Origin of the sequence: Nitrososphaera sp. (genome assembly GCF_036397675.1) — an archaeon.
In the GTDB taxonomy this organism is placed as follows: domain Archaea; phylum Thermoproteota; class Nitrososphaeria; order Nitrososphaerales; family Nitrososphaeraceae; genus Nitrososphaera.
Window position 1 is genome coordinate 55,853 of sequence record NZ_DASWIL010000027.1, and the last position, 81,618, is coordinate 137,470.

The 81,618-nt window shown below is 55.5% G+C and carries 97 protein-coding genes and 3 tRNA genes (1 of these 100 running past the window's edge); 43 read left to right on the forward strand and 57 right to left on the reverse strand.

Annotated features, from left to right (window positions below; all coding sequences use genetic code 11):
* Together gatA and gatB are read left to right on the forward strand one after the other, a co-directional pair.
* Positions 1 to 534 carry the end of an Asp-tRNA(Asn)/Glu-tRNA(Gln) amidotransferase subunit GatA gene (gatA, locus tag VGA14_RS05915; protein WP_331002923.1) on the forward strand. The gene continues 888 nt to the left of window position 1, outside the view, so the window shows 534 of its 1,422 coding nt (coding positions 889-1,422); its start codon lies off the left edge, out of view; it ends in the stop codon at positions 532 to 534.
* Positions 534 to 1,964 (forward strand): Asp-tRNA(Asn)/Glu-tRNA(Gln) amidotransferase subunit GatB, encoded by a 1,431-nt coding sequence (gene gatB, locus VGA14_RS05920; protein WP_331002829.1) that lies wholly within the window; start codon positions 534 to 536, stop codon positions 1,962 to 1,964. Before gatA ends, gatB begins: the two co-directional genes overlap by 1 nt.
* On the opposite strand, the gene VGA14_RS05925 is transcribed toward gatB, so the two are convergent.
* From VGA14_RS05925 to VGA14_RS05970, 10 genes are read right to left on the reverse strand one after another with little or no spacing between them, the layout of a single operon-like run.
* Positions 1,961 to 2,095, reverse strand: a complete 135-nt coding sequence (locus VGA14_RS05925; RefSeq protein ID WP_331002830.1) for a hypothetical protein — start codon at positions 2,093 to 2,095, stop codon at positions 1,961 to 1,963. The genes gatB and VGA14_RS05925 overlap by 4 nt on opposite strands.
* On the reverse strand, positions 2,080 to 2,361 hold the full coding sequence (locus VGA14_RS05930) for a hypothetical protein (RefSeq protein ID WP_331002831.1): 282 nt from the start codon (positions 2,359 to 2,361) through the stop codon (positions 2,080 to 2,082). Before VGA14_RS05930 ends, VGA14_RS05925 begins: the two co-directional genes overlap by 16 nt.
* A complete protein-coding gene (gene msrB, locus VGA14_RS05935) occupies positions 2,358 to 2,732 on the reverse strand; it encodes a peptide-methionine (R)-S-oxide reductase MsrB (RefSeq protein ID WP_331002832.1) in 375 nt (124 codons plus the stop codon). Before msrB ends, VGA14_RS05930 begins: the two co-directional genes overlap by 4 nt.
* 28 nt (positions 2,733 to 2,760) lie before the next feature.
* Positions 2,761 to 4,002: a TIGR00300 family protein gene (locus VGA14_RS05940; RefSeq protein ID WP_331002833.1), complete on the reverse strand. Its 1,242-nt coding sequence runs from the start codon at positions 4,000 to 4,002 to the stop codon at positions 2,761 to 2,763.
* A 34-nt stretch (positions 4,003 to 4,036) separates the two neighbouring features.
* The gene (locus VGA14_RS05945; protein WP_331002834.1) at positions 4,037 to 4,360 is read right to left on the reverse strand and encodes a hypothetical protein; all 324 of its coding nucleotides are present in this window, start codon (positions 4,358 to 4,360) and stop codon (positions 4,037 to 4,039) included.
* Positions 4,360 to 4,917 carry an HD domain-containing protein gene (locus VGA14_RS05950; RefSeq protein ID WP_331002835.1) on the reverse strand — a complete coding sequence of 186 codons (558 nt, stop codon included), beginning with the start codon at positions 4,915 to 4,917 and terminating at the stop codon, positions 4,360 to 4,362. The genes VGA14_RS05945 and VGA14_RS05950 overlap by 1 nt, the downstream gene beginning before the upstream one ends.
* Before the next feature lie 3 nt (positions 4,918 to 4,920).
* Positions 4,921 to 5,052, reverse strand: a complete 132-nt coding sequence (locus VGA14_RS05955) for a hypothetical protein (RefSeq protein WP_331002836.1) — start codon at positions 5,050 to 5,052, stop codon at positions 4,921 to 4,923.
* Positions 5,053 to 5,080: 28 nt separating this feature from the next.
* A complete protein-coding gene (locus VGA14_RS05960) occupies positions 5,081 to 5,647 on the reverse strand; it encodes a cob(I)yrinic acid a,c-diamide adenosyltransferase (protein ID WP_331002837.1) in 567 nt (188 codons plus the stop codon).
* 3 nt (positions 5,648 to 5,650) lie between these two features.
* Entirely contained in the window at positions 5,651 to 6,337 is a 687-nt protein-coding gene (locus tag VGA14_RS05965) for a TfuA-like protein (RefSeq protein ID WP_331002838.1), read from the reverse strand.
* Complete coding sequence (locus VGA14_RS05970; protein ID WP_331002839.1) at positions 6,322 to 7,647, reverse strand: YcaO-like family protein; 1,326 nt, start codon at positions 7,645 to 7,647, stop codon at positions 6,322 to 6,324. Before VGA14_RS05970 ends, VGA14_RS05965 begins: the two co-directional genes overlap by 16 nt.
* A gap of 95 nt (positions 7,648 to 7,742) precedes the next feature.
* Here VGA14_RS05970 and VGA14_RS05975 point away from each other — a divergent pair, with 95 nt between their 5' ends.
* From VGA14_RS05975 to VGA14_RS05990, 4 genes are read left to right on the forward strand one after another with little or no spacing between them, the layout of a single operon-like run.
* Entirely contained in the window at positions 7,743 to 8,096 is a 354-nt protein-coding gene (locus VGA14_RS05975; protein ID WP_331002840.1) for a hypothetical protein, read from the forward strand.
* 32 nt (positions 8,097 to 8,128) lie between these two features.
* Entirely contained in the window at positions 8,129 to 8,485 is a 357-nt protein-coding gene (locus VGA14_RS05980) for a DUF6659 family protein (protein WP_331002841.1), read from the forward strand.
* A complete protein-coding gene (locus VGA14_RS05985; RefSeq protein WP_331002842.1) occupies positions 8,485 to 8,715 on the forward strand; it encodes a hypothetical protein in 231 nt (76 codons plus the stop codon). Before VGA14_RS05980 ends, VGA14_RS05985 begins: the two co-directional genes overlap by 1 nt.
* Position 8,716: 1 nt before the next feature.
* Positions 8,717 to 9,415, forward strand: a complete 699-nt coding sequence (locus VGA14_RS05990; protein ID WP_331002843.1) for a CbtA family protein — start codon at positions 8,717 to 8,719, stop codon at positions 9,413 to 9,415.
* Here VGA14_RS05990 and VGA14_RS05995 read toward each other — a convergent pair.
* Positions 9,397 to 9,494 (reverse strand) — tRNA-Ser (locus tag VGA14_RS05995). The genes VGA14_RS05990 and VGA14_RS05995 overlap by 19 nt on opposite strands.
* A gap of 84 nt (positions 9,495 to 9,578) precedes the next feature.
* On the opposite strand from VGA14_RS05995, the gene VGA14_RS06000 reads away from it, so the two are divergent.
* Positions 9,579 to 9,737 carry a hypothetical protein gene (locus VGA14_RS06000; RefSeq protein WP_331002844.1) on the forward strand — a complete coding sequence of 53 codons (159 nt, stop codon included), beginning with the start codon at positions 9,579 to 9,581 and terminating at the stop codon, positions 9,735 to 9,737.
* A gap of 8 nt (positions 9,738 to 9,745) precedes the next feature.
* Here VGA14_RS06000 and VGA14_RS06005 read toward each other — a convergent pair whose 3' ends face one another.
* Genes VGA14_RS06005 through VGA14_RS06060 form a run of 12 tightly spaced genes read right to left on the reverse strand, consistent with a single transcriptional unit; the run spans position 9,746 to position 18,331 of the window.
* Entirely contained in the window at positions 9,746 to 10,000 is a 255-nt protein-coding gene (locus tag VGA14_RS06005) for a hypothetical protein (RefSeq protein ID WP_331002845.1), read from the reverse strand.
* A 55-nt stretch (positions 10,001 to 10,055) separates the two neighbouring features.
* On the reverse strand, positions 10,056 to 11,111 hold the full coding sequence (locus tag VGA14_RS06010) for an RNA-guided pseudouridylation complex pseudouridine synthase subunit Cbf5 (protein ID WP_331002846.1): 1,056 nt from the start codon (positions 11,109 to 11,111) through the stop codon (positions 10,056 to 10,058).
* 2 nt (positions 11,112 to 11,113) lie between these two features.
* Positions 11,114 to 11,695 carry an AAA family ATPase gene (locus VGA14_RS06015; RefSeq protein ID WP_331002847.1) on the reverse strand — a complete coding sequence of 194 codons (582 nt, stop codon included), beginning with the start codon at positions 11,693 to 11,695 and terminating at the stop codon, positions 11,114 to 11,116.
* Position 11,696: 1 nt separating this feature from the next.
* Positions 11,697 to 12,290 carry an EMC3/TMCO1 family protein gene (locus VGA14_RS06020; RefSeq protein ID WP_331002848.1) on the reverse strand — a complete coding sequence of 198 codons (594 nt, stop codon included), beginning with the start codon at positions 12,288 to 12,290 and terminating at the stop codon, positions 11,697 to 11,699.
* On the reverse strand, positions 12,287 to 12,868 hold the full coding sequence (locus tag VGA14_RS06025; protein WP_331002849.1) for an adenylate kinase: 582 nt from the start codon (positions 12,866 to 12,868) through the stop codon (positions 12,287 to 12,289). The genes VGA14_RS06020 and VGA14_RS06025 overlap by 4 nt, the downstream gene beginning before the upstream one ends.
* Entirely contained in the window at positions 12,855 to 14,285 is a 1,431-nt protein-coding gene (gene secY, locus VGA14_RS06030; RefSeq protein ID WP_331002850.1) for a preprotein translocase subunit SecY, read from the reverse strand. Before secY ends, VGA14_RS06025 begins: the two co-directional genes overlap by 14 nt.
* Positions 14,266 to 14,700: an uL15 family ribosomal protein gene (locus VGA14_RS06035; RefSeq protein ID WP_331002851.1), complete on the reverse strand. Its 435-nt coding sequence runs from the start codon at positions 14,698 to 14,700 to the stop codon at positions 14,266 to 14,268. Before VGA14_RS06035 ends, secY begins: the two co-directional genes overlap by 20 nt.
* A 59-nt stretch (positions 14,701 to 14,759) precedes the next feature.
* Positions 14,760 to 15,218 carry a 50S ribosomal protein L30 gene (locus VGA14_RS06040; protein WP_331002852.1) on the reverse strand — a complete coding sequence of 153 codons (459 nt, stop codon included), beginning with the start codon at positions 15,216 to 15,218 and terminating at the stop codon, positions 14,760 to 14,762.
* A gap of 5 nt (positions 15,219 to 15,223) precedes the next feature.
* Positions 15,224 to 15,841 (reverse strand): 30S ribosomal protein S5, encoded by a 618-nt coding sequence (locus VGA14_RS06045; RefSeq protein WP_331002853.1) that lies wholly within the window; start codon positions 15,839 to 15,841, stop codon positions 15,224 to 15,226.
* Entirely contained in the window at positions 15,838 to 16,536 is a 699-nt protein-coding gene (locus VGA14_RS06050) for a 50S ribosomal protein L18 (RefSeq protein WP_331002854.1), read from the reverse strand. The genes VGA14_RS06045 and VGA14_RS06050 overlap by 4 nt, the downstream gene beginning before the upstream one ends.
* A gap of 53 nt (positions 16,537 to 16,589) precedes the next feature.
* Positions 16,590 to 17,372 carry a nickel pincer cofactor biosynthesis protein LarB gene (larB, locus tag VGA14_RS06055; RefSeq protein WP_331002855.1) on the reverse strand — a complete coding sequence of 261 codons (783 nt, stop codon included), beginning with the start codon at positions 17,370 to 17,372 and terminating at the stop codon, positions 16,590 to 16,592.
* A 44-nt stretch (positions 17,373 to 17,416) separates the two neighbouring features.
* Positions 17,417 to 18,331: a malate dehydrogenase gene (locus tag VGA14_RS06060; RefSeq protein WP_331002856.1), complete on the reverse strand. Its 915-nt coding sequence runs from the start codon at positions 18,329 to 18,331 to the stop codon at positions 17,417 to 17,419.
* A gap of 83 nt (positions 18,332 to 18,414) precedes the next feature.
* On the opposite strand from VGA14_RS06060, the gene VGA14_RS06065 reads away from it, so the two are divergent.
* From VGA14_RS06065 to VGA14_RS06090, 6 genes are read left to right on the forward strand one after another with little or no spacing between them, the layout of a single operon-like run.
* Positions 18,415 to 18,981 (forward strand): hypothetical protein, encoded by a 567-nt coding sequence (locus VGA14_RS06065; protein ID WP_331002857.1) that lies wholly within the window; start codon positions 18,415 to 18,417, stop codon positions 18,979 to 18,981.
* Between the two features lie 42 nt (positions 18,982 to 19,023).
* A complete protein-coding gene (gene larC, locus VGA14_RS06070; protein WP_331002858.1) occupies positions 19,024 to 20,268 on the forward strand; it encodes a nickel pincer cofactor biosynthesis protein LarC in 1,245 nt (414 codons plus the stop codon).
* Complete coding sequence (larE, locus tag VGA14_RS06075) at positions 20,265 to 21,071, forward strand: ATP-dependent sacrificial sulfur transferase LarE (protein WP_331002859.1); 807 nt, start codon at positions 20,265 to 20,267, stop codon at positions 21,069 to 21,071. Before larC ends, larE begins: the two co-directional genes overlap by 4 nt.
* Positions 21,064 to 22,239 carry a cysteine desulfurase family protein gene (locus tag VGA14_RS06080; RefSeq protein WP_349257144.1) on the forward strand — a complete coding sequence of 392 codons (1,176 nt, stop codon included), beginning with the start codon at positions 21,064 to 21,066 and terminating at the stop codon, positions 22,237 to 22,239. The genes larE and VGA14_RS06080 overlap by 8 nt, the downstream gene beginning before the upstream one ends.
* 36 nt (positions 22,240 to 22,275) lie before the next feature.
* Positions 22,276 to 22,758 carry a peroxiredoxin gene (locus tag VGA14_RS06085; protein WP_331002861.1) on the forward strand — a complete coding sequence of 161 codons (483 nt, stop codon included), beginning with the start codon at positions 22,276 to 22,278 and terminating at the stop codon, positions 22,756 to 22,758.
* Positions 22,759 to 22,809: 51 nt separating this feature from the next.
* Positions 22,810 to 22,995 (forward strand): hypothetical protein, encoded by a 186-nt coding sequence (locus VGA14_RS06090; protein ID WP_331002862.1) that lies wholly within the window; start codon positions 22,810 to 22,812, stop codon positions 22,993 to 22,995.
* Here the strand turns inward: VGA14_RS06090 and VGA14_RS06095 are convergent.
* The 11 genes from VGA14_RS06095 to VGA14_RS06145 form a co-directional block, all read right to left on the reverse strand.
* Complete coding sequence (locus tag VGA14_RS06095; RefSeq protein ID WP_331002863.1) at positions 22,985 to 23,497, reverse strand: acetyl-CoA carboxylase biotin carboxyl carrier protein subunit; 513 nt, start codon at positions 23,495 to 23,497, stop codon at positions 22,985 to 22,987. The genes VGA14_RS06090 and VGA14_RS06095 overlap by 11 nt on opposite strands.
* Positions 23,498 to 24,991 (reverse strand): acetyl-CoA carboxylase biotin carboxylase subunit, encoded by a 1,494-nt coding sequence (locus VGA14_RS06100; protein ID WP_331002864.1) that lies wholly within the window; start codon positions 24,989 to 24,991, stop codon positions 23,498 to 23,500.
* A gap of 9 nt (positions 24,992 to 25,000) precedes the next feature.
* Entirely contained in the window at positions 25,001 to 26,542 is a 1,542-nt protein-coding gene (locus VGA14_RS06105; RefSeq protein WP_331002865.1) for an acyl-CoA carboxylase subunit beta, read from the reverse strand.
* A gap of 74 nt (positions 26,543 to 26,616) precedes the next feature.
* Entirely contained in the window at positions 26,617 to 26,829 is a 213-nt protein-coding gene (locus VGA14_RS06110) for a hypothetical protein (protein ID WP_331002866.1), read from the reverse strand.
* A gap of 20 nt (positions 26,830 to 26,849) precedes the next feature.
* Positions 26,850 to 27,191, reverse strand: coding sequence for a hypothetical protein (locus VGA14_RS06115; RefSeq protein WP_331002867.1), 342 nt, complete (start codon positions 27,189 to 27,191; stop codon positions 26,850 to 26,852).
* The gene (locus tag VGA14_RS06120) at positions 27,188 to 28,426 is read right to left on the reverse strand and encodes an AAA family ATPase (protein ID WP_331002924.1); all 1,239 of its coding nucleotides are present in this window, start codon (positions 28,424 to 28,426) and stop codon (positions 27,188 to 27,190) included. Before VGA14_RS06120 ends, VGA14_RS06115 begins: the two co-directional genes overlap by 4 nt.
* Positions 28,427 to 28,441: 15 nt before the next feature.
* Entirely contained in the window at positions 28,442 to 29,569 is a 1,128-nt protein-coding gene (locus VGA14_RS06125; protein WP_331002868.1) for a hypothetical protein, read from the reverse strand.
* Positions 29,570 to 29,605: 36 nt separating this feature from the next.
* A complete protein-coding gene (folE, locus tag VGA14_RS06130) occupies positions 29,606 to 30,181 on the reverse strand; it encodes a GTP cyclohydrolase I (protein WP_331002869.1) in 576 nt (191 codons plus the stop codon).
* A 7-nt stretch (positions 30,182 to 30,188) separates the two neighbouring features.
* Positions 30,189 to 30,923 (reverse strand): 7-carboxy-7-deazaguanine synthase QueE, encoded by a 735-nt coding sequence (locus VGA14_RS06135; protein WP_331002870.1) that lies wholly within the window; start codon positions 30,921 to 30,923, stop codon positions 30,189 to 30,191.
* Positions 30,913 to 31,605 carry a 7-cyano-7-deazaguanine synthase gene (locus tag VGA14_RS06140; protein WP_331002871.1) on the reverse strand — a complete coding sequence of 231 codons (693 nt, stop codon included), beginning with the start codon at positions 31,603 to 31,605 and terminating at the stop codon, positions 30,913 to 30,915. The genes VGA14_RS06135 and VGA14_RS06140 overlap by 11 nt, the downstream gene beginning before the upstream one ends.
* 21 nt (positions 31,606 to 31,626) lie before the next feature.
* Positions 31,627 to 32,019: a cupin domain-containing protein gene (locus VGA14_RS06145; protein ID WP_349257140.1), complete on the reverse strand. Its 393-nt coding sequence runs from the start codon at positions 32,017 to 32,019 to the stop codon at positions 31,627 to 31,629.
* Positions 32,020 to 32,172: 153 nt separating this feature from the next.
* On the opposite strand from VGA14_RS06145, the gene VGA14_RS06150 reads away from it, so the two are divergent.
* Together VGA14_RS06150 and kae1 are read left to right on the forward strand one after the other, a co-directional pair.
* Positions 32,173 to 33,375, forward strand: coding sequence for a redox-regulated ATPase YchF (locus VGA14_RS06150; protein WP_331002872.1), 1,203 nt, complete (start codon positions 32,173 to 32,175; stop codon positions 33,373 to 33,375).
* 2 nt (positions 33,376 to 33,377) lie between these two features.
* Positions 33,378 to 34,364, forward strand: a complete 987-nt coding sequence (gene kae1 / locus VGA14_RS06155) for a KEOPS complex N(6)-L-threonylcarbamoyladenine synthase Kae1 (protein ID WP_331002873.1) — start codon at positions 33,378 to 33,380, stop codon at positions 34,362 to 34,364.
* On the opposite strand, the gene VGA14_RS06160 is transcribed toward kae1, so the two are convergent.
* Complete coding sequence (locus VGA14_RS06160; RefSeq protein ID WP_331002874.1) at positions 34,361 to 34,672, reverse strand: hypothetical protein; 312 nt, start codon at positions 34,670 to 34,672, stop codon at positions 34,361 to 34,363. The genes kae1 and VGA14_RS06160 overlap by 4 nt on opposite strands.
* A gap of 33 nt (positions 34,673 to 34,705) precedes the next feature.
* Here VGA14_RS06160 and VGA14_RS06165 point away from each other — a divergent pair, with 33 nt between their 5' ends.
* Positions 34,706 to 35,314, forward strand: coding sequence for a Kae1-associated kinase Bud32 (locus tag VGA14_RS06165; protein WP_331002875.1), 609 nt, complete (start codon positions 34,706 to 34,708; stop codon positions 35,312 to 35,314).
* A gap of 32 nt (positions 35,315 to 35,346) precedes the next feature.
* Complete coding sequence (locus VGA14_RS06170; RefSeq protein ID WP_331002876.1) at positions 35,347 to 35,892, forward strand: XTP/dITP diphosphatase; 546 nt, start codon at positions 35,347 to 35,349, stop codon at positions 35,890 to 35,892.
* On the opposite strand, the gene twy1 is transcribed toward VGA14_RS06170, so the two are convergent.
* Positions 35,881 to 36,909, reverse strand: coding sequence for a 4-demethylwyosine synthase TYW1 (gene twy1, locus VGA14_RS06175; protein ID WP_331002877.1), 1,029 nt, complete (start codon positions 36,907 to 36,909; stop codon positions 35,881 to 35,883). The two genes, VGA14_RS06170 and twy1, sit on opposite strands and share 12 nt — an antisense overlap.
* A 55-nt stretch (positions 36,910 to 36,964) precedes the next feature.
* On the opposite strand from twy1, the gene VGA14_RS06180 reads away from it, so the two are divergent.
* The gene (locus tag VGA14_RS06180) at positions 36,965 to 37,783 is read left to right on the forward strand and encodes a hypothetical protein (protein ID WP_331002878.1); all 819 of its coding nucleotides are present in this window, start codon (positions 36,965 to 36,967) and stop codon (positions 37,781 to 37,783) included.
* Between the two features lie 137 nt (positions 37,784 to 37,920).
* Here the strand turns inward: VGA14_RS06180 and VGA14_RS06185 are convergent, their stop codons facing one another.
* Entirely contained in the window at positions 37,921 to 38,844 is a 924-nt protein-coding gene (locus VGA14_RS06185; protein WP_331002879.1) for a hypothetical protein, read from the reverse strand.
* Between the two features lie 129 nt (positions 38,845 to 38,973).
* Here VGA14_RS06185 and VGA14_RS06190 point away from each other — a divergent pair.
* Positions 38,974 to 39,067 (forward strand) — tRNA-His (locus VGA14_RS06190).
* A gap of 67 nt (positions 39,068 to 39,134) precedes the next feature.
* Here VGA14_RS06190 and VGA14_RS06195 read toward each other — a convergent pair.
* Positions 39,135 to 39,968 carry a PEFG-CTERM sorting domain-containing protein gene (locus VGA14_RS06195; protein ID WP_331002880.1) on the reverse strand — a complete coding sequence of 278 codons (834 nt, stop codon included), beginning with the start codon at positions 39,966 to 39,968 and terminating at the stop codon, positions 39,135 to 39,137.
* Between the two features lie 243 nt (positions 39,969 to 40,211).
* Here VGA14_RS06195 and VGA14_RS06200 point away from each other — a divergent pair, with 243 nt between their 5' ends.
* From VGA14_RS06200 to VGA14_RS06240, 9 genes are all read left to right on the forward strand, one after another.
* Complete coding sequence (locus tag VGA14_RS06200) at positions 40,212 to 40,460, forward strand: DNA-directed RNA polymerase subunit H (protein ID WP_331002881.1); 249 nt, start codon at positions 40,212 to 40,214, stop codon at positions 40,458 to 40,460.
* Between the two features lie 26 nt (positions 40,461 to 40,486).
* The gene (locus VGA14_RS06205; protein ID WP_414690233.1) at positions 40,487 to 43,813 is read left to right on the forward strand and encodes a DNA-directed RNA polymerase subunit B; all 3,327 of its coding nucleotides are present in this window, start codon (positions 40,487 to 40,489) and stop codon (positions 43,811 to 43,813) included.
* A 12-nt stretch (positions 43,814 to 43,825) separates the two neighbouring features.
* Positions 43,826 to 47,635, forward strand: coding sequence for a DNA-directed RNA polymerase subunit A' (locus tag VGA14_RS06210; RefSeq protein WP_331002883.1), 3,810 nt, complete (start codon positions 43,826 to 43,828; stop codon positions 47,633 to 47,635).
* On the forward strand, positions 47,632 to 47,937 hold the full coding sequence (locus VGA14_RS06215; protein ID WP_331002884.1) for a ribosomal L7Ae/L30e/S12e/Gadd45 family protein: 306 nt from the start codon (positions 47,632 to 47,634) through the stop codon (positions 47,935 to 47,937). The genes VGA14_RS06210 and VGA14_RS06215 overlap by 4 nt, the downstream gene beginning before the upstream one ends.
* Positions 47,938 to 48,031: 94 nt before the next feature.
* Entirely contained in the window at positions 48,032 to 48,508 is a 477-nt protein-coding gene (locus tag VGA14_RS06220; protein WP_331002885.1) for a NusA-like transcription termination signal-binding factor, read from the forward strand.
* Positions 48,501 to 48,938 (forward strand): 30S ribosomal protein S12, encoded by a 438-nt coding sequence (locus VGA14_RS06225; RefSeq protein WP_331002886.1) that lies wholly within the window; start codon positions 48,501 to 48,503, stop codon positions 48,936 to 48,938. Before VGA14_RS06220 ends, VGA14_RS06225 begins: the two co-directional genes overlap by 8 nt.
* A complete protein-coding gene (locus tag VGA14_RS06230) occupies positions 48,935 to 49,540 on the forward strand; it encodes a 30S ribosomal protein S7 (protein ID WP_331002887.1) in 606 nt (201 codons plus the stop codon). Before VGA14_RS06225 ends, VGA14_RS06230 begins: the two co-directional genes overlap by 4 nt.
* A gap of 131 nt (positions 49,541 to 49,671) precedes the next feature.
* Positions 49,672 to 51,975 (forward strand): FTR1 family iron permease, encoded by a 2,304-nt coding sequence (locus tag VGA14_RS06235; RefSeq protein WP_331002888.1) that lies wholly within the window; start codon positions 49,672 to 49,674, stop codon positions 51,973 to 51,975.
* A gap of 32 nt (positions 51,976 to 52,007) precedes the next feature.
* On the forward strand, positions 52,008 to 53,072 hold the full coding sequence (locus VGA14_RS06240; protein ID WP_331002889.1) for a patatin-like phospholipase family protein: 1,065 nt from the start codon (positions 52,008 to 52,010) through the stop codon (positions 53,070 to 53,072).
* Here the strand turns inward: VGA14_RS06240 and VGA14_RS06245 are convergent.
* Positions 53,069 to 53,887, reverse strand: coding sequence for a pirin family protein (locus VGA14_RS06245; RefSeq protein ID WP_349257145.1), 819 nt, complete (start codon positions 53,885 to 53,887; stop codon positions 53,069 to 53,071). The two genes, VGA14_RS06240 and VGA14_RS06245, sit on opposite strands and share 4 nt — an antisense overlap.
* 226 nt (positions 53,888 to 54,113) lie before the next feature.
* Between VGA14_RS06245 and VGA14_RS06250 the strand changes: the two genes are divergently transcribed.
* Complete coding sequence (locus tag VGA14_RS06250) at positions 54,114 to 54,386, forward strand: hypothetical protein (RefSeq protein ID WP_331002891.1); 273 nt, start codon at positions 54,114 to 54,116, stop codon at positions 54,384 to 54,386.
* Here VGA14_RS06250 and VGA14_RS06255 read toward each other — a convergent pair.
* Positions 54,383 to 55,330, reverse strand: a complete 948-nt coding sequence (locus VGA14_RS06255) for a replication factor C small subunit (RefSeq protein WP_349257146.1) — start codon at positions 55,328 to 55,330, stop codon at positions 54,383 to 54,385. The genes VGA14_RS06250 and VGA14_RS06255 overlap by 4 nt on opposite strands.
* Before the next feature lie 165 nt (positions 55,331 to 55,495).
* On the opposite strand from VGA14_RS06255, the gene VGA14_RS06260 reads away from it, so the two are divergent.
* The 9 genes from VGA14_RS06260 to VGA14_RS06300 all read left to right on the forward strand — a co-directional run bounded on the left by VGA14_RS06260 (position 55,496) and on the right by VGA14_RS06300 (position 63,408).
* Positions 55,496 to 56,029 (forward strand): hypothetical protein, encoded by a 534-nt coding sequence (locus VGA14_RS06260; RefSeq protein ID WP_331002893.1) that lies wholly within the window; start codon positions 55,496 to 55,498, stop codon positions 56,027 to 56,029.
* Positions 56,022 to 58,094, forward strand: coding sequence for a minichromosome maintenance protein MCM (locus VGA14_RS06265; RefSeq protein WP_349257147.1), 2,073 nt, complete (start codon positions 56,022 to 56,024; stop codon positions 58,092 to 58,094). Before VGA14_RS06260 ends, VGA14_RS06265 begins: the two co-directional genes overlap by 8 nt.
* A gap of 88 nt (positions 58,095 to 58,182) precedes the next feature.
* The gene (locus VGA14_RS06270; RefSeq protein ID WP_331002894.1) at positions 58,183 to 58,374 is read left to right on the forward strand and encodes a hypothetical protein; all 192 of its coding nucleotides are present in this window, start codon (positions 58,183 to 58,185) and stop codon (positions 58,372 to 58,374) included.
* A gap of 24 nt (positions 58,375 to 58,398) precedes the next feature.
* Positions 58,399 to 58,530, forward strand: a complete 132-nt coding sequence (locus tag VGA14_RS06275; protein ID WP_331002895.1) for a hypothetical protein — start codon at positions 58,399 to 58,401, stop codon at positions 58,528 to 58,530.
* A 36-nt stretch (positions 58,531 to 58,566) separates the two neighbouring features.
* On the forward strand, positions 58,567 to 60,696 hold the full coding sequence (locus VGA14_RS06280) for a DEAD/DEAH box helicase (RefSeq protein ID WP_331002896.1): 2,130 nt from the start codon (positions 58,567 to 58,569) through the stop codon (positions 60,694 to 60,696).
* Positions 60,693 to 61,700: a UDP-N-acetylglucosamine-1-phosphate transferase gene (locus VGA14_RS06285; RefSeq protein ID WP_331002897.1), complete on the forward strand. Its 1,008-nt coding sequence runs from the start codon at positions 60,693 to 60,695 to the stop codon at positions 61,698 to 61,700. Before VGA14_RS06280 ends, VGA14_RS06285 begins: the two co-directional genes overlap by 4 nt.
* On the forward strand, positions 61,697 to 61,927 hold the full coding sequence (locus VGA14_RS06290) for a hypothetical protein (RefSeq protein ID WP_331002898.1): 231 nt from the start codon (positions 61,697 to 61,699) through the stop codon (positions 61,925 to 61,927). Before VGA14_RS06285 ends, VGA14_RS06290 begins: the two co-directional genes overlap by 4 nt.
* 60 nt (positions 61,928 to 61,987) lie before the next feature.
* On the forward strand, positions 61,988 to 62,944 hold the full coding sequence (locus VGA14_RS06295; RefSeq protein ID WP_331002899.1) for a lamin tail domain-containing protein: 957 nt from the start codon (positions 61,988 to 61,990) through the stop codon (positions 62,942 to 62,944).
* A gap of 116 nt (positions 62,945 to 63,060) precedes the next feature.
* Positions 63,061 to 63,408, forward strand: a complete 348-nt coding sequence (locus tag VGA14_RS06300) for a P-II family nitrogen regulator (protein ID WP_331002900.1) — start codon at positions 63,061 to 63,063, stop codon at positions 63,406 to 63,408.
* Positions 63,409 to 63,410: 2 nt separating this feature from the next.
* Here VGA14_RS06300 and VGA14_RS06305 read toward each other — a convergent pair whose 3' ends face one another.
* Positions 63,411 to 64,838 carry an ATP-binding protein gene (locus tag VGA14_RS06305; RefSeq protein WP_331002901.1) on the reverse strand — a complete coding sequence of 476 codons (1,428 nt, stop codon included), beginning with the start codon at positions 64,836 to 64,838 and terminating at the stop codon, positions 63,411 to 63,413.
* Positions 64,835 to 65,839 carry a DNA double-strand break repair nuclease NurA gene (locus VGA14_RS06310; protein WP_331002902.1) on the reverse strand — a complete coding sequence of 335 codons (1,005 nt, stop codon included), beginning with the start codon at positions 65,837 to 65,839 and terminating at the stop codon, positions 64,835 to 64,837. The genes VGA14_RS06305 and VGA14_RS06310 overlap by 4 nt, the downstream gene beginning before the upstream one ends.
* A 56-nt stretch (positions 65,840 to 65,895) precedes the next feature.
* Between VGA14_RS06310 and VGA14_RS06315 the strand changes: the two genes are divergently transcribed.
* The gene (locus VGA14_RS06315; protein WP_331002903.1) at positions 65,896 to 66,429 is read left to right on the forward strand and encodes a hypothetical protein; all 534 of its coding nucleotides are present in this window, start codon (positions 65,896 to 65,898) and stop codon (positions 66,427 to 66,429) included.
* Here the strand turns inward: VGA14_RS06315 and VGA14_RS06320 are convergent.
* Genes VGA14_RS06320 through VGA14_RS06350 form a run of 7 tightly spaced genes read right to left on the reverse strand, consistent with a single transcriptional unit; the run spans position 66,416 to position 72,155 of the window.
* A complete protein-coding gene (locus tag VGA14_RS06320; RefSeq protein WP_331002904.1) occupies positions 66,416 to 66,925 on the reverse strand; it encodes a hypothetical protein in 510 nt (169 codons plus the stop codon). The two genes, VGA14_RS06315 and VGA14_RS06320, sit on opposite strands and share 14 nt — an antisense overlap.
* Before the next feature lie 23 nt (positions 66,926 to 66,948).
* Positions 66,949 to 67,578 (reverse strand): CPBP family intramembrane glutamic endopeptidase, encoded by a 630-nt coding sequence (locus VGA14_RS06325; RefSeq protein WP_331002905.1) that lies wholly within the window; start codon positions 67,576 to 67,578, stop codon positions 66,949 to 66,951.
* 39 nt (positions 67,579 to 67,617) lie between these two features.
* A complete protein-coding gene (locus tag VGA14_RS06330) occupies positions 67,618 to 67,941 on the reverse strand; it encodes a hypothetical protein (RefSeq protein WP_331002906.1) in 324 nt (107 codons plus the stop codon).
* Positions 67,938 to 69,839 (reverse strand): Glu-tRNA(Gln) amidotransferase subunit GatE, encoded by a 1,902-nt coding sequence (gene gatE / locus VGA14_RS06335; RefSeq protein ID WP_331002907.1) that lies wholly within the window; start codon positions 69,837 to 69,839, stop codon positions 67,938 to 67,940. The genes VGA14_RS06330 and gatE overlap by 4 nt, the downstream gene beginning before the upstream one ends.
* A gap of 39 nt (positions 69,840 to 69,878) precedes the next feature.
* Positions 69,879 to 71,195 (reverse strand): Glu-tRNA(Gln) amidotransferase subunit GatD, encoded by a 1,317-nt coding sequence (gene gatD / locus VGA14_RS06340; protein WP_331002908.1) that lies wholly within the window; start codon positions 71,193 to 71,195, stop codon positions 69,879 to 69,881.
* Positions 71,196 to 71,238: 43 nt separating this feature from the next.
* Positions 71,239 to 71,592 (reverse strand): hypothetical protein, encoded by a 354-nt coding sequence (locus tag VGA14_RS06345; protein WP_331002909.1) that lies wholly within the window; start codon positions 71,590 to 71,592, stop codon positions 71,239 to 71,241.
* A 32-nt stretch (positions 71,593 to 71,624) separates the two neighbouring features.
* Positions 71,625 to 72,155 carry a nicotinamide-nucleotide adenylyltransferase gene (locus VGA14_RS06350; protein WP_331002910.1) on the reverse strand — a complete coding sequence of 177 codons (531 nt, stop codon included), beginning with the start codon at positions 72,153 to 72,155 and terminating at the stop codon, positions 71,625 to 71,627.
* An 80-nt stretch (positions 72,156 to 72,235) separates the two neighbouring features.
* Here VGA14_RS06350 and rtcA point away from each other — a divergent pair, with 80 nt between their 5' ends.
* The gene (gene rtcA / locus VGA14_RS06355) at positions 72,236 to 73,267 is read left to right on the forward strand and encodes an RNA 3'-terminal phosphate cyclase (protein ID WP_331002911.1); all 1,032 of its coding nucleotides are present in this window, start codon (positions 72,236 to 72,238) and stop codon (positions 73,265 to 73,267) included.
* 105 nt (positions 73,268 to 73,372) lie between these two features.
* Here the strand turns inward: rtcA and VGA14_RS06360 are convergent, their stop codons facing one another.
* The gene (locus tag VGA14_RS06360) at positions 73,373 to 73,870 is read right to left on the reverse strand and encodes a CopD family protein (protein ID WP_331002912.1); all 498 of its coding nucleotides are present in this window, start codon (positions 73,868 to 73,870) and stop codon (positions 73,373 to 73,375) included.
* A 76-nt stretch (positions 73,871 to 73,946) separates the two neighbouring features.
* Here VGA14_RS06360 and VGA14_RS06365 point away from each other — a divergent pair, with 76 nt between their 5' ends.
* Together VGA14_RS06365 and VGA14_RS06370 are read left to right on the forward strand one after the other, a co-directional pair.
* On the forward strand, positions 73,947 to 74,453 hold the full coding sequence (locus tag VGA14_RS06365; protein ID WP_331002913.1) for a hypothetical protein: 507 nt from the start codon (positions 73,947 to 73,949) through the stop codon (positions 74,451 to 74,453).
* 59 nt (positions 74,454 to 74,512) lie between these two features.
* Complete coding sequence (locus tag VGA14_RS06370; protein WP_331002914.1) at positions 74,513 to 75,988, forward strand: DASS family sodium-coupled anion symporter; 1,476 nt, start codon at positions 74,513 to 74,515, stop codon at positions 75,986 to 75,988.
* 5 nt (positions 75,989 to 75,993) lie between these two features.
* On the opposite strand, the gene VGA14_RS06375 is transcribed toward VGA14_RS06370, so the two are convergent.
* Positions 75,994 to 76,101, reverse strand: a tRNA-Gly gene (locus VGA14_RS06375).
* Between the two features lie 472 nt (positions 76,102 to 76,573).
* Complete coding sequence (locus VGA14_RS06380; RefSeq protein ID WP_331002915.1) at positions 76,574 to 77,407, reverse strand: alpha/beta hydrolase; 834 nt, start codon at positions 77,405 to 77,407, stop codon at positions 76,574 to 76,576.
* A 218-nt stretch (positions 77,408 to 77,625) separates the two neighbouring features.
* Between VGA14_RS06380 and VGA14_RS06385 the strand changes: the two genes are divergently transcribed.
* On the forward strand, positions 77,626 to 78,384 hold the full coding sequence (locus tag VGA14_RS06385) for a creatininase family protein (protein WP_331002916.1): 759 nt from the start codon (positions 77,626 to 77,628) through the stop codon (positions 78,382 to 78,384).
* 331 nt (positions 78,385 to 78,715) lie between these two features.
* Here the strand turns inward: VGA14_RS06385 and VGA14_RS06390 are convergent, their stop codons facing one another.
* From VGA14_RS06390 to VGA14_RS06410, 5 genes are all read right to left on the reverse strand, one after another.
* The gene (locus tag VGA14_RS06390) at positions 78,716 to 79,276 is read right to left on the reverse strand and encodes a hypothetical protein (RefSeq protein WP_331002917.1); all 561 of its coding nucleotides are present in this window, start codon (positions 79,274 to 79,276) and stop codon (positions 78,716 to 78,718) included.
* Positions 79,277 to 79,315: 39 nt separating this feature from the next.
* Positions 79,316 to 79,645 (reverse strand): hypothetical protein, encoded by a 330-nt coding sequence (locus VGA14_RS06395; RefSeq protein ID WP_331002918.1) that lies wholly within the window; start codon positions 79,643 to 79,645, stop codon positions 79,316 to 79,318.
* Positions 79,646 to 79,685: 40 nt separating this feature from the next.
* Positions 79,686 to 81,050: a UbiD family decarboxylase gene (locus tag VGA14_RS06400; RefSeq protein ID WP_331002919.1), complete on the reverse strand. Its 1,365-nt coding sequence runs from the start codon at positions 81,048 to 81,050 to the stop codon at positions 79,686 to 79,688.
* Positions 81,040 to 81,402 carry a hypothetical protein gene (locus tag VGA14_RS06405; RefSeq protein ID WP_331002920.1) on the reverse strand — a complete coding sequence of 121 codons (363 nt, stop codon included), beginning with the start codon at positions 81,400 to 81,402 and terminating at the stop codon, positions 81,040 to 81,042. Before VGA14_RS06405 ends, VGA14_RS06400 begins: the two co-directional genes overlap by 11 nt.
* Positions 81,403 to 81,419: 17 nt before the next feature.
* On the reverse strand, positions 81,420 to 81,618 hold a 199-nt coding region (locus tag VGA14_RS06410), incomplete at its 5' end, for a hypothetical protein (RefSeq protein ID WP_331002921.1).

Sequence of the window (81,618 nt, forward strand, 5' to 3'; positions counted from 1 at the left end):
TCTTACTACACGATAGCGATGGCAGAGGCGTCAAGCAACCTGGCAAGGTACGACAACATGCGCTACGGATTTGATGCAAGCCCGGACGGCTACGAGTGGAACTCGTACTTCTCTCATACGCGGGGCAACTTTGGCGAGGAGGTAAAGCGCAGGATAATAACGGGATCATACGTTTTGTCTTCAGGCTATTACGGCAAGTACTACCTGAAGGCGCAGCAGGTGCGCTCGATAATAAGAAAGGAGCTAAAATCGCTTTTCGGGAAGTTCGACGTGCTTGCCGGCCCAACGATGCCGATATTGCCTTTCAAGATAGGAGAGAAGCTTGACGACCCGCTCAAGATGTACCTGGTAGACGTGGACACCGTCGTCGCAAACCTTGCAGCAGTGCCTGCGATCTCCGTGCCGGCAGGGTTTGCCGCAGGGCTGCCTGTGGGCCTGCAGCTGATGGCCGACGAATTTTGCGAACAGACGCTCTTTGACGCTGCAGGCGTGTTTGAATCGGCCGCAAATGTGCGGGGGAGCCCGGATCTCTGATGGAAGTCAAGATAGGGCTTGAGATACACTGCCAGCTCACCGGCCTGGCAAGCAAGCTGTTTTGCCCCTGCCCGTGCAACTACCGCGGGAGCGAGCCCAACGCCAATACATGCCCGGTCTGCCTGGGCCTGCCCGGCACGCTGCCGTTGTTGAACAGGCGGGCAGTGGAGTTTGCCGGCATGATCACACTTGCGCTTGGCTGCAGGATACCGGAGGAAACAATGTTCTACCGCAAGAACTACTTTTACCCCGACCTGCCAAAGAACTTCCAGCTGACACAGTACAACGCGTACGGGATAACCAGCATCGGTGTAGACGGCAAGCTCGACTACGACGACAAATCCGCAAGGATAAGGCGTGTCCAGCTAGAAGAGGACCCGGGCCGGCTGGTCTACGAGGGCGGGAGCATGGAAAAGAGCCTCTACGTTCTTGTCGACTACAACAGGGCCGGCGTGCCTCTAGTCGAGATTGTCACAGAGCCGGACTTTGCCGACCCAAATGACGTCCGGGATTTTCTGAACAAGGTAAAATCTATAGTCGAGCACCTGGGGATCTGCGACACGAACCTTGAAGGAGCAGTCAGGTGCGACGCCAACGTATCGGTGGCCGGAGGCAACAGGGTAGAGATAAAGAACGTGAACTCGTTTGCCGACGTGGAAAAAGCGTTAAAGTATGAAATGACGCGCCAAAAGACTATGGTATCTCGCGACATTGAAGTGAAGGCAGAGACGCGTCACTGGGACGACGCAAGGAAAGTTACAAAGGAATCGCGCTCAAAAGAAGAGGAGCAGGACTATCGCTATTTCCCAGAGCCGGATGTGCCTTCGGTAGAGCTTGGCAGAGATTTCACAAAAACATTGCAAGGGTCGATGCCCGAACTCCCTGACGCCAGAAAAGCGCGCTTTGAGTCGATGGGCCTTTCGTCCCACGTTGCTTCCGTGCTGATAGACAACAAGGAGCTTGCCGACTTTTTCGAGTCCGCAGCCAAGATACGCGACTCGCCAAAGGAGATTGCGAACTGGCTCGTCACCGACCTGATGGGCTTTGTGGACGAGAAAGAAAAGGAAGCAGGCCGCTCGATTCTGTCGGGAATAAAAGCAGGGCCCGCGCACATTGCAGACCTGGTAAAGCTCGTTGAAGATGGCACTGTTAACCGCGCCACTGCCAAGCAGATACTTGCACAGGTCGTCGAAACCGGGGAGATGCCCTCAGACGTTGCGAAGAACTCGCAGGTGACAAGGATAGGCGACACAGGCGCGCTTGGGCAGGCAGTTGACGCCGTATTTTCAGCAGAACCGTCAGCAGTCGCGGACGCAAAAAAGAATCCCGCTGCCGTCAACTTTTTACTCGGAAAAGTGATGCAGCAGACAAAGGGCAGGGCGGACCCCAAGGCCGCGCTAGAACTCATACGCAAGAAGCTGGAAATCTAGGCCCGAAAGCCTTGCGTCATCTCGTGGCAGGCCCTGCTGTGCTCGAGCGCCTCTTCTCTCTCTTTGTCTTTGTCGACGTCAAACACCCTGTTGCAGGTGTAGCACCGGACTAACATCATTTTTCCATGCAAAGCGGCAGCCTGCCCTGATGATTGTCCGCGTATTCTTTTATCATCTTGTCCTTTTCGGCGCCATACGACGCCGTGGGCATGTAGTGGAAACGCTTGGCATTTCTCGCGCACGGTTCGCCCAGCAGTTCTGCAAGCGACTTGCGCATGTTGTTGCTCCCGCCTATGAAGTGCACCTTCATGCTTGTATGCATCATGAACACGCCTGCCTCTTCGGGAACCTTGTCGACTCCGGCCCTGTCAAAGTCTAGCCACTCTGACCAGCTCATTTCTCTTCACTGTCCAGCTTTAGCGAGACCGAGTTTATGCAGTACCTCATGCCGGTGGGGTTTGGCCCGTCGTCAAAGAGGTGCCCTAAGTGCGCGCCGCACTTGTTGCATATGACTTCTGTCCGGACCATGCCGTAGCTGGTGTCTGTTTCTTCCTTGACGTTCTCGCCTTTTGCCGGCTCCCAGAACGAGGGCCAGCCGGTGCCCGAGTCGAATTTCGTGTCCGACTTGAAAAGCTCGGCCCCACATGCGACGCACTTGTATACGCCCTTTTCGTGGCAATCCCAGTACTTACCTGAAAACGGGCGCTCGGTGGCCTTGTTCCAACACACCTCGCGCTCTTCAGGCGTCAGATGATCGTAATCGCTCATGCCCTAACTTTGCCCTGCTGGCGTATTATCATTTGCGCTTGCCGGACAGCCGTTCTAGGTGGTCTGCGACGAGGGGCAAAAACGCGCCCACGTCGGTAACTATGCCAACTGCCTGAGCCGTGCCCCGGTCCACCAGCTTTGTGACTACCGGCTGGCTGATGTCGACTGCCACCACCTTTACAGACGACGGGAGCATGTTGCCGACCGCTATAGAGTGGAGCATCGTGGAAAACATCAGCACCATCTTGGCGCCCTTTAACACTTCTTTGTACCTGCGCTGCGCCTCTACGATGTCGGTCACGACATCGGGTATGGGCCCGTCGTCGCGGATAGACCCTGCGAGCACGAATGGCACGTTATGTCTGACGCACTCGTACATCACGCCGGATTTCAGGATCTTTTTCTCCACCATTGCTGTGAGACCGCCAGACTTGAACACCTCGTTGATTGCGCGCATGTGGTTCCTGTGACCCCTGACAGCAAGCGTGCCGTCTTTTACATGCATGCCAAGCGACGTGCCCAGCAGAGCGTTCTCAACGTCGTGCACGGCAATCGCGTTGCCCGCAAGCAGGCCGTCGACGTATCCCATCCTTATCAGGCGCGCAAGGGCCTCTGACGCCCCCGAGTGCACCAGCACCGGCCCCGACACGACGATAATCTTGCCGCCCTCCTTCTTGGTGTTGTAAATGTCGGTTGCCACCTTGCGGGCGATGTGCTGCGTCGGCCGCTCGCTAGAGCTTGAGCTTGACATGAACTGGAAAATGTCCACGCCTTCTCTGGGCCTCTCAACCGGCGTTATCTTTACACCGCGCTCGCCAACAACAACCATGTTGCCTTTTTGCACGTCGCGGATCATCCTGCACTCGGCGGCCTTTTTCCTCGTGTCAAGCACGATGCACTTGTCCATCATCATGTTCTGGACGTCTATCCACGAACCGCGGTAGAAGATCTGCGTCGGGTTGTTCGTGGTGCTGTAAAAGTCGTCAGGCATAACGCTGTTCTTTCGCGCCGGCTCCAGCTGCACTTCCTGCACGAAGACTGGCTGCGCGCCCTCGCGGTAGACTGCCTCAAGTATGCTCTCAAGGTGCTCGCCGTCCCTGCCACTGACTAGCAGGCGGGCGTAACTGGCGTCCTTTTTCCTCTTGCCAATCGTGAACTCGAGGACCTGGAAGTCGCCTTTGAGGTCCATGACGGTGTCAAATATCCTCGTTAATATCATCGAGTCAATGAGGTGGCCCCTGACCTCGATCTCTTGCTCGCGCCGTGCCAAAGCTAATCACGATAACTGCTTTCAGCTAATAAAGTTATATCGGCAGCGACAGCTTGCCAAAATACTCATGCATGTTATTTTCGGCCTTCATCTTGCCGACAATCTCGTTCTTCGTGTCCTCGGTGAACCACTGGGCGATTGACTTTGCAATGCCCTTGCTGTCGCACAGCGCAATCATGTAGCCTCCCTCCTCTTTGACGACGGCGTAAAGGTTCTCCTCACCCACAGGCTCCCACTTGTTGTCCTTGTTGTCTTTGAGCGCAAGCGCCGGCATGGCGTGGCCCGCGTATCTAGTCAGGAGGTCCTGTGCCGCCCTGACCCGCTTTTCGCCCATCTTGAGAGCCGTGAAATACTGCATTATTTTTCTCTGGATGGCGCCGGCATTAAAGACTTTAGGATGTCAGTCAATAGGTCGTCGTCAGTCGTGACCGCTTTGCGCGCAGACTCGAAAAACTGCTTCAGCGATTTCCCTGCGCGGCCGTCCTTTCTGTACCGTGCAGCCTGCAGCGCCATCTCTAATTTGTCGATGCGGTGCACAAAGCGCGCCTCCTTTGTCTTGTTCTGCAGATATTCCCGCCACGCCTTTTCATAATCCGTTCTGACCTTAGCCGGCAGATCTAACAGGATCTTTTTCATCGCCTTTTTTTCCTGCCTTATTTTATTTCTTGCCGCGACTTCGCCGGGCATGTAGTCGCCCACGACTGACTCTGCAAGGTCATGCAATACTATCATCCTCAACACTCTCTCGGTGCCAAGGCCCATAATGTCAGAGAGTGCCATGCCTATGGCGCACATGGAAAACGTGTGGTCCGCGACCGACTCGGGATTCTTGATGCCCGCCTTTGCCGCCCAGCCGGCCCTGTTGACCGTCTTTAATCCTAGGACTGCGTCAAAGAACGGCTGAAAATCTGTCATGGGTCAGCCCTTCAGGATTGCAACGGCGTTTGCGACACCCGGAAGCAGGTCAAATACAAACGTTATCGCTGTGGTGGCCAGCGCCATTCCTGCCGTTATTGCAAGTATCAAAAGCACGTTGCGTACCTGTCCCAACTTGTTCAATAAAGCCTTCAATGAGCATTTAATCTTTCTCCGGCTTGGCCCACGCCACGTCGGAGACGCCGAGGCGTTTGTTTGCAAACCTCGCCGCCACGAACAGCAGGTCCGCAAGCCGGTTGAGGTAAACGATCACCGCGGGGTTTATCTTATCCGCCTTTGACAGCGCAACGGCGGCAGCCTCGGCGCGCCTTGCCACCCCGCGGCACAGGTGCAGCATCGACGCTTCTATACTCCCGCCGGGGAGTATGAAAAACGTTATCGGGTCAAGCTCTTGCTCGAATTTGTCGATTACCTGCTCGAGCCCTGCCGCCATGCCTTCTTTTGCGCGCGGCGTGCTCCGCTTGCCATCCGGGTAGTCAGGGTCTGCCAGATCGGAACCCACTGTGAACAGGTCGTGCTGCACTTTTGTAAGCACGCCTGCAAGATCGGAAAACGTCTCCTTTCGCAGCGAAGAAATGGCAAGACCTATCGCGGAGTTCAGCTCATCGACCGCGCCATACGCGACAATCCTCGGGTCGTTCTTGCCGACGCGCCTGCCGCCTATGAGGCCGGTCTCGCCCTTGTCTCCGGTCCTGGTGTATATCTTCACGTGCTAGGATGGCGGCGCAGGTGATTTAAGACTAGCTTCAGACTTTTCCTTAAAGAACTGGACGAGCCTTATTGCGTCCATCTCCTTCAGGCTCTTTCGGTTCTGCGCGATGTACGAGCGGAAATTCTCGATGTCACCCATCTCCGGGTGCCTCCTCTTCGTTTCATCGATGATGTCTTGGTAGTTGCGGTGCGGGAAGTAGATGCCCTTTGCGACTTTTGCTATCGCCCTTTTCGTGATGTCTGAAATGACGCCCTGTTTTCGCGCCAGGTACAGGTTGTAGCGGATGTCTATCATTGCCTCGGACTGGATGTGGAAATCGCTGTCAGCAAACGTGACTGCCACCTCGTCGTCGGCATCCACCTTGCCTTTCTTGTAGAGTTCAAAGACCCTTCCTATCCCAACCATGCCGAACTTCTCAAGCTCGACTGCTCTCAGCGCGCCGAGGCTTGCCGCGCCCGCCAAAAACACGCCCTCTCGTCGCGCCAATTGATACACCTCAATGGGGCTGGGTGGGTAGTCCTGCAGAAACACGCCGTCGACCAGACCCACCATCCCGACATTGGGGCTTACCGCCAACCTCAATAAGTCACCCTTTTTGGCTGGCGGCCTGTACTCTGCGTCAGGGAATATTGCCTTTGCCTTTTCGTGGCTCAATGAAGGCCCTATGAATATTATCGGCTTTGCCATTGCCCGAAGCACTCCTTTGCGCGTCTGCCCATAACAGACTTTGTTATCTTGAATGTCTCCAATCCCGGCACTATTGCGCGAACTACAGGCACGGCAAGTTCCGGGTTTGTCAGGTCTACTATGATAGCGCGGCCAAGGCCGGCCACCGCGAGCCTTGACCTAATGAACCTGATGTCGTCCAGTATGTCCTCGTGGAAGTACGTCCTGATTTCAGAGAACCTGACCATTTCTTTGGAGGGCGTGAACTGCCACGCGCGCTTGTCGTCGGTGTTGTTCTCGCCGTACCTTATCTTGCGCAAGTCGTCTCTGGCTCCTTGGATGTTTGCGGCGCGAGTCTGTGACACCTCAGTTATCGCCCGCAAGAGAGCAATCCTTGCGTCAGGGTGCGTGCCGTGTCCCTCTGCAAGGTAGCCGTAGTCGTGCGTCACCCACTCGATGCTCGACGCGTTGAACGTCGGAACGCCGATGTCAGACGTGATGTCCTTTATTATGAGCGGTATGCCCGCCCTTTCAAAGTGGGCTACTAGGTTTTGCACCGGCTCAAAATCGACGCCGGTTAGGTCGACTTCGGGGAATATGCCGGGGTCGTCGACGAACCTGTCTGCCTGTATCGGCGAAACACGCATGCCAGAAGCGTTGAGCGAGTGCGCTATGTAGCGGAGTATGTGGAAAGGGATCGCGCTTGCGCGAAGTTCTGCGATGCTCATGGCGTCGCGTTCTATCACCTCGCACAGCGCGTGGCAAACGGCCTCTTCCATGACGTTTCCAGAGGCAAGGCCGTTTGTGTGGAAATACGAGAACGGGTTGACCGCCGGCGGCGTGGGGTTGTACCTGAATAGCGCTATCGTCGCCGGCACCATCACTTCCTTTCCAGTCTCAAGGTCAAAGCCCGCGACAAAATCCATCAGCATGTTATTCCTGTATTCAAAGCGCGTGGGCTCAACTATCTCGTCAGGGTGCAGCACGTCGTGCGTCTTTGATAGCTCTGCATAGCTTTCGCGCACGAAATTCCGGAGCCCTCCTGCCGGGAGCGAAGAATACCTTTCAATGCTTTCCATGAGCGCGCTTGCCATCGCGTGCTCGCGCGTCGGGCCCTTTCCGCTATACACCCAAATGTAGTCTTCCGTGCCTGGCAACACCGCAGAGTAGTTTGGTATCCTGAGGACGTCCATATCGGTGATGTCTGCAAGGCGCGTGACCCCTATCTTTTTTGCAAGCGGCACGACCTTTTGCAATGTTTCATGCGCAGGCTTGATCCTCGAAGTGCCGTTTGAGGTCCACTTTTTCCTGCTCTGAAGCTCCAAGACCACCGAACAAAATGATCGCCCAAGTTCATATCAATCTTTGCACGGAAATGAAGCCCGCGGCTCAACGATTATTTACCCTGCCTTTTTCATCGTTGCACATGGACACGTCAAGGGAGCTTGAATGGTACCTGCGCGACCACATTTTCAAGCAAGCCAGCAAGGGCAGGACCCAGCTTACAAGAAGCATCATCGCCGACGAGCTGGTGAGTCTCTACCTGCGCTACCGGGGCTATGACTCAAAGGAGCTGGGCCGGCTGATGTCGCCGGTTATTGATAATCTTATCTCAGCGCAAGTGCTCAGGCAGAACGGCGACAGCATACAGCCTGCGTCGTCGCTTTTCAGGATACAGTGCGCCACGTGCTACTACGTCAGCTACCTCGTAGAGGCCGAGCCCAAGACGTGCCAACGGTGCTCGGGAACCGACCTGCGCGAGTTTCCCAAGAAGAAATAAGCTTTTTTAGGCCATCGGGTCTATCCTGAGTGTTGCCTGCCGAATTCGACGAACTATGCAAGGAGGTCTTTGCAATCGACCAATCCATACGGTTTGCCGGCGTGATAGACAAGATGGGGAAGCTCGTAGCCGGCGGCATGCGGGAAGGCATCATTCCGCTAGAATCCATCAAGGATATGAGGAAGCTTTACGTCGAGCTTGCGCTACGAAATGCCATGCGCCAAGAGTTTGACAGCGAGTTTGGGGCCACCATCTACTCGTTTTCTGAAAGGGAAAAGATCAAGATAGCGTCCTTTCCGCTGAAAAGCGGCAATTTCCTTTTGATGTCTATGGCGAAGGACCGCCCACACGACAGAATAATAAACAGGATACTTGAACTCGTACGCTGATGCCAAAACGACGCAGGGCGCACGAGGACGACGACTTGGTGCCGCCGCGAAAAATAACAGGCAAGGAACTGAGCGAAATGGAGGAGCTGAGCGCCAGGTTTACCGCGCTCGTCGAGATGCTTGACGAGCGGGGCGTCTTAAACAAAAAAGAGTACAACAGAATAGTCGCTATGCGGCTGCACGAGATATCCAAGGCCGCCGCTATAGAGGAGCTTGACGAGGAGCTGTAATGTGCAGACAGGCAGGGCCTTTGCGCTTTCGATAGCGTCCGGCGTCGTGGCCGCTGCAGTTCTTGTCGCTATCAACTACCTTGTGGCCGGACCCTACGTGAACGAGCTGGAATACGAATATGTCAACCTGAAACTTGCAGAAGGCCTCTACGTCGAAGAGGAGATAGATTCGGCGCTGCAGGCGCAGCATTTCTGGCGAGCCGGATTTCCGATAGTCGTGGGGGTCGGAGGAGGCGCTCTGGTCGCGGCCGTTTACATGAAGCGGGGCCAAAGCGCCTTCCTGCTGGCCCTTGCGGTGGCCGGCGCTGCGTGGTTTTCTCTTTACGTCATGCCTACTCTGAAATATCCTCTCGTGCCCGATGTGCTCTTTGATCCTGCGGCCGCCGGCCAGTACACGACGCTATTTGCCGGCTACTCTGCCAGCTCCGGCCTTGCCGCCCTTGGCGCCGCGGTGGGGTTTGTCAAGACGGGGAGAAAGAACTGGTACTCCGGGGCGGCCGGCGCCTACCTTGCGATTGCTGCAGGGCTGTTCGTGGTGTTTCCGGGCCTTCCCGAGCCCGAGTTTTACGACAAGGTGTTTCTGGGCGCCTGGCGTTCCGCTACAGCAGCGGGCATGACCGCGTTCTGGTTTACGCTTGGGATACTTACCGGCGCTCTGTTGGAAAGAGAGGAGAAGAAAGGCGCCGGGAGAGGGATTTGAACCCTCGGGACCTTTACAGGTCACAAGCTGGCTGGATTGGTTTCCAGGCTTGCGCCCTCCCAGGCTAGGCGACCCCGGCAGCCGCAATCGCTTTGCGCACTTCTGTATATATTTCAGCGCCTTGGCAAAGACAAAAATTGAGGTTGGGCTTTTCTATCGTTAATTGAGTAATCAGGGGCTTTCAGAAAGCTGCAAGGGCTCCCGCCACGCGGACTGCGACGACTGCATGTGCAAGTGCCACATCCCCGGGACTATGGAGAACCTTGCAAGGAACATTGCCAAGCTGGAACGCAAGCGTCCCGGCATTGGCGAGACCCTCTAACTTTCTTTTCACCACATGAAGGAGCGCATCCTGCTCGCGATGATGTCCACGCCTGTGCCCGTTATCTCGAAAAATGTCGCCTCTATCTCTTCAATCGACGAGCACGGTGGGCTCCCGAGTTTTATGCTGTATTTTCCCTTGAGCGCCATAACAATCGCAGTGACGGAATCCTCGCCGAAAATGTCCATCGCCTCCAGGAGGGCCTTTTTGAGGACTGTGCAATAGTCCGCGCTCTTCGTGTCCCCGAGCGTTTTTGAGCCCACGCTCCGCAGAGGTACGGGGTGCAACCTGATAATCTTTTCTTCGGGGCAAAACAACCTAAAAGTCATCGTCGCTTTCCAGCTTGCCCAGGTCAACCTCGGGCGCCGCTCTCTCGGGGGCTACCGCATGCTCGCCCCTCGAGCGCCATGCCTTTGGATACGTTTCGGGCTTCATTATCAGGCGCTTCATGACAAACGCCACGCCTTTGGCGCTCTCCTCTATCTGACTGCGCGTCATTGCGGCCTCGCCGAGCCCCACTATCTCGCCCTTGAGCGAATAGACGCCGACAAGCTCGCCCGCCCTCAGGTTGCCCGGCACCGCGACCACCCCCGGCACGGCCAGTGGTGCGCCGTGGCACAGCGCGTCGACAGCCGTGTCACGCACGGTTACCCCGCGGATGCCTTCAAGGCATTTCTCTATCGGGAGCACCAGCCTGCGCAGCTTGTCCTCGTCGCCGGTCTCCTTGAAGCGCTGGTAGGCATCAGCAAGGTCGTGGAGCCTCGCAAAGCCGTCGCTCTCGTGCAGGTTGCTCACCTGCGTGCGCCGGAGCTCCACCATAGTCGCCCCCGGCGACAGGACCTCGCCCACGTCGTAGATTATCTTACGTATGTACGTGCCTGCTTGGCACAGCACGCGCATGAGCACCAGCCTGTCATAGTCTTCAAGGTAATCAAACTCGTAGACCGTCCTAACCCTGGTCACGCGCTTGACCGACGAGCGCTGAGGCGGCCGCTGGAATATCTCGCCGGTGAACTCGTCCATGACTTTCTTCACTCGCTCTGAAGGCACATGCGTGTGGAGCCGCGCAAGGGCATAGTACTCTTTTGGGCCGATAAGCAGGACGCCGAGCGCCTTGGTGCCCTCGCCGAGGCCCAACGGCAACAAACCTGTAGCGCCGGGGTCAAGCGTCCCCGAGTGCCCCGCCTTTTCGATACCCAAGATGCGCTTGACCCACGCAACGACTTCATGACTGGTGGGGCCCGCCGGCTTGTCCACCAGCACAAGGCCGTACTGCAGCAAAACGTCTATTGGGCGCTTGTCTGGGTAGTGGCCGTACTTGTCGTCGGTGACGTCGTCGTCCACCCTAACTAGGTTTTCAAGCTGCGGCAACATCGCTACCGACCCGATTGCCGCCTGACAATAAGCTTTGACACCTCTACAAGCGCGTCAAGGTCTAGCCTGTCAGTGTTGAGCGCATAATCAAAGACAGACAGGTCCTCGCCAAAGTTAAAGCCGTAAAGGCTGTAGTATATCTTGACATTTTCCGCGTCGCGCAAGCTGACTATTTTCTCCGCCTCTTCGACCGTTATGCCGTCGCGGTTTGCCATCCTTGAAGCCCTGTTGCGGGGGGAGCCCTTTAGCCAGAACTTGATCACGCTGTCGTCCTTTACAAGCCACGGCAGCGTGTAGCTCGTGATGACCGCTCTCTCATTTCTCAGTATCTCTGCAAGCCTCCCGTCCACCTTCTTGTCGAAGGTCGGGTCACGCTTGCGCTCATCCATGAACTTCTTGGCCTCCTGCGTGTCCCACCAGTCGTCCCTGGAAGTGGCGTTCGAGTAGCCCTTTTCGTGGGCGAGCATCTTCAGTATGTCGCCACCGTTGTAGGTGACAAGCCCGAACTCGGAAGCAAGCTCGCCTGCTATCGTGGTCTTGCCAACAGCCGGCCAGCCCGATATTACGATGCCAAACCTTGACATGTCACATGCCCGGCATGCCGGTCTTGGTCACCCTTGCCACGATGCCAGAGAAAGCAAACGACGTTAGCAGGAACCATCCCCACAGGTACACCTCTCCCGGGACGACGCAGGCACCCTTGGGGTTGCCATCATCGTCAAGCTCTTGGTGGTTTGCTACGTCCTCTTCGCTGCACATTATCCACGGTATGAAAATGGGCGACATGTTCACCACCTGGCCAAATATTGCCGGGAAGACGAATATCCATATCATGAACGACGGTATCATGTAGATGAACATGGGGCGCATCTGCTGCTGCTGCACCTCCATCGCCAACTTGTTGACGTAGGCCTGCTTCTTTTTCAATTCCTCAATCCGGGGCTTGTCGCCCTTTTTCACGGCGTCGGTGTAGGCCTTGCGCCACTCGTTTGTCTCTTTCATTATCTTGTTCGTGCGCTCGATGTCCGTGGTCTTTTTGCGCAACATTGCGAAGCCAAAGCTCATGACAACGGCTATCATTAGCGCGACAATAGACGCCGATATCATGTCGGGGAATATCGGGTTCCGGGTGTATTGCGGCGCGAAAAACTGCAATATTATGCTTCCAAAGTCAATCATTTCGGTCCAGCTCCAAGTATCCTTGCTATCACTTCTGCCGCTTCATCAACCTTGCCGTCGTCGTTGAGCACGACCGCAAAGGGCGCGCCTGTCAGCACCGAGCACGAAGCAAGCATCATCTTTGAGATGTCTAGGTCGTTCTTAATGGCTTCGGCCGATGCCTCGTCCCGCTTGCGGGTGGGATCGTTCTTGCGCCTTTCCGCTATCTGCGCCGGGTCTGCCGCCACCATTATGAGGTTCGTGGGGTTCATTATAGTAAGCAGGCGCATCGGAAGACCCGGGTAATGACCCTCGTCAGTGCTTATGAAAAGGTGCGTGTCCACGATCACGATGTCGTTTTCCATCCCGGCTATGCGCCGCGCGGCCGACTCTTGCAACTGGCGCTGCCTTTCAACCGGCAACCTGCGCATCTCGTCGCGGTCTTTGACGCCGAGCTTTTGTGCCTCCTCGAACATCAGTGTGCCGTACGTGACGACAGTCGCGTCGTGCTTTGACAATAATTCCGCGGCGCGGGTTATGACCGTGGTTTTGCCGACGCCGGGTATCCCGACTATAATCGCGCGCTTATTTCCTGCCAAGGAGGGCCGCCAGTTTGGGCATGTACGTGTCTATCTGCTCTTTGACAAGCGTCTGGTAGTAGCTCACCATGATGTTGACCATGAGGAGCAAGCCTGTTCCAGATCCAAAGACCCCAAGCATGTCAGACAGCGCCGCGAGAAGTCCGATTATAACACCGGATATTATCGTGAGGGACGGTATGTAGCGGTTGAGCAGATTCTCGACAGAGCCTTCTGAGCGCCTAAAGCCCGGTACCTGCACGTCGGCGTCAAGAAGATTCTTGGCAGCGTTCTTTGCTGAAAGACCGCCAAGCTCCACCCAAAGCCTCGAAAATACCGTGACTATGGCTGTAAAAAACACTACATACACTGCCGCGCGTATGGGATCGGCCACCATCGCCTCCAGGCTGCGCGGGCCGGTAATGTAGTACAGTATGCCGCCTGTGGGCGTCTGCTGCTGCTCTGCGTCAAACTGCGCTATCCAATTGAACAGCGGGTTGGTGTTGTTGGGGTTGTAGTTGGCCCACATCATCTGGCCCATGAATATGCCGTTTGCTATGAGCGCCGAGGCCAGAATGACAGGAATGACTGACGTGTACAGCAGCTTGATGGGGTAGACTGCAGTAAAGCCCCTATACTTGGTCGATACGATGGGTATGTCGACGTGGATGCCCTCGATATACACGAGGATGAGTATGATCGCAATCGTGAGGGAGAGTGCAAAGATGCTTGGGAGCTGGCCCGAGCGGAAGACGGCGTCCTGTATGTGGCCGTCAAGTCCGGCCTGAATGGAAAAGGGCGCTACACCTACGGGCCCGTCGGGAGCAGGCAGCGGCGAGAACACACTCCAGAGTATCGTCTGGGCGACGCCGGCCATGATGAACAGCGACAGCCCGGAACCAACGCCCCAGCCTTTCTGCACCATCTCGTCCATCAGCATGACGAGAAACGACGCAAAGATCAGCTGGGCAATGACTACGGGGATTATGTCCGCATGTGCAACAAGCGGGCCGTAGACTGAGAAGCCGTACAACCCGCCCTCTGCAACTATGACTATTATCGTGACTATCTTTGTCGCTGACGTGAAGAGCGACCTGTCGTCGGGGTTCTTGAAGTCGAGCCTGATGAGGTCCGAGCCCTTCAAGAGCTGCATGAGCAAACCTGCTGTAACTATGGGCCCGATTCCAAGCTCCATAAGCGTGCCTTGCTGTGCGGCGAAAATGACCCTGGCAAATGCAAGAAAGTCAAACTGGGGGTCGTCCGTTACGCCGTAGAGCGGGATCTGCCCCATTATCAGGTACGCAAAGAGTGCAATCCCTGACCAGACGAACTTCTCCGTTAGCGTGATCTTTTTCTTGGGCTTTGGGACCTGCGGGACATAGGCAGAAGCGCTCCTTATGATGCGCCTAAGCCCGCTCTCATTCTGCTTCGTGCTCATCGGTGATAACCTCGCCGCCTGCGGCCTCGATTTTTGATTTGGCTTTCTCGGAGACCCTGGCCACCTTGACAGTGTATGCGCCGCCGATCCTGCCTCCGCCCAATAACTTGTCATACCCAAGCGAGCTCAGGTCCAGGACGACTTTGCCACTCTCTTCTTTTCCGTGGCTCGCAAAGACCGCGTCCAGGTCGCGCACGTTCAGCCATCTGTTCACGACGTTGCGGTTGAGAGAGTTAAAAGGGTCATGGCCAAAGTGGTCAGGCTCCTCAATGACTGTCCTTATGAAAAAGTGCTTGTGCTTGCCAGCGCCGCCGATGCCTCCGCGGCTTCCAGCCTGCCTGTGCTGGCCTACCTGGCCCCAGCCGCAGTACCTGCTGCCTCTTTGTCGCCTGCTCTTTCTAAATCTGGTAGCCATAATTATCACTGTTGTGCTGGAATTGATTCACGTTCTGCTGTCACCTTAATTAAGTCTTACTAGAGCATCCGCTTTACAATCTCGGCCAGCTCTTTGTCGTCGCCGAGAACGCCTGCCTGGGTGTACTGCTGCTTTGTCTTTCTCTTGAATCCGCCTTTAGGGGGCGATAGCGCAAACCATGGCTTCAGGCCCTCTATCTTGGACATCGCCACCTTGTTGTCTGCAATCGCTGTTGCGAGATCGTCGATGCTATTGTACTCCTTGGGCAGGTCGCCCTTGGTTATTGGCTTGTAGCCTGCCTTTCTGCCCCGCTTTTCCAGCAATTCTTTCACTATGGCAGAGTCGGCCTTTGTCCATGCGACGACTTCCTTGACCTTCCTCAGCATACCCAGAGACTCTGCGGTCTCTGGAACCAATGTTGCGCGGAAGCGCTTGTCGAGGTTGAGGCCGTCAAGTGTGGTCCTCGCCCACGTGGGAATGTTGACCGTTCCCTTGATTCTGACAACTAGATACGCCATGACCATCAACCCACGCTGTACGTGCTTCTCAGCGCGTTGAAAATCGCCTTTGTAGTCGACGACATGGTGCTAGTCGAACCGAACGACTTTGTCCATGCGTCCTTCAGCCCTGCCATCTTTAGCAGGTTGCGGATGTTCTCGCCTGCGACGAGGCCAAGTCCCCTTGGGCCCGGAATGATGTCTAAAGCGACGCTGCCGCCCTTGCCCCTTACCTTGAACGGCACTGAATGCAGCTGGTTGCACCTGCACTCCCAGCTTCCACAGCCGAGCTTTACCGGTATGACGTTGAGGTAGGCAGCGTTTGTGGCCTTGTCTATTGCCATCCTCATCTGGGCTGCCTTGCCCTTGCCGATGCCGAACCACCCTGCCTCGTTGCCCACTGCGACGAGCGCATTAAAGCGCGTCATCTCGCCGGCGTCGGTCTGCTTCTGGACTATGCCGACGTGGACCACCTGGCTCTTGATGTCGGGTAGTAGGTGTTTGACTATCTCTGATTCCTGTATCCTTAGGCCGTTTTCGTAGATCTGGTCCATCGAGTTTATCTTGCCTGCCAGAACCATCTGGCCAAGCGTCGTCCTCGGTTTCCATTCTACCTGCTGTTCCTGCCTTGAAAAGCGACTCACTTCTTCTTGCCTTCCTTAACCTTCTTACCTGTCTTTGCCTCTTTCTTGGGGGATTTCTCGCCCTTTGGCTTGGCTTCCTTCTTGGGGACCTCTTTCTTCTCCTTGGGCTCCTTGGGCGCCTTTAGCTCTGCGGGCTTGCCCGAGATCTTGGCCCTTACCTCCTCAAAGTGGGCCGGATAGTCTTCGGGCTTCAAGCCGTTCTTCAAGAGCGCCGAAAAGCGAGAGCTGTATTCCCGCTCGTCTGACTTGAGCGAATTTGCATAGTCTGCGATGTGCTGTCCGGCTATCCTCGCTTCTGGCGGCACCGATTCTTCGGATATCGGTATGTCGACGCCCGAGTCCGCGATGCCCTTGGCGCACGCGGCGACCCTGGTGGTAAAGTGCTCCTTGCCGATGTACAGCACTGCCTTGCCCGTGCCCTTCTCAAGCGCCTTCTTGCCGAGAAGCAGGCCGGTCAGATAGCACGCAGGCAGGTTGTTAGTGGCGCCCTTCCAGCCGTGCTTGGCCAGCTCGTGGCTGTGCGCCGAAGCTATAACCAGGTCGCCCGTGGGCGTGGTTTTTATCACCTGCGTTGATACGTTCTGGTCTGTAACCCGGACGGTGACAAAGGAGTGCCTGCCGATTATGACGGCGGCCCTCTTTCGGTAATTGGTCTTGTCGAGCCTTATCCTCTTGAGAGTACGTGCAAAAGTCAATTAGTATCATTCACCCTTTTCAATGCGATAGGGGTCCAAAAATTCTATAGCACTTATAAACGTTCACGGCCGCCAGCTGCCCTCTTTGCGATGGACGCCGCAAACGCGCCCGCTCCAACGCCGTTGTCGATGTTGACGACTGCAAGGCCGAGCGTGCAGCTCTGTAGCATCGACGCCAGGGCAGCCACGCCTTCCGATCCAAAGCCGTAACCGACCGACGTCGGGACTCCTATCACAGGGACATCAACCATCGACGCAACGACGGAGGCAAGCGCGCCTTCCATTCCAGCGACGACCACGATTGCGCCCACATTTTTTGAGAGCATGCCTTTTAGTACAGGAAAGAGCCTGTGTATGCCGGCGATGCCGACATCGTAACTCGTTACCACCTTGCAGCCCATCGCCTCCGCCACGAGCCTTGCCTCCTCCGCGACCCCGATGTCTGAAGTGCCGGCTGCAACCACGCCTATTGTCCCCCTGCTCTGCCCTGTAGATTTTTCGATGGCAAGGATTGTGGTGCTGTTCCTGCCCATTTCGACCTTCAGACCTTTTTTCTGGAGCACGGCCGCAAGCCTTTTCAGGTCGCGCTTTTTCACCCTGCTCACGACCACCCGGCCGCTCCTCCTGGCTGCGGCAAGGGCGATCTTGACCATGTCGGCGTACTCTTTGCGCTCCGCAAGCACTATTTCAGGCAGCCCTTTTCTTGGCTCCCTGCCGACGTCGAGCTTGGCTATGTCTTCCACGTGCTCGATGGCGTGTATCGCTATCTCATTCTGGGCCTCCTCAAAGCTAATGGCTCCCCTTGCAAACCTGTCGAGGATAGTGCGTAGGTCCAACCGCCATTCGATTAAAGAGAACGGGATAAAAGGTTTGGTTAGAATCAGAGGGGGAGGGCGCCAATGCCTTCCTTGACGCTTGCTACGCCTTTGTTGAAAACCTCCTGCTCAAAGCTGTCCAGCCTGAGCTCGACTATTTTTTCTACGCCGCCAGCACCGATCACCGCCGGCACACCAATGCAGATGTCAGAAACTCCGTACTGGCCTTGCAGGTACGCGGATACGGGTATCACCATCTTTTTGTCCTTTGACATCGACTCTATCATCGTCGCCACCGCGTTGCCCGGCGCATACACGGTCGCGCCCTTTAGCGCGATGACGTCTGCTGCCACCTTTTTCGTCTTTTCAAAGATCTCTTGCGCCTTTTCCTTCGAGATAAACTCGTGCAGTGGTATGCCGCCCAGAGAGGAATAGCGCGTGAGGGGAAGCATGTTCTCGCCGTGTTCTGAAATCACCATTGCCTGAATCGAGTCGCGGGAGACGCCTGTCGATTCCTGTATAAAGCTTTTGAATCTGGATAAATCTAGCATTCCTCCCATGCCCATCACCTTGTTCTTTGCGGAGCCGATCGTTTTCAGCGCAAGGTAAGTCATCGGGTCAAGCGGATTCGTGACTACGATAACGGTCGCGTCCTTTGCGTACGTCCCTATCTTGGAAGCGACGTCCTTTACTATGCCGGCATTTGTCTTCAAGAGGTCCATCCTTGTCATACCCGGCTTACGCCCAACTCCTGCAACCAACACGACATAGTCGGAGCCGCGCATATCTTCATAGTTATTCGAGCCCGTTGCTATAGAGTCGGAGCCCCTTTCGGAAAGCTGGTGGTTTATGTCCATTGCCTCGCCCTGCGGCAGGCCTTGGATGATGTCGAGAAGGAGAACGTCGTCAAGCTCCCTCAGGCCGCAGTTGAGGGCGGCCGAGGCACCAACTTTGCCTGATCCGATAACTGTTATTGTCATTTGGGGCAGCTAGCGTGCTGGATTACTTATAAACCTACAAACCACGGTCAGCTTTAAATTGAGCGACTGCTGACATCAAAAACGTGTCCAAGAAAAAGGGCGGCAAGCGCGACGACAGCTATTTTGCGGCCGACAGGCGCAGGAAAAAGAAGTACATGATGGTTATAATACCTGCTGTTATTGCAGTGGTGGCTGTTGGAGTTGTCGCCGCCATTTTGTACAAGCCTCCCGAGGCGCTAGCGATAAGTGGAGTAGAATGTCATACCCGAGAGGTTACAAATTATCATGTTCACTCACACTTGGACGTATTTGTCGATGGACAGAGGAAAGAGGTTCCTGCTAGCGTCGGAATACTTTCCTCCTGTCTCTTCTGGCTTCATACCCACGACGGTGATGGCATAATTCATGTAGAAGCGCCCTCGCAGACGGAATATACCCTTGGACAGTTCACTGATATATGGAGTCAGACTCACAGTCCCTCGAAGGCGTTTTTTGACTCGCTAAGAGACGAGCCAACAGCATACGTAAATGGCATCGAGTTTGTAGGGAACTATAGGGAGATACCACTCGAATCGCGCACACAGATCGTCCTTGTCTATGGCAATCCTCCAGCAGAAATTCCGACCTACGACTTTGGCAGCCTGGAATAAAGCACAAACGTGATATAAAGCAAAAAGCCAACTAGCATGGTAATGGCGGCAAAGGTTGCAGTAATAGATTGCCAGATTGCCGGGATTGCCGGCGACATGCTGGTGTCAGCCCTTGTAGATGCCGGCGCGGACAGGAAAAAGGTCGCTAACGCCATCCTTGCCTGCCAGAAATTTCTGAAAGGAAGCAAGATAACTAAAGTTTCATTCAACAAGATAACCACGCACGGCTTTTCGGCCACCCAGCTCACACTTTCCTGCAATGACGGCGTGCACGAGCGCAAGGGATCTGAAATGATTAATGCGCTTGAAAAAACCTGCGATTCGCTTGAGCTCGCCGGCAAAGCGCGCAGGTTTGCGCGGGGCGCGATGAAGTCGATAATATCCGCCGAAGCTGCAATCCACGGTGAGAGCCCTGACAATGTTCACCTTCACGAGGCGTCAAGCGTCGACACTCTTGCTGACATAGTCGCCTGCGCGGTGGCCCTCGACGACTTGGGGCTGTTTGACGCGCAGGTGTATTCCACCAGAGTGGCAGTGGGCGCCGGCAAGCTGAAATTCTCGCACGGCACCGTTCCGAACCCTGCTGACGCCGTACTGCACATATTCAAAGGCAGGCAGTTCGTGCTTGAAGGCGGGCAGGCAAAAGACGAGCTTGCGACGCCGACAGGCGCGGCGCTCCTTGCCAGCATTGCGCAGAAAAGCGTCGACTATTACCCTCCCATCATTACTGAAAAAATTGGCTATGGCACCGGCTGCAAAGAGTTCGCCGGATTTGCCAACCTGGTGCGGGTGACGATAGGAACGGCGCCATCTGCGGTTGAAAAGGACACCATCTGTTTGGTGGAGACAAACATCGACGACGCGACGGGCGAAACACTCGGCAACCTCATCGAGAGGCTGACTGATGCGGGAGCAAAGGACGTGACAGTGCTGACGGGCACCGGCAAAAAGGGCAGGCCGGCGCACCTCGTGAGGGTTATATGCGATAACCAGCTACAGAACGCAGTGCTTGACGTGCTGTTTAGCGAGACCGGGACGCTTGGAGCCCGCGTCCAGCAGGTGGAAAGAGTCGTGCTTCCGCGCACAATATTGACCGTGCCGGTGAAAATAGCCGGCAGCACGTTTCAGGTGCACGTCAAGGTCGTCAAGGACGCGGCAGGCAACGTAAAAGGGGCCAAGCCTGAGTTTGAGGACATCAAGATAATCTCAACACGGTGCAACATGCCTGCCCGGCGTGTGGCCGAGCTTGTAAGCGTGCAGGTGGCGAAAAAGACTGGTGCGATATGACAGACTTTGAAAGGCTTGCGGGGTGGTTTTTGCAAAACGGTAAGCGGGCGCTGGTGGCGCTTTCCGGCGGGGTTGACAGCGCGGTCGTCGCGCTGGCCGCCAAAAAGGCACTCGGCAATAACGCCATCGCGATCACGGCAGACTACAAGACACTTGCAGGAGAGGAGCTCGATAGCGCAAGGCAGGTCGCAAGAGAGATAGGAATCTGCCACATGGTAATCGAGTACGACGAGCTTGAGAACTCGGACTTTGTGAAAAACGACGGGGCGCGCTGCTACCACTGCCGGACAGAACTTGGCCAGCACCTTGCAAAGGAGGCTACAAAATTCAACATCGAACTGATGGTCGACGGAACGCACATCGACGACTTGTCCGATTACCGTCCAGGGATACGCGCTCTCAGAGAAAACGGTGTGCGCAGTCCAATGGCGGAGCTTGGCATCAGCAAGGCCGGTGTACGGCAGATAGCGAAGGACTTTCATCTTTCAGTTCATGACAGGCCGTCAAACGCATGCCTCGCCTCGAGAATACCTGCAGGGATGGAGGTTACTTATGGAAAGCTCCGCCGGATAGAGGGCGCCGAGATTGCAGTTAAGTCGATTTTCGGCGTGAGGCAGGTGCGCGTGCGCGACCACGGCGAGATAGCCAGGATAGAGGTCGGCAGGGACGAGCTGCACCGGGTTTTTGACGCAGACAAGCTAACACTCGTCGACGCAAAGCTGAAGGAGCTCGGGTTCAAATTTGTCACAGTGGACGCGGCCGGCTACAAGCAGGGCAGGCTTGAGATGGTTGAACATGGTTGAGCGGATATACCTTGACAGCGCGGCGTCAACGCCCGTCGCCGACGAGGTCATACAGGAAATGCTGCCTTATCTGAAGCAGCAGTTCGGCAACCCGTCGTCCATCCACTCGTTTGGCCGGGAGACTACGCGCGCAATACAACAGGCGCGCAGGCGCGTCGCAGACCTTATCGGGGCAAAGCCGTCAGAGATAACGTTCACGTCTGGAGGCACGGAGGCCGACAACCTTGCAGTCAAGGGCGCCGCAGAGTACGCCAAAAGCGCGCTGGGCAAACGTCATGTCATAACAAGTTACATAGAGCATGATGCCGTGCTTGAGCCCTGCCGCGACCTTGAGAGACTAGGTTATAATGTCAACTACCTGCCGGTGACGGCCCAAGGCTCGGTCAGGCCTGAAGACCTCAAGGGGGCCCTGACAAAGAATACCGCGCTTGTAAGCGTCATGCACGCAAACAACGAGGTAGGTACAATACAGCCGGTAAAGGAGCTGTGCAGGATTGCGCATAAGGCAGGTGCGCTTTTCCACACGGACGCCGTGCAGGCCGCAGGCAAGATCCCTGTCGACGCCAAGGACCTCGCCGTCGATCTCCTGTCGATGTCGTCGCACAAGATAAACGGGCCGAAAGGGGCCGGCGCGCTTTACATTCGCCATGGCCTTGACATAATGCCGCTGATACACGGAGGCGGGCAGGAATCGGAGCTCCGCTCGGGGACCGAGAACGTGCCCGGCATAGTGGGCTTTGGCAAGGCGTGCGAGCTTGCCGCAAAGAATCTTGCCGCATATCAAAAGCATGTATCGGAGCTTCGCGATTACCTTATAGGCAAAGTGTCGCAGGAGATAGCCCACAGCAGGCTCAACGGCTCTACAATCAGCAGGCTGCCGGCAAACGCGCACTTTACGTTCTTTGGCGTGAACGGCGAGGACCTGATTATAAAGCTGGACGAAAACGACATCGCCGCTTCGACGGGCTCGGCGTGCTCCGTCAAGAAGCAAAAGCCCTCTCACGTACTGAAGGCTATGGGCTTTTCGTACGAGGAAATAACCGGCTCGCTCAGGCTGACGCTCTCTATGCAGAACACGAAAGAAGAAATAGACAGGACGGTCGCGGTCCTGTCAAGCATCGTGCGGGAGCTGCGGGCGCTTTCACCCTTCAAGTCAAAGTACACCTGAAAATCTTTTTATGCCAATTCTGGCCGGCTCTTGTACATGGCTAAATCATCTGTTCCAAAGGTAGGCCAGAAGGCACCCGACTTTGAACTCCCAGACGCTGACATGAAGACGCACAAACTCAGCGATTACCGGGGTAAAAAGATCGTCCTAGCCTTCTTTCCGGCGGCAGAGTCGCCGGTTTGCACCGCAGAGATGTGCATGCTTCGCGACTCGATGGACGAGCTGCGCGACTACGGGGCGCAGGTGCTCGGCATTTCCATCGACGGCCCGTTTTCAAACAAGTTCTTTACCGTAAACCGACACCTCAACTTCCCGGTGCTCTCAGACTATGACCGCAAGGTCATCAGCAAGTACGGCATAGTCATGAAGAACCTTGCGTCGCTCAAGGACTACAACGCTGCGAAGAGATCGGTGTTCATACTGGACGGGCATGGCAAGGTCCGCTACAGGTGGGTGTCAGACAACCCGCTTGTAGAACCCAACTATGCGGAAATAAAGGAGTTCCTGAAAAACAACTAGCGCCTTTCACAATTCTTTATGTAGAAAGGAGGCCCAACAAAGAGGCTTGCCGTGCCGCTTGCGACAGTACTGGTTGCTTCGCTTGGCATGATTGCAGCAAGCGCCGCGGCGGAAAATAGCACGCTGCTGATGGCCTCGACCGCGCTGGTCGTGCTCTCATCGATAGGCATGGGGATAATATCGGCAATATACCTTGCGAAAATAGTAGAAGGATGGCTAGCGAAAACTACTCTATAACTGCAAGCACGTCATTTCTTGAAACGCTCGCGCCCTGCTTGACCTTTATTTCCTTCAGGTGGCCGTCCTTGTGCGCCTTTACTGCAACTTGCATCTTCATCGACTCCAGAACAACTATTACGTCGCCCTTCTTGACATCAGTCCCGGGTTCTGCCGCGATGTTTACCACCCTGCCGGGGATCTGGCTTGCCAGGTTTCTGTCACCGCCGCCGGTTCCGCCAAGCGCCGACGCCTTTTCCAGGACTTCGGTGAGCTTTGAATGCTTTTTGACCGTGATGGGCTGGCCGTCGAGCATCATCCTTACTTCGGCGCTCCCAGAATGGAGCACCTTGGCGTGGTGGAACCTGTTATCCAGTATGAATTCAAACTCGCCCGTGCCCGACTTTAACAGCTTGAGCGTGTGGTTCTTGTTGCCGATGTTGACAAGTACCGAGCCGTCGTCAGCAGTCCTCAGAACCTCGCCCGTGAGCAGCTGCGCTAGCTCGCCGACTTTGAACTCCAACTAGATGCTCACCCTTGCCTGCTTCCACCTTGACGACTTGGCCGGCGCGCCCTTTTTCACAAGTTCAGAATGCAAGAGAGCCGCGGCCACCGCGGCCGACGCCTTTTCCTCCGCGCTCTTCTTGGCCTCGTCGTTCATCCTGTCAAACACCCTGAAGCGCTCGAGGTAGTCTGTCGAAAGCTCACCCTTGATGAAGTTCTTCTCTTCCATTATAGTCCTGTAAAGCGGGATGGTGGTGTTTATGCCCTCTATCACAAACTCGTCCAGCGCGTTCCGCATTCTTACGCGGGCTTCGTCAAAGTTGCTTCCCCACGTCAAGAGCTTTGCCACGAGCGAGTCATAAAAGCCAGAGACGGTGCATCCGGGATACAGGTATGTGTCAACCCTGACTCCGGGGCCGTAGGGGAGGTTGCAGTACGGGACGGGGCCGACTGACGGGGCAAAGTCGTAGAACGGGTCCTCGGCGTTTACTCTGCATTCTATGGCGCAGCCGTTCATCTTCAGGTCATCCTGGTTGAACGGAATTTCTTCTCCCTGGGCGACTCCTATTTGCAGTTTCACAAGGTCAATGCCCGTGACTAGTTCAGTAACGGGGTGCTCCACCTGAAGGCGGGAGTTTATCTCGATAAAGTAAAAGTTGCCTTCCGGGTCGCGTAGAAATTCTGCCGTCCCGGCGTTCAGGTAATCTACCGCAGCCGCTGCCCTTACAGCTATCTCGCCCATTTTTTCGCGCGTCTTTTGGTCCACCACCGGCGAGGGCGACATCTCTATCAGCTTCTGGTGGCGGCGCTGTATAGAGCATTCCCTCTCGAACAGGTGGCGGCCGTTACCGTGCGAGTCGCGTATTAACTGAAATTCAATGTGCCTTATCCTCTGTAGGTATTTTTCCACATAGAGCGCGGACTTGCCAAACGCCGCCTTTGACTCTGCCGACGCCATCTCGAACTCCTGCCTCAGTTGTTTTTCGTCGTTCGCAAGCCTGATGCCCCTGCCGCCTCCGCCAAACGCAGACTTTAGCAGTACGGGGTAACCTGCCTCGTGCGCGATGTCGGCCGCCTTTTCAACGTCGTTGATGACGCCATCGCTCCCCGGCACCGTAGAGACCTTGGCCTTTTTCATGACGGCCTTGCACTTCATCTTGTCGCCGGTCAGGTCCATCGCCTTGGCGGTGGGTCCGATGAATATCATGCCGTTCTTGTCGCACATTTCCGGAAAGTTCTCGTTCTCTGACAAGAAGCCGTAGCCGGGGTGGACAGCATCTGCACCTGCTGCCTTTGCTGTCTCGATTATCTTGGTCATGTTCAGGTAGCTTTGCGCCGGGGCCGCCGGGCCTATGTGATAGGCCTCGTCAGCCCTCTTTACATGGATGGCGCGCACATCTTCGTCAGAGTATATCGCAATAGACCTTATCCCGAGCTCCTTGCACGCCCTGATTACGCGGAGCGCTATCTCGCCCCTGTTTGCGATCAGGATGCTCGTGATTTTCTTGCCCATCTCGTTCCCTCACAGGTTGATGTTCCCGTGCTTTTTGTACGGCCTAGCTTCCTTCTTGGTCGCAAGCGCTTCAAGGCCGCGGATTATCATCGGCCGGGTCTCCATTGGGTCGATTACAAGATCGATAATGCCACGCTCTGCGGCAAGGTAGGGGTTTGCAAACTTGCCGCGGTACTCCTTGGCCAGCTTTTTCTTCAACGCCGGCGTGTCGGGCGCGCTTTTCAGCTCGCGCCTGTTGATGATCGTGATTGCAGCTTCTGGACCCAGCACCGCAATCTCGGCGCTTGGCCAAGCGTAGTTGATGTCTGCGCGCAGGTTCTTGCTCCCCATAGCTATGTACGCGCCGCCGTACGCCTTTCCCACTATGCACGTTATCTTTGGCACCGTCGCCTCGCAGTAGGCGAACAGCAGTTTGCTGCCATGTCTGATGATGCCGTTGTGCTCTTGGTCGGTCCCCGGCAGGTAGCCTGGAGTGTCCACAAGCGTCACAATCGATATGTTGAACGCGTCGCAGAACCTGATAAAGCGCGCCGCCTTGTTTGACGAGTTGATGTCAAGCGCGCCTGCAAGGTACATGGGCTGGTTTGCCACGATGCCCACCGTCCTGCCGCCCATCCTCGCAAATCCTACGAGCACGTTTTCCGCAAACAGCTCGTGGATCTCGAAAAAGTCGCCGTTGTCGACTATTGACTTGATTATCTCATTCATGTCGTACTGCTGATACGGATTTTCGGGCAGCATGTTTATCAGGTTGGGGTTGACCCTGTTCGGGTCGTCGTTTGTCTCCACGATCGCCGGCTCTTCTGCGTTGTTTTGCGGTACGAACGACAGCAGCTTCTTTATCTTGTCAAAGCAGTCGTACTCGTTCTTTGCGACAAAGTGCGCGACGCCGGACCTGCTGCCGTGCGCGCGTGCACCTCCCAACTCCTCAAACGACACGTCCTGGCTCAGGACCTCCTTGACCACCTCGGGGCCCGTGACGAACATCTGACCGATGTTCTCGACCATAACCACAAAGTCGGTCATCGCAGGCGAGTATACTGCTCCGCCTGCACACGGGCCGATGGTTGCAGTTATCTGCGGAATCACGCCTGAAGCCATAGTGTTTCTGAAAAAGATGTCGCCGTAGCCGTCAAGGCTGTTGACGCCTTCCTGGATTCTTGCCCCGCCCGAGTCGATGATGCCGACTATGGGGCACCCTACCTTCATGGCGTGGTCCATGACTTTTGTGATCTTTTTGCTGGTCATCTCGCCAAGCGAGCCGCCAAGCACGGTGAAATCATAGGCGAACACGAAAACCTGCCTGCCTGCCACGGTGCCAAAGCCCGTCACCGCGCCGTCGCCGTAGAATTTCTGGATGGTCGGGTCCTCGCCCCTATGGACTACGTACTTGTCAATCTCGACGAAACTCCCCTCGTCGAGCAATAGTGCAATCCTCTCCCGCGCAGTAAGCTTGCCTTTCTGGTGCTGGGCCTCGACGCGCTCGTCACCACCGCCACCCTCGGCAGACTTTTTCATCGATGCCAGCCGCTTTATTTTTTCTTCATGCATGGGAGTGTAGCTTATGCCGGCTGCAGGCTATATAAATTCATTACAGCATATAGATGATGATTTCTGAACGGTGTTTACTCACGCAGTCCCGCCCTTCCGCCCTGCGCGCGGCGAAACACGTTCATGCCCAAGTTGTAGTTTTCGTACATTGACTCCAGCGCTTCAACCTCGAGCTTCAGCATGGCAATCTTGCCCCTGTTTGCCTCTGAGTTCTTTTCAAGTTCTGCCATCTTGGCCCTCTTTTCGGCCAAGAGCTGTCCCACGTTGTGCTCGTACTCGCTAGACATCTGCCAAGGCTACCGCCCTTTTACATTTTAACTTTTGCCATCTTGGCCAGGAATGCACCTTGATAGTTCTTGTAGGCGTCCTCGTCTGTCATGCACTGCTCGCAGATGCACATCTGCGACACGATTGCGCGGTTGCAGTCTGCCTCAAAACTGCACGAGGCGCAGCCGGCGTTCTTGCCGCAGATGAAGCACTTCAATTCGATCACTACCGGCGTTTCCGGCTCTGTAGACTCGCATTTTACGTGCTTTATCGCCTTTGCGGTCCTCGACCATAGCGCATAATCGCCCTGCGGGATCTCTTTGCCGCACACCAAGCACTTGCCCTTGTATTTTACGAGCAGTCTTATCCAGTGCTCGCTCACTTTTTTGCCCCCTTTGCACGCTCTATCTCTTTTGCCAGCGACTCGCCCACGGACGCGTCATTAAAGTTGGCTATCGCAAACTCCGCCGGGTTTATTTTCTCCTTTATCATTTCTCTGACAAGATGCGGCAGGACAAGCCAGCTGCAGGTCCTCTTCGAGACGTGCGTCGCCGGTCCGATGAACGACGCCAGCCTGCGGATGGTTTGGTACCTGGCAAACACGGGTCCCATGACGGGCCAGGGCATCGAGTACTGGCTGTAGCGTATGTCTAGGCCCCGCGATTTTTCATAGAGGCCGTGGGCCAGCATGGGAGTCACGTAGCGCAACAGACTCCAGTGCCTGCGCCTGCCTACTCTGCCCACAACCACGTCTGCCTTGGAAAGCACGTCGAGCATGCCTGCAAGGCTGTCGCCTGTGTGCGACGACACTATGGTTGAAAATAGCGCGCCTATCATGTCCTTTCTTCGCGATTCCGGGTTAATGCCTTCATACCGTGGGTCGGGGAACGACGCGTCGGCCATCATAAGGAACTGGACCGCCTGCTCCTTGCCTGACGCAGCAAAGTATCCGTTTATCGCGTCTTGGATGTCTATCTCGATGACATCCCTGTTTGAGACCGTGGCGTACCCTGCCGCGCGTGACTGGGCGCCGTTGAGGAGCGTCCTGATGTCGCCCCTGCTGTTGTTGACTATGGCCGCCTTGTCGCCGGGGCCAAGCTTCTTACCTTCGCTTGCAAGCACATGCTCCAGGAACATCAGGAGCAGTCTCGGCGGAACAGGCGCAAACTCGACAGTCTTGCAGGCCTTTGCGAGCTCTTTTATCTTGGCCGACTTTTCGTTTGCCGCCATTATCACCGGCACGGTCGGCTCTTTCATCATGTCTACGAGCAGGTCAAGCCCGCCCGAGTCTTCCCTGCCCGATATGCCGTCGACCTCATCGAGGAAGAGCAGGCTCTTGACGCCAAAGATGCTGACGTTGTTCATAACCGGCGCTATTCGCGCATGAATGCTTTCCCTGTTCCGTGTGTCGCTTGCGTTCATTTCGACAAGGTCGAAATCAAACTGCCTGGCAAGCGCGTGGATCAGAGTTGTCTTGCCGATGCCCGGCGGTCCCAGCAGCAGGAGGGGCTTGGTTCCTGACACCCACTTTTCAAGCCACTTTAACACTGCAAGGCGCGCGTCTTCGTTTCCCACCATCTGCTCCACCATCTTGGGCCTGTAGACTTCGGACCACATCAAGGCTGGGGCCATTTACTTTACCGCCGCTTCTATCTTGCTCTGGAACTCGGCAAAGGGGGCGCGCCGGACAAACTCGTTGTACCAGTGCTGGTTGTAGTGACACACGGTCAGAAACAGAAATTCAAGGAATTGCCTGAGATCGAACTTCTCGGGGAGCATGTCAAGGGCCATCCTTGCCTCGTCCAAGTACAGCTCGCTCTTTCGCATAGTTAGTTCGAAACCTCTCTTCACATCTCCCGTGTTTATGGCAAAGTAAAGGGGCCACGACGGTATCTTGACCGCGCTGTTCTTGAGCGCGTCCTCTATTTCGTTGCCGCACCCGACGCACTCGCCGGCCTTGGCCATACCTAGGTGGAATATGTCGCTCAGCGGGCGGCGATTTAGCGCCATGTTCCTTCCAGCCGTGCCCATAACTGCCCTGTATTTCTTGTAGCATTCATTCATGTTCTCGTCGTTTATTGATGCAGGATTCATCTTTAATTTCACGTCGGTGTACTGGCCGATCCTCGCGTCCTTGAACCCTGCCTCAAACGCCTTCAAAACTCCATCTCCGCCCTGCGCTATTTTCTGGCGCGCAATCGCAAGTATGTAGGGGCACATGAACTTGTAGTCCTCCAAGTATTCTAGGTCTTCGTCGCGGTCTACAATCCTGTCCATCGGCTCTGAAAGATCGATGGCGATGATGTGGCCGTCAATGACTGCGTCGCGCTTTTCCTGCGAGTCTGCGTCGCCAAAATACTGTACCGAGGCGTCGTAAAGCGCGTTAAAGACGGGGAACGTCATCTTGACAAAGTTGGAGTTTAAGATGCGCATCACCCTGTCCTGCAGCACCTCGGGGCTTGATAGGCGCGCCTTTATGCCCGGAAGAGCCGACGACTCGGGCACAAGCTCTGCAGAACCCACCTCGTCGGCAAACTTTTGCACAGTGAGGGCGGGACTCGGGTCGGAATCCATTGCGTGATGGAGCGCTGCGACAAAGCGCTTGGCAAAGGCCCCGGATTCTTGTTCCGTTTTTTCTTTATAGTGGTTGAACTGCTTGTACCCCTTGCTCCTGAGCAGGCCCTGCTTCATTATCTCCTTGCCAGCCTGCGTGCCCAGAAGAGACTCCTTTGAGAAAATAGATTCGTCCTTGCCGCTCATGCAGGAAATTGCTGCCAGCTGTAGTTATTTAACTATTCAGACAGACCTGAGGTCTGCCTTCGGGTTCTGGATTATTGCAAGCACGTGCTCGCGCAAATCTTTTTGCTCCATCACGCCCCGGTAGCCAAGGGTCAATATCGAGCTGTTGTTGCGCACCCCGCGCATCCTCATGCAAAGGTGCTCGCCTTCTGCTATCACCATCGCGCCCTTGACACCCATCCGCATCAGCTCATCTGCTACCTCCTTTGTCAGTCGCTCCTGTATCTGTAGCCTGCGCGAGTATTTTTCCACGAGCCTGACCAGCTTGGATATGCCAAACACCCTGCCTGTCGGCACGTAGGCGATGTGTATCTTGCCAAAGAACGGCAGCATGTGATGCTCGCACATGCTATAGAACTGGATATCTCTTGCGATTACGACATCGGTCTCGTCGGAAAACGTAACGTCAAGCTCGGCGTCCATGTGGTAACCGCCGAATATCTCCTCGTACATGCTGGCCATGCGGTCGGGCGTTCCTATCAGGCCTTCCCTGTCGGGGTTCTCGCCAAGCTCTATCAATAACTGTCGTACAAGCTTGGCTATCTTTCTCTTGTTGAGTCCTTTTTCCTTCATCTGCTTGCTATCTTGCTCCTATTAGCTTGTGAAGCTGGGGCACGACGCGAACTTGCTCATAGAGCGGGTAGACTGCGTCGTAAAACGCAAAAAGCCTATCCAACAATGGCTCATCTATTCCATAGCTCGGCTGTATTATAAATCCTGCTATGTTTTTCCGGCTGATGTTTGAAAACACCTTTCCTGCAAGGTCCGCAAGCTCTTCCTGGTCGCTCGAGTTCGTGACGACCACTTTGATGTAGGGCTTTTTGCCTGCGGCAACTGCTATCTTCAGGCATTCCAACTCGTTTTTCAAAAGCGTCGGATAGTTATTGTCATCAACCGCCCTTGCGTCTCTCAGCTTGAACTCGACCTTGCATATGTCTATGTATGGCAATACCCTAGCGAACTTACCTGCGTCAAAGCACGCCGACTCTAGGTACGTCTTGACCCCCATTGACTTGGCAAACTTGGCAAGTTCTATTACTGCGTCAGCCTGCGCAAGCGGTTCGCCCCCTGTGAAATTCACCTTATACGTGTTTGGTTGCAGCTCACCTGCAATCATTTTCTTTACTTCATCGATAGAAATGTCGTTGCCGCTGTCCATCGGTATTGCGTAAGGCGTGTCGCACCAGTGGCATTTCAGCGGGCAGCCGGCTAGCCTAACAAACAACGTCTTGGTGCCGGCGAGGACGCCCTCGCCCTCGATGCTTGTAAAGATTTCGCTAAGCCTTACCCTGCCTGGGGACCTTTTACGCTGCATAGCGCGTCCTGTCATCTATTTGAGCACCCTTAAATGCCGCCTTCCTATTTATACACGATTCGCACTGCCCACAATGAACATACTGCCTATTTTTCCTGACACCGTTTGAATAGCAGCTCCACGTGGAAAACAGCCTGCCGTCGAGGATTTTGTGGCCCGCCTTCAGGAGTGCCTGTTTGTCCAGCCCGCCTGCCGCCGGCGATATGACCTGAACACTCTGCCTTTTTCCCGCACCTATGCTGTCGGCGTCTGCAAGGTTGAGCGCCTCCTCCATTGCCCTTGCAAATTCGGGCCGGCAGTCAGCGTAATGTGGGACGTCGTCTAGGTGCGCGCCGTACGCCACCTTAACCGCGCCGATGCTCAGAGCCCACGCGCCGGCTATTGAGATAAAGATGGCGTTTCTTGCGGGGACCACCAAGCTCTGCTCGAATTCTGTCGATAGTTTCTTGCTCTCGTCTGTGAGCACGTTTGTCGAGCCATAGAGCGACTTCATGAAAGCAATGTCGACAAGTTTGTGCTCCGCCTTCAGGATTCTTGCAAAGCGCCTGGCAGCGTCTATTTCGCGCCTTGCGCGCTGGCCGTACGCAAAAGTTATCATGTAGATGTCGTGGTTCTGGGCAAGCACCGCAGCGTAGCAGATGGAATCAAGTCCTCCGCTTGCGATGCACACGACACTTGGCATGCTGCAGGTTGCGCAGGGGGCCTATTCTATCTTGTGTATTTCTCGATTGTCCACCAGTGCTTTGGAATACTTGCTTACGAGCTTTTCCCTGTCGCCCATCTTCCAGTCCGCAAAGTCAAAGCCCGGAGCGACCGTGCACCCTGCAAGCGAGTACGAGCGGGGCCTTGCGACCGACGCGGCAAACCAGCACCCTGCCTTGACCTGCGCCTGCGGGGTTTGACCTTTACACCTGCCGAGCGTTATCGTTTCCAGCCTGCCCCTGTCAATGACGTGCAGTACAAGCGAGCTCCCTGCGTACAAGTGCCACAGCTCGTCTGACTTTATCCGGTGGAATGCTGATAGCTGTCCGGACCTGAGCAAGTAATAGATGGCAGTAGAGGCGCTCCTAGTTCCCAAAAACCCCGGCGCCGACACATCTATCTCGGAGCGAAAAGTTTCTCGGAAATAGCCGCCCTCAGGGTATTTTGCAGGCCCGAGCTATTTCACCCAGTCTTCCGCTTTCAACCAGATGACAATGTGCGCGGGGTTTGAAAAACATTAATGGAGGTGCGGCGCGCTTGTCACCCTGTGATTATAGGGCTCATAGGCAAGGCAAACGTCGGCAAATCGACGTTTTTCAACGCCGCGACAGAGCTCGCCGCGCCCTCCGGAAACTACCCCTTCACCACTATTGAGCCAAACGTCGGCGTGGCGTATGCAAGGGTAAAGTGCGCCTGCCGCGAGTTTGGCGTGCAGGACAACCCGGTGCACTCGATATGCATCGACGGCAACAGGTTCATACCGGTAAAACTCATCGACGTTGCGGGCCTCGTGCCAGGCGCGCACGCGGGCAAGGGGCTTGGTAACAAATTCCTCGACGACGCGAGGCAGGCCGACGTCCTCATACATGTAGTGGACGCGTCCGGCTCGACAGATAGCACAGGCAAGTCAGTGCCTGCCGGGACTGCCGACCCGATGTTTGACCTCAAGTTTGTCGAAGAGGAGTTCGACCTCTGGATGGCTGGCATAGTGTCAAGGGACTGGAGCAAGACATCGCGGGAGGCCGAGAGCCAGGGGCAGAAGCTCGAGCAGATGCTTGCCAAGAGGCTGTCAGGGCTTGCAATAGCGGAGCATCACGTTTCGGGGGCTATACACGAGTCGGAGCTTGGCTCCAAGAAGCCCACGCTATGGACCGACGACGACATATTGCACTTTTGCAAGGTTCTACGGGCACGGGCTAAGCCATTCATTGTAGCCGCAAACAAGGCCGATCTGCCAGCTGCCGAGGCCAACATCGAAAGGATGAGGCAGGCAGGCATGGCGGTGGTCCCGTGCGCATCTGAGGCCGAGTCGATGCTGAAAAAGGCGTCCAAGAAAGGCATACTGCACTACCTGCCGGGCGACAACTCGTTTGTGGTCAAACCAAGCATGCCACTGAACGAGCAGCAGAAAAAGGCCCTAGACCTTGTCAAGGGGCTGATGGAAAAGTACGGCTCGACGGGCGTACAGGAGGCCATAAACGCCGCCTGCTTTGGGCTGCTGCATCTTGTGGTGGTATACCCCGTTGAAGACGAAGTTAAGCTTGCAGACAAGAAGGGCAACGTGCTTCCGGACGTCAGGCTCCTGCCAGAGGGCTCGACTGCAAAATACCTGGCGGCAACAGTGCACGCCGACCTTGCCAAGGGATTCCTGTACGCAATAGACGCCCGAACAAAGCAGAGGATAGGTGGGGACCACAAGCTAAAAGGCGGGAATGTGATAAAGATAGTCTCGGCGGCGAGCAGGGGATAGCGATGCTGTGCCTCGGGATAGAGAGCACGGCGCACACGTTTGGGTGCGCCGTTGTGGATGAAAAAGGCAAGATACTGTCAGACGCAAGGGCGGTGTACAGGGCCCCGGAAGGAAAGGGCATTCACCCCCGGGAGGCCTCGAGACACCACACCGAGGCCTCGCATTATGTTTTGAAGGAGGCGCTTGAGCAGGCCGGCGCAAGCATGAAGGACATCGACATGGTGGGGTATTCGGCGGGGCCGGGCCTAGGTCCCTGCCTGCGCGTGGGCGCAGTCGTCGCCCGCACAGTCGCCGGCTATTACAAAAAGCCGCTGGTGCCCGTCAACCACGCAATCGGCCACATCGAGCTTGGCACAGTGCTGACGAGTTCTTCAGACCCACTCGTGCTGCTAGTGTCAGGCGGCCACACAATGATACTTGTATTCCTTGAAAAAAGGTGGCGGGTCTTTGGCGAGACACTTGACATAACCATAGGGCAGCTCCTGGACCAGTTTGGGAGGGCGATGGGCTTTGCGTCGCCATGCGGCGGCAGGATAGAGCAACTCGCTTTAGAATCGTCCGGAGAATACCTGCACCTGCCGTACGTGGTCAAGGGCAATGATGTTTCGTTTTCCGGCATGCTGACTGCCGCGATAAAACTCGCCTCGACCAGAGGAGTGGCCGACGTATGCTACTCGCTGCAAGAAACCTCGTTTGCCATGCTCGCCGAGGTTGTAGAACGAGCACTGTCATTCACCGGCAAGAAGGAGATGATGATAGTAGGCGGCGTGTCTGCAAACGGGCGCCTTGCACAGATGCTTGAAATGGCCTGTGAGCGCCAGCAGAGCAGGTTCTTTGCCTGCCCGATAAAATACGCCGGCGACAACGGTGCCCAGATAGCCTGGAGCGCGATGATGGACTATCGGAAAACGAAAAAGGCGGTGAAAATACCAGACGCGTTCGTGACCCAGTCATGGAGACTTGACAGCGTGGACGTCGCGTGGCGCTAGCCCTTTTGCTGTCTCATCTGCTTTTCCCATTTGCCGCTTGAAAACACGCCGAACTTGTACGTCTTGCCGTCAGTGATGGCGACGAACTTCTTCACCAAAAAGCCCTCCGCCCTGAACGACGATATGCTGCCAAGTGGTATGTCGAGGACCACGGCGCCTTCCTTCTTTGACAGGGTCGCCATCCTGCCCTCCGTTTTCTGGAAGACGAGCCTCCTGTCGGTGAGGATTAGGATGCCGCTTCTCAGGTTGTCCTCAGCGCAGTCCTCGGTGTTGATGACATGTTCGCCGGGCTCGGGCCTGAAACTCACGTTTTTATCTCGACTGGAGTGGCTATATTACTATTGCAGCTCGTCAGGCGCGGGGCCGAGGCCGACATCTACCTGACGGAATGGCGCGGCAAGAAGGCCGTTGCAAAGGTACGGGCGCCCAAGCCCTACCGTCACGAGGCGCTTGACAGCGCTGTGCGCCGGCAGAGGACCGTCCATGAAGCAGGCTTTATGTCAGCAGCAAAGGTGGCCGGCATCAGCGCGCCGTTCGTGCATTTCGTTGACCCCGAAAAGGCAGAGATAGTCATGGAGTTCGTGAAGGGCAAGCAGGCCAAAGACGTGCTTGACGCGCGGCTGTGCCTGCAGATGGGGCGCTACGCCGCGCTCTTGCACGCAGGGCACATCGTACACGGCGACTTGACGACTTCGAATTTCATAGTCGATGGCAGGCAGCTAGTGCTTCTGGACTTTGGGCTCGCCTACTACTCGGAGCGGATGGAGGATATGGCAGTCGATGTCAGGCTGATAAAGGAGGTTTTCACCGGCGCCCACGTCAGGCTCGAGGGCGCGTTTTCAGGCTTTGTCAGGGGCTACGAGAGCATCGCGGGCAAGAAAAAGACCGCCAAGGTGCTTGCAAACGTCCGGGAGATAGAGCAGCGCGGGCGCTACGCAAGAGTCGAGTGACGCTTTTATTGTCGCCGGCTGTAGAGCCGGCAGTGCGCCAAGTAGCATTTGCAAGCACGAACCAGAACAAGTACCGGGAAGTCCAGTCGATACTTACCTTGCATGGCATCGAAATTGAATTTGTGCGAGTCGAGCTCGTGGAAATCCAGTCAGATTCGCTTGAAGCTATTGCAAAAGAAAAAGCCAGAAGCGCCTTTGCGCAGGTGTCAAAACCTGTCATTGTGGAGGACGACGGCCTGTTTGTAAGCGCGCTTGGCGGCTTTCCGGGGCAGTACTCGTCGTACGTGTTCAAGACCATTGGCAACGCAGGCATACTGCGCCTGCTCTCAAACAAACAAGACAGGTCGGCGTCTTTCATGTCGCTCATAGCGTTCTACGACGGCAACGATGTAGTCATTTTTGAAGGCAGGGTCGCCGGCAGGATTTCAGAGCAGGAGGCAAGTGGCGGGTGGGGCTACGACCCCATCTTTGTCCCTGACGACGCAGACCTGACCTATGCGGAATTGCAAAACAAGGACGACTATTCGCACAGGAGGAGAGCGCTTGATCGGTTCGCAGAATGGTACCTACGGCTCTAAGTACTCTTTTATCCACCTGTCGACCCGGCGCTCTTTGTTCTGCAAGACAATAATCCTGGAAACGGCGCTCTCGTCCATTACCTCGAAAGCCGGTATCTTGGTGCAGAGCCTGCCCGCGTAGTCTCGGACCTCGTCCATCTCAAGCATGTCGTTGTGCTTGAGCCTCTCTGCAGACATGCCGATGTGCATGTATGATTTCAGCTCGATAAAGTGTGGGTTACCTTCGGCCATCATCTGAGCAAACTCATCGACGAAATCGTGGCCGTCGTTGTACCCCCGGATAAGCGTCATACGCAGTACGGTTCTTGTGTTTACAGTGGCAAGGAACCGCAGCGACTCCCACCAGCGCTCCCAAGCGTTTCTGTGCAGAGGGCGGTTTATCGCGTGGAACATTTTCTTGTTTGACGCATTGGTGGAAAGGTAGAACTGGGTGGGCAGAGCGTCTTCGTCAGCGAGCCTTTTCAGCATCGCCGGCTCCTGCCCGTTTGTCACAAGGAATATCGACTTGGTCGCCTTCAAGGTCTTCAAATACTTTACAAGTTGCGGGAGCTTCGGGTACATCGTTGGTTCGCCCGAGAGCGAGATGGCGTAGTGCGCTGGCAGGAGCGACTCGTCCAGCTTTCCCTTGTTGTTCCTGGCGCTGCCGTAAAACCCATTGATCAGCTTCTTTCGCTCTTTCAATAGTTGCTTCACTATGACGTCGGGCTCGTCCACCAGCTCGGCCGGCATTTTTAGAGTGTCGTAGAACTCGGCCGGCCTCCAGCAGTATACGCACCTGTTCTCGCAATTCATTGCAGCCGGCGTCATCTCCATGCACCTGTGCGTCGATATTCCGTAGAACTTGTGCTTGTAGCAGCTGCCCTCGTTTGCAAACGATTTTTTCGTCCAGTGGCATAGTTCCACTGCCGAGTGGTTGTAGACGCCGTACTTGGCTTTTTTCAGCTTGGCCTGCACCTGCGGCGTTATCTGTATGAGGTCTCCGGCTACATGCGAGACGTACTCATCAGAGCAGCTCATCTTTCTTCAAAGCGGCCCAAAACAGATTTAAGTTTTGCACATCTCGTCATAAAACATGGCAATCGACACGGGCAGGATAATGAAGGTGGGGCTCGAGCTTGCGGGATGGAAAAAAATCCCGGCAGACAGCGCCGTCCACGTCAAGGGCGACAACATTGAAAAGGTACTGATAGCAGTGGACGTGGGGACCGCCGAGCTGTTGCTCGCAAAGAGCCTCGGGTGCGACGCGGTGATAGCGCACCACCCGATAGGCGTTGCAAAAATAAATTTTTTCAAAGTCTTTGGACGGCACGTAGACTATATGGTCGAGCAGGGCGTGCCAAGGGCGGTTGCAAAAAAGGCAGTCGAGAAGCTTGCTGAGCGCGTGGAGACTCGGTCACACGCAGACATTTACGACGATGTGGTGGGCGCTGCCAGAATAATGAATATACCCCTTGTCAACATTCACCAGCCCTGCGATGAGTACATGCGCCAAGTTATTCTGAGCAAGATCAAGGCGGGAAAAACAGAGCGTGTATATGATATAGTCAGGTCTGTCGGCGACATACCCGAGTTCCGTCGTGCAGCAACGACCGTGCGCGTATGCTATGGGAGCGAAAAGAGCCGGGCCGGCCACTGGGTGCTTGTCATAGCTGCAGGCACCAACGGCGGCCATTCAATAGCCAAGACGTACTTTGAGCATGGCGTTGATACCGTCATCTATTTACATGTTGACCCTAGCGACCTTGCCAAGATGAAGGAAGAGAAATTGAAGGGTAACCTAGTGGTGCTGGGGCACCTTGCAGGAGACTCGGTAGGACTCAACGGGCTTGCAGACAAACTCGAAGACCTTGGCGTCGAGACCGTAAGAATGGGGCTCCTGTCCGGGAAGTGAGTCTTTTCTACCCGCGTTGCTCTAGCTAATGTATTTCTACGCTTTCTCAAAGCCAGCTAAGCTTGAGTGAAAGATCCGGAAACGAGAGCGAGTAAGAGAAGCAGAAAGAAAAAAAGAAAGAGGGAAGATGACGTGTGTTAGACAGGATTCACAGTCAATGTAGCAGAGTCACTCTTTCCTGATGCCGTCGCCTTTACCGTTACAATTGTCTGTTCGCTTACTGCTGCAGCGGTGAAAGTGGTGTCTTCAGCGCTTGATGTTGGAGAGACGCTTCCTCCAGCTGTCGGGTCCACTGTCCATGCGAAGGTCGTTGACACCTCATTTGAGTACACGTCATATGCATTTGCTTCTAGGTCTACCGTCCCACCGACTGTAACGCTTGCCGCAGATGCTGTCACATCCACGCTGTGTATTGCTGCTGGAGAGACGATGAACGAGTTGCTGGTGCCCTTCTTTGCAGTATCAACAGAGTCTGCTGCAGTCATAGTCACATCATTCTTTGCGTTGAACAAAGTGGCCACTAATGTGAACTGGCCGTTGTCGCTGGACACGAAGGTGTGCGTGACCGGTTTGAATTCAGGAGCCTTGTTGCTTGGGGCGGGGCTGTTGCCGTCATTGGTGCTCACCGTTACCGTGCCAGTGTAGTCGGTCTTGATATTTCCAAACCCGTTTACCGCTGTAACAGTAAAGGAGAATTCATTTCCTGCAACCTGGTTTCCGATAGTGCTGATAGCAGAGTGGTGCAACTCATTCTTGTCTCCTCCACTTGGCGGTAACGTCGCTGTCAACTCTACGTCTCCTATCATAGCATGAAGCCTTGTTTTTCCGCCAAACTTTCCTGCTTGATGGGCAACAAACGTCCACAGTGCACTGTGAGTTTCTGAAGGAATCAGATACCCTCTGAGAATCAAACGTTCATTGCCCGACTTTCCATGGATATCTGTGGTTGTAATCTTGCCCGACTTTACCTTGGTCTGTGCATCGATGGCATAGGAGTTATCGCCAATATCCAACTCTCCGCCAAGGTCTGCTCTTATATGGTTGCCCTCAATTCTAATCAAGCAAGCCAAGACTTGCAAGATGAAAGATTGTTACAGAAAAGAAATGGTGAGCAGCGGGAGGGACTCTTGCGCTGTTAAACATGCACAATCTAACGATTATATAATGTGGTCAACGCACATGCAGATGCGGCCTTCGTAGTATAGCCTGGTCAGTATAGGCGGCTGTGGACTATTTTTAGGCAGAAACCGCTTGAGGAGGGTTCAAATCCCTCCGAAGGCCCCATCCTGATTTCAGTAAACCTTGCGGTAGTCTTTGCGAAAAATGAAAAAAAGGGAAAAAGCGTCTTACCTTACATCTTCTTTGGTAAGAAGCTGAACTTGCTGTATCTTGTTGTGGCTACGATTATGCCGACGATTGCGACTGCAAGGACTATTGCCGCGATTGTGCCGAACTCCGGTACAAGGAATGTACCAACGATGTCGATCTGCGCGCTGCCTTCCTCAAAGTCGATTGTCAGTGTCCTGACGTCTTCGCCAAAGTCATCATCCACGATTGTCTCCAGCTCGTCCACGAATACGATGTAGTCGAGGTCATCGCCATTCGTGTCTGCAGAGTCAAACACTTCCCTTGGCAACTGCAGCATCAATTGGCCCGCATCGTTTGCAGTGATGGTTGCAGTGACTGTTGCAGTATCAGAATCGCCAGTTAGGCTCCTGAGAGAGCCGCCAGTTATCTGGTATAGGATGCTGTGTTCAAACTCGCCGTCGATCACGAGCGTTGCTGTTCTCCATCCTGGGGTTACGTCAATGGCTGTAAAGTCGAATGTCGTGCTTTTGGTTACTCCGTCATAGGTGAAGTCCACCTTCCATTCGCCGCTAACTTTTGCGACCTGACTAGAGCCTCCAATCTTGAATGTGAAACTGTACGATCCATCTGCTGCAGGCATGATTGTTGGCTCTTGCGTATAGAGCGTGCCTTGCGGATTCCATACTTGGATCACTCCAGGTTGGCCGGTTGGTGTCCCTCCGACGTTTCCGGAGACGGTGATGTCTTCGCCTGTAACGTATGCGTCTTTGTCTGTCGTTATGGTGAACCCTGTCTGCGCATAGGCAGTGCCTAGTGTGCCTACAGATGCCACCGACGCCAGCAATAGTGCCATTAGTGCGTACGCTTTATACTCCATTATCCCTTATGCACACCTACCACGCTATATTTCCGTTACTATTTATCTTTTTTGTGAAGAAACTCTAACCTTCAATATCGTTCCAGTCGAACCATCACAAGATCATTCGTCACTTTTCCCAACAAAATCTGGTTTTGGATAAAATATTGACAATATTTATATATGCTATTTTTTCATCAAATGATTTGACTTTGATGTTTTGTGTCGAGCAAAAGCTATTGTGTTTTAAGGAGGCGCCATCCTGTGTCTGAGAAAAAAGTAGTCAAGATAACGAACCACTCGTATCAGCCCAAGCACCAGATCATTCCAAAGGTGGAGGCCGAAGCAGTGCTGAAAAAGTACAACGCCAAACCCGGCCAGTTGCCGTACATACTGATGAGCGACAAAGGAATAGAGGATCTTGACGTCCGGCCCGGCGACATCATCAAGATCACGAGAAAGAGCCCGACTGCGGGTGAAAGTGTATATTACCGCTACGTGGTGGAAGGCTGAGAGCTTTGATAGAGAATTCTATCGAGATGTGGCCCATTATCAATGACATTTTGCGCAGGGAAGGTGTTGCAAGGCAGCACCTGAACTCGTACAACGAGTTCATGGAGCGCGGGCTCCAGAGCATCATCGACGAAGTTGGCGAGATAGAGATCGAAACCGCCGAGTACCCTTACAAGATAAAGCTCGGCAAAGTCAAGCTGCAGCAGCCAAGGATAATGGAGCTTGACGGCTCTATCACGCACGTCGCGCCGATGGAAGGCAGACTGCGCAACCTTACATACGCTTCTCCGATAATGCTTGAATGCTCTGTAGTTGAGGACGGCAAAATTCTGGAATCCCGTTTCATCCACATCGGCGACATGCCGGTTATGGTCAAGTCAAACACGTGCATCCTGCACAACCTGCCGGAATCAAAGCTGGTAGAGTTTGGCGAGGACCCACGCGACCCGGGCGGATACTTTGTAATCAACGGGTCAGAGCGCGTAATTGTCGGCCTCGAAGACTTGTCATACAACAAGATAATCGTCGACACGGAAGAGACGACCGGGACTATGCTGTACAAGGCTAAGGTGTACTCGTCTATAGTCGGCTACCGCGCAAAGCTCGAGCTCATTATGCGCCCCGATGGCTCGATAGTTACCAAGATACCTGGTTCGCCCGTCGACATACCGCTCATTACGCTTATCCGCGCGCTTGGGCTGGAAGCGGACAAGGACATCGCAGATTCCGTTTCGCTCAACCAGATAATTCAGGACGAGCTGGAGCCGTCGTTTGAAAAGGCTGGCGATGTGGTCACGAGCCGCGACGCAATCGTCTACATCTCAAAGAGGATTGCGCCGGGCATGCTTGAAGAGTTCCAGATAAAGAGGGCAGAGACCCTGCTCGACTGGGGGCTTCTGCCACACATCGGTAAGAACCCGGAGAACAGACACGAAAAGGCCCTGTTCCTGGGCGAGGCCGCAAGTAAACTCATAGAATTAAAGCTAGGTTGGATAGAACCCGACGACAAGGACCATTACGGCAACAAGGTCATAAAGTTCGCAGGCCAGATGCTCGCAGACCTGTTCAGGACGGCGTTCCGCAACCTGATACGCGACATGAAATACCAGCTGGAGCGTTCCGGGCAAAAGAGAGGCATCAACGCAGTCGCAGCAGCTGTCCGGCCCGGCATCGTTTCTGACAAGCTGAACAACGCCATAGCAACGGGCAACTGGGGCCGGGGCAGGGTCGGAGTAACGCAACTGCTTGACAGGACAAACTACATGTCCACCATCAGCCACCTGCGCAGGATACAGTCGCCTCTGAGCAGGAGCCAGCCGAACTTTGAGGCCCGCGATCTTCACGCGACACACTTTGGCAGAATATGCCCGGCAGAGACCCCTGAAGGCTCCAATTGCGGACTTGTAAAGAACCTGGCGCTTTCTGCCATAATCTCTGTCAACGTGCCCTCGGCCGAGGTCACAGAAAAGCTGTACGAGCTTGGAGTCCAGAACGTGGACGAGGCAAACGACAAGCTGCGCGCAAACGGCACAAGGGTGTTCGTCGACGGAAGGCTCATTGGCTACGCGGACAAGGGGGAGAACCTTGCAGAGACTCTCAGGAGCATGAGGCGCACCGGCAAGATCCATCCACACGTCGGCATATTCCTCTACAGCTCGCAGAACGAGAAGGCTACAAAGAGGCTGTACATAAGCTGCAACGCGGGTAGGGTCATGCGCCCGCTCGTGGTCCTGAAGGACGACAGGCCCCTGGTGACCCTTGAAACGATAGAGAAAGTCTCGAAAAAGTTCCTGTCATGGATGGACATGCTCTACATGGGCGTCATCGAGCTCGTAGACGCAAACGAAGAGGAGAACTCGTACGTCGCAATCGATCCAAAGAAGATAGACGGCCACACGCATCTAGAGATATTCCCATCAGCGATACTTGGCGTCGGCGCTTCTATAATCCCATACCCTGAGCACAACCAGTCGCCAAGGAACACGTACGAGAGCGCTATGGCAAAGCAGTCCCTTGGCTTTTCAACGCCATTAATGAATGCAAGCACCTACGTGCGCCAGCACTTCATGCTCTACCCGCAGACACCTGTCGTTTCCACAAAGGCGATAAACCTGCTCGGGCTCGACGACAGGCCTACGGGCCAGAACTGCGTCGTTGCAGTGCTCCCGTTTGAGGGCTACAACATAGAGGACGCCGTCGTCTTCAACAAGTCCTCCGTCGACCGCGGGCTCGGCAGGACGTTTTTTTACAGAATCTACGAGGCCGAAGCGAAACAGTATCCAGGCGGCATGAAGGACACGTTCGAGGTGCCGCAGGCAGATGCCAACATCCGGGGCTACCGCGGAGAAAAGTCGTACCGCCTGCTTGAAGCAGACGGCGCAATCATGGACGAAGCTGTGGTGAACGGCGGTGACATTTTGATCGGTAGGACGTCTCCACCAAGGTTCATGGAGGAGTACAAGGAATTTGAAGTAAAAGGCCCGTACAGACGCGACACCTCGGTCGGCGTCAGGCCGTCAGAGAACGGTGTCGTCGACACCGTCATCATCACGCAATCCGTGGAGGGAGGCAAGATGTACAAGATCCGTGTGCGCGACATGCGCATCCCGGAAATCGGCGACAAGTTCGCCTCAAGGCACGGCCAGAAAGGAGTCGTGGGTATGCTAGTCAACCAAGAGGACGTGCCGTACACGGAAGACGGTCTAGTGCCTGATGTCATGATCAACCCACACGCCTTCCCGTCAAGGATGACCGTTGGCATGTTCATGGAGTCGCTTGGCGGCAAGGCCGCGTCGCTCCGGGGCAAAATAGTCGACGGCTCTGCATTCCTAGGCGAGAAACTTGACGACATCAAGGGCGCGATGGAGCAGTACGGATTCAAATATACAGGCAAGGAGGTAATGTACGATGGCAGGACCGGCAAGCGCTTCCCAGCAGATGTCTACGTCGGTGTTGTTTATTATCAAAAGCTGCACCACATGGTCGCAGACAAGATCCACAGCCGCGCACGCGGACAAGTGCAAATGTTGACGAAGCAGCCGACGGAAGGCAGGGCCCGAGGTGGCGGCCTCAGGTTCGGCGAGATGGAGCGCGACTGCCTCATTGCCTACGGCGCGTCCATGATGCTCAAGGACCGCCTGCTCGAAGAGTCTGACAAGGCGGAGGTCAACGTTTGCGAACGCTGCGGCCTGCTTGCATACTACGACGTCAAGCAGCGCAGGTACGTGTGCAGGGTCTGCGGAGAGAAGGCCAAGATATCGTCCGTAGTTATCGCATATGCATTCAAGCTGCTCCTGCAGGAGATGATGAGCCTCAACGTCGCTCCCCGGCTGATAACCAAGGAGAAGGTGTAAGGGGGAATTTCGATGATGGAAGAATCTGCAAAGATCCTCGGTGGGATAAAGTTCAGCGTCTGGTCGCCGACCGAAGTCCGCAAGTTCTCAGTCGCCGAAGTCACGGCGCCGGAGACGTACGACGAGGACGGCATGCCGGTGCAGGGCGGTCTCATGGACAACCGCCTTGGCACGCTTGAACCGGGCCAAAAATGCGCGACGTGCGGCAACACGTCTGCCAAGTGCCCCGGCCACTTTGGCCACATCGAGCTGGCAGAGCCGGTGCTGCACATCGCCTTTGTTGACGACGTGCACAAGCTACTGCTGACGACTTGCAGGTCGTGCAACAGGATAAAGCTTGACCCTGAAAACCTTGCCGGCCACAAGGCAATCAGAGACAGCAAAGCGCCCTATGCCGTGATCACGCTTGAAAACATCCGCGAAGAGATCATCGAGAAGGCAAAAAAGGTTAAGACCTGCCCACACTGCGGCAAAGAGCAATACGATCTCATATTCACAAAGCCCACGATATTCGTCGAGAGGACCGAGGCCGGCGAGAACCGCCTCCTGCCAATAACAATCCGCGAGCGCCTGAGTCACGTGCCGGACGACGACCTTACGCTCTTGGGCTACGACCCGTCGACTGCAAGGCCCGAGTGGTTCGTGCTGCAGGTGCTGCCGGTACCGCCGGTCACTGTAAGGCCGTCCATCATTCTTGAAACGGGCATCAGATCCGAAGACGACCTGACCCATAAACTCGTGGACATCATACGCGTCAACCAGCGCCTGAAGGAGAGCAAGGAGGCAGGGACGCCGCCGCTCATCGTGCAGGACCTCGTCGACCTTCTGCAGTACCATGTGACGACGTACTTTGACAACGAGGTGTCGGGCATTCCTCAGGCCCACCACAGGTCGGGCAGGCCGCTCAAGACCCTGACGCAGAGGCTGAAGGGGAAGGAAGGCCGCTTCCGCGGCTCGCTGTCGGGCAAGCGCGTCGACTTTTCCAGCAGGACGGTCATTTCGCCGGACCCCAACCTTGCCATATCCAACGTGGGCGTTCCGACCGACGTCGCCAAAAAGCTGACAATTCCGGAGACCGTGTTGCAGTGGAACCTTGAAAGGCTTAAGGGGCTCGTGACAAACGGGCCCAACAACTACCCAGGCGCCAACTATATTATCAGGCCGGACGGCGTCAAGATAAGGTTGGACTATGTCACGGACAGAAAGACCATCGCCGATTCTCTGGCGCCCGGCTATGTAGTAGAGCGCCACCTCTTTGACGGCGACATCGTGATCTTTAACCGCCAGCCGTCGCTCCACAGGATGTCTATAATGGCACACTCTGTAGTCGTCCTGCCGTACAGGACGTTCCGCTTGCACCCGGCAGTCTGCCCGCCATACAACGCAGACTTTGACGGAGACGAGATGAATCTGCACGTCCCGCAGAGCGAAGAGGCAAGGGCGGAAGCCACGCTCCTCATGCGCGTCCAGGACCAGATCATATCTCCTAGGTACGGCGGCCCCATAATCGGCGGCATACGCGACTTTATCACCGGTGCCTTCATGCTGACGCGTGACGAAACGGTCCTTACTAGGGACGAGTTTGCAAACCTTGCGCTCATCGGCGACTACAAGGGCCCGCTCCCAGAGCCGTCGGTGACAAAGGACGGGATGAAGCTTTACAGCGGCAGGCAACTCTTCTCGCTGTTTCTACCCAAGGACTTTAACTTTGTCATCACAAGCAAGTGGAACAAGGCGTCAAAAGGCGAGGGCAAGGACGTCGTGATAAAGAACGGCCAGCTCATTTCCGGCGTAATCGATAAGGCGTCCATAGGAGCGGAAGAGCCGGACTCCGTACTGCACAGGATAGCCAAAGACTACGGCACCGACGCCGCGCGCAAGTTCCTCGACTCGATACTGATAATGCTAAAGACGTACATTACGCACCGTGGCTTTACCTACGGCTACTCGGACCTCTGGCTCTCGCCGGAGACGAGGCAGGAGATATCTGACGTCATCCAAAAGACCTATGACAAGGTCAAGGAATTCATCCAACAGTACAACGACGGCACACTGCCGCTGACAAGGGGTCTGTCCGCGGAGGAGGCTCTGGAGCTCTATGTTGTCAACGAGCTGTCGCGCGCACGCGACCGCGCCGGAAGGACAGCAGACAGGGCGTTTCCAGACGACAACTCGGGAATCATCATGGCCTCGACAGGCGCCAGAGGTTCAACACTGAACATCGGGCAGATGACAGCAGCGCTTGGTCAGCAGTCCATACGCGGCAAGCGCATACAGAAAGGCTACCGCAACCGCGCGCTCCCGCATTACATTCACAACGAGGCAAACCCTGACGCAAAGGGATTTGTCAAGTCCAACTACCGCGACGGCCTGAGCGTGCTAGAGTTCTTCTTCCACGCCATGGGCGGCAGGGAAGGCCTTGTAGATACCGCAGTCAGGACTCAGCAGTCCGGCTACATGCAGAGGAGGCTCATCAACGCGCTAGAGCACCTGAAGATCGAATACGACCAGACGGTCAGGGACCCGCACGGCAACATCGTCCAATACCTGTACGGCGAGGACGGCATAGACCCGGCAAAAAGCGACCACGGCGAGGCAGTTAACATCTCTAGGCTGATTGAAGCCGAAGCGATAGTGGACGAAGGACGCAAGGCTACCGAAGACGCCATCAAGAAGCTAGTCGACGAGCACGGCACAAGACTCAACCCGAGGATGCGCGCCGGCCTCGAAAAGGCGCTGCTCGAGAACAAGCTCAGCAAGGAAGGCGTCGAAAAGGTCATGAAGAAGGTGCTAGACCTGGTGGACAGGGCGCTTGCAGAGCCGGGAGAGGCAATAGGCGTCGTGACCGCGCAGTCGATAGGCGAGCCCGGCACGCAGATGACGCTCAGGACGTTCCACTTTGCCGGAGTAAAAGAGCGCAACGTCACCCTCGGCCTTCCAAGGCTCATCGAGCTTGTGGACGCAAGGAAAAAGCCCGTGACGCCGACGATGGACATCTACCTGGACCAGGAGCATCGCGCGTCACGCGAAAAGGCCCTTGAGGTTGCACGTGACATACTGTTCACGCAGGTGGGCGACCTCATAGACAAGTCGGAGACAGACTACGAGGGCGTGCTGACGTTCCACTTTTCCGAGGCCAAGCTTGCCGAGCGCGGGTGCACGCTTGAAGAGGCAAACGCCGCGCTTGAAGGTGCCAAGAAGAAGTACGAGGTCAAGATGAGCGAGAGCAAGCGCTTCATCAAGGTGACGGTGCCCGACGCGCCCGACGCGCAGACGCTGCTTACGCTCAAGAACAAGCTCCTCAACACGCGCGTAAAGGGCGTGCCTGACATCGAGCGCGTCACCATAGTCAAGCAGGACGAGGAATGGGTCATCCAGACGGCCGGCTCCAACCTTGCAAAAGTCGTAATCGTGGACGGCGTGGACACTTCGCGCATCACCACGAACAATGTCTATGAGATATGGCAGACGCTGGGCATAGAGGCCGCAAGGACTGCACTCGTCAAGGAGGTAACGAACACACTTGAAGAACAGGGCCTCGAGGTCGACGTGCGCCACATCATGCTCGTTGCAGACCTGATGACGTCAAAGGGCTATTTGCAGCAGATAGGCAGGCACGGCATCGCCGGCACAAAGACGTCGGTGCTCGCGCGCGCCGCGTTCGAGATCACCGTTCCGACGATAGCAAGGGCGGCGCTTGAAGGACAGATAGAAACGCTAAAGGGTGTCACAGAAAACGTTATAGTAGGCGCCACAGTACCCGTCGGCACCGGAATGGTTGACTTGTACATGAAGGTCAAGGAAGGGAAGAAAGAAGAATGAAATCGCTTGAAAAACTCGTAAAAGACGCCGTGGCGGCAGACAATTACAAGAGCGGAACAAAGCAGGTCCTGCAGGCGGCCAAGAGCTCGAAACTGATAGTTCTGTCAAAGTCATTGAACGCTGCGGACAGGGCAAAACTCGACGAGCACGCCAGGTCCACAAATGTCGCTATCTGTGAATTCGACGGCAACTCGGTGCAACTTGGCAAGCTGTGCAACAAGCCTTTCAGGGTCACGGCAATAGCCATCCAGAGTGGGACGGACGCGCAAATCAAAGCCGTCATGGATGAAAGGGGCGCGTAAATCCAGGATTTTCTCGAGGCGCCAGACTTAAATTGGACATCTTGGTCATGCATTTTCTGTTGTCGTCAAGGCCGTACGCCAGAGGGACGCTGTGATGACGGAGATCAAGCTGACTTCTGACGAACTGAAACTAATATCACTTTTCTCGAGCGTGACTTCCGCAACCGCCCGGGATTGCATAGTCGACGAAAAGATGGACCGCGTAATTTTCGTCGTAAACAAGGGTCAGATGGGCCTTGCGATAGGCAAGGGCGGCGTCACCATAAAGCAGCTGCAGAGTGTCGTCGGGCGCAAGGTCGAGCTTGTAGAGTTTTCAGACAGCCCTGCAGAGTTTATCCGCAACATGCTTGGGGGCGACATTGTGAGCGACGTGCGCATGAGCGAGCGGATGGACGGCAGCCAGCAGGCCATAGTGACAGTCGATCCTAGGAAAAAGGGCGCAGTAGTCGGCAGGGAAGGTCGCAACGCCGAGAAGGCCAGGCTCCTTGCAAAGCGATACTTCAATATAACCAATGTTTTGATTACAAGTCCGGAACAGCAGCTAACAAACAGGGTGAATATGGATGGGTAAATCTCCACTAGGGTTATTCGCCGGCGGCGTGCTCAGAAGCAAGAAGAGCCGCGGCAGATGGGCAGACAAGTATTACAAGAGGCGCATGCTCATGCTCGACAAGAAGGCAAACCCCCTCGAGGGCGCGCCGCAGGCAAGGGGCATAGTGCTAGAAAAGGTAGGAATAGAGTCAAAGCAGCCAAACTCTGCCGTGCGCAAGTGCGTCAGGGTGCAGCTGATTAAAAACGGTAAGTCGGTCACAGCCTTTCTCCCGAGGGACGGTGCCCTCAACTTTGTCGACGAGCACGACGAGGTCATGGTTGAAGGCATCGGCGGCTCGATGGGTGGCGCAATGGGCGACATCCCCGGCGTCAGGTGGCAGGTATTCAAAGTAAACGGCGTTTCGCTCATAGAGCTGGTTTACGGCAGAAAGGAGAAGCCGAGAAGATGAGCGGAAAAGAGCAGGTAAACATCATGTTGTTCAACAAGTGGGAGACGAAGGAAATCGGTATCACGGACCCCGGACTAAAGACAGTGATCTCGCTAAAGCCGGCCGTGATCCCTAATACCTTTGGCAGGCACGAGCACCAGAGGCTGAAAAAGGCCGAGGTCAACATTGTCGAGCGCCTTGCAAACAAGATGATGCACTTTGGCAAGAAATATGCCAAGAACACCGGCAGGATGGGCGGCAAAAAAGCGCGCGCGCTCAACATGGTCCGGACCGCTTTCGACATCATTCACCTTGAGACGGGCAAGAATCCCGTGGAACTTCTCGTTCGCGCTATAGAAAACTCGTCGCCAAACGAAGACACCACACGCATAGTGTACGGTGGCGTCGTCTACCACGTGTCAGTCGACGTCGCTCCGTTGCGCAGGATCGACCTCGCGCTGCGCTTCATAGCAGAAGGCGTCAAGGAATCGGCTTACCGCAACCCGCAGACAGTCGAAGAGGCGCTGGCTAAGGAGATAATCCTTGCATCGAACAACGACATGGCGAGCCACGCCGTCAAGAAAAAGAACGAGCAAGAAAGAATCGCGATGGCTTCAAGGTAAGCCTCCCTTTTCCTTTTCTGAAATCGCAATCATGGTTTAAATATAGTCAGGAATTAGGTAAGCCTAATTGTGCCGCCTGGCGGGCGGTCCGGTGGTTTGCGATGAGAAAAATTGCTTTGGCGTTGGCCTTGATGACTGCCCTTGCGGTGCTTGCACCTTCGGTTGCCTCCGCCCAGACGGAGGACGCCCGCGCCCTCATCATCATCGTCAACATGGAAAGGATAAGGGCACAACTTTTGCTAACACAGCAGCAAGTCGACGCCGACGATTCGGAAAGCGCCTTTGCCCATGCATTCATCTCACACACGACGATATTCCCTGCAGTCAAGCCACAACTGCAGACAGTCGATAGCCAAAAGTCGACTCAGCTGGAATCGGCTCTTACAGACCTGTCCCTAAAGATAAAGTCCGGCGGGCTGTCGGCGCAAGAAACGCACGCTGAAATACAGAGGATCGAAGGGATGGTAGATGGCATACTTGCTATGCCGGCGCTTGCCGCAGACAAGGGCATGGCATCGCAGGCAGTGGTGTTCCTGCTGCGAGACGCAGTCCAGTCATATGAGCTGTCCGAGTCTGGCGCAAACTCTGTAGACTATGAGAGCGCGCAGGGGTTGGTGCAGGTGGCAAAATCGAAATATCGAGACATATCAGACTTCGTCGACGCTAGGCGCAGCGAGGAGATAAACTCGTTCATTGCAGAGCTCGACACCATTCTGGAGCAGAAGGCACCCTTGCAGGACTTTTCCCGCCTTGTGCAGGCAATAGAGCGCGACCTTTCTGAAGAACTGACGGTCAGCTCGGGCGCAACTGGCGGCCAGCACACGCAGTACTTTGCGACAATACGTACGCTCTTGGCGCAGGTAGTTGACTCGGTTAAGGCCGGTGACTACCGCGCCGCGGACCAGGCCGCAATTACGGCGTACCTTGACAACTATGAGTACCTGGAAGCGCCAATAGAGAAGCACGACCCAGAGCTGATGGTCACGATTGAATTAGAGATGCGCGAGGAACTCCGCAAGATGATAAAGGCCGGAAATTCGCCTGCAGCCATTGAAAATTTCCTAGACGGCATACTTGTGAAACTGGATGACGCCGAGGCAATACTTGACAGCGACCCCGAGCTGCAGGGAACAAGCGGATCTGCGCAGGCGGGCTTTGCAGACATCGAAGGCCTAAGTCAGGGCTTTGACACCTACCAGGGCGAGCGCTTGGAAAGGGGCGAGGCGGAAGACGCGGCCAAGGCCGCAGTTCGGGCTGACATAGACCAGATAAGGATCAAGCTGGACGAGACCCTGCGCCTGTACCAAGAGGGCAACAAAGACGGAGCACTGCTCACAGCGCGTTCCGCGTACCTGGACAGCTATGAAAATGTGGAGCTTCCGCTGAGACCAATCGATCCAGACTTTACGCTTGACATGGAAATCAAGTTTGCAGAACTTCGTAACCTGATGCAGGCAGGCGCGCCGTACGAGCAGGTGCTTGCGAAAACCGCCGAGATAAAGAACGGCCTTGACGAGTCAGAGCGCCTCGTATCCGGGACCGGCATAGTTGCTCCAACCATAGCCTTTTCCACGTCGTTTTCAATTATATTCCGCGAAGGACTGGAATCCGCGCTCATAATAGGCGCCATCCTCACCTACCTTGAGGCGTCGAGGAACGAGCGATTCAAGAAGCACGTCTATTACGGCATAGTCCTTGCGTTTGCCGGCACCGCCGCGACCTGGTTTGCCGCCGAATACATCATCGAGATCTCTGGCGCAGGCCGGGAGCTGATAGAGGCCATAGCCGGCATCTCTGCGGTCGCCGTGCTGTTCTGGGTCAGCTTCTGGATACTGAACAAGGTCGAGACCAAAAAGTGGATCGAGTTTGTCAAGGCCAAGGTGTGGAAGGCAACTACCACCGGGAGCGTCATGGTGTTTGTCATGCTCTCCTTCTTTACGGTCTACCGGGAAGGCTTTGAAACGGTGCTGTTCTACCAGGCCATGCTCTCGTTTGCAAAATACATGGAGTGGTACGTGGCGGCAGGCCTCATCTCGGGGCTTGCCGTCATAGTGGCGACCACGTTTCTGGTCCGCAAACTAGGCAGGAAACTTCCGCTGCGCGTGCTTTTCGGGCTCACGATGGGCATTGGCGCCTACATGTCAATCGCGTTCATGGGCAACGCCATCCGGGAGTTCCAGGAGGTCGGATACATACAGACGACGCACCTTATCGGAACGGTCCCAAGACTTGACATCAATCTGGCAACCATGACAGGCATCCACCCGACGCTGGAGACAATAATCGCGCAGGTGGTGCTCCTCGCCGTGTACCTGGCAGGGTCGATGTACGTGCTTGTGCTGAAGCCGAGGCGCCAGAGAATGGTAGAGTCCGCGAGGAAGTCCCGTGCGGACCTTGTGAGCAAGCAGGCCGACATCGATGTCGAAGACCACTAGCCCTTAAAAGCGTGAAAGGCGTATAGCCCGTAATGCAGGTAAGGAGCAAGCCCACGTTTGAGACGGTCCTTGTCATGCAGGGCGGGGGATCGCTTGGCGCCTACGAGTGCGGCGTTTACAAGGGGCTTGAAAAACGTGGCATAAAATTTGATATCGTTTCTGGCACGTCTATCGGCGCAATAAACGCCGGAATTATCGCAGGCTCCAAGAGCGACCAGCCTGCAAAGGACTTGGAAGACTTTTGGCTGCACATATCGGAAAGCATGACGCCAGCTGCGCTTTCGGACATGTTTCGCAGCATGACCGCCGCGACCTTTAGCGCGCTCTGGGGCAACGCAAACATGTTCCAGCCGCTCTGGAATCCAATGATTCTGCCGGCCAGCATGCCCTACCTATACGATCTCGGCCCGCTCAAAAAGACGCTTGCACAATACGTCGATTTTTCCAGACTATCGCCGGGCAACAGGCCGCGGCTGATAGTCACGTCGATCGACGTCAAGACGAGCGAGTCGGTGGTATTTGACAGCCAAGCGCAGCACATATCTGCAGACCACCTTGCTGGGTGCGCCGGCTTTCCGTTCTACGGCATTGCCTGGACGAAGGTAGATGGGCGTTACCTGTGGGACGGGAGCCTTATGAGCAACACGCCACTGAGGGAAGTCATTCATGCCTCGCCTAGTAACGACAAGCGCGTCTACATCGTCAACCTGTTCCCGTCGCGGCAGGACAAGCTGCCTGAGAACCTGCTCGATTCGCTCCACCGGGCGCGGGACATCATGTACAGCGATAAGACAGACCACAACATCAGGATGTCAAAGATAATCAAGCGCCACCTGAAGCTCTTGAACGAGATGCACGACATGCTTTCGAACGCCGAGCTAAACGGCGAGATGAAGGGCAGGTTACTGAAACTTGAAAAAGAATACCACAAGGTTGCCACTGTCAGGGGCGCGATAATAGAAGAGGTGGTAAAGATAGAACGCAAGGAAGACGTGCACTTTATGTTCGAAGACGCCGACTTTTCTGCCACGACGATCAAGAAGCTGATAAAACAGGGCGAGGAGGACGCAGAGCGGGCGCTTGGCGGGGCGCCCTAGTTCTTTATTGCACCCATCCTACCTGCGCGGTAATCCTCGATTGCCTGCTGTATCTCTTCAGGAGCATTCATGACAAACGGGCCGTACCTTGCGACCGGCTCGTTCAGCGGGACACCGCCAATCAAAAGAACGTCCATCGCAGTATTTGCAGCCATGGACACGCTGTCGCCGTCCCTGCCAAACACCACCACCTGACCCCTGCCTGCTTCCTTCCCACCAAACGCTCCTTGGCCTTCTACAACGTAGGCAAACACGTTATGATCGGATGGCACTGCCTGCTCGAACTTTGCGCCCTGCTTTAGCGTGACATGCAGGTACATTATCGGGGTTCTGGTGTCGATGACCGCTTTTGCGCCAAGCGATTCACCGGCTATGACGCGCACCTCGACGCTATCGTTCTGGGCGACCGGTATCATTGACGATGGCACCTCCTGATATCTTGGCTGCATCATCTTGTCGCGCCTTGGCAGGTTGACCCACAGCTGGAACCCGTGCAACTTGCCTCCAGCCTGTGCAAAGTCCTTTGCCGGCATCTCAGAATGCACGACGCCTGCGCCGGCGGTCATCCACTGAACGTCGCCGGGACCGAGCCGGCCTGCATGCCCACGCGAGTCCCTGTGCTCAAAACTGCCTTCAAGCAGGTAGGTGACAGTCTCAAAGCCCCTGTGCGGGTGGTCGGGTATCCCATGAAGCTCGCCTGGCGCAAAGTCCCTCGGACCCATCTCGTCGAGGAGTAGAAACGGGTCGAGCTCTCGCAGCGCTCCCGTGGGGAACGCCCTGTGCACCAGGACGCCTTCGCCCTCGAGCGTTTCCATACTGTTTACTATGCTTCTTGCCGATCTGTTCACGCAATAATGTGCCCGCCGGCGTATTTAAGGACAGTAGTAATAACTTACTAGCTCTGTTATTGGCACCTGACCTGATAAGCATGCGCTCACCTGATTTTCGCATTTTTCTGGCGAATATTGTGATATATTTTCAGCCGGAGTCTGAAAAAAAGAACGCTTATAAAAAAGGACTTGGCCTATACCAAGTCGAATATTGGCAAACACCTCTTTCAGGGTGCAGGCGCACAAGTTCAGCCAAGACAGCATACAGACAACCCTTGTATGTTCAAAGTGCGACGAGGTCTTTCAGAAAGAGTTCCCGCTTGACCTCGAAGGGCAGACGATAGAGTTCAAGTGCCCAGTGTGCGGCGCGCCCGGCGAAGCCGACCTTCCATACAAGAGCGCGGAGGAGCGCGAGGAGCTCGAAGAAGACTTTGAAGAGGCAGAAGAAGAGGACTCGGGCGAAGAGTTCGAGGAAGAATATTAGCCCTTTTTGAGCCTGCCAAGCTGCGCAAGCAACGCTGCCAACTGTATTTCTGGGTGCGCGCCCGAAGCAAGGCGGTAGTCGTACTCTGCCATAAGTGCGGCAAACTCGCCGGGGTTTTCAAGCTTTAAGTCGTACGCTTCCTGGTTTGCGTACTTTAGAAAATCAATCTCTGACATGCCGTACACCTGCGTCAGCTCCAGCAACTTTATCCGGGCGTCGTTGAACTTGCCGGCGAGCGCCAACTTCAATATTTCTCCGACCTTGGACCTGCCCGAAATCCCGATGGCAGCGTTCACGTTTGTCATGTTGACAGTGCCCATGCCAGCCGCGGCCTGCATCACGTTTATCGAGTGGCGCAGGTCGCCTCTCGTCGATTCGTATATTTGCTCGAGGGCCTTTTCTTCGAACTTTATCTTCTCCTTGCCGGATATCATCTTCAGATGCTCGATGACGTCTCCCTTTGGCAGGCGCGTGAACCTGAAAACGACGCACCTGCTCTGTATTGGACCAATGATCTGCGAAAGGTAGTTGCAAACTATGATAAAGCGCGTAGTCCGCGCGCTGTCTTCTATAATCCTGCGCAGCGCGGTCTGCGCCTCCTGCGTCATCTCGTCTGCCTCGTCGAGTATGATTATCTTGGGCTTGTCAAAATCCTTGTCAGTTGCCAGTTTCACTGATGCTGCGAATTCCTTGACGCGCTCGCGCACCATCTTTATCCCGCGCTCGTCAGACGCGTTCAGCTCGAGCGTGTTCTTGCGCCATTCGTCTCCAAGAATCTCCCTTGCGATGCAAAGCGCCGCCGTCGTCTTGCCGACGCCTGCAGGCCCGGAAAAGAGCATGTGCGGTATGTCTGGGCTTCTGACAAGGTTGGTGATGCCCGTTATGATGTCTTTCTGGTCGACTATCTCCTCAAGTTTCCTTGGGCGGTACTTTTCCGTCCACATGAGGCTGGCAAGGTCGCTCTTTTTTGACAAACGTCATTTTGACGACTGCCAACGAATTAATAGATTGCTGTCACGCTCAAAGCTAGCTCGAGCTAGCTGAGAGCTTAGCTAAAGCTGCCCTGAGAAAAGATATAACTGAATAATTGCCTTTACAATTTAACTGAAATGGCCGATGCTACTTCTGAGCCCAAGATACAAGCTATACAGGACATCTACCGCATCAACTACGTGAACGAGGAGGTGCGCATCTCTTACAAAAAGGACGTCAGGCTGACGGTCGGGAGCGTGGGAGTAGACGCCAAAGAAGGCGATATGTCTTCGATCCCGCGCTGGCTTGCCAAGATGCTCGAAAAAGAGGGCGCGGTAGAGATACAACAGAACGACACCGCGGCCCACATCTCGCGCACGCTGAACCGCGAGCGGATATCGAGGCCCCACGACCTGTCAGGCATCGACATCGACTTTTACGTCAGGGTGAACGACTACCTAGAAGGACTCAAGGACCGCGAGCGCGCCAGCCTCGTTGTGTCATTGAACACGTTCGTGGCGTCAAGGCTGGGCAAGATCGTGAAACTGGCGGGAGCGTCGCCGCTTTCTGGTGAGCTTGAAGGCAAGCTTGCGGCAGAAGAGCGCGAACTGTATCACGTTATCCACGACGCTTCCGTGAAATTCAAGAAGGGGGTGCTGAATTCTGACTGAGCAGCAGGCCACGACGGCGGCGTACGCGGACAAGCTGAAGGAATTCTTGCAGGCGTTCAGAGACAAGGACGGCAAATACCGATACTTTGATCGGATAAACGACATGATGGCGCAAAACACCCAGTCGCTTTCCGTCGACTATATCGACTTTGACACGTACAACCCAGACCTGGCCAAGATGCTCACACACAAGCCCGACGGGATGCTCGCCGCGTTCGACGAGGCCGCGCTCTCTATCTTGCGGGAGATCCACCCTGATTATGAGCAAGAAATCCGCGACAAGATAAGGGTTAGGATAGGCAACTACACGGTCTCCAAAGGGCTTCGCGACATAAACGCCGACCTCATCGATAAACTTGTGAGCGTGTCCGGCATGGTCGTCCGCTCGTCGGAGGTCAAGCCGCTTGCAAAGAAGGTGACGTACAAGTGCACTAACTGCGGCGCGCCCACCGAATCTATGCTTAAAGGACTCGTCATGAAAAAGCCCACGAAGTGCTCCGCATGCGGCGAGAAGGAGCTGGAGATGGACCCGGAGAACAGCATATTCGTCGATTTCCAGATGGTGCGCCTTCAGGAACTCCCAGAGGACCTGCCGGCCGGGCAGTTGCCGCACTATATGGAAGTCACCGTCATAGGCGACCTGGTGGACCAGTGCCGGCCCGGCGACAGGGTGATGCTAACCGGCATAGTCAGGATTGAAGCCGAGCAACTTGCACCGCAGGTCAAGACAAGCCTGTTCCGGCTCCGCATGGAAGGCAACAACATCGAGTACCTGGGGGGCAGGGCCGGGAGCAAGGACACCCGCTCAGTCGAGCGTGTCGCGATAAGCACGGAAGATGAAAGGCAGATCCGCACCATTGCGAGCAAGCCGGACGCCTACGAGAAGCTGGTCGCTTCTTTTGCGCCTCACATATACGGGCAGGAAGTGATAAAAGAATCCATTCTGCTTTTGATAGTAGGCTCTGTCACAAAGAAGTTAGGAGACGGCTCGGCGCGCAGGGGCGACATCAACGTTTTGCTTGTTGGAGACCCAGGAACTGCCAAATCCGAAATGCTGAAATTTGCTGCAAAAATCGCGCCGCGCGGGTTATACACTTCTGGCCGCGGCTCGACGGCCGCAGGCCTGACTGCCGCAGTCCTCCGCGACAAGTCTGGGATAATGATGCTTGAAGCAGGTGCAGTCGTGCTTGGCGATCAGGGTCTCGTCTGCATCGACGAATTTGACAAGATAAAGCCAGAGGATCGCTCGGCGCTCCACGAGGTCATGGAACAGCAGACCTGCTCGGTGGCAAAGGGCGGCATAGTCGCAACATTGAACGCGAGAACGTCCATACTCTCGGCAGCAAACCCGATGTACGGCAAGTACGACCCGTACAAGAACATCACCGAGAACGTGAACCTGCCGGTCCCGCTCCTGACCAGGTTCGACTTGATATTCATCGTTCGCGACATCCCAGAGAAGGACAGGGACAATCTGATTGCAAGCCACATACTGGAGATCCACAGGGATATCGAGCACGCCGCCAAGCCGGTCATAGAAATTGACCTGTTTTCAAAGTACCTGACCTTCGCCAAGAGGGGTGAGCCGGCGCTCACAACCGAGGCCATCGACATCATCCGCAGCTACTACATGGACATGAGAAAGGTCGATTCGGAGGGAATGATAACAGTCACGCCAAGGCAGCTTGAAGGCCTGGTGAGGCTTGCCACTGCCCGCGCCAGGCTATTGCTGAAGGAGAACGTGGACGCCGACGACGCCAACAGGGCGATATACCTTGTCGACCAGATGCTAAAGACAGCGGGAGTCGACGTCAACACGGGCAAGATGGACGTGGGTGTCTTGTACGGCAAGCCGCAGAGCGAGGTGAGCAAGCAAAAGCTATTCATGGAAGTGTTCAACGGTCTTTCGGGCACCGACAACAGTGAGGTTGAGGAAAAGAACTTGGTGGCAGAGCTTGCCAAGACGGGCCGGTTCTCCGAAGAAGAAGCCCGAGTTCAGATAAACAGGTTCTCCCGCGAAGGCAGGATATACGAGAGAAGGCCCGGCTTCTGGGCCAAGGCCTAGGCTTGCTTGTCTTTACAAAGGTGGCAGAAGCGCAGTCTGGCCTCGCCTTCAAGGAAGCATGCTGCAGGTCTAGTCGCTCTTTCCGGAATTGCAGGACGGGCAGGTAAAATGCGGCTTTATCCGCAAAGGCTCGTGGCTTGCCGGGACTGCCCGTAGCTGGGCCAGCCCGCAGCAAATAGCGCTCCAGCCCAACGCCAGCTCGACTGCGATAGCGCACGAGCTGACGCACCTTCTGCAGGGAAACGGCGTGCCGCACAGCGAAAAGGTCTGCGACATATGAGCAGTTTCCAGACTTGCTGCAGAAATGGTCGACGAGCAGCCATATTACATCCTGCGCCACAAAGAATCGGTGAGGCGGTTGTGCGTCCAGGCAATAGAGGTGCGCAGGACAGAAGTGCCTATGTCAAGTGGCTGTCAGGGCAGTTACGGCAATTAAGATAATACCGGGCGTATCTGATAACATCAAGGCCGCATGGAACAGGACATCACGGTTGGCGCCATACTATCAAGCCTTGGTTATGATTCGCTGTACCCGCCGCAGGAAAAGGCGATAACGGCAGGCATACTTGCAGGCAAGAGCGTGCTTGTCACGACGCCGACTGCAAGCGGCAAGACCCTGATAGCCATGATGGCAATCGCAAAGACATTGCAGAAGGGGCAAAAGGCCGTTTACCTGACGCCGCTTCGCGCCCTTGCGAGCGAAAAGGCGCAGGATCTGAAGGCGCTTGAGGGCATAGACCTTGGCACGGGCCACAAGCCGAAGGTGAGCGTGTCAACGGGCGATTACGACTCTGCGGGCAAGGAGCTTGCATTTTCCGACGTTATCGTGCTTACCAACGAAAAGATGGATACGCTGTTCCGCCACGGAGCAGAGTGGCTCGGCGACGTGGGGCTGTTCGTGTCAGACGAAGTGCACCTGCTGGGTGACAGGGAGCGGGGGCCGACGCTTGAAATGATGCTCACGCGCATCAGGAAGCTATATCCCGCTTCGCAGCTACTCGCGCTTTCAGCGACTGTCTCTAACGCCGACGAGATAGCCGACTGGCTCTCGTGCGGGCTCGTCGAGAGCAGCTGGCGTCCCACAAAGCTGGTCGAAGGCGTCTACGAGTACGGCTCGGTCAGGATGGGCGACAGCCGGACGTTTCGGGTGGAGCAGGGAGTCACACCCGCGGTAGATTTAGCAATCGACTCACTCGACGGGGGCGGGCAGGCGCTGATATTTGCAGAAACAAGAAAGCGCGCCGCGTCCCTGGCGGCAAAGGCGGCGGAGGGAGTGTACAAACGCCTCGACAAGGTTGCAAAGGAGCAGGCTGCAAAGGCGTCGGCAGAGATACTTGACAGGGGCGACGATGCAGAGCTCACGCGCACGCTAGCGCAGCTGGTGGCCAAGGGTGTTGCCTTCCACCATGCCGGCCTCGGGCCGTCGAGCAGGCAGATAGTGGAAGATTCGTTCAAGCAAGGCGTGGTGAAACTGCTGACTGCGACGCCGACCCTGGCAGCGGGCGTCAACCTTCCCGCAAGGCGCGTGGTTGTCGCAAGCATACTCCGCTACGACGCCGGCTACGGCGGCACCGTCCCGATAAGCGTCATGGAGTACAAGCAATTGTGCGGCCGGGCCGGCCGGCCCAAATACGACACTGCCGGCGAGGCCATAATAGTTGCCGAGTCGTCTGTCTCTGGAGACGAGCTTTACGACCACTACGTGCTCGGCACGCCAGAGCCCTTGAGGTCGCAGCTCGCAAGCGACAGGGCGGTGAGGTTCCACCTGCTTTCCACCATAGCATCGATGCCTGGGATGAAAAAGCCGGAGATAATGTCCGTGTTTGCAAGCACGCTCTTTGCCCGGCAGTTCCGCCGGGCCACGGTCGAGTTCAAGGTCGAGTCCGCGCTCGAATATTTAGAGCTGGAAGAGCTCGTCAAGAAAAAGAGCGACCGGTACGTCGCCACCGAGTTTGGCAAGAAAACCTCGCTCCTGTACGTCGACCCGCAGACTGCAGTCGCGTTCCGCGATGCGCTTGGCAAGATAGACAAGGGCCGGCGCAGGCACACTCTTGGCTTTATCCACCTGCTTACAACGAGCCCGGACTTTTATCCTGTGCTTTCGCTGCGCAAGAAGGACTATGACGAGGTCGGTCTCCTCTTGCAGGAAAGGCGGGACGAACTGCTGTACGAGGTGAGCGAGTACGACTGCTCGCGGAGCTTCTGGGCGCTCGCGGAATGGGTGGAGGAGACAGGCGATCGGCCTATGGGAGACAGACTGGGCGTCGAGCCGGGAGACATACACAGGATGGTCGAGACCGGCCAGTGGCTCGCGCATGCGATGTACGAGGTGGCCAAACTAACGGGTAGGGAAGACTTGCTTGCGGAACTTGCCGGAATGCGCACCCGCATACGCTACGGCATAAAGGAAGAGTTGATGCCGCTGGTCGCGCTCGAGGGCGTGGGCAGGGTGCGCGCAAGGGCGCTGTATCTGGCAGGCTTTGCCAGCGTTTCTGCGATAGCCAAGGCGCCGCAGGCAAAGCTGGCGTCGGTGCCCAAGATAGGAGCTGCCTTCGCAGAAAAACTAAAAGTGCAGCTTGAGGCAAGGAGGCAGGCGCAGTGACCGAAGGTTACGAAGTCCTCGCGTACGGGGTAGTCGTCTCTGCAATTTCGTTTCTTGCCGTGTATTTCCTGACGCCTGCGGCGATAAGGTCGCTTGTTGCAAGGGGGAGCGTGGTGCAGGACTACCACAAGCCCGGCAAGCCGCCGGTGCCCCGCCCCGGTGGGCCGGTGCTGATGGCAGGGATAGCGGCTGCCGAGCTAGTGCTCTTTGCGTTCACGATGAACTATGGTGTCCTTGCCATCCTTTCGGCAACTGCGATAGCGTTCGCGGTAGGTTACGTCGACGACAGGCGCGTCATGCCCGGCTGGTTCAAGCCGGCCGCGCTTTTGCTGGCTGCAATACCGATAATTGCGTTCAACGCGCACGGCAGCCACCTGAACCTGGTGTTCGGAAGCACCTTCATACCGCTGCTCTACATCCCGCTCATATTCGTGATAATGCCGGTCGCCGGCAACACGTTAAACTCCATCGACATCCTGAACGGCGTGGCAAGCGGCGTTTTGGCCATAGCATGCGTGCCGCTCCTTGCGGCAAGTGCGATATTTGGCAACATCTACGTGTTTCTTGCCGGCCTGCCGCTGCTCTTTGCCGCACTTGCGTTCTTCAAGTACCACAAGTACCCGAGCAGGATCTTCCCAGGCGACTCTGGCACGCTGCTCCTTGGAGCCATGTACGGCTCGCTGGCGATCGCAGGCAAGGCCGAGGTAATAGGCGTGGTCGCCCTCCTGCCTGCGGTCATAAACTCGTTTCTGTTCCTCTCAAGCGTCAAGCGCCTTGCCGAGCACAGGCAGGTCAAGGCCCGGCCTGTCGCAATCCTCGACGACTTTCGGCTCGCTGCATCGAAGGATAGGGCCGCCCCGGCGACGCTTGTCAGACTGATACTTGCAGACGGGCCGCTCTCGGAAGAAGCGGTGGCACAAAAGATATTCCGGCTTGCAATATTTTCCGCGTTGCTAGCCTTTGCTACAATTATCTTGCAGTACTATTTCCTGGTGGTGAGGTGAGTCTGGCACTAAAGCTCTTTATCACCGGAATGTGGGCCATGTTGCTTGCGATCGCCGCATTTCTCGTGCTGGTCGTGGCGCCCGTCGAAGGCATGAGGGGGGAGATCCCGAGGATATTCGTTTCATTGATCCAGGCGGTAATAGCCATCGCGGCGGTGGTGCTCTTTGTGTTTGCGCTCAGCCGCTTAAAGCGAGCCTACGTGAACAGAAAACTACCGTCAAACTAGAGCCGGAATTCATAACTATTAATATACACCTTAGCGGATGCCCAATTAGCACGTAAATACATGTTGGCAAAAACAGGCCTTGTGGTGGCGCTGGTGGTTGGTCTCGTTGGCGCAGGAGTGGTTGGCGATCTCCCTGCAAGCGCGCAGATGAACAACGAGAAGCAGGTCGTAAACCAATCAGGCAGCGGCTCCGGCAAAGGGATATTGATAAACGAGGTGGAGATGAATCCGCCGGGAAGGGACACCGGCAGAGAATGGGTCGAGCTGTACAACCCCACTTCATCCGGTATCATCATCGGCAACTTTGCCATCCAGACCTCATTTCAGCGGTCCACAATCACGATACCCGCCGACATCGTGATAGGGGCCGGCCAGTTTTACGTCGTCAAGGTTGAAGGCGAAAGGTTCGCAAACATCGTAGAGATGCTAGCGCTTGTCAACCCGGCTGGCGAGACGGTGGACAAGACCCCGTGGCTTCCAGACAAACTCAACGACGCCCTGACATGGCAGAGGATGCCCGACGGCTCCAGCACGTGGCGGTTTATTGCAGCAACCCCGGGCGGGCCAAACGACCCTGCCAGCTACCAAAAGGTCTCCGAGAGGAGCCTAGCCTCAGCCGGGACTTCAGCAGCGGTAGCGCCGAAGTGCCTCGGCTTGGCACTTTGCATCAAAGGCAAGGTGATCAGGATGGTGGACACCGACACGCTCTACGTCAAAGCCGGCAAGGAGACCTACAAGGTGGACCTCTCGCTTACAAAGGTCTCAAGGAGCGACAGAACCTACGAGAACGGCTCCACGATCACAAAGCGCCTTTGCCTTGGAAGCGACGTGCTGGTGGACCAGGACGACAGGTCGGTAAGGGGCAAGGGCAAGAACATAGTTGCCGTAGTCTATTGTTCGTCGCACAACCTCAACCAGGAGCTACTCGACAGCGGGTTTGTTGGCCTTAACTACCGGCAGTGCTTCGTAAGCGAGTTTGCCGGCCAGGGCTGGGCGATGCGACACGGTTGCAAGTGATATATTTTTCGCCAATTTTATGATAATTGCACTGTTCCATCACTCTTGGGTAATATTGAAACTGCCTAGAGAAATTGTTTGAAAACCTTATATCGTAACCTCCTTTAGAACGTGGCATGAAGCGTATAGAGGCAATAATCGCCAGTGAAAAGATAGACGCCGTCAACGAGGCGCTCAAGGGTGCAGGCGTAGGTGGCGCCACGATTCTCGACGCAAAGGGCAGGGGTAGGGGCGACAAGCCGCGCGTTGCAGGCGGCAGGGGAACCTCGTCACACGTGGCAGAGTTTTCGACTAGGGCTTGCGTTATCACCGTGGTTAACGACGGCGACGTTGACAAGATTGTCAAGGCCATAGTGGACGCCGCAAGCACGGGGGCGGCCGGCGACGGCAAAGTCTTCATCTCATCAGTCGGCGAGGCAGTCGACATCGGCTCCAAGAAGCGCAGCCAGACCAGCCTGGTCTGAGCCTACTTTTTAAAGAACTTTCTTGTCTCTCCCAGCGCAAGCACTTGCGCCGGCGCAATCTTGACAACCACCGGCAGTTCGCAGACCGCCCTGCCTATCGCAAGGCACTGCCTCTGGGGGAGCGTCCTCACTATAGACCGCACCGTGTCACTGTCTACAAGCGACACCCTTGATATCTTGTCAAGGTCAGAGTCGTTCGTAAAGTTGAAGAGGAATATGTTGTCCACCTGACGATAGATGCCGTCGCTGATTGCGTCGGGCTGGTTTGTCACAAACGTCGTGTAGACTCCAAAGTGCCTCATCCTCGTCACGATGTCCTCCCAGTACGTCTCCCTGATGTAGAGGTGGGCCTCCTCTGCGACTAGGAATATGGGCGGTATTGCTTTGCGTTCAAGCAGGTCGACTATCTTGCTAATGACGAGCTCGACAGTCATGCGCCTGACAGTTCCAGATACTTCGCCCATGTTGATTATCATAGCCGCCCCGTGGCCTTTCATAGCCTCCTCGAACTTGAAGCCGCCGGCGTCGGCGAAAAGCCGTGACGACTGGATTACGTGGTATCTCGACACGAGCGCGTCGCGCACGAGCTCGTTTATGTTCCACGTGTTCACGGCGTTGCCTATCGCCTCTATGTTGAGCGTACGCTTGTTTTCAAGCCAGTCCCAGATCCGGAAAAACTCGCGCATTGATGCTGTGGGCATGTCAAGAGCGTTTTTCAACATCCCGGCCACCGCGGCTTTGCCGCAATAGTCAAGCGAAAACTGCAGCGCCTTGCCGGGCTCGAGCACCGTCACCCTGTCATGCACCGGCGACGGCGTGCCGTCGCGGTTCCACCGCAGGCCGCCGTACTCGTTGTTCAGATCAAAAACGACCACGAACGCGCCGTGCTGCACGAGCGTCTTGACCAGCAGCTTCGACAAGTGAGATTTTCCTGACTCTTTCTTGCCGGTTATTATCGTCAGCTTGCCGTCAAGGTCCTCCGCAAATATCTCGAAATCCTCGTCGCCGGCCCGCCCGAGAGGTATAGGGTACACGCCTGTCCTGCCGAGAAGCCCGTCAAGTTCCTTCATGGCAAGCTTCCTGACCTTTGACTCGACCCTGGAAGGGAGCCACGTCACGTCGCTTGTAAGCCTGCCGTCTGTCACGGCGGCGCGGATCTTGGCCTTGAATATCCTTGCGTCCCTGACAAGCCTCGACAGGCTGCCTATGTTGAGTGGGTCGTGCAGGTTCTCGGCGCTGGAGGCGTTGACCACCTCCTCCTTGACGATGTCTTCTATCAGGGACTGTGACGACAGATATTCTTCATCGTACACCTGCACCACCATGCTCTTGCCCCTGTCCTCTATCAGCATATAGTCTCCCTTTACCGCGCTGTCGTCCTTCATCGCCAGCAGCAAAAGTTCGTTGCCGCTCTTTGAAAGGATCTTCATACCATTATCGACCCCAGAAGCGTCCTGCGGATGTCGTCTGCGGCAAGCTCCGTCACGCCGTAGCTGTTCAACACATGGCAACGCAGGCACGTCACCTCGGTGCTGGTAAAAGTCGAGATGTGGTGCGCAAGCCTGAGCGTCTCGGGGTAGCCGTGAGCTATCGGGTCGTTGCCGAGAAGCCTGCCAAGCGCCCTGTCCGTATCGCCCACGACGTCGATCCTGAGCACGGGCGTGTTGCTTCCAAGCCTCGCCATCAAGTTGTTCCCAACCGTGCCTTTGACCAGGCTCTTGATTATTATGTCAACTTCCAGGTAGGCCGGCCCGGGCACGTTTACCAGCGGCGTTGCAGCTCTTTCCAGCACCTTGAGCTTGGTGTGTTTGCTGATGCCGGCAAGGTGGTTCCTGTAAAGCACGCAGTTTTCGGCAATCTTTCCTATGCTCCTTTCCCTGTCCTCGAACACCGACGCCCGCAGCGAGCCGTCGACCAGGATTATCGAGTTGCGTAGGTGACCCGCAAGCTCGAATTGTATCGCCCTCTCGGCCCTCACCCTTATCAGCCGCCTTGCCACGTCGCCGTCCGCTATTACTAACCGGGCAAGCCTGTCGTCAAGCTCTGAATCATAGATAGTGCTCTCGCTCAGATAGAACAGCATGGGGCCTATCTTGAAGTGCATGAGGGCCGCCCCGTCGTAAGCCATTGCGACCCCGCACTTTATCGCGTATAGCCCGCCCTCTTCCGTCTCTGCCAGCTTGATGCTGCTAGAGTCTATGGCTGCTACCATCGTGTTCTCTCTTATCGGCCTGATGGTGGTTACCGTCGCGCATGACTGGCACTTTGTGCCCCACCCGTCGACAGGCACGAGGCTCTTGTCGTCAGAGCTGAACATTATCTTCTTGCCCCTTAATTCCTCTAGTTTGGGGGCGAGGCACTTGCTCACCGATTCCAGAATGCCGAAATCTCCTAGGCTTATGCTTGCAGGCGGATTTAGTTGCGTGGCCATGTTGGTCAACAAGATATGCGGGCACAATTATATTAATATTGTGCAACATGCACAATATGGCCAGCAACAAGTTTATCAATAGCTTTGCAAACCGATTGCCTGTGGGCGAGGCTCTGCCCCTGGACGAGGTCAAGATACGGCTCAAGCACGGCGAGTGGGAGGTCGAGATAACCTGCCTAGAGAGCAAGGTCAAGCAGGTCGTCGAGACAGTCCTGTCAAGCCTCGATTCTGCAAAAATAGCCGACCCGGCAATCAGGGCGCAGATGGACGAGCTTTGGCGCGAGATTGAGGCGCTCAAGGCAAGATCGGTCGAGGCCCGGCCGATTGCGGCAGAGCAAAAGCTAGTCAAGGGCGGCATGACCTGCAGAGGGTTGCTTGGAAACCTTTGGGCGGAAGGCTATTTTGCGACAGAAAGATCGCTAGCAGATGTGCACGAAGATCTGTCAAGGCGGGGCTACAACTACGACAGGACTGCAGTATCGCATTCTCTGACGGACATGGTGCGGGAAAACATCATGACCCGGAACGGAACGATGCGGAACTACCGCTACATACAGAAGAGGCCTCCAAGCGACGTTATGGCCGGCTAGACTTTTTCTCTACTATTGAATTGAGCCAGTTGATGCCCGCCGTCGTTATCCTGTACTTGCCCGGCTCCTTTTCGTCTCGTGCGACATAGCCAGCCTTTACCATTTCAGAAATCCTGGAACTAATAGACTTGGGGTTGAGCGCGGTTGCTGACTGGATTTCAGACACTTGCATTGCGTCGTCCTCGGCCTTGCCGGTGTCCCTTCCAATCCTTGCAGCGACAAGCTGCAGCGCGACCATGTCCTTGTCAGACAACCTCACGCCAGAGTCCGGTATCACGCGGAGCCCTTCGGGCGTTATCTTGACCAGACTTGCGTACTTTTCAATGAGTTCCGCTGCGTCGTAGTTGAGCGATATCTTTCTTGCAAGGTCCATAGAGGGCACCTGCTTTGCGAGGAAGTTGAACACGGATGCCATCACCGACTCGGCCGTCCCGGAAAACTGCACCTTGACGTCGCCGACAGTCACCTGGACGCTTACGTTTTCAGTTCCGCTCAATTTGTTCTAACACTCAGCCCGGCCTATATATTGAATTCGCTCTTTGCTTTCCTGCGCCTCCACCTGTACAGCGCGCACGTGCCGGCAATGAGCGCGCCTGAAAGCGCTATGCTGCCTGCGTTGAAGAGGGCGTCCTGCTCTATTGCAGTGCACGAAAACTCGCCTGTCCCGCACCCGGCCGCAAAAAATATGCCGTTCCACGCCGAGTGTACGGTGACTGCAAACCAGCCCTTGCCTGACGCCCACGTCCTGAGGCTGAAAAACAGCGACGGCACCACGAACAGCCAGTTGCCAAAGGCAAGGCTTGCAAGCTCGATGCTTGGCGTGTTGAATATGTGGAGAGCCGCCCAAAGCGCGCCGGTGACAATTACTGCGTGCGAGCTGTTGAACACGTAGAACGGTATGCCAAAGAATATCGTCTCTTCGATGGGACCGGCCACCAGCACGGTTATGAGGGAGCGGGGCACCGACGGCTCCTCGTAACCGGGCACCAGCTGCTCGACGACTGCGGTCCCGGCAAGAAGTAGGCCGATGCCCATTCCGTGGTAAAAGAACAGCATCTTGGTGATGTAGCCGATAGAGTTCCTGCGGTACCCGGTCAACCACGAGCGGGGATTAAAGTCCGCCCTCTCGTCTGAAAACCTGGCTGGCACGGCCGGGAGAGCGGAGCTTGAGCTAAAGAACGTTTCTGGCTACATCCAGTCTTCCCATGCCGCCACGTAGTTCTGCAAAAGATGAACGGCACTGGACGAACGGGCGTCTTTGATTATCTGCGATATGCAGCTGATAAACAGCCCGAGCGGGCTTGGGACTTTTTCAAGCGCCATGATGTCCCGCTCGCACTCATCTGCTATCTTCTCTACTTCTTTGAGGTAGACGACAGAAATGGCGTCAATTATCGCCTTTGCATCTGCCCCGGGCACAGACGCGCCGGCAAGCTGCCGGGCGAGGTTTTTTGAATTTACGGCAAGCGACTCTGTGTAATGGTCTCTGACCGGCTTGGGCCCGCGGCTCATTTTGACAGCTTACCCAGCTTCTCTTTCAGCATGGCGTTTATCTTCTGGCCGTCGGCCCTGCCCCTGAGCACCGCCATGCTCCTGCCCATGAGCGTGCTCAGCGCGCCCATGCCTTTTTCCCTTATGACTGCCATGTTGTCTGCTATCACCCTGTCAAGCGCTGCGCTCAGTTCGTCGTTGCTTATTGAAGAAACACCAAGCGCCCTTATCGCTTCGTCGACGTCGGCGGCCTCTTTTCTCATCAACTTTTCAAAAATGAGCACGACCGACTCTTTGGCTATCGAGCCCGCGTCAAGTTTTTTGAAAATATTGACGATGGCGTCGTCAGAAAGAACTGACGGATCAAGTCCCTGCCTCTGCAGGCTGGTGACATCCTCGGTGAGCTTTGACGCGACAAAGGTAGGGTGCACCTTTGTGCTATTTACTAGCTCTTCAAACACGGCCAAGTAGTCCGAGTCAAATATTTGGCTTGCAAGTTTCTTATTGAGGCTGTATTTTGAAGCTATGCCGTCCACCACCTCGTCCCACGGCCTAGGCACGCTGCCCGCAAGTGATTCCAGTGTTTCACTGGTAACCGGTATAGTGGGTATGTCCGTCTCTGGGTACATCCTTGCCGCGCCCGGCCGGGGCCTGCTAAAGACCGTCTTGCCGTCAATGGTTGTAGCCCTCGTCTCAGCCGGCACGCCTGAAAGCGCGGCCTGTAGCCGGCGGACTATGGCTTCCGTCGCGTAGCCGACCCTGTCTTCAGGACCGCCGATTATCACAAACGCGTCGTCCTTTCGCAAATCTAGCCTGCTCTTGACGGCGTCAACCTCCTCCTGCGTGATGCCATAGTCTGGAAGCTCGTCCGAGTGGAACACACCGCCAAGGTCGTAGAACCTGACAAGCTCGCCCAGCTCCCTGCCAAGCCTGATGCCGGGATAGGGCTCAAAGCCAAGCATGCCGGCAAAGCCAGGAACCCTGATGGCCCGGAATACCGGGCTTGCGCCTGACATTATTCTTTTCACGACCTCTGACTGCGACTTGCTCATGGCACCGGTAACGTCCTCTATCCTGTCGCCGACCAATTTTTCATCTGCGCCTTTTTCCTTCAGCTTCCCTGCGATGACTGCGAGCCCGTGCTGCCTGGCTGTCTCATGCTCTACCACCTTGACAAGCTGGTCGAGCTGTTGGACGCCTTTGACTTCGACAACTGCCCCGCCCATGACAGACACGTTGACGTCCTGCCTGATGCTGCCAAGGCCCCTTGCCACCCTCTTGCTTGCCCGCAGAAGCCTGCCGAGAGTGAGCGCTACCTGCATTATTTCTTCAGGTTTTCCAGTCACCGGCTCCAGTGCGATTTCCACCAGCGGCACGCCGAGCCTGTCCAGGCCGTACCTCCGTGCGCCATTTCCTTCGCCCAAGACTTTCGAGGCATCCTCTTCAAGGCAAATGCTCTGCACTCCCACCTTCTTACCTGCGACTTCCAGGTGGCCGCCGGTTGCGACCAGCATAGTGCGCTGGAACCCGCTCGTGTTGGAGCCGTCGATGACTATCTTGCGCATGACATGAATCTCGTCCATTATCTTTGAATTGAGGGCAAGCGAGAACGCGAGCGCCGTCTCAAGGGCCTCCGTGTTTACCTCGTGCGGCGGCTCCTCGTCGGCTTCTACCAGGCAGCTGGTCCCTGCCGCCGCGTGGTATTCAAAAGCGCGCATTTTGGAAAACTCGAACATCGCCGCGGGGTCGTACGCCCCAAGCTCGCTCTGGGTGGGGCGCAGCCTACGCATGAAAATCTTGTCATATTCGTCGGCTTCTTTGCAGCTGCAGTTGCAGAACAGCTTGCTTGACGCGGCAAGCTGCTGGTGGATCTCAAAGCCAACTTTCAGGTCTAGCATTTTCGGATCGGGCAGCGCCACGTAGAGAAAACGATTCCTGCAAGTATTAAGCCTTGCCCGCTAGAGCGGTATCGCAGAGGAGATTTCGCCGGCGAGGTTTTCCTGCATCACTTTCTTTGCCTCGTCCACACTTGAGGTGTTTGCAAGCGCCCACATGGCCTTGGCAGTCGCAGACTCGGATATCGTGTCAGATAATGGAATGACGCCTATGTCCAAAAGGTCGCGGCCCGTGTCGTAAACAGTCATGCTCACCCGCCCCCAGATGCACTGCGAAGTCATGCACACCATCATGCCGGCGCCGACGGCTTTTTTCAGAACCGAAAAGCAGTCCTTGTTGACGTGCCCCAGGCCCGTGCCTTCAAGGATTATGCCCCTGTAGCCGGCTTTAGCCGCGTGCTCTATGAGCGCGGGGTCAAAGCCGGGGTGATACTTCAGTAGAATGACTCTGCTGTCAAAGCCTGTCCTTGCGTCAAGCTTGCGCTCGCCCCTTTTTGCGAGCTCTATTCCGCTGTCCTGCATCTTGACCCTGCCTTCCTTTACGAGTGCGACCAGCGTCACGTCAATCGACTCAAAGGCGTCGCGCCTGCTCGTATGGTTCTTTCTCACGCGGGTCCCGACGTGCACCGCTACCACGTCGTCAGATGTTCCCTTGTGCATAGCGACGAACACGCCTGCAACCGGCGCGTTTGCGGCAAAGGCCGTGGCGCCTAGCAGATTGAGCGCGGCGTCAGAAGATGGCCTGTCAGAAGAGCGCTGGGCGCCGACGAGCACGACCGGGACGGGCAGGCTCTGCAGGGCAAAGCTGAGCGCGGCCGCAGTGTAGTGCATCGTGTCGGTGCCGTGCGAAACTACTATTCCATCGTACTTGCCGGTATTGATTTTCTCTGCAACCCTTTCAGCGATCGCCGTCCAGTGCTCGGGCCTGAGGTTCTCGCTGTACTCGTTCATGAGGACCTCTGGATCGATGGACGCAATGTTCGCAAGCTCGGGCACGGACGCGTACAACTCAGACGCCGAAAGCGCGGCCCTGACACCCCCGGTCCTGTAGTCTATCTTGCTTGCTATAGTCCCTCCCGTGCTGATGAGCGCGACCCTTGACAGGCCCGCGCTTTCTGCCGCCGCCGGCGCGCCTGCAGTTGCGGCCTTTGCCGGCCCTGCCAGCTTTTCAACCGACCTGACCTTTGAAATTTCTATGCCGGTGTTGTAGCCGCTTTTGAGCTTGATTACGATGTAACCCTCGCTTGCCGACTCGTAGCGGGGCATGAGGACTCCGGACATCTCACCCCCCATTGTTTTCACAAGCACGGTGTCGCCCACAGACACGCCATATTTTGACAAAAGCTCGAGGCCCGCACCCCTGTACCCGCCGCTGTCCATCGCCGTTCCAGATTGCACGGACGTATTAATAAATTGGCCCGGCTCAGGACTTTTCGGTTATCTCGATGTTCCTGTCTTCTAAGATCTTCAGGATGGCGCGCTCGATGTCCTTGATCGTTATGTGCCCAAAGTCCCACGCATCGATAAAGTCGCGGAACTCCTCCTCCAGTTCCTTTGCGGTGTATTGGAACTCGGCCATCTTGGCAAGCGTGTCCGGCGACCTGTAGCCCTTGGCGACCATTATTGGGCAGCGCTGGTCGCCCCCGATCGGGATGTACCACGCGTTTTTGGCAAACTCGTACCGGCCGTCCGCTATCATGTTGAACATGCGCATCAGCTCGTCATTTGAGAGCTTGGTCATGTCCGCAAACCACGGCTCGTCGGTCCTGCCCGGCACACCAGAAATAGCGCACAAGTTAGAGATATACCTTATCCATGCATGCTCTGGCGCCTCGCGGACATCTTCACCCGTTCGACACCGTTTATTTGCTCGATGATTTTTGCGGCAGGCGCCGGCACCAGCTCCTGCCAATCCTCGCCTGCTGTCATCCGGTGCCTTGCTTCTGACGCGGACATCTTTTCCTTGTCGAGCAGCGGGGCCTGGACGGTCCTGGCGCCGCTTTCCTGGAACAGGTGTAGCGTGAAGGGGTCGTTTGCAAAAACCACGTCGTATTTCGGTACGAGCATGTCGACCTGCCGTGTCCACAGCGAGTGCACGTCGATGTCAGGGACAGGGATTATCAGGATCTTTTTGGCGTCGATTTCACTGTCGGCGTCAAGCGACGCCTTTATCATGGAGACGCGCTCGCCGGCGGTAAACGGGTTCCTAGGCTCGTGGCTCTTTTGAGCACTACCGACTACAATCACAAGCGTGTCGACTGACTTTAGCGCGAACTTGACCGTGGCAAGGTGCCCGAAGTGGAACGGCTGGAACCTGCCGACAAAGAGCCCTGTTGTCAACTTTTGCATGTTGCACTGGCGCTAATTTAAAGCAATTTTGGCCTAACATATAAGAACGCATGGCACCTGCTAATGCAAAGATGTTCAGGATTGACGGCTCTCAGGGCGAGGGCGGCGGCCAGATACTTCGCACCGCAGTGTCGCTGTCGGCTATCACGGGCAAGCCCGTAGAGATAACAAACATCCGCTCAAAGAGGCCCAACCCGGGATTGCGGCCATCGCACCTTACCGCGGTAAAGGTCTTGGCAGACCTTTTCGGCGCAAAGGTTGAGAACCTCAAGGTGGGGGCCGACTGGGTGCGCTTTGAGCCCTCGAGCAGGTTTGAAGGGGCAACCGCAAAGGTGGACATCGGCACCGCCGGCAGCATCCCGCTCACCCTCATGGCAGTGGTGCCGGCAGTCTCGCTTTCCGGCAATGAACTGGAAATAGAGATAACGGGCGGGACCGACGTCAAAGCGAGCCCGACCATAGACTATGTCAGGTTTGTCGTGGCGGAAATTTTCAGGAGCATCGGGATAAAGTTCTCTGTCGACGTGGTAAAGCGCGGATACTACCCCAAAGGTGGCGGCATCGTCAAAGCGACGATAAAAGCGTGCAGGTCGCCGGCGGCGTCCGAATTTTTGAACGGCAGGTACGTCGAGCCCAAGATAACGAGCGTCTGCAGCGAGCTTCCAAGGCACGTTGCAGAGCGGCAGATAGCGTCCGCGCTGGTCTCGCTTGAAAAGGCAGGGATAAAGTGCAGCAACTATTCCGCGTCGTACGAGACCGCACTCTCGCCCGGCACGTCGATTCTCCTCTACTCTGTTTCCGACTTTGGAGGACCGTACATCGGCGGTGATTCTATTGGCGAGATTGGAAAGCGCGCTGAAGCAGTCGGACGGGAGGCGGCAGACAGGTTCACAGAAAGCGCGCTTGCAGGCACTGCCGTTGATCCGTTCCTTGCTGACATGCTGGTGCTGCCGCTCTGCCTTGCAAAAGGCAGATCGATATACAAAACTGCGAGGGTGACCGGACACCTGCGCACCAACCTCGCCGTCGCGGGCGCAGTGACCGGGTGCAGGTCTGACGTAAAGCCTGCAGAGAACGGGCACTTGGTAACGATAGAGACCTAGAAGCGGGTAATACGAAAATTTACACGTGTAATGTTAGAATTGCCATAACATTAGCCCCATCTTGCCGCTATGAACCTTTTCGACCTTCAAGCTTTTTCTTTTTCTCTAAATGCCGCCGCTGTCAAGAAGCGCCGCCAGTAGGAGTATTGCTATCGACAGCCCGACCATCATCCTGCCAAGGTGGATTATCTTTGACCTGACAGACTGGACATAGACGCTACCTGCGTTGCCGGACAATATCCTGCGCTCCATGTCGGAGTTGAGTATCTTTATGTGCACGGCGTACGCGCCGACGGTCGCAAGCACCAAGATCATCTTTATCAAGAGAATCACGCCGTAGGTGGATTCTGTGAGCGCGCCGGGGTCAGCTGCAAACGCCCTTGCGTTGTATATGCCGGTCGCCATCAGAATGCCAAAAGCCGGCACCGTGACTTTGTTGAACTGCCTGCCTATCCTGACCATCATGCCGACGCGCTCGTCAAGCGACTGGACATGGACCCGGAGCACCGGAACTGCGACTGCCGCGATGAATATCGATCCACCGACCCATATTGAGGAGCAGATGAGGTGGACCCATGTCACGAGACCGTCGGCAACGGGCATCGCAAGTCCCACGCCACCGCACTATATTATCAGTGCTGCAGAAAGGTTTTAATGAACTCAGCTAAAAGTTACTTTCGTGCTGATAGGCCCGCGCAGAGCCATCCTGATTGGAGCGATAGCCGCGATCGCGCTGACCATAATTTTGGTTCCTCTGATATTCCAGTTGACTGCCCCACGGTTTGATCTGGTCGTGGTAAGGCTGTCAGACGTGACGGTCACGCGGGTAGAAGAAGGGCACATGGAACTGAGGCCGGTGATCACTATAGACAACCCGACGGACCAGACGATCACGACATCCCGAATTGACTACGAGCTGATTGCAGACGGCGTTTCACTTGGTAACCACACCATATCGTTTGAGGACATCCCACTGAACGGCAGACCTGCGATATTCGCGCAGGGTTCCGTGCCCATCGCGCAGGATGTGGGGCACCCATTTGTGCTGGAGTTTGACGACGACATTGCCGACGTTTACGCCAAGATTCAAGACAGCCCAGACACGGTCAAGTGGAGCGCGAGAGGCGAGGCCCTGATCGAGTCTACACTCGTACAGGAAAGAGTCGTGTTCGAACAGAGGACCTAGTTGCACTGCATTGCAATACAATCGCAGGCTTTATCATTCAAGTAGGCTCACGCGTAGGTGTGCGCATCCCGTTACTTGACGGGGCAGAGCAGGCAGGCGGCAAGGGCATTGCCGCCAAGATAGGCCTTGCGGCCGGCCCGCTTGTATTCGTCCTTGTCGTGCTGTCGCCCGTCGAGGGCCTGTCCTACGAGGCGAAAATAGTCCTCGGGCTTGCACTGTGGATGGGAAGCTGGTGGGTCACCGCGGCGATACCAATCTACGCCACGGCCCTCGTGCCCATAGTAGTGCTTCCTGCCGCCGGCGCCATGCCGCTCGCCGACGTGGTGGAGCCTTATGCTGACAGGATAATCTTCTTGTTCATGGGCGGCCTCCTGCTGGCAAAGGCGGTTGAAAAGTCGGGCGCCCACAAGCGGTTTGCGCTTGGGATAGTGGGCCTGTTTGGCACCAAGCCCAAGTACATAGTCGCCGGCTTTATGGTGGTTACAGGCGTGCTGAGCGCCTGGATGAGCAACACCGCGACTGCGATGGTGATGGTGCCAATAGCGGCCGCAGTAGTCGCGCTTGTGGCCGACGAGCGCCAGCGGTCAAGGTTTGGCGTCTGCCTCATCCTCGCAGTGGCATACTCGGCGTCTCTGGGCGGGATGGCCACGCTTGTCGGGACGCCTCCGAACGCGGTCTTTGCGTCACTTTCAAAGTCGTTGCTGGCAGTTGACGTGAGCTTTGTACAGTGGATGGCAGTTGGGGTTCCTGCAAGCGCACTTTCGATATTTGTCGCCTGGCTGTACATGGTCCACGTGGGGACAAGGGTGGACGGCGTCGTGATAGCCGGAGGCAGGGAGCTTGTCAGGGGCATGCTCGCCGGACTTGGCAGGATGACCGGGCAGGAAAAGGCCGCAGTCGCGTTGTTTGCTGCCGCGGCGCTTGCATGGATAACCCGGGGGCTTGTATGGGGGCATCTTGCGCCGGGAATAGACGACGCCGTGATAGCGATCGCCGCGGCGATGCTGGCATTTGTAATAACTGCAAAAGCAAGTGGTGAACCGGGGCAAAAGAGGAAGCCACTGCTTGACTGGGAGGCGGCAAGCAAGGTCCCGTGGGGAGTGCTCCTGCTGGTCGGGGGCGGGCTGTCGCTTGCTGGCGCCTTTTCTGCAACCGGGCTCGACGCGTGGCTGGCCGGCAACCTAGCGTTCCTCGGCGGCATGCACTACCTCGTAGTCGTGCTCATGATAGCGGGGGTGACAGTCATTATCAGTGAGATGATAAGCAACACCGCGACCGTAGCCCTGATAATACCTGTGTCCGCGTCGCTCGCGGGCGCGCTTGGAATCAACCCGATGCTGTTGATGGTTCCTGTTGCGGTGGCCAGCGCCTATGGCTTCATGATGCCAGTCGGCACGCCTCCAAACGCGATCGCGTTTGCGTCTGGCTACGTCACGGCGCCCAGAATGGCGCGAGTAGGTGTGGTGCTCGACATAATCGGCGTCGTCCTTGTGAGCGTCATCTCGGCGATCCTCGTGCCGCTTGTATGGAAATAAGTAAGTGCGGTCACCGGGATTTGAATTCCCGCCCACCTTTCTTTGCAAAAGAGTGGGTCCCGGGTTACGGGCTTGGAAGGCCAGTGTCCTAGACCAAACTGGACGATGACCGCACTTAACGTAGCCGAAGCGACGAAGGATATTAAATCTATGTGGTAGGTTAAACTAATCATAATGAATTGAGGGTTGAGCTTTACGACCAACGCAATAGCTGGAAATTACTCTAACGGAGAGGCAGTTGAGTCTCCAAAGGACTAAAATCCATCCCTCGGAAAACTAGAGGATTCAAATTTTGCAAAATTCCTTACATTCACATATTCCTATAACGCACTTTTTAGACCCATGAAGGTGAAAGTCCCTTTCATGGCCACATTTACATTCATTTCTCCTCAATCCGATGAGTCTTTCTATGAAGCCCCTATGCGAAGAACTGTACTGCGCCTGGTTCATTATGACTCCTAGAAGTTCAGTTCGTATATAGTTAAGGATGTAGCTTTAGTGATTACAATCCGCAGAGAGAAATTGCAGGATTTGGGAAGACATCAAAACACCGTGCTCATTGAGGAATAGACTTCTACGGAAGCCTCATGATAAAAGAAACGCGCGCAACAACTCGCATACCATCGCAGGTTTTTCAGCAAACGGTGCATGTCCAGCATCTTCAACCACATATGATACGGCATTTTCTATCCCTTTTCTGAATGCCTCGCAGTAATGGATGGGGATCAGGACGTCTTTTCTGCCCCAGACTATCAACGTCGGGTTCTTGATGTGCTCTAGATTTTCAATCCCAAGCTGGGTGTTGACGCTGTTTTCGTATGCCGATTTGAAAGCAGCCTGCGCACCCTGCTGGTGAATCCTGTAGATGAAACCGTCAACCAACGCTTCCGGAATCCGTATCGGTTCTGACACCATTTGCTCGAACACCCTTCTGACTGATTCTTTTGAAGGACTCATTGCTGCCATGGCATACTCTTCAAGCAACGGGGTTGGTCCTTGCAACATCCCGGAAGAGTCTATCAAAACCAATTTGTCAACAAGCTCGCGTTTTTCTGCTGCAAGCTGCGCTGCTACATAGCCTCCAAGGGAATGTCCTATTAGACTTGGTTTGCCGCCGTCGAGACCTTTCTGACGCAAAAAGTCTTCCACAATCGCAACAAAATAGCCTATGGTGTAATCTGTCGAAGGTTTGTCGCTTCCGCCAAAACCAGGAAGATCCAATGCAATCGTATGAAAACCTGCTAGTGACAGGGCTTGCGGGATGTCCAGCCACCTGTCAGATGACGAACCTAACCCGTGAATGAACAAGAGATGCCTGCCGTTGCCCTGTTGTTTGAACCACGACGAGATAGTTGACTTGTCCGCGCCCCACTCTTGGTATCTTATTTTTAGAGAACAAATCGTTGTGAACGATTCCATACCCAGGACACTATTCAAATGCGCATATTTGTTTCATTGCCAAGAGCCACGTTTTTCCGTGTTAGCCGTCGGTTTGTTTCCGTTTTGGACTGATTAACCCCGAGTATCTTATTTAAAGCCCAAATCCTGTTTGCATAGGAGAAAATACCTAAATGCTACATTTCTCATGCCAAATACAAGATCGACAAGTTTATGCAAGTGCGCATGCACGGGGATTCATGGGCGGAAAAATCCTTTCCGAAATAAATGCTCATCAACTCAAAGAAGCTGTAAGTGAAGACACCGTTGCGGTACTGGTCTTAGGTGCATGTGAAAATCACGGTAATCACATGCCTTTTGGTTCGGACTTCATAATGCCATATGAGTTAGCCTGCAGGCTTGCTAGCCGATACGACAGACTGTTAGTATTGCCGCCCGTCCCTTATGGGGTCAGCTCGCACCATAAGGACTTTCAAATGACGATGAGTCTAGAGCCGGAAACCATGGTTGCAGTCATCCGCGATATACTGGAGAGCCTAGTCGCCAACAGGATTGAAAGAATTCTGATAATCAACGGGCATGACGGGAACATCAGTCCAGCCGAAATAGCCGCAAGGGTCGTAAAAGAAAACAATCCCAAAGTCGTTATTTCGTGTATTGAGTCCTGGTGGACACTTGTAGGAGAGTTTGACAAGAGTCTCTTCGATGTATGGAACGGCCTCGGGCATGGAGGAGAGGCAGAGACGTCTGCTATGCTGGCAATAAGGCCCGAGCTAGTCGACATGAATCTGGCGCCGGAACAAGTTGTGCCAGCCTTGCCGGACAATATCAGGATATACTGGAAGTTTAGCGAGCTGACAACTACTGGAGCCACAGGAGCGCCTAGGAGAGCGACGGCAGAAAAGGGCAGGAGAATAATTGAGATCCTTGAAAACCTGCTTGTCAGCTTTATAGAAAATATGGACAAGAGTAATTGGAAATACGGTATCATGAAGTAAGTCTGAAGACCTACCGCAGGAACGGAGCCTATATTTACCGTCCAAGTAAATGTTGCAGGCGCTGGATCTTCCTGATTCGCCGTATCAACGGCCTTCACTTTGAAGATATGGCCACCAAACTTTAGCCTGCTGTAGCTTATCGGGCTTGTACAAGAAGTAAATGCCGCTCCGTCCAAGCTACACTTGAACCCTGCAACACCGACATTATCAGTCCCTTCAAATCAAAGGTAAACTTGATCGATGTTGAACTTGTTGTTCTTCCATTCTGAACGAGAGTATTCTTCAGCATTGAAGTAGAAGAACCTCCAAGCGCGCCAAGAAATAAATCTTATCAGTCTGGGAAGATGATGTTCAGCACCGTGTTAACGGCCTTGTTCTTTATCTTGCGCTTGTAGTACTCCTTGCCCTTCTTTGGCGCGTCGAGAGCCTTTTCAGCCTCGACTTCGTGGACAGGCCGGTGGTCCAGCGCCCCGTAGAACTGGACGCGGATGTTCTTCATGCTCGATATGACTGTCGCGTTGAACGTGTCGTGCAGCCACACTGAGCCAATGAAGTAGATGAAGGGTGGGTTTGGCTTTTTGCTCACCATGCCATAGATCCGGTCAAGCGCGTGCGACACATTCTTTGAGTCGGTGTCTATTGCAATGATGTCGGGCTTGACGCCTCCTTTCACCAGCACGTCCTTGACCTTGTCCGACGGCTGCTGGTCGCCGACTATGATGACCATCGTCTTGTGGCTGTCCGGCCTCGACTTGACTATAGTGTTGTAATTCTCAAGGGCGAGATTCACGCGCTCTTTGATGTAATCGGGCAGCCCGCCGTCCTGCGCCCCGCCCCTGTGCACGGCATAGACCACAAGCAAGTTGCCGTCCGTAAAGCGATATTCTGACATGGACTAGATGACAGCCTCACGCCGACCAATATAATTATTTCAGAAAAACGACGCGACTGCCTTTCTCGGCGCGCATATCTGCCTCTCAAGCTCGTCGAGGCGCTGGAGCGCTTCCGGGCTCTTTTGCAGCTCGCGGAAGGACTTGTCGTGGCGAACCTTTTTCACGACCACCATGACTTCCTCGTGCGTGACGCCGTGCTTGATATCGTATTCAATCTGCTTGGCGCAACTTGAGACGGTGCTGTATTTCTTGTAGTTGCGTTTTTCAAACGAAGAAGCGTCGGGAGCCACGCCCTTGACAAAGCGGACAATTACTTTTTCAACGTGTTCAAGGTGCCAGTCTTTCATGGCATAATTGTTAGCTTTCATGGCCCAATTGACTTGTATAGCAGGCTATTTAATCTCTTGTTCAAAGGTAGTCGTCGAGCTTTGTTTTTTCCTGTCCCGGGATCTTCGCGATCTCGAAATGCTCTTTCGGCTTGAGCAGCGTCGCTGTCGCGTCGATCCCAAGCTTTGTAGTGAGCAGGTTTACTTGGTCGCTTGACGGGTCAAGGCTCGAGCCCTTTGCGTTTGGCAGTATGACGAAATCCTTGTCCGCCTGGCACCTTGACGCTATCGCGTACTCTACTGCGACGGCATCTGAGGGGTCGATGTCTTCGTCAACTATGGTGGCCATCTTGAGCGACGGATGAGCGGCAAATGCAGCAAGTATCGCGTTCTTGGGCTCGCCTTCCAGCCGTTTCTTGATCTGAATTACTGCTGCAAGCCAGTTGCTCCCACCGTCCGTGAGATGGACTGCCTGCGTCGTAGGCACCACGCTCTTGACATAATCGTACATCTTTGCCTCGACAGGCAGGCCCATCAACAGGCGGTGCTCTGCGTAGCCGGGCAGTATGTCGTGGTATATCGCGTTGTTGCGGAGCGATATCTTTTCTAGTTCGAAAACGGGCTGCTTGCGCCTGAAGTCGTAAGTCCTTAGCATCTCGACCATCCACTCCTCGTGCGTCCTGTCCTTCAGTATCCTGCCTTCAAGCACAATCTCGGCGTGGCCTGGGACCAGCGCCTGCGCGTATCCGGTCTTGACAAGCGACAGGTCGCCTTCCAAAAGCGAGTTTGCAATCAGCATCTCGTTGACGCCGTACGCGGCCTGGTACGCCGCGGCGATGCTCACGGCAGGATGGACGCCGATTGCTATTGCGACTTTCAAATCCTCGCCGTGGTCGCGAGCATAGGTGTAGCACTTGTGCAGGTGTCTCCCCTCTACCATGCGGATGGCCATGTGCTTCTCGTCAAGGCGCAGGAGCCTGTGCGTAGAAGAGTTCTGGTTGCCCTCCTCCTGGTCCTTTGCAAAAACTATCGAGGCCGTTGCAAATGCGCCGGCGTCCTTTTCGAAGTGCGTGACTATCGGGAGGTCCATCAGGTTCTTGGACGTGTGCTGCTCAAAGAGGCCTTTTGCGATTCTCTTGGGTTCTGCAAGTTTGCCGAGCGCTTCAGCCATCCTCGCGTGTATCGCTTTTTTGGTCTCCATCACGCCATGCGGCCTCCCCTTTGCGCCGATGGCAAGGTGGAACCTCTTCGCGGTGCCGCAGATGTTGCTCACTACAGATATCTTGCTTGCACGCACATTGTCGAAAACAACCGCCTGGCCGCCGTCGAGCTTTGAAACCACCGCCGCAATCTCGAACTTTGCGTCGACCTGCTTTTTGACGTGGACAAGCTCGCCCTGCTTTTCTAAAAGCGCCAAGTAGCTGCGTAGGTCTGCGTTATCTGCCATCTTTGTCCTTCCTTTCCTCCACGATATTCATAACCTCTCCCATAATTGCTTTCATGTCTTCCAGCCTCAGCTGCGTTGTTGCATGAAAGGAGACTGCGCAGATGCCGTTTATCATCGACGCCACCTTCTCAGCGACCGTATTTGCGAAAAGCGGGTCGTTCCTGCTCGGTATGACCTTCACAACGCTTGTGTTGCTTGACGAGCTCAGTGCGACTGAAATGGCGCCGAGCTTGCGCTCGCCTTCAGAAATAGAAAGAAAACAGCCGTTGCTGTAAAAACTGGCCTCGAGCAGGAAATTCCTGCCGGTTGCACTTACTTTGCGCTGAACGTAGGCGTCAGAACCGCCCTCCATTGCCAGTCTTGCTCGTCCTACCTAGACCTGACAGCGATGGGCTTGGCCACGCTGAGCCTCTTGGCCCTTGCGCGCAGCTTTGCCTTGTACTTCAGGTTCCTCGGTTTCGTGCGAAGCCTGTAGCCGCAGCATGGGCACCAGAGGCCGTCCCACTTGATGAATATCTCGCAGATCTGACAGCGCTTCTGGCCGCTAGCGTACCTTCCAGAGCCGACC

Bases quoted from the DNA above. Each gene is read 5' to 3' on its own strand.
- gatB (WP_331002829.1), top strand. From the start codon at position 534: ATGGAAGTCAAGATAGGGCTTGAGATACACTGCCAGCTCACCGGCCTG.
- VGA14_RS05930 (WP_331002831.1), bottom strand. From the start codon at position 2,361: ATGAGCTGGTCAGAGTGGCTAGACTTTGACAGGGCCGGAGTCGACAAG.
- msrB (WP_331002832.1), bottom strand. From the start codon at position 2,732: ATGAGCGATTACGATCATCTGACGCCTGAAGAGCGCGAGGTGTGTTGG.
- VGA14_RS05945 (WP_331002834.1), bottom strand. From the start codon at position 4,360: ATGCAGTATTTCACGGCTCTCAAGATGGGCGAAAAGCGGGTCAGGGCG.
- VGA14_RS05950 (WP_331002835.1), bottom strand. From the start codon at position 4,917: ATGACAGATTTTCAGCCGTTCTTTGACGCAGTCCTAGGATTAAAGACG.
- VGA14_RS05965 (WP_331002838.1), bottom strand. From the start codon at position 6,337: ATGGCAAAGCCGATAATATTCATAGGGCCTTCATTGAGCCACGAAAAG.
- VGA14_RS05975 (WP_331002840.1), top strand. From the start codon at position 7,743: ATGGACACGTCAAGGGAGCTTGAATGGTACCTGCGCGACCACATTTTC.
- VGA14_RS05985 (WP_331002842.1), top strand. From the start codon at position 8,485: ATGCCAAAACGACGCAGGGCGCACGAGGACGACGACTTGGTGCCGCCG.
- VGA14_RS06010 (WP_331002846.1), bottom strand. From the start codon at position 11,111: ATGTTGCCGCAGCTTGAAAACCTAGTTAGGGTGGACGACGACGTCACC.
- VGA14_RS06015 (WP_331002847.1), bottom strand. From the start codon at position 11,695: ATGTCAAGGTTTGGCATCGTAATATCGGGCTGGCCGGCTGTTGGCAAG.
- VGA14_RS06020 (WP_331002848.1), bottom strand. From the start codon at position 12,290: ATGATTGACTTTGGAAGCATAATATTGCAGTTTTTCGCGCCGCAATAC.
- secY (WP_331002850.1), bottom strand. From the start codon at position 14,285: ATGAGCACGAAGCAGAATGAGAGCGGGCTTAGGCGCATCATAAGGAGC.
- VGA14_RS06035 (WP_331002851.1), bottom strand. From the start codon at position 14,700: ATGGCTACCAGATTTAGAAAGAGCAGGCGACAAAGAGGCAGCAGGTAC.
- VGA14_RS06040 (WP_331002852.1), bottom strand. From the start codon at position 15,218: ATGGCGTATCTAGTTGTCAGAATCAAGGGAACGGTCAACATTCCCACG.
- VGA14_RS06060 (WP_331002856.1), bottom strand. From the start codon at position 18,331: ATGACAATAACAGTTATCGGATCAGGCAAAGTTGGTGCCTCGGCCGCC.
- larC (WP_331002858.1), top strand. From the start codon at position 19,024: ATGGCGGCAAAGGTTGCAGTAATAGATTGCCAGATTGCCGGGATTGCC.
- larE (WP_331002859.1), top strand. From the start codon at position 20,265: ATGACAGACTTTGAAAGGCTTGCGGGGTGGTTTTTGCAAAACGGTAAG.
- VGA14_RS06080 (WP_349257144.1), top strand. From the start codon at position 21,064: ATGGTTGAGCGGATATACCTTGACAGCGCGGCGTCAACGCCCGTCGCC.
- VGA14_RS06085 (WP_331002861.1), top strand. From the start codon at position 22,276: ATGGCTAAATCATCTGTTCCAAAGGTAGGCCAGAAGGCACCCGACTTT.
- VGA14_RS06100 (WP_331002864.1), bottom strand. From the start codon at position 24,991: ATGGGCAAGAAAATCACGAGCATCCTGATCGCAAACAGGGGCGAGATA.
- VGA14_RS06105 (WP_331002865.1), bottom strand. From the start codon at position 26,542: ATGCATGAAGAAAAAATAAAGCGGCTGGCATCGATGAAAAAGTCTGCC.
- VGA14_RS06110 (WP_331002866.1), bottom strand. From the start codon at position 26,829: ATGTCTAGCGAGTACGAGCACAACGTGGGACAGCTCTTGGCCGAAAAG.
- VGA14_RS06120 (WP_331002924.1), bottom strand. From the start codon at position 28,426: ATGTGGTCCGAAGTCTACAGGCCCAAGATGGTGGAGCAGATGGTGGGA.
- VGA14_RS06125 (WP_331002868.1), bottom strand. From the start codon at position 29,569: ATGAGCGGCAAGGACGAATCTATTTTCTCAAAGGAGTCTCTTCTGGGC.
- folE (WP_331002869.1), bottom strand. From the start codon at position 30,181: ATGAAGGAAAAAGGACTCAACAAGAGAAAGATAGCCAAGCTTGTACGA.
- VGA14_RS06135 (WP_331002870.1), bottom strand. From the start codon at position 30,923: ATGCAGCGTAAAAGGTCCCCAGGCAGGGTAAGGCTTAGCGAAATCTTT.
- VGA14_RS06140 (WP_331002871.1), bottom strand. From the start codon at position 31,605: ATGCCAAGTGTCGTGTGCATCGCAAGCGGAGGACTTGATTCCATCTGC.
- kae1 (WP_331002873.1), top strand. From the start codon at position 33,378: ATGCTGTGCCTCGGGATAGAGAGCACGGCGCACACGTTTGGGTGCGCC.
- twy1 (WP_331002877.1), bottom strand. From the start codon at position 36,909: ATGAGCTGCTCTGATGAGTACGTCTCGCATGTAGCCGGAGACCTCATA.
- VGA14_RS06180 (WP_331002878.1), top strand. From the start codon at position 36,965: ATGGCAATCGACACGGGCAGGATAATGAAGGTGGGGCTCGAGCTTGCG.
- VGA14_RS06195 (WP_331002880.1), bottom strand. From the start codon at position 39,968: ATGGAGTATAAAGCGTACGCACTAATGGCACTATTGCTGGCGTCGGTG.
- VGA14_RS06205 (WP_414690233.1), top strand. From the start codon at position 40,487: ATGTGGCCCATTATCAATGACATTTTGCGCAGGGAAGGTGTTGCAAGG.
- VGA14_RS06210 (WP_331002883.1), top strand. From the start codon at position 43,826: ATGATGGAAGAATCTGCAAAGATCCTCGGTGGGATAAAGTTCAGCGTC.
- VGA14_RS06215 (WP_331002884.1), top strand. From the start codon at position 47,632: ATGAAATCGCTTGAAAAACTCGTAAAAGACGCCGTGGCGGCAGACAAT.
- VGA14_RS06220 (WP_331002885.1), top strand. From the start codon at position 48,032: ATGACGGAGATCAAGCTGACTTCTGACGAACTGAAACTAATATCACTT.
- VGA14_RS06225 (WP_331002886.1), top strand. From the start codon at position 48,501: ATGGGTAAATCTCCACTAGGGTTATTCGCCGGCGGCGTGCTCAGAAGC.
- VGA14_RS06230 (WP_331002887.1), top strand. From the start codon at position 48,935: ATGAGCGGAAAAGAGCAGGTAAACATCATGTTGTTCAACAAGTGGGAG.
- VGA14_RS06235 (WP_331002888.1), top strand. From the start codon at position 49,672: ATGACTGCCCTTGCGGTGCTTGCACCTTCGGTTGCCTCCGCCCAGACG.
- VGA14_RS06240 (WP_331002889.1), top strand. From the start codon at position 52,008: ATGCAGGTAAGGAGCAAGCCCACGTTTGAGACGGTCCTTGTCATGCAG.
- VGA14_RS06245 (WP_349257145.1), bottom strand. From the start codon at position 53,887: ATGGAAACGCTCGAGGGCGAAGGCGTCCTGGTGCACAGGGCGTTCCCC.
- VGA14_RS06255 (WP_349257146.1), bottom strand. From the start codon at position 55,330: ATGTGGACGGAAAAGTACCGCCCAAGGAAACTTGAGGAGATAGTCGAC.
- VGA14_RS06260 (WP_331002893.1), top strand. From the start codon at position 55,496: ATGGCCGATGCTACTTCTGAGCCCAAGATACAAGCTATACAGGACATC.
- VGA14_RS06275 (WP_331002895.1), top strand. From the start codon at position 58,399: ATGGTCGACGAGCAGCCATATTACATCCTGCGCCACAAAGAATCGGTG.
- VGA14_RS06280 (WP_331002896.1), top strand. From the start codon at position 58,567: ATGGAACAGGACATCACGGTTGGCGCCATACTATCAAGCCTTGGTTAT.
- VGA14_RS06295 (WP_331002899.1), top strand. From the start codon at position 61,988: ATGTTGGCAAAAACAGGCCTTGTGGTGGCGCTGGTGGTTGGTCTCGTT.
- VGA14_RS06300 (WP_331002900.1), top strand. From the start codon at position 63,061: ATGAAGCGTATAGAGGCAATAATCGCCAGTGAAAAGATAGACGCCGTC.
- VGA14_RS06305 (WP_331002901.1), bottom strand. From the start codon at position 64,838: ATGAAGATCCTTTCAAAGAGCGGCAACGAACTTTTGCTGCTGGCGATG.
- VGA14_RS06310 (WP_331002902.1), bottom strand. From the start codon at position 65,839: ATGGCCACGCAACTAAATCCGCCTGCAAGCATAAGCCTAGGAGATTTC.
- VGA14_RS06315 (WP_331002903.1), top strand. From the start codon at position 65,896: ATGGCCAGCAACAAGTTTATCAATAGCTTTGCAAACCGATTGCCTGTG.
- VGA14_RS06330 (WP_331002906.1), bottom strand. From the start codon at position 67,941: ATGAGCCGCGGGCCCAAGCCGGTCAGAGACCATTACACAGAGTCGCTT.
- gatD (WP_331002908.1), bottom strand. From the start codon at position 71,195: ATGGACAGCGGCGGGTACAGGGGTGCGGGCCTCGAGCTTTTGTCAAAA.
- rtcA (WP_331002911.1), top strand. From the start codon at position 72,236: ATGTTCAGGATTGACGGCTCTCAGGGCGAGGGCGGCGGCCAGATACTT.
- VGA14_RS06360 (WP_331002912.1), bottom strand. From the start codon at position 73,870: ATGCCCGTTGCCGACGGTCTCGTGACATGGGTCCACCTCATCTGCTCC.
- VGA14_RS06380 (WP_331002915.1), bottom strand. From the start codon at position 77,407: ATGGAATCGTTCACAACGATTTGTTCTCTAAAAATAAGATACCAAGAG.
- VGA14_RS06385 (WP_331002916.1), top strand. From the start codon at position 77,626: ATGGGCGGAAAAATCCTTTCCGAAATAAATGCTCATCAACTCAAAGAA.
- VGA14_RS06390 (WP_331002917.1), bottom strand. From the start codon at position 79,276: ATGTCAGAATATCGCTTTACGGACGGCAACTTGCTTGTGGTCTATGCC.
- VGA14_RS06395 (WP_331002918.1), bottom strand. From the start codon at position 79,645: ATGAAAGCTAACAATTATGCCATGAAAGACTGGCACCTTGAACACGTT.
- VGA14_RS06400 (WP_331002919.1), bottom strand. From the start codon at position 81,050: ATGGCAGATAACGCAGACCTACGCAGCTACTTGGCGCTTTTAGAAAAG.
- VGA14_RS06405 (WP_331002920.1), bottom strand. From the start codon at position 81,402: ATGGAGGGCGGTTCTGACGCCTACGTTCAGCGCAAAGTAAGTGCAACC.